This is a genomic window from Bradyrhizobium sp. SBR1B (assembly GCF_014198205.1).
Lineage (GTDB): Bacteria > Pseudomonadota > Alphaproteobacteria > Rhizobiales > Xanthobacteraceae > Bradyrhizobium.
The window spans coordinates 1-111,161 of sequence record NZ_JACIHC010000014.1 but is presented as its reverse complement, the minus strand read 5'-3'; the positions used below and the strand labels follow the sequence as shown (position 1 = coordinate 111,161).

At 64.8% G+C, this 111,161-nt stretch carries 111 protein-coding genes and 1 pseudogene (1 of these 112 running past the window's edge); 53 read left to right on the top strand and 59 right to left on the bottom strand.

The features are described from left to right. On the top strand, positions 1-1,823 hold the 3' portion of the coding sequence (gene ftsH / locus GGD61_RS28710; RefSeq protein WP_018317780.1) for an ATP-dependent zinc metalloprotease FtsH. Its footprint begins 103 nt before the window's first position; only the last 1,823 of its 1,926 coding nucleotides appear in the window; its start codon lies off the left edge, out of view; its stop codon occupies positions 1,821-1,823. Positions 1,824-1,993: 170 nt separating this feature from the next. Then, positions 1,994-3,439 (top strand): hypothetical protein, encoded by a 1,446-nt coding sequence (locus tag GGD61_RS28705; protein WP_183231683.1) that lies wholly within the window; start codon positions 1,994-1,996, stop codon positions 3,437-3,439. 1 nt (position 3,440) lies between these two features. Here GGD61_RS28705 and GGD61_RS28700 read toward each other — a convergent pair whose 3' ends face one another. From GGD61_RS28700 to GGD61_RS28685, 4 genes are all read right to left on the bottom strand, one after another. Then, positions 3,441-4,124, bottom strand: coding sequence for a class I SAM-dependent methyltransferase (locus GGD61_RS28700; RefSeq protein ID WP_210311224.1), 684 nt, complete (start codon positions 4,122-4,124; stop codon positions 3,441-3,443). Between the two features lie 8 nt (positions 4,125-4,132). Further along, on the bottom strand, positions 4,133-5,128 hold the full coding sequence (locus GGD61_RS28695) for a glycosyltransferase family 2 protein (RefSeq protein WP_091956434.1): 996 nt from the start codon (positions 5,126-5,128) through the stop codon (positions 4,133-4,135). A 165-nt stretch (positions 5,129-5,293) separates the two neighbouring features. Beyond that, positions 5,294-6,856 carry a hypothetical protein gene (locus GGD61_RS28690; RefSeq protein ID WP_183231681.1) on the bottom strand — a complete coding sequence of 521 codons (1,563 nt, stop codon included), beginning with the start codon at positions 6,854-6,856 and terminating at the stop codon, positions 5,294-5,296. A gap of 96 nt (positions 6,857-6,952) precedes the next feature. Beyond that, positions 6,953-8,443 (bottom strand): hypothetical protein, encoded by a 1,491-nt coding sequence (locus GGD61_RS28685; protein WP_183231680.1) that lies wholly within the window; start codon positions 8,441-8,443, stop codon positions 6,953-6,955. A 415-nt stretch (positions 8,444-8,858) separates the two neighbouring features. Here GGD61_RS28685 and GGD61_RS28680 point away from each other — a divergent pair, with 415 nt between their 5' ends. Further along, complete coding sequence (locus GGD61_RS28680; protein ID WP_018317786.1) at positions 8,859-9,023, top strand: Flp family type IVb pilin; 165 nt, start codon at positions 8,859-8,861, stop codon at positions 9,021-9,023. Here the strand turns inward: GGD61_RS28680 and GGD61_RS40765 are convergent. Then, on the bottom strand, positions 9,016-9,306 hold the full coding sequence (locus tag GGD61_RS40765) for a phosphatase PAP2 family protein (protein ID WP_246786075.1): 291 nt from the start codon (positions 9,304-9,306) through the stop codon (positions 9,016-9,018). The two genes, GGD61_RS28680 and GGD61_RS40765, sit on opposite strands and share 8 nt — an antisense overlap. Positions 9,307-9,841: 535 nt before the next feature. Between GGD61_RS40765 and GGD61_RS28670 the strand changes: the two genes are divergently transcribed. Beyond that, on the top strand, positions 9,842-10,522 hold the full coding sequence (locus GGD61_RS28670) for a TetR/AcrR family transcriptional regulator (RefSeq protein ID WP_026201906.1): 681 nt from the start codon (positions 9,842-9,844) through the stop codon (positions 10,520-10,522). Positions 10,523-10,673: 151 nt separating this feature from the next. Here GGD61_RS28670 and pyk read toward each other — a convergent pair whose 3' ends face one another. Both pyk and GGD61_RS28660 read right to left on the bottom strand, forming a co-directional pair. Next, positions 10,674-12,110 carry a pyruvate kinase gene (gene pyk, locus GGD61_RS28665; protein WP_018317789.1) on the bottom strand — a complete coding sequence of 479 codons (1,437 nt, stop codon included), beginning with the start codon at positions 12,108-12,110 and terminating at the stop codon, positions 10,674-10,676. Further along, positions 12,107-12,700, bottom strand: coding sequence for a DUF1036 domain-containing protein (locus tag GGD61_RS28660; RefSeq protein WP_018317790.1), 594 nt, complete (start codon positions 12,698-12,700; stop codon positions 12,107-12,109). Before GGD61_RS28660 ends, pyk begins: the two co-directional genes overlap by 4 nt. 178 nt (positions 12,701-12,878) lie before the next feature. Here GGD61_RS28660 and GGD61_RS28655 point away from each other — a divergent pair, with 178 nt between their 5' ends. From GGD61_RS28655 to GGD61_RS28645, 3 genes are all read left to right on the top strand, one after another. Then, positions 12,879-13,190 carry a DUF1244 domain-containing protein gene (locus GGD61_RS28655; RefSeq protein WP_092254716.1) on the top strand — a complete coding sequence of 104 codons (312 nt, stop codon included), beginning with the start codon at positions 12,879-12,881 and terminating at the stop codon, positions 13,188-13,190. A 198-nt stretch (positions 13,191-13,388) separates the two neighbouring features. After that, positions 13,389-13,661: a DUF2312 domain-containing protein gene (locus tag GGD61_RS28650; protein ID WP_014492426.1), complete on the top strand. Its 273-nt coding sequence runs from the start codon at positions 13,389-13,391 to the stop codon at positions 13,659-13,661. A 147-nt stretch (positions 13,662-13,808) separates the two neighbouring features. Beyond that, on the top strand, positions 13,809-14,234 hold the full coding sequence (locus GGD61_RS28645) for a hypothetical protein (protein WP_092254719.1): 426 nt from the start codon (positions 13,809-13,811) through the stop codon (positions 14,232-14,234). 125 nt (positions 14,235-14,359) lie between these two features. On the opposite strand, the gene GGD61_RS28640 is transcribed toward GGD61_RS28645, so the two are convergent. The 3 genes from GGD61_RS28640 to GGD61_RS28630 form a co-directional block, all read right to left on the bottom strand. Beyond that, on the bottom strand, positions 14,360-15,964 hold the full coding sequence (locus tag GGD61_RS28640; RefSeq protein WP_409362477.1) for a DUF882 domain-containing protein: 1,605 nt from the start codon (positions 15,962-15,964) through the stop codon (positions 14,360-14,362). 280 nt (positions 15,965-16,244) lie between these two features. Then, positions 16,245-18,416: a murein L,D-transpeptidase gene (locus GGD61_RS28635; protein WP_092254725.1), complete on the bottom strand. Its 2,172-nt coding sequence runs from the start codon at positions 18,414-18,416 to the stop codon at positions 16,245-16,247. 346 nt (positions 18,417-18,762) lie between these two features. Continuing rightward, positions 18,763-20,259, bottom strand: a complete 1,497-nt coding sequence (locus tag GGD61_RS28630) for a sigma-54 dependent transcriptional regulator (protein WP_092254728.1) — start codon at positions 20,257-20,259, stop codon at positions 18,763-18,765. Positions 20,260-20,386: 127 nt separating this feature from the next. Here GGD61_RS28630 and GGD61_RS28625 point away from each other — a divergent pair, with 127 nt between their 5' ends. From GGD61_RS28625 to GGD61_RS28570, 12 genes are all read left to right on the top strand, one after another. Beyond that, positions 20,387-22,294 carry a M3 family oligoendopeptidase gene (locus GGD61_RS28625; protein ID WP_092254731.1) on the top strand — a complete coding sequence of 636 codons (1,908 nt, stop codon included), beginning with the start codon at positions 20,387-20,389 and terminating at the stop codon, positions 22,292-22,294. A gap of 77 nt (positions 22,295-22,371) precedes the next feature. Further along, positions 22,372-22,638, top strand: coding sequence for an AbrB/MazE/SpoVT family DNA-binding domain-containing protein (locus GGD61_RS28620; protein WP_092254734.1), 267 nt, complete (start codon positions 22,372-22,374; stop codon positions 22,636-22,638). Beyond that, a complete protein-coding gene (locus tag GGD61_RS28615) occupies positions 22,635-23,021 on the top strand; it encodes a type II toxin-antitoxin system death-on-curing family toxin (RefSeq protein WP_092254737.1) in 387 nt (128 codons plus the stop codon). The genes GGD61_RS28620 and GGD61_RS28615 overlap by 4 nt, the downstream gene beginning before the upstream one ends. Positions 23,022-23,118: 97 nt before the next feature. Next, a complete protein-coding gene (locus tag GGD61_RS28610; RefSeq protein ID WP_018317799.1) occupies positions 23,119-23,271 on the top strand; it encodes an aa3-type cytochrome c oxidase subunit IV in 153 nt (50 codons plus the stop codon). A 137-nt stretch (positions 23,272-23,408) separates the two neighbouring features. Next, positions 23,409-24,536, top strand: coding sequence for a Re/Si-specific NAD(P)(+) transhydrogenase subunit alpha (locus GGD61_RS28605; protein WP_092254740.1), 1,128 nt, complete (start codon positions 23,409-23,411; stop codon positions 24,534-24,536). An 11-nt stretch (positions 24,537-24,547) separates the two neighbouring features. Next, a complete protein-coding gene (locus GGD61_RS28600; protein WP_018317801.1) occupies positions 24,548-24,865 on the top strand; it encodes a proton-translocating transhydrogenase family protein in 318 nt (105 codons plus the stop codon). Positions 24,866-24,903: 38 nt separating this feature from the next. Then, positions 24,904-26,301 (top strand): NAD(P)(+) transhydrogenase (Re/Si-specific) subunit beta, encoded by a 1,398-nt coding sequence (locus GGD61_RS28595; protein WP_018317802.1) that lies wholly within the window; start codon positions 24,904-24,906, stop codon positions 26,299-26,301. Positions 26,302-26,519: 218 nt separating this feature from the next. Next, positions 26,520-27,317: an alpha/beta hydrolase gene (locus GGD61_RS28590; protein ID WP_092254922.1), complete on the top strand. Its 798-nt coding sequence runs from the start codon at positions 26,520-26,522 to the stop codon at positions 27,315-27,317. Further along, on the top strand, positions 27,271-28,749 hold the full coding sequence (locus GGD61_RS28585) for a sodium:proton antiporter (RefSeq protein WP_092254743.1): 1,479 nt from the start codon (positions 27,271-27,273) through the stop codon (positions 28,747-28,749). Before GGD61_RS28590 ends, GGD61_RS28585 begins: the two co-directional genes overlap by 47 nt. 50 nt (positions 28,750-28,799) lie before the next feature. After that, the gene (locus tag GGD61_RS28580) at positions 28,800-29,897 is read left to right on the top strand and encodes a calcium:proton antiporter (RefSeq protein ID WP_092254745.1); all 1,098 of its coding nucleotides are present in this window, start codon (positions 28,800-28,802) and stop codon (positions 29,895-29,897) included. 26 nt (positions 29,898-29,923) lie between these two features. After that, complete coding sequence (locus GGD61_RS28575; RefSeq protein ID WP_092254748.1) at positions 29,924-30,208, top strand: cupin domain-containing protein; 285 nt, start codon at positions 29,924-29,926, stop codon at positions 30,206-30,208. A gap of 92 nt (positions 30,209-30,300) precedes the next feature. Beyond that, positions 30,301-31,257: a hypothetical protein gene (locus tag GGD61_RS28570; RefSeq protein ID WP_092254751.1), complete on the top strand. Its 957-nt coding sequence runs from the start codon at positions 30,301-30,303 to the stop codon at positions 31,255-31,257. 25 nt (positions 31,258-31,282) lie between these two features. Here GGD61_RS28570 and GGD61_RS28565 read toward each other — a convergent pair whose 3' ends face one another. Both GGD61_RS28565 and rpsU read right to left on the bottom strand, forming a co-directional pair. Continuing rightward, positions 31,283-31,933 (bottom strand): tetratricopeptide repeat protein, encoded by a 651-nt coding sequence (locus GGD61_RS28565; protein WP_092254754.1) that lies wholly within the window; start codon positions 31,931-31,933, stop codon positions 31,283-31,285. 271 nt (positions 31,934-32,204) lie between these two features. Next, on the bottom strand, positions 32,205-32,501 hold the full coding sequence (rpsU, locus tag GGD61_RS28560; protein ID WP_008546194.1) for a 30S ribosomal protein S21: 297 nt from the start codon (positions 32,499-32,501) through the stop codon (positions 32,205-32,207). A 262-nt stretch (positions 32,502-32,763) separates the two neighbouring features. Between rpsU and aqpZ the strand changes: the two genes are divergently transcribed. Next, complete coding sequence (gene aqpZ, locus GGD61_RS28555; RefSeq protein ID WP_018317810.1) at positions 32,764-33,486, top strand: aquaporin Z; 723 nt, start codon at positions 32,764-32,766, stop codon at positions 33,484-33,486. A gap of 37 nt (positions 33,487-33,523) precedes the next feature. Here aqpZ and GGD61_RS28550 read toward each other — a convergent pair whose 3' ends face one another. Both GGD61_RS28550 and purE read right to left on the bottom strand, forming a co-directional pair. Beyond that, the gene (locus GGD61_RS28550; protein ID WP_018317811.1) at positions 33,524-34,630 is read right to left on the bottom strand and encodes a 5-(carboxyamino)imidazole ribonucleotide synthase; all 1,107 of its coding nucleotides are present in this window, start codon (positions 34,628-34,630) and stop codon (positions 33,524-33,526) included. Then, positions 34,627-35,115 (bottom strand): 5-(carboxyamino)imidazole ribonucleotide mutase, encoded by a 489-nt coding sequence (gene purE, locus GGD61_RS28545; protein ID WP_018317812.1) that lies wholly within the window; start codon positions 35,113-35,115, stop codon positions 34,627-34,629. Before purE ends, GGD61_RS28550 begins: the two co-directional genes overlap by 4 nt. Positions 35,116-35,256: 141 nt before the next feature. Between purE and GGD61_RS28540 the strand changes: the two genes are divergently transcribed. Continuing rightward, positions 35,257-35,982, top strand: a complete 726-nt coding sequence (locus GGD61_RS28540; protein ID WP_177237045.1) for a GGDEF domain-containing protein — start codon at positions 35,257-35,259, stop codon at positions 35,980-35,982. Here GGD61_RS28540 and GGD61_RS28535 read toward each other — a convergent pair. The 3 genes from GGD61_RS28535 to GGD61_RS28525 all read right to left on the bottom strand — a co-directional run bounded on the left by GGD61_RS28535 (position 35,979) and on the right by GGD61_RS28525 (position 36,800). Then, positions 35,979-36,230 (bottom strand): hypothetical protein, encoded by a 252-nt coding sequence (locus tag GGD61_RS28535; protein WP_018317814.1) that lies wholly within the window; start codon positions 36,228-36,230, stop codon positions 35,979-35,981. The genes GGD61_RS28540 and GGD61_RS28535 overlap by 4 nt on opposite strands. A 23-nt stretch (positions 36,231-36,253) precedes the next feature. Further along, positions 36,254-36,472, bottom strand: a complete 219-nt coding sequence (locus GGD61_RS28530) for a hypothetical protein (protein WP_026201909.1) — start codon at positions 36,470-36,472, stop codon at positions 36,254-36,256. A gap of 121 nt (positions 36,473-36,593) precedes the next feature. Beyond that, entirely contained in the window at positions 36,594-36,800 is a 207-nt protein-coding gene (locus GGD61_RS28525) for a YdcH family protein (RefSeq protein WP_008546179.1), read from the bottom strand. 329 nt (positions 36,801-37,129) lie between these two features. Between GGD61_RS28525 and GGD61_RS28520 the strand changes: the two genes are divergently transcribed. Further along, the gene (locus GGD61_RS28520; protein WP_026201910.1) at positions 37,130-37,309 is read left to right on the top strand and encodes a YdcH family protein; all 180 of its coding nucleotides are present in this window, start codon (positions 37,130-37,132) and stop codon (positions 37,307-37,309) included. A 174-nt stretch (positions 37,310-37,483) separates the two neighbouring features. On the opposite strand, the gene GGD61_RS28515 is transcribed toward GGD61_RS28520, so the two are convergent. Further along, positions 37,484-38,587, bottom strand: coding sequence for an NAD(P)/FAD-dependent oxidoreductase (locus GGD61_RS28515; protein WP_092254760.1), 1,104 nt, complete (start codon positions 38,585-38,587; stop codon positions 37,484-37,486). Positions 38,588-38,789: 202 nt separating this feature from the next. Between GGD61_RS28515 and GGD61_RS28510 the strand changes: the two genes are divergently transcribed. The 5 genes from GGD61_RS28510 (at position 38,790) to GGD61_RS28490 (ending at position 46,045) form a co-directional block, all read left to right on the top strand. After that, positions 38,790-41,477, top strand: coding sequence for an EAL domain-containing protein (locus GGD61_RS28510; protein WP_092254763.1), 2,688 nt, complete (start codon positions 38,790-38,792; stop codon positions 41,475-41,477). Between the two features lie 139 nt (positions 41,478-41,616). Then, positions 41,617-43,095: a glycerol-3-phosphate dehydrogenase gene (locus GGD61_RS28505; RefSeq protein WP_092254924.1), complete on the top strand. Its 1,479-nt coding sequence runs from the start codon at positions 41,617-41,619 to the stop codon at positions 43,093-43,095. 52 nt (positions 43,096-43,147) lie between these two features. Then, the gene (locus GGD61_RS28500) at positions 43,148-44,317 is read left to right on the top strand and encodes an ABC transporter ATP-binding protein (RefSeq protein ID WP_092254765.1); all 1,170 of its coding nucleotides are present in this window, start codon (positions 43,148-43,150) and stop codon (positions 44,315-44,317) included. Next, on the top strand, positions 44,314-45,228 hold the full coding sequence (locus GGD61_RS28495; RefSeq protein ID WP_092254768.1) for an ABC transporter permease: 915 nt from the start codon (positions 44,314-44,316) through the stop codon (positions 45,226-45,228). Before GGD61_RS28500 ends, GGD61_RS28495 begins: the two co-directional genes overlap by 4 nt. Positions 45,229-45,232: 4 nt before the next feature. Continuing rightward, a complete protein-coding gene (locus GGD61_RS28490; protein WP_091956459.1) occupies positions 45,233-46,045 on the top strand; it encodes an ABC transporter permease in 813 nt (270 codons plus the stop codon). Between the two features lie 14 nt (positions 46,046-46,059). Here the strand turns inward: GGD61_RS28490 and GGD61_RS28485 are convergent, their stop codons facing one another. Both GGD61_RS28485 and GGD61_RS28480 read right to left on the bottom strand, forming a co-directional pair. Continuing rightward, positions 46,060-46,608: a hypothetical protein gene (locus tag GGD61_RS28485; RefSeq protein ID WP_143109037.1), complete on the bottom strand. Its 549-nt coding sequence runs from the start codon at positions 46,606-46,608 to the stop codon at positions 46,060-46,062. A 22-nt stretch (positions 46,609-46,630) separates the two neighbouring features. Then, positions 46,631-47,209, bottom strand: coding sequence for a hypothetical protein (locus tag GGD61_RS28480; RefSeq protein WP_018317824.1), 579 nt, complete (start codon positions 47,207-47,209; stop codon positions 46,631-46,633). Positions 47,210-47,342: 133 nt separating this feature from the next. On the opposite strand from GGD61_RS28480, the gene GGD61_RS28475 reads away from it, so the two are divergent. After that, a complete protein-coding gene (locus GGD61_RS28475; protein ID WP_092254773.1) occupies positions 47,343-47,840 on the top strand; it encodes a DUF6622 family protein in 498 nt (165 codons plus the stop codon). Here the strand turns inward: GGD61_RS28475 and GGD61_RS28470 are convergent, their stop codons facing one another. The 5 genes from GGD61_RS28470 to GGD61_RS28450 all read right to left on the bottom strand — a co-directional run bounded on the left by GGD61_RS28470 (position 47,841) and on the right by GGD61_RS28450 (position 53,526). Further along, a complete protein-coding gene (locus GGD61_RS28470; protein ID WP_092254776.1) occupies positions 47,841-48,833 on the bottom strand; it encodes a hypothetical protein in 993 nt (330 codons plus the stop codon). Between the two features lie 113 nt (positions 48,834-48,946). Then, positions 48,947-49,798 (bottom strand): carbohydrate ABC transporter permease, encoded by an 852-nt coding sequence (locus tag GGD61_RS28465; RefSeq protein ID WP_018317827.1) that lies wholly within the window; start codon positions 49,796-49,798, stop codon positions 48,947-48,949. After that, complete coding sequence (locus tag GGD61_RS28460; protein ID WP_018317828.1) at positions 49,795-50,667, bottom strand: carbohydrate ABC transporter permease; 873 nt, start codon at positions 50,665-50,667, stop codon at positions 49,795-49,797. Before GGD61_RS28460 ends, GGD61_RS28465 begins: the two co-directional genes overlap by 4 nt. Positions 50,668-50,762: 95 nt before the next feature. Beyond that, entirely contained in the window at positions 50,763-52,148 is a 1,386-nt protein-coding gene (locus GGD61_RS28455; RefSeq protein ID WP_092254779.1) for an ABC transporter substrate-binding protein, read from the bottom strand. A 397-nt stretch (positions 52,149-52,545) separates the two neighbouring features. Next, complete coding sequence (locus GGD61_RS28450; RefSeq protein ID WP_092254782.1) at positions 52,546-53,526, bottom strand: LysR family transcriptional regulator; 981 nt, start codon at positions 53,524-53,526, stop codon at positions 52,546-52,548. A gap of 118 nt (positions 53,527-53,644) precedes the next feature. Here GGD61_RS28450 and GGD61_RS28445 point away from each other — a divergent pair, with 118 nt between their 5' ends. Together GGD61_RS28445 and dctA are read left to right on the top strand one after the other, a co-directional pair. Then, a complete protein-coding gene (locus tag GGD61_RS28445) occupies positions 53,645-54,718 on the top strand; it encodes a 4-oxalomesaconate tautomerase (RefSeq protein WP_092254785.1) in 1,074 nt (357 codons plus the stop codon). A gap of 68 nt (positions 54,719-54,786) precedes the next feature. Next, the gene (dctA, locus tag GGD61_RS28440; RefSeq protein WP_092254789.1) at positions 54,787-56,172 is read left to right on the top strand and encodes a C4-dicarboxylate transporter DctA; all 1,386 of its coding nucleotides are present in this window, start codon (positions 54,787-54,789) and stop codon (positions 56,170-56,172) included. A 115-nt stretch (positions 56,173-56,287) separates the two neighbouring features. On the opposite strand, the gene GGD61_RS28435 is transcribed toward dctA, so the two are convergent. Further along, the gene (locus GGD61_RS28435) at positions 56,288-58,228 is read right to left on the bottom strand and encodes an AsmA family protein (RefSeq protein ID WP_177237052.1); all 1,941 of its coding nucleotides are present in this window, start codon (positions 58,226-58,228) and stop codon (positions 56,288-56,290) included. Positions 58,229-58,500: 272 nt separating this feature from the next. Between GGD61_RS28435 and GGD61_RS28430 the strand changes: the two genes are divergently transcribed. Genes GGD61_RS28430 through GGD61_RS28420 form a run of 3 tightly spaced genes read left to right on the top strand, consistent with a single transcriptional unit; the run spans position 58,501 to position 60,535 of the window. Beyond that, positions 58,501-59,208, top strand: a complete 708-nt coding sequence (locus tag GGD61_RS28430) for a CoA transferase subunit A (protein WP_018317833.1) — start codon at positions 58,501-58,503, stop codon at positions 59,206-59,208. Between the two features lie 18 nt (positions 59,209-59,226). Continuing rightward, complete coding sequence (locus tag GGD61_RS28425) at positions 59,227-59,877, top strand: 3-oxoacid CoA-transferase subunit B (RefSeq protein ID WP_011089829.1); 651 nt, start codon at positions 59,227-59,229, stop codon at positions 59,875-59,877. Positions 59,878-59,899: 22 nt separating this feature from the next. Then, positions 59,900-60,535, top strand: coding sequence for a GNAT family N-acetyltransferase (locus GGD61_RS28420; RefSeq protein WP_092254797.1), 636 nt, complete (start codon positions 59,900-59,902; stop codon positions 60,533-60,535). An 88-nt stretch (positions 60,536-60,623) separates the two neighbouring features. Here the strand turns inward: GGD61_RS28420 and GGD61_RS28415 are convergent, their stop codons facing one another. The 4 genes from GGD61_RS28415 to GGD61_RS28400 form a co-directional block, all read right to left on the bottom strand. Next, entirely contained in the window at positions 60,624-61,502 is an 879-nt protein-coding gene (locus tag GGD61_RS28415; RefSeq protein ID WP_092254928.1) for an SUMF1/EgtB/PvdO family nonheme iron enzyme, read from the bottom strand. Positions 61,503-61,554: 52 nt separating this feature from the next. Then, a complete protein-coding gene (gene nirK, locus GGD61_RS28410) occupies positions 61,555-62,652 on the bottom strand; it encodes a copper-containing nitrite reductase (protein ID WP_026201913.1) in 1,098 nt (365 codons plus the stop codon). Positions 62,653-62,774: 122 nt separating this feature from the next. Further along, the gene (locus GGD61_RS41485; protein ID WP_092254800.1) at positions 62,775-63,647 is read right to left on the bottom strand and encodes a copper chaperone PCu(A)C; all 873 of its coding nucleotides are present in this window, start codon (positions 63,645-63,647) and stop codon (positions 62,775-62,777) included. A 25-nt stretch (positions 63,648-63,672) separates the two neighbouring features. Beyond that, entirely contained in the window at positions 63,673-63,873 is a 201-nt protein-coding gene (locus GGD61_RS28400) for a hypothetical protein (RefSeq protein ID WP_092254803.1), read from the bottom strand. 202 nt (positions 63,874-64,075) lie between these two features. Between GGD61_RS28400 and hemN the strand changes: the two genes are divergently transcribed. Further along, positions 64,076-65,428 (top strand): oxygen-independent coproporphyrinogen III oxidase, encoded by a 1,353-nt coding sequence (hemN, locus tag GGD61_RS28395; RefSeq protein ID WP_092254807.1) that lies wholly within the window; start codon positions 64,076-64,078, stop codon positions 65,426-65,428. 190 nt (positions 65,429-65,618) lie between these two features. Further along, entirely contained in the window at positions 65,619-65,816 is a 198-nt protein-coding gene (locus tag GGD61_RS28390) for a DUF1858 domain-containing protein (protein WP_018317839.1), read from the top strand. 139 nt (positions 65,817-65,955) lie between these two features. Here the strand turns inward: GGD61_RS28390 and GGD61_RS28385 are convergent, their stop codons facing one another. Next, positions 65,956-66,666, bottom strand: a complete 711-nt coding sequence (locus tag GGD61_RS28385) for a Crp/Fnr family transcriptional regulator (RefSeq protein ID WP_018317840.1) — start codon at positions 66,664-66,666, stop codon at positions 65,956-65,958. Positions 66,667-66,796: 130 nt separating this feature from the next. Here GGD61_RS28385 and GGD61_RS28380 point away from each other — a divergent pair, with 130 nt between their 5' ends. Further along, entirely contained in the window at positions 66,797-68,008 is a 1,212-nt protein-coding gene (locus GGD61_RS28380; protein WP_183231679.1) for an NnrS family protein, read from the top strand. 2 nt (positions 68,009-68,010) lie between these two features. Here the strand turns inward: GGD61_RS28380 and GGD61_RS28375 are convergent, their stop codons facing one another. Then, positions 68,011-69,048, bottom strand: coding sequence for an AraC family transcriptional regulator (locus tag GGD61_RS28375; RefSeq protein WP_183231678.1), 1,038 nt, complete (start codon positions 69,046-69,048; stop codon positions 68,011-68,013). A gap of 206 nt (positions 69,049-69,254) precedes the next feature. Here GGD61_RS28375 and GGD61_RS28370 point away from each other — a divergent pair, with 206 nt between their 5' ends. Together GGD61_RS28370 and GGD61_RS28365 are read left to right on the top strand one after the other, a co-directional pair. Then, positions 69,255-69,860, top strand: coding sequence for a response regulator transcription factor (locus tag GGD61_RS28370; RefSeq protein ID WP_092254816.1), 606 nt, complete (start codon positions 69,255-69,257; stop codon positions 69,858-69,860). 180 nt (positions 69,861-70,040) lie between these two features. Then, positions 70,041-71,715, top strand: a pseudogene (locus GGD61_RS28365) (mucoidy inhibitor MuiA family protein). 56 nt (positions 71,716-71,771) lie between these two features. On the opposite strand, the gene GGD61_RS28360 reads toward GGD61_RS28365, so the two are convergent. The 4 genes from GGD61_RS28360 to GGD61_RS40755 are packed head-to-tail and all read right to left on the bottom strand — an operon-like array spanning position 71,772 to position 74,826. After that, the gene (locus GGD61_RS28360) at positions 71,772-72,575 is read right to left on the bottom strand and encodes a heme ABC transporter ATP-binding protein (RefSeq protein ID WP_092254819.1); all 804 of its coding nucleotides are present in this window, start codon (positions 72,573-72,575) and stop codon (positions 71,772-71,774) included. Beyond that, on the bottom strand, positions 72,572-73,663 hold the full coding sequence (locus tag GGD61_RS28355; RefSeq protein ID WP_092254822.1) for an iron ABC transporter permease: 1,092 nt from the start codon (positions 73,661-73,663) through the stop codon (positions 72,572-72,574). Before GGD61_RS28355 ends, GGD61_RS28360 begins: the two co-directional genes overlap by 4 nt. Then, entirely contained in the window at positions 73,660-74,613 is a 954-nt protein-coding gene (locus tag GGD61_RS28350; protein ID WP_183231677.1) for a hemin ABC transporter substrate-binding protein, read from the bottom strand. The genes GGD61_RS28355 and GGD61_RS28350 overlap by 4 nt, the downstream gene beginning before the upstream one ends. 6 nt (positions 74,614-74,619) lie before the next feature. After that, positions 74,620-74,826: a hemin uptake protein HemP gene (locus GGD61_RS40755; RefSeq protein WP_026201916.1), complete on the bottom strand. Its 207-nt coding sequence runs from the start codon at positions 74,824-74,826 to the stop codon at positions 74,620-74,622. A gap of 264 nt (positions 74,827-75,090) precedes the next feature. Between GGD61_RS40755 and GGD61_RS28340 the strand changes: the two genes are divergently transcribed. The 6 genes from GGD61_RS28340 to GGD61_RS28315 all read left to right on the top strand — a co-directional run bounded on the left by GGD61_RS28340 (position 75,091) and on the right by GGD61_RS28315 (position 80,484). Next, positions 75,091-77,442: a TonB-dependent hemoglobin/transferrin/lactoferrin family receptor gene (locus tag GGD61_RS28340; RefSeq protein ID WP_183231676.1), complete on the top strand. Its 2,352-nt coding sequence runs from the start codon at positions 75,091-75,093 to the stop codon at positions 77,440-77,442. A 94-nt stretch (positions 77,443-77,536) separates the two neighbouring features. Beyond that, entirely contained in the window at positions 77,537-77,869 is a 333-nt protein-coding gene (locus tag GGD61_RS28335; protein WP_092254831.1) for an antibiotic biosynthesis monooxygenase, read from the top strand. A 24-nt stretch (positions 77,870-77,893) separates the two neighbouring features. Continuing rightward, positions 77,894-78,409 carry a heme utilization cystosolic carrier protein HutX gene (gene hutX, locus GGD61_RS28330; protein ID WP_092254933.1) on the top strand — a complete coding sequence of 172 codons (516 nt, stop codon included), beginning with the start codon at positions 77,894-77,896 and terminating at the stop codon, positions 78,407-78,409. A 26-nt stretch (positions 78,410-78,435) separates the two neighbouring features. Beyond that, positions 78,436-79,206, top strand: a complete 771-nt coding sequence (exbB, locus tag GGD61_RS28325; RefSeq protein ID WP_092254834.1) for a tonB-system energizer ExbB — start codon at positions 78,436-78,438, stop codon at positions 79,204-79,206. 4 nt (positions 79,207-79,210) lie between these two features. After that, positions 79,211-79,657, top strand: coding sequence for a TonB system transport protein ExbD (gene exbD, locus GGD61_RS28320; protein ID WP_018317853.1), 447 nt, complete (start codon positions 79,211-79,213; stop codon positions 79,655-79,657). Further along, positions 79,657-80,484, top strand: a complete 828-nt coding sequence (locus tag GGD61_RS28315; protein ID WP_092254837.1) for an energy transducer TonB — start codon at positions 79,657-79,659, stop codon at positions 80,482-80,484. The genes exbD and GGD61_RS28315 overlap by 1 nt, the downstream gene beginning before the upstream one ends. Before the next feature lie 52 nt (positions 80,485-80,536). On the opposite strand, the gene GGD61_RS28310 is transcribed toward GGD61_RS28315, so the two are convergent. The 5 genes from GGD61_RS28310 to GGD61_RS28290 form a co-directional block, all read right to left on the bottom strand. Next, entirely contained in the window at positions 80,537-81,892 is a 1,356-nt protein-coding gene (locus tag GGD61_RS28310; RefSeq protein WP_092254840.1) for an esterase-like activity of phytase family protein, read from the bottom strand. An 85-nt stretch (positions 81,893-81,977) separates the two neighbouring features. Further along, on the bottom strand, positions 81,978-82,880 hold the full coding sequence (locus GGD61_RS28305) for a carbohydrate ABC transporter permease (RefSeq protein WP_092254843.1): 903 nt from the start codon (positions 82,878-82,880) through the stop codon (positions 81,978-81,980). Then, positions 82,873-83,829, bottom strand: a complete 957-nt coding sequence (locus tag GGD61_RS28300) for a carbohydrate ABC transporter permease (protein WP_092254846.1) — start codon at positions 83,827-83,829, stop codon at positions 82,873-82,875. The genes GGD61_RS28305 and GGD61_RS28300 overlap by 8 nt, the downstream gene beginning before the upstream one ends. A 140-nt stretch (positions 83,830-83,969) precedes the next feature. Further along, positions 83,970-85,316, bottom strand: coding sequence for an ABC transporter substrate-binding protein (locus tag GGD61_RS28295; protein ID WP_092254849.1), 1,347 nt, complete (start codon positions 85,314-85,316; stop codon positions 83,970-83,972). Positions 85,317-85,400: 84 nt separating this feature from the next. Next, positions 85,401-86,444, bottom strand: a complete 1,044-nt coding sequence (locus GGD61_RS28290) for a C-terminal binding protein (protein WP_092254852.1) — start codon at positions 86,442-86,444, stop codon at positions 85,401-85,403. 258 nt (positions 86,445-86,702) lie between these two features. Between GGD61_RS28290 and GGD61_RS28285 the strand changes: the two genes are divergently transcribed. Continuing rightward, complete coding sequence (locus GGD61_RS28285; protein WP_092254936.1) at positions 86,703-88,388, top strand: methyl-accepting chemotaxis protein; 1,686 nt, start codon at positions 86,703-86,705, stop codon at positions 88,386-88,388. Positions 88,389-88,542: 154 nt separating this feature from the next. On the opposite strand, the gene GGD61_RS28280 is transcribed toward GGD61_RS28285, so the two are convergent. The 3 genes from GGD61_RS28280 to GGD61_RS28270 form a co-directional block, all read right to left on the bottom strand. Next, positions 88,543-89,520: a tripartite tricarboxylate transporter substrate binding protein gene (locus tag GGD61_RS28280; RefSeq protein ID WP_183231675.1), complete on the bottom strand. Its 978-nt coding sequence runs from the start codon at positions 89,518-89,520 to the stop codon at positions 88,543-88,545. A gap of 97 nt (positions 89,521-89,617) precedes the next feature. Continuing rightward, positions 89,618-90,553 (bottom strand): DMT family transporter, encoded by a 936-nt coding sequence (locus GGD61_RS28275; protein ID WP_183231674.1) that lies wholly within the window; start codon positions 90,551-90,553, stop codon positions 89,618-89,620. A gap of 286 nt (positions 90,554-90,839) precedes the next feature. Then, complete coding sequence (locus GGD61_RS28270) at positions 90,840-91,772, bottom strand: DMT family transporter (RefSeq protein ID WP_092260417.1); 933 nt, start codon at positions 91,770-91,772, stop codon at positions 90,840-90,842. A 421-nt stretch (positions 91,773-92,193) separates the two neighbouring features. Here GGD61_RS28270 and GGD61_RS28265 point away from each other — a divergent pair, with 421 nt between their 5' ends. Beyond that, the gene (locus GGD61_RS28265) at positions 92,194-93,486 is read left to right on the top strand and encodes an adenylosuccinate synthase (RefSeq protein WP_018318369.1); all 1,293 of its coding nucleotides are present in this window, start codon (positions 92,194-92,196) and stop codon (positions 93,484-93,486) included. A gap of 37 nt (positions 93,487-93,523) precedes the next feature. After that, entirely contained in the window at positions 93,524-95,125 is a 1,602-nt protein-coding gene (locus GGD61_RS28260; RefSeq protein WP_092260418.1) for a hypothetical protein, read from the top strand. Positions 95,126-95,444: 319 nt separating this feature from the next. Here GGD61_RS28260 and GGD61_RS28255 read toward each other — a convergent pair whose 3' ends face one another. The 3 genes from GGD61_RS28255 to GGD61_RS28245 form a co-directional block, all read right to left on the bottom strand. After that, positions 95,445-95,738, bottom strand: coding sequence for a hypothetical protein (locus GGD61_RS28255; protein ID WP_026202007.1), 294 nt, complete (start codon positions 95,736-95,738; stop codon positions 95,445-95,447). Between the two features lie 259 nt (positions 95,739-95,997). Continuing rightward, complete coding sequence (locus GGD61_RS28250; RefSeq protein ID WP_026202008.1) at positions 95,998-96,228, bottom strand: hypothetical protein; 231 nt, start codon at positions 96,226-96,228, stop codon at positions 95,998-96,000. Between the two features lie 35 nt (positions 96,229-96,263). Next, positions 96,264-96,506 (bottom strand): hypothetical protein, encoded by a 243-nt coding sequence (locus GGD61_RS28245; protein WP_177237301.1) that lies wholly within the window; start codon positions 96,504-96,506, stop codon positions 96,264-96,266. A gap of 144 nt (positions 96,507-96,650) precedes the next feature. Between GGD61_RS28245 and GGD61_RS28240 the strand changes: the two genes are divergently transcribed. Continuing rightward, the gene (locus tag GGD61_RS28240; protein WP_092260424.1) at positions 96,651-97,076 is read left to right on the top strand and encodes a DUF5413 family protein; all 426 of its coding nucleotides are present in this window, start codon (positions 96,651-96,653) and stop codon (positions 97,074-97,076) included. Positions 97,077-97,137: 61 nt separating this feature from the next. Continuing rightward, positions 97,138-97,692, top strand: a complete 555-nt coding sequence (locus GGD61_RS28235; RefSeq protein WP_092260426.1) for a DUF4112 domain-containing protein — start codon at positions 97,138-97,140, stop codon at positions 97,690-97,692. A gap of 118 nt (positions 97,693-97,810) precedes the next feature. Here the strand turns inward: GGD61_RS28235 and GGD61_RS28230 are convergent, their stop codons facing one another. The 4 genes from GGD61_RS28230 to msrA form a co-directional block, all read right to left on the bottom strand. Beyond that, entirely contained in the window at positions 97,811-98,104 is a 294-nt protein-coding gene (locus GGD61_RS28230; protein ID WP_018318374.1) for a hypothetical protein, read from the bottom strand. Positions 98,105-98,317: 213 nt separating this feature from the next. Further along, positions 98,318-98,482 (bottom strand): DUF3309 family protein, encoded by a 165-nt coding sequence (locus GGD61_RS28225; RefSeq protein ID WP_084674830.1) that lies wholly within the window; start codon positions 98,480-98,482, stop codon positions 98,318-98,320. A 108-nt stretch (positions 98,483-98,590) separates the two neighbouring features. Further along, the gene (gene msrB / locus GGD61_RS28220) at positions 98,591-99,010 is read right to left on the bottom strand and encodes a peptide-methionine (R)-S-oxide reductase MsrB (RefSeq protein WP_092260430.1); all 420 of its coding nucleotides are present in this window, start codon (positions 99,008-99,010) and stop codon (positions 98,591-98,593) included. 30 nt (positions 99,011-99,040) lie between these two features. Further along, positions 99,041-99,757, bottom strand: coding sequence for a peptide-methionine (S)-S-oxide reductase MsrA (gene msrA, locus GGD61_RS28215; protein WP_018318377.1), 717 nt, complete (start codon positions 99,755-99,757; stop codon positions 99,041-99,043). A 257-nt stretch (positions 99,758-100,014) separates the two neighbouring features. Between msrA and GGD61_RS28210 the strand changes: the two genes are divergently transcribed. After that, positions 100,015-101,697, top strand: a complete 1,683-nt coding sequence (locus tag GGD61_RS28210) for a tetratricopeptide repeat protein (protein WP_183231673.1) — start codon at positions 100,015-100,017, stop codon at positions 101,695-101,697. 164 nt (positions 101,698-101,861) lie between these two features. Here the strand turns inward: GGD61_RS28210 and GGD61_RS28205 are convergent, their stop codons facing one another. The 7 genes from GGD61_RS28205 to GGD61_RS28175 form a co-directional block, all read right to left on the bottom strand. Beyond that, positions 101,862-102,977, bottom strand: coding sequence for an ATP-dependent RecD-like DNA helicase (locus GGD61_RS28205; RefSeq protein WP_026202009.1), 1,116 nt, complete (start codon positions 102,975-102,977; stop codon positions 101,862-101,864). Positions 102,978-103,078: 101 nt separating this feature from the next. Beyond that, a complete protein-coding gene (locus tag GGD61_RS28200) occupies positions 103,079-103,732 on the bottom strand; it encodes a NapC/NirT family cytochrome c (RefSeq protein ID WP_018318380.1) in 654 nt (217 codons plus the stop codon). Then, entirely contained in the window at positions 103,729-104,199 is a 471-nt protein-coding gene (locus tag GGD61_RS28195; RefSeq protein WP_026202010.1) for a nitrate reductase cytochrome c-type subunit, read from the bottom strand. Before GGD61_RS28195 ends, GGD61_RS28200 begins: the two co-directional genes overlap by 4 nt. Next, positions 104,196-106,709: a nitrate reductase catalytic subunit NapA gene (gene napA / locus GGD61_RS28190; RefSeq protein ID WP_183231672.1), complete on the bottom strand. Its 2,514-nt coding sequence runs from the start codon at positions 106,707-106,709 to the stop codon at positions 104,196-104,198. The genes GGD61_RS28195 and napA overlap by 4 nt, the downstream gene beginning before the upstream one ends. 17 nt (positions 106,710-106,726) lie before the next feature. Beyond that, positions 106,727-107,041: a chaperone NapD gene (locus GGD61_RS28185; protein WP_026202011.1), complete on the bottom strand. Its 315-nt coding sequence runs from the start codon at positions 107,039-107,041 to the stop codon at positions 106,727-106,729. A gap of 26 nt (positions 107,042-107,067) precedes the next feature. Beyond that, positions 107,068-107,253, bottom strand: coding sequence for a periplasmic nitrate reductase, NapE protein (gene napE / locus GGD61_RS28180; protein ID WP_018318384.1), 186 nt, complete (start codon positions 107,251-107,253; stop codon positions 107,068-107,070). Next, positions 107,240-107,413 (bottom strand): hypothetical protein, encoded by a 174-nt coding sequence (locus GGD61_RS28175; RefSeq protein ID WP_177237302.1) that lies wholly within the window; start codon positions 107,411-107,413, stop codon positions 107,240-107,242. Before GGD61_RS28175 ends, napE begins: the two co-directional genes overlap by 14 nt. 107 nt (positions 107,414-107,520) lie before the next feature. On the opposite strand from GGD61_RS28175, the gene GGD61_RS28170 reads away from it, so the two are divergent. The 3 genes from GGD61_RS28170 (at position 107,521) to GGD61_RS28160 (ending at position 110,848) form a co-directional block, all read left to right on the top strand. Then, positions 107,521-108,723 carry an LLM class flavin-dependent oxidoreductase gene (locus GGD61_RS28170; RefSeq protein ID WP_092260439.1) on the top strand — a complete coding sequence of 401 codons (1,203 nt, stop codon included), beginning with the start codon at positions 107,521-107,523 and terminating at the stop codon, positions 108,721-108,723. 238 nt (positions 108,724-108,961) lie between these two features. Further along, positions 108,962-109,750, top strand: a complete 789-nt coding sequence (locus tag GGD61_RS28165; RefSeq protein WP_183231671.1) for a helix-turn-helix transcriptional regulator — start codon at positions 108,962-108,964, stop codon at positions 109,748-109,750. A 150-nt stretch (positions 109,751-109,900) separates the two neighbouring features. Further along, complete coding sequence (locus tag GGD61_RS28160; protein ID WP_183231670.1) at positions 109,901-110,848, top strand: ABC transporter substrate-binding protein; 948 nt, start codon at positions 109,901-109,903, stop codon at positions 110,846-110,848. 108 nt (positions 110,849-110,956) lie between these two features. Here the strand turns inward: GGD61_RS28160 and GGD61_RS40260 are convergent. Continuing rightward, the coding region (locus tag GGD61_RS40260; RefSeq protein WP_210311221.1) for a hypothetical protein at positions 110,957-111,161 on the bottom strand (205 nt) is incomplete at its 5' end.

Sequence of the window (111,161 nt, the reverse complement as noted above, 5' to 3'; positions counted from 1 at the left end):
AGGACATCGCCTTCTCGCAGCTCCTGAGCGAGGTTGACCGCGGCAATGTGCGCGACGTCGTGATCCAGGGGCCGGACATTCACGGCACCTTCACCAACGGCTCCAGCTTCCAGACCTATGCGCCCAGCGACCCGACGCTGGTGAAGCGCCTCTATGACAGCAAGGTCCAGATCACCGCGAAGCCGCCGGGCGACAACGTGCCGTGGTTCGTCTCGCTGCTGGTCTCCTGGCTGCCGTTCATCGCCCTGATCGGCGTGTGGATCTTCCTGTCGCGGCAGATGCAGGGCGGCGCCGGCAAGGCGATGGGCTTTGGCAAGTCGCGCGCCAAGATGCTGACCGAAGCGCATGGCCGCGTCACCTTCGAGGACGTCGCCGGCGTCGACGAGGCCAAGCAGGACCTTCAGGAAATCGTCGAATTCCTCCGCGACCCCGGCAAATTCCAGCGCCTCGGCGGCCGCATTCCGCGCGGCGTGCTGCTGGTCGGCCCTCCCGGCACCGGTAAGACGCTGATCGCGCGTGCGGTCGCGGGCGAAGCCAACGTGCCGTTCTTCACCATCTCCGGTTCTGACTTCGTCGAGATGTTCGTCGGCGTCGGCGCGAGCCGCGTCCGCGACATGTTCGAGCAGGCCAAGAAGAACGCGCCCTGCATCATCTTCATCGACGAAATCGACGCGGTCGGTCGTCACCGTGGCGCCGGTCTCGGCGGCGGCAATGACGAGCGCGAGCAGACGCTGAACCAGCTGCTGGTCGAGATGGACGGCTTCGAGGCCAACGAGGGCGTGATCCTGATCGCCGCGACCAACCGCCCCGACGTGCTCGATCCCGCGCTGCTGCGTCCCGGCCGCTTCGACCGCCAGGTCGTGGTGCCCAATCCGGATGTCGTCGGCCGCGAGCAGATCCTCAAGGTTCACGTTCGCAAGGTGCCGCTGGCCCCCGATATCAACCTCAAGACCATCGCGCGCGGCACCCCGGGCTTCTCCGGCGCCGACCTGATGAACCTCGTCAACGAAGCCGCGCTGACCGCCGCCCGCCGCAACAAGCGGATGGTGACGCAGGCCGAGTTCGAAGAGGCCAAGGACAAGGTGATGATGGGCGCCGAGCGCAAGTCGCTCGTCATGACCGAGGAAGAGAAGTTGCTGACGGCCTATCACGAGGGTGGCCACGCCATCGTCGGCCTCAACGTCGTCGCGACCGACCCGATCCACAAGGCGACCATCATTCCGCGCGGTCGTGCGCTCGGCATGGTCATGCAGCTCCCCGAGCGCGACAAGCTGTCGATGTCTCTGGAGCAGATGACCTCGCGGCTCGCGATCATGATGGGCGGCCGTGTCGCCGAAGAGCTGATCTTCGGCCGCGAGAAGGTGACCTCGGGTGCGTCTTCCGACATCGAGCAGGCGACACGCCTGGCACGTATGATGGTGACGCGCTGGGGCCTGTCCGAGGCGCTCGGCACCGTGTCCTATGGCGAAAACCAGGACGAGGTTTTCCTGGGCATGTCGGTGTCGCGCACCCAGAACGCATCGGAGGCGACGGTCCAGAAGATCGACACCGAGATCCGGCGTTTCGTGGAAGAGGGCTACAACGAAGCGACGCGTATTCTCACCGAGAAGCGCGCCGATCTCGAAGCTCTCGCCAAGGGCCTGCTCGAGTTCGAGACGCTGAGCGGCGACGAGATCGTCGATCTGCTCAAGGGCAAGAAGCCGAACCGCGAGTCCGTGCTCGAGCCGAGCACGCCGCGCGCCTCCGCGGTGCCCCCGGCCGGCAAGTCGCCGCGCCCGCGGCCCGATGCGGATCCCGGCCTGGAGCCGCAGCCGCAGGCGTAATCGCGAGCGACAGATGAGATTGCAAAACGCGGCGGAAACGCCGCGTTTTTTGTTGGCCGGCGGTTCGTGGATGCAGGGCGTCCCCGGCGCGAGCGAGGCGCGCGGCTTCCGGGGCAAACGCGGGAATCACTAAAGAAGAACTTAACGCTTGCGGCCTATTTTGGCCCGCCATGACTGACCAGGTCGTCCACAGCGCGGTTCAACCGTTTTCGGCACGTGCAGCGCTCCCTTGGGCAGTGGGCCTCGGTGTCTATGCCCTGCTGCTGATCGTTGGGCCGTGGCTGCTCGGTGATCCCGACAGCTATTCTCATATCGAGGTCGGGCGTTGGATCTTCGCGCATGGCACCCTGCCGGAGAGCGATCCCTTTTCGTTTTCGAAGCATGGCGCGCCCTGGATCACGTTCGAATGGCTCTCCGAAATCGTCTACGCCGGAGCCTACGCATTGTCCGGCTGGCCCGGCGTCGTCGTCGTCGCAGCAGCGGCCATAGCGCTCGCCTTTGGCCTGTTCACCTTCTTCCTGCTGCGCGAGCTCTCGCCGGCCCTGACCCTGCTCATGGTGATCGCGGCCGTCATCCTGCTCGCGCCGCATATGCTGGCGCGGCCACATGTCCTCGTGCTGCCGGTGATGGTGATCTGGGCGGCTGCCCTAGTGCGCTGCATGGATCGCGGCGGGCCTCCGCCATACTGGGCGCTGCCGCTGCTGGTGCTGTGGACCAATCTGCATGGCAGCGTCGTGCTCGCGCTCGGGCTGATCGGTCCGGCGGTGCTCGAGGCGCTGCTGCGTGAGGAGCGAAGCGAATGGCCGCGCGTGCTGCTGCGATGGCTGCCCTTCTCGGCCCTTGCCCTCGCAGCGTCCTGCCTGACGCCGCACGGGCCGGAGCCGCTGCTGATGCCGCTGACGACGCTCGGGCTCGGCTCTGCGCTCGCCTGGATCGGGGAATGGCGGCCGCAGGATTTCAGCCATGTCGGTGGCTTCGAGTTGCTGCTGCTGGCCGGCATCTTTGCGCTCGCGCGCGGCGTGACGCTGCCGGTCGTGCGGGCCCTGGTGGTGATCGGCCTGCTCCATTTCGCACTGGCGCAGGTCCGCAACGCGGATCTGCTGGCCATGCTGGCGCCGCTCTATCTGGCGGCTCCCTTGGGCAGGAAGTTCGGCGGGCGGATCACGGACGATGCGGAGGGTGCGTCGCGTGGCCTGAATCTGGCCGCGTTCGGTGTTCTGATCGCGATGAGCGGGGTGGCGCTGGCGCGCGACATACGGCCGGCTCCCGTCATCACCCCTCAGGCTGCCATCGCTCAAGCCGACCTCGCCAAGGCGGGGCGCGTGCTCAACGACTATTCCTTCGGCGGCTATTTGATCTTTGCCGGCATTCCCACCTTTATCGATGGTCGCGGCGAACTGTATGGCGGGCCGTTCATCGACCGCTACAATCGTGCCCTGGCGCTGGTCGACCTCGCAGATTTCCTCAAGCTGCTCGACGAATACGACATCGGCGCGACGCTGCTCGCACCGCGGACACCGGCGGTCGCGATGCTCGACCGGCTGCCGCAGTGGCAACGCGTCTACAGCGACGACGTGGCGGTCGTGCACAAGCGGCGGGATACGCCGCAAAGATAAGTCAGACGGTCCCGAAGGCCGCGTATTGGCCGCCGAGCGACACGCCGCTCAGGGCATCTTCGAGGCGACGCGCGGGTTTGGTGTCCCAGGGGAGCAGCAGGAAATGGCGGGCGCCGATCTCGCGCAAGCCGCCCGCAGCCATCAGCTTTCGGACTTTGCCGGCACTGAGCAGGACGGCGTCCCGGTCGAACTCACAGCGGGCAACGGCAAGACGTGTCAGCGGGTTGTAGGGATTGTGCTCGATCACGCAGACGAGCCCCCCGGGGCGTACCACCCGCCGCATCTCGGTGATGAAATGCGTCCATTCGGCCGGCACGATATGGTGCATCACACAGATGGCCGTCACGAGATCGAAGCTGGCGTCCTCGAAGGGAAAACTGCGGCCGTCAAACTCGCGGTAGTCGACCCCGCTATTGGCCGCGCGGGCCTGCGCCAGGCTGGCCGACGAAACGTCGATACCGCTCAAGCGGCCGACCATGCCGTGCAGCAGGGGATGAAGGCTGCCCACGCCGCAGCCGACGTCCAGCATGTCGGGCCTCTCGGTGTTCAGCCGCTGCGCGATCAGATTGCGCAGCAGATCGGCCTTCGCGCGCATGAAGAAATCATGCGGCAAGCCGGAGAAGTCGATCGAGGATTGGACAACGTCACGGTAGTTGGCGTGATAGCCGTCGAAGAGCTCGCTCATGCGCCGGGTCACTCGTTGACGGCGTGGATGGCAGGTGCTGCCGCCGCCTCGTTGCGATCGAAGCCGGCGCGCGTCTGCACCACATAGAGCGGGCGGCGTTTCACCTCGGCATGGATGCGGCCGACATACAGCCCCACGATACCGGTCATCAGCATGTTGATTCCGCACAGCAGGGACACGACGACGATCGTCGACGACCAGCCGGTCACGAGATGGCTGTCCTTGCTGAGCCACAGCAGGATCACCCAGCCGCCGTAGAGCAGGGCCAGTCCCGAGACCGTCAAGCCGCACCAGATCGCAAGCCGCAAGGGCAGATCGGAAAAGCCGAGCGCGGCGTTCACCGCGAGCCGCACCATCTTGAACAGCGGGTATTTGGTTTCGCCCGCAGCGCGCTCGAGACGGTGGAAGGCGACCTCGGCCTGCCGGAAACCGAGCCAGGCGATCATGCCGCGTACGAAGCGATCCTGCTCCGGCATCTGCCTGAGTGCGTCGAGCACCTTGCGATCGATCAGGCGGAAGTCGCCGACGTCGGCGGGGATGCCGACCGAGGACATCCTGCCGAGGAGCCGGTAGAACAGATGCGCCGTCGCACGCTTGAACCGGCTTTCGCCTTCGCGTGACAGGCGGCGGGCGTGGACGACGTCGTTGCCTTCCTGCCATTTTGCGATCAATTGCTCGATCACTTCGGGCGGATCCTGCAAATCGGCATCCATCACGATGATCGCGTCACCTTCCGCGGCGTCCATTCCGGCGGTGATGGCGACCTGATGGCCGAAATTTCGCGACAGGCCGATATAGCGAAAGCGCGGATCGCGCTTGGCGAGCGCCTGGAGCACGATCGAGCTGGAATCGCTGCTGCCGTCATCGACGAAGATCGCTTCTGCCGGACCGTCGAGCCGGGACAAGACCAGGTCGAGCCGGCGCAGCAGGACCGGCAGCACGGCTTCCTCGTTGAACACGGGGATGACGAGGCTGTAGCGGATCGATCTGGAATTGGCCGCCATGCGAGAGATTCCGTCTGGGTTGCAGGGGCGGGAGTCTAGTTCGGCGGTGGTTAAGGTCGCCTTGCCGCAACTATTAAGGATCTAGGGCCCTCGGGCGATTGAGGGCGGAGGCGGAACGGAATGGCGATGCCCGATTAACCATGCTTGTGCAGCTGCGGCGTCGGTCTAGGACCTGCGGCGGATCTTGTAGAGAACAAATCGCTGCGAGCTATCCAGCACGTCCAGCAGATCCGGCAGCGGGTTCGCGGCCGGCGGTCCGAGCACATAGAGATAGTCGTAGTCCCGGTACCAGGTGCGGATGAACGGCGGAACGTCCGTCGGCGGCTGGCTCGTCGCAATCGCGGTGAGCAGCTCCGACGGCACCGGTCCTCCGTAGGGAATGGCAAGCCGTCGCACGGCCTCGCGGGCCCGCACCGGCTGCTTGCCCGCTTCCGTGAAGAGGTTGGGCACGAATGCGTTGGCATAATGCACGGCCAGCGTCGGCGCATAGTACATCGGATACGAGGTGAGGTCGGCGAAGGGCGGATCACCATTGTCGCCCGTGCTGCCAACGAGAACGCGTGAGCCGCGCTCGATCTTCTGGAACGAGGCGATGATCGCCGCATAGTCGGCGCGGTAAGGCAGCCACACCGCGAAAACGACCGCGAGATTGATCAGTATGATGCCGCTGATCGCGGCGAGCGCAGCCGTTCTCCAGGCCCGGCTGGGCAGCGGCAGCGAGCAGAAGGCCGGCAGGATCAGAGCTGCAGCGGGAATCACGCGAAGGTCGACGAACGAGGTTCCGAACAGCTTCGAGGGAATGACGAGGTAAAGCAGTGCAAAGCCGATCGCGAGCCAGAGGCCGGCCGGCTCGAGCTTGAGGACGCCGCGCCTTGCGGCGAACAGCAACGAGATCATCAGCGCCAGCCCGGTCACTGCCGATGCCGTCAGGCTGTAGCCGTTCAGGATGCGCAGCGGCCAGATCGGCTTGAATCCGAAGAACCAGCTCGTCCCTTCGCTTCCGATCGAGCCCGCGGTCAATTGCATGATCCCGAACAACACAAGCGCCGGCAGGGCCAGCGCGCCGAGCCGCGCGGCCGCTACCCGGTACGATATTCGCTGCTGACGAATGCGCGAGAGCTCGTAGAGGCCAAGCGTCGCACCGTAGATGCCGAGCGAGAAGAAATGCGCCGCGTAGAGCGCAGCGACGAACAGCACGTTGGCGACGAAGCGCAGCGGCCATGGGCCTTCGGCCAGCATCAGATAGATTGCGATGCCCCAGAGAGCGAGGCCGAGGCCAAACTCGAAATTCACGAAGCCCCAGCTGAACGGCAGACAGTAGAGGAAAGCGAGCGCAGCGAAGCCGGCAAGATAGACCCGTCCCTTCCGGGTCCATTCCAGCAGCAGCGCGCCCCCGACGATCAGCAATTGGCTCAGCAGCAGAAACAGCCGCGTGGCGTTCTCGACGCTCATCAGCCGCGCCAGCTGCGGCACCAGCAGATCCATTCCAAGGTTGGGATAGAAGGCCCAGGCCACCTCGTAATACGGATTGGCGTCGGGGGTGCCGTTCCGGCTCAGAATGTACATGCGGGCGAGGTGATTGGGATAATCCACCATCGCAGGAATGGGGGTCAGCAGCACCGGAAGAAAGGAGACCGCCGCCAGCACCGCAAGAACGGCGATCGCAAGGGACCGCTCCGAGCCGAGCCGAGCCGGGATTGTCAAAATCGGCCTGTCAAAAGAAGACATGTCGCGGGATCGCCGGGGGTTGAGCGCAGTGGTCGCGTCCACGCCGCCTTTGGAAGGACGTCTCACGATTACGCGTACGCGCCCTCAAGTAGGTTCTCACTTCGAAGGCGCCGCGGTCGCGCCGTCCGCATGGTCTCGCACATGGATCACCGCGATGTCGTCCGTATAGATCCGCTTCCAGCCCTTGATCTGGTCGAGGATCTGCGGGCCCGGCGCATCGGCAACCAGGAGCGTCGCATCGATCTTGTACTCGTCGAGCAGGCGCGGCAGCAGCTCGGGCTTCTTGCCCTCCGTCGCCTTGAAGAAGTCCATGACGAATTTCTCGCCATAGAGCTCGGCACGGCCGTCCACGAAGACCGGAATATCGCGCGAGATCAGATAACCGCCGAACTGGTAGGCATTGAAGATGCGCTGCATCTTGCGTTGCTCGAGCAGGTCGACGGCCGCAACCGGCGTGTGCGTCGTCGTGAAGGTGAAGCGGTGGTGCGCCATGTAGAGCGACGTCGAGGTCCAGCTCGCCGCCACGATCATCAGCGCGCCAAGCGCGGTGACATAGCGGGCGGGCCAGCGCCCGGCCCCGGCGGCGTCAGGCGCCGCGCGCGGGAACATCTCGCCGAGCGGCTTTGCCAGCACCAGCGGCACCAGGAAGGCAAATGCCTCGATGCTCCTGACATGAGTCAGCGCGCTCCAGGTCAGGAACAGGATCAGGAGGATCCGGGGCGCCGACAGCACCAGGCCGCGATAATAGCCGAATGCGATCAAGCCGAGCAGGGCGCCTTCGAATGGGGTGAATGTGGAGAAGTTCGCGGGCATCCATTCGAAGATCAGCGACAGCAGTTCGCCGAGGCCGAGAATATTGGTCGCGCCCAGCAGCGTCCGCCAGCCATACGGCGTACAGCAGCTCGCGATCAGAGCGCCGATTCCGAACAACACCCAGCGCATGAACAGCTGGAGCCGTCGTCCCTTCTCGGCGTGCTCGACAGCCTCGAGCGCGATCGGGCCGATCAGCACGAGGCCCAGCACGAAGCCGCCATGCAAATTCGCCCAGTGCGCCATCAGCGGCAGCCAATACCAGGACGGCGCGCTCTTGCGGTCGGCAGCTGCCATCAGCAGGCCGACCCACGCCACCATGACGGGCAGCGCCAGGATATGCGGCCGCGCCAGCACGTGATGGGCCGACAGCAGCAGCGCCAGCATCGCGAACAGCACTGCGCGTGGCGCCTCGATCTGAGCATCGAGCAGATAGACGAAGACCGCGACCGTGACCGCGACCGCGACCGCGGTGAGGATGACGGGACCTGCCCAGTCCCATTGCGCATGGGAATAGGCGAACAGCACCTGCGACAGCCACGACGTCGAGATCCATGGCGCGCCCGTTCGTGTGAACGAATAGAAGTCGGTGGTGGGCATGGCGCGGTGATCGAGGATCCACTGCCCGATCTTGACCTGCCAGAACGAGTCGGAGTCCTGCAGCCGGGTGTCGCCGAGATAGAGGAACAACAGATAGACGCCGGCGCCGACGCAGAGCGGCACCAGGGCCCTTGCGCGGCTCTGCGCCGCGATGCTGTTGGCAAAGGAAAGTGACATGCCGCCTCGTCGTCCTGTTGTTCTTGTCGGTCGGGCATGATCCGGACCCGGCGGGCCGCGTTGGCGCAAAGTGAGGTGCGGCTTCCGAGAAGATCATGCTCGAGCAATCGCCTGAATCGCGATGAACGATTTGTCTCATCGCGCGCCAGTCCGAGCGGGCGGCATTGGACCACGGGCGGTCATAACTTCGGGTAAATCAGCACGCCACGCCGGTTTCAGGTCCCGACAAATTTAACAGATTGTTTTAGATTTCAATTTACCATCGGCGAATACACGCGAACCGCTCGGTGTTTACGCAGTCGAATTAACTGCGGCGCAATTCTTTGCCTCTACGTTTGGTTCCATGGTCGGGCGGCGCTGGGAAGCCGAAGAGACCAGATCAGTTGTAGCCTCGTGTACTCATTTGGAGCACTCTATGAAGAACCTCGTTGCGCGTTTCCTCAAGGATGAATCCGGCGCCACCGCCATTGAATACGGCCTGATCGCTGCCGGCATCGCGCTGGCGATCATCACCGTCGTCAACAATCTCGGCACCACGCTGAACACCAAGTTCACCGCGATCTCGACCGGCCTCAAGTAAGACCGGACGAACTGCGAATTTCTGAGAGCCTCGTCGCTGACGGGGCTCTTTTCTTTTGGGCGAGGCTGGCAAGGGCCCTAACGAAGCCGGCGCTGCGGACCCACACGCCGTAACTCCGGTCGAGATAGAATTTCGCGGCCCAGATCGAGGCTGCGGCGAGCGCGGCGCCGGCAGCGACGTCGATGATAAAATGCGCGCCGATCACCGGCGTCGCCGCGATCATCAACAGACTGAGCACGGCCACGATGCCGCCGATGCCACGCACCGGCCACAGCGCCCACATATAGAGCACGGCCGACGCCGCGTGAAAGCTCGGAAACGAGACGATGACGGACAGAGAGAACAGCCGGCAAGCTCGCCTTTGACGAGCCGGTGGCCGTAGGCGGCCGCGAGTAGCGCCGCGGGATCGCCAGGGTCACACCGTAGGCGACCGGCTCGAGACTCAGTCCGGTCGAGGGGAGGCCGAGCGCCAGCAGGGTGGCCATCCCGAGAATCGGAATCCAGTTGAGGTGGAAGAGCTGCCAGGCGGTCCGGGAGTCCGTGTCGAGCATGGTGCGCCGAGGTGCAATTGCATTACCACCGTACAGTTACGGACCGCCTTTAAGATCGTGGTAAGAACCGTGGTTATCGGTCTTACAACCAGCGCGGAGTACTTTTAGCGCTTGCGGCGCGGCCCCTCCGGTGGCGCTCCCACGCATTTGCATCTTGTCATCCCGCCTGAATAGTTGTTCAGTCCTTGCGGGGCGATTTGCATCTTTTGCGTGACGAAGCGTTTGGCCGCAGGGCGTGCGGCAGGCGTGTGGGACAGGAAGCGCGCCATGGTTTATCGGCGGACGCATCAAGTGGTGAAGCGCCTTGCGGCGCGGCGCAGTGCGATTTTGACGGCGGCGCGGGAGACTGCGGCGGAAGGCGGGATGGCGGCGGTGCAGATCGCGCCCGTCGCGGTCCGGGCCAATGTCGCGGCCGGCACGGTCTACCGCTACTTCCCCTCCAAGGCCGAGCTGATCTCCGAGCTGATTGCCGAGGTCTCCCGCGATGAGCTCGCGGCGATCCGCCGGGCGGCCGATGCCGCGCCGGGGCCGTCTTCGGCGCTGGCGGCCGCCGTTACCACCGTGGCGGTCCATACCCTGTCGCAGCGGCGGCTGGCCTGGGGCATTCTGGCCGAACCCGTCGATGTCGATGTCAGCGCCTCCCGCCTTGCCAGCCGGCGGGAGATTGCCGGCGAGATTGCCGCCCGGATCGATGCCGCCGTGCGTGCCGGTCACCTGCCGGCGCAGGACACCGCGCTCGCCGCGACCGCCTTGCTCGGCGCGCTGCATGAGGCCCTGGTCGGGCCGCTTGCGCCTGACAATCTCGATGATCCCGTCAAGATGCGCGATGCGGTGCAGACCGTGACGCTGCTGGCGCTCCGTGCCGTCGGCGTCATGGACGCCCGCGCCCGGGGTCTGGTGGTGCAGCAGACGCTGCTGCCGACCGCGAAGGCGCTCGTTGGGGCGTGAAATCGCGGTGCGCACGAAGCGGCCGGCCTGACAGCGCTCAGCTGGTTGACTGAACGAGCCTTTTCGCAAAACCGCAGCAGGCTCACCGGGCCCTCCGGCTACTGTGCATGGGGTTGTTTTTCGACTTTTTGTTTGGCGTGCCCTGGCGGGCCTACATGATCGCGTCGCCCTCGGGGCCGACCGAGGCGATGCGCACCATGTTGGTGGTGCCGGGGATGCCGAGCGGCACGCCGGCGACGATGATCACGCGCTGGCCGGCGCGGACGAAACCGTCCCGGAACGCGATCTGGCCGGCGCGGCCGACCATGTCGTCCTGGTCGCGCGCGTCTTCCGCCACGACGCAATGCACGCCCCAGACCACCGCGAGCCGTCGGCCGGCGGTGATGTTCGGCGTGATCGCCACGATCGGCGGCTTCGGCCGCTCGCGCGCCACCCGCACCGCGGTCGAGCCCGATGAGGTCCAGCAGATCAGGGCGGGCAGGTCGAGCGTCTCGGCGATCTGCCGCGCGGCGTCGGCGATGGCATCGCCCGCGGTGGATTCCGGCGCGGGACGCTGCGCGGTGAGCACGGAACGATAAATCGGATCGCGCTCGACCTCCTCGCCGATGCGGTTCATGGTCGAGACCGCCTCGACCGGGAATTTGCCGGCCGCCGATTCCGCCGACAGCATGATGGCGTCGGCGCCCTCATAGACGGCAGTGGCGACGTCGGAGACTTCGGCGCGGGTCGGCACCGGCGACTGGATCATCGATTCCAGCATCTGGGTTGCGATCACCACCGGCTTGCCGGCGCGGCGCGCCATCCGCGTCATCTGCTTCTGCAGGCTCGGCACGCGCTCGAGCGGCAATTCGACGCCGAGGTCGCCGCGCGCCACCATCAGCGCGTCGGAGGCCTCGATGATGTCGGCGAGACGGTCGATCGCCTGCGGCTTCTCGATCTTGGCCATGACTGCGGCGCGGCCGCGGATCATCTTCTTGGCCTCGATCACGTCGTCGGCGCGCTGCACGAAGGACAGCGCGATCCAGTCGATGCCGGTGACGAGCGCCGCCTCGAGGTCGGCGCGGTCCTTCGAGGTCATGGCGGAGACCGGCAGGTCGGTGTCGGGCAGGCTGACGCCCTTGCGGTCGCTCATCTTGCCGCCGACCACGACCCGCGTCACCGCGTGCTCTTTCGAGGTTTCCTCCGCGATCAGGCGCACCTTGCCGTCGTCGAGCAGCAGCGCGTGGCCGGGGCGCAGCGCCGCCAGGATCTCCGGATGCGGCAGGTGGACGCGCGTGGTGTCGCCGGGGGCCTTGTCGGAATCCAGCGTGAAGGTCTGGCCGTTCTGCAGCTGCACCGAGCCTTCGGCGAAGGAGCCGAGCCTGAGCTTCGGGCCCTGCAGGTCGACCAGGATGCCGATCGGCCGGCCATAGCTGCTCTCGACGTTTCGGATCGTCGCCACCAGCTCCCGCATCTTGTCATGCGGGGTGTGGCTCATGTTGATGCGAAACAGGTCGGCGCCGGCCTCGAACAGGCGGCGGATCATCGCGAGGTCTGAAGAGGCTGGGCCCAGGGTCGCGAGAATCTTGATACGGCGAAGACGCCTCATGGCTTATTTCCAGACGGGGGCGAGGGAGCTGGCGGGAGGCCAGGCGGGGCGGGGGGCGTACCACCGGGCGGGCTATTGGGCAAACCCGGAACCCCGCCCGGGCCAACCGGACCGGGGAGGCCGGGTACGCGTTGCTGCGCCGGCTGTTCGTTGGCATCGGTAAGCTGCACCGTCCACGCCCGCTGCTCACCGGTATCGACCTCGAAATAGCCGGTCCGGTCATAGCCGCGCGCGAGGCAATCCTCGGTGCCGCGGATGGTGAACTCCTTGTCGCGCGAGCACATGAAGGCCTGCCCCGACCACTCGCCGCCGCGGTCATAGTCGATGGCGTAGATGTAATAGTAACGGGCGACCAACGTTCCCCGCAGCAGGGTCTCGCAGGAGCGGGACGAGATGTTCCACCAGCCTTCGGTGGTCCAGCCCTCGGCGTCCTTGTAGCCGAGCGCAATGCCGACCCGGCTCGACGTGTTGTTGCAGAGACGGAAATCGGCGGAGGCCGGGCTGCTCCACAAGCACAGCAGGCCAATCGCCAGCACCGGGACCAACCGGACGAGCATGCGAAGGGGGGAGCGGGGAGATTCGGCGATCATTGTCGCGGAAGCTATATCAGATCATTGACGATTTGGCGTAGGGGGCCGGGGAACTGCCTCAAGGCCGGGCTCGGGTCGGTTTGCGCCGGGATATGGCAAAATCTGTGACAGGACCCACCTGATCCCGTAAGGGTGACCTCCATCGGGTCAGGCCCAAGGGGATACCAAGGATACAGCCATGGCAATCGACGACAAAACCAGAACGGAGCTCGAGGCGGCCGCTTTCCGCCGTCTGGTCGATCATCTGAAGTCGCGGACGGATGTCCAGAACATCGACATGATGAATCTGGCTGGCTTCTGCCGCAACTGCCTGTCCAATTGGCTCAAGGAAGCCGCCGACGCCCAGGGCGTCGCCTTAAGCAAGGACGAGAGCCGGGAGGCCGTCTACGGCATGCCCTACGAGACCTGGAAGTCGAAATACCAGGGCACGGCCACGGCAGAACAGCTCGAGATGATGAAGAAGGTCCATCCCCACGGGCACGGGCACTGAACGGCCCGGGCGCGCGCCTCGCCTGAGTCGCACCACACAACAGCTTTCTTGGCCTCGCCGCAGGAAGGTGTGGGCGCGCTGTGGACGAGCGCGATGCTGCCTTGAACGCCGTCGGTACCAACCCTAAGGGTCTACCAGCACGCGCGGTGAGGGATGCCGGCGTCACCTCGTTTTGCCAGTTCCATTGGGAGTACCTAGATGGCCACCTCCGCCGCCGTCCGCGACGACGAGCCCGCGACGAAATTTGCCAAGGACCAGCTCAAATCCATCATCGAGCGCATCGAGCGGCTGGAGGAAGAGAAGAAGGCGATCTCCGACGACATCCGCGACGTCTATGCCGAAAGCAAAGGCAACGGCTACGACGTCAAGGCGCTGCGCACCATCGTGCGCATGCGCAAGCAGGACCCCAACGAGCGCGCCGAGGCCGAGACCATCCTCGAGACCTACATGCAGGCGCTGGGCATGCTTTGAGGCGTTAGCGCCTCAAGCACGACTGCCGTAGCTCGGATAAGCGACAGCGAAATCCGGGCTCTCGCAGTGTGAAAGCAATCCCCGGATTGCGCCGCGCTCCATCCGGGCTACAAATTGCGCGTGTTTCGTTTGCGAACGGAGTCGCGAATGACTGCGCCACCGCTGCCGCGCGAGGTGAGCCGTGCCTTCGGCGCTCTTCCAACGCCGATCGGCAAGCGGCTGCTTCAGGTGCGTGCGCTGATCTTCGCGACCGCCGCGGCGCATGAAGAGGTCGGCCGGCTCACCGAAACGCTGAAATGGGGCGAGCCGGCTTATCTAACCGATCAGACCGGCAGCGGCTCGACGATCCGGCTTGGCCGCGTCAAGGACTCCGCACTTGCCGCCATCCTGTTCAATTGCAAGACGACGCTGATCGATAGCTTCCGCGAACGCTTTCCCGATCAATTCGAGTACCGGCAGACACGGGCGTTGCTGTTGCCGGTGGCGGGCAGGCTGCCGAAGCGGGAATTATCCGTCTGCCTGTCGCTGGCGCTGACCTATCATCTGGACCGGCGAGCGAGGAAAGCGCGGTAGGGCGCCCTCGTAGCCTGGATGGAGCGAAGCGTAATCCGGGGCCGTCGTTGCTCGTGGCGCGATTCCCGGATTGCGCTTCGCTCATCCGGGCTACGAGACTGAATTCGTGGAGGTAGCTCGGCGCCTCAGCGCAGCGCCGCGGTGCGCATGACGAACGACGTCGTCTGGAGCTTCGCGGTCGCGCTGCCCGAAAAACTGTCGCAGGACAGGCCGTGCATCGGGTCGTCGACAAAGCCCATCGCGATCACCGCCTGCGGCTTGACGAAATAGCCGCGCAGCGCGGCCGTATCGAGCTCACCCATCAGCGTGACCGACATCGCGCGGCTGGCGCTCGGCGACAGCATCACGATCTTGAGCCAGATGCTCTCGCTCTTGGCGGCGGAGAGGCGGGTCGCGGTCGCGACCGCGCCGTCGACGCTCTTGCCGACCACCGTGTTGATTTCGGTCGCCTGAGCGATGTTGCGCGACGCGGGACGGGCCGAGCGCGGGATCGGCGCGGAGGCGGCGACGACATTGGCGCGATCGACCGGGGAGGCGGCCGGCGCGAAAGCCAGCGCCTGAAGAGCGGCGTTGGACACGCTCGCGGTCGGTTGCGGATCGGTGGCGGCGGCAAGGGCCTGGCGGGCCTTCAGCGCAGCGATTTGCGCCGGCGTCGCCTGCTGCGGCGCGGCCGGGACATCATCCCAGAAGCCGCGGGCATTAATGATGTCGGCCGGGGTCTCCGGCTTGCCGGCAGCGGGCTTGTCGGCCACCGGCGCGGGCTTCGGCTTGGGCGGTGCAACGAGCTGCGCATCGGCCGAGGCGAGCTGGATCGCGGTGGGGATCTGCGGCTTGGCACGCGGCGTCGGCACCGGTTCGGCGGGCTTGGCGGCGGCTGCGACCACGGTCGGTGTCGCCGGCTTGGCGGCCGGGGCGGGCGCGCCCTCGTCGTCCTCGTCGCTGCTGGCGGCCGGAGCGGCGGACTTGCCCTTGAACAAAGCGGCGAAGAAGTTCGGCTTGCTGCTGCTGGAGTCGTCGCCATTGCCGCGGCGCTCGATCTCGGCCTTGGCGAGCTCATAGTTCTTCAGCGGCACGCCGTCGGTCGGCAGATGCACCGTCTTTCCGTCCGGGAAGACTCGGGCGAGCTGGTCATGCGTCATCCGCGGCCAGTGCCGGACGCTGCCGGTATCCAGATGCACGAAGGGGGAGCCGGAGGTCGGATAGAAGCCGACGCCGCCGCGCTGGAGGCGCAGGCCGGCGAAGCGGATCTGCTCCAGCGCCACGCCCGGAATGTAGAAGTCCATCGCATGGCCCAGCATGTGCTGGCTGGCGCGCGCCACACCCGAGGAGCGGCGGCGGAGCATGGCGTTGGTGGCGGGGGAGCGGTAGGAGGAGATGATCTGGATCGGCTGCTTGCCGTCGACGTCGCGGTAGACTTCCCAGAGGATATCGAAGAGGCGGCGGTCCATGACCGTCTCGTCCTGGGTGCGCCAGTCGCGCAGGAAGTGGTTGAGCTGCTTCAGCGCCGCTTCGTCATAGCGGCCATCGCGCTTGAAGGTGACGGTCAGGTCTTCGCCGGAATGGGTGTGGTGGAAGGAGAGCGTCTTGGTCTCGTTCAGCGCGGCGGCGTTATGAACCGAGCCTGCGCCCGCAAGCAGCAATACGGCAGCGAGGCCGATCCGCGAACCGGTCTTCACTCCCGCATGGGACAACGACAGCACAGCAAGTTGGCGTGCGAGACCAGTCAGCACGTATGAGCCCACCCAGTCGACGAGCGTTCAAATGGACTCTCCCGCCAACCCCGTAGCAGCGCGAAAGAGGATGAACGCTTTCTTAAAGCAAGAAGGTTAATTCGAGGTTGACCTTCCCGCCCCCAAACCAAGTCAGACTACAATCCTAACCCGTTGAGTGTGGCAAAAAAACGCCCGGTGCCGGGAGCCAGGTGGACAATGGTTAACGTTAAACGGCCCCATCCATGGGACGGGGCCGTTGATATCGTTGTGAAATTCGAAAAGCCGGGTCCGCGCAGGCTTACCGGGTGAACACCCGCTGCTGCTGTGGCCGGCGGCCGACCGGAGCCGGCGGGGGCGTCGGCGCCCCGCCTCCGAAGAGCCGCTCGAAGAAGTTCGGGCCGGAGGACCCGAAGCCGCCGCCATTGTTGGCCACCGCCACGCCCGAGGGCAGGGTCGTCGCCGGGCGCGAATAGCTCGGCTGCGAGTGCGCAACGACGGCCTCGAGATCCTTGCCGCGGTTGTTCTTCAGGATGTTGATCATGGTCGCGTCGCGGCCATAGACGTCCTTGCGGAACTGCAGCTTGCCGGCATCGTCCACAAAGGCGGTCTGATAGGTGATGTTGACCGGGACCGGGGTCGGGAATTTCAGGTCGATCTCGCTCTTGCCGTACATGCTGCGCACGCGCTCGGGCGTGTACTTCTCGTTCGGCATGGTGATGTTGAGCAGCACGGACGCGTACTGATCCGGGTTCTGCACGCGCATGCAGCCATGGCTGAAGGCGCGATCTTCCCTGGCGAACAGGTTCTTGTCCGGCGTGTCGTGCTGATAGACCAGGAACTTGTTCGGGAAGTTGAAGCGGATGCGGCCGAGCGCGTTGGCCTCACCGGGCGGCTGCGAGATGTGCACCGAGCCGTCGCGGTTCTGTTCGAGCTTGAGGCCCATGCGCTGGAGCACGGTCGGGTCCTGCTGCAACGCCGGCAGGTACTCGTTGTAGACGATCGACGGCGGCACGTTCCAGGTCGGATTGACCGTGATGTACTTCATCGTCTCGGTGAGCAGCGGGGTCGCGTGCGTGCCTGGCTTGCCGGTGACGACACGGGTGGTCCAGACCTGCTGGCCGCGCTGCATCACCTTCAGCGTGTAGTCGGGAATGTTGAGGATCACATAGGCATCGCCCAGCGCGGGCGCGCCGAGATCGCGCGGCAGCCAGCGCCAGCGCTCCATGTTCACCAGCACCACGTCGATCTGCTTGTCGCGCTTCGGGGTGTTGAGCGCCTTGACCGTCTTGTCGTCGAGGATGCCGGTCGCCTTCATCTCGGCGCCGCTCTGGAATTTTCGCACGGCGTCGGCGACCGCTGCGTCATAGCGGGTGTCGCTGGCGTTCTCGGCAAGGCCGAGCTTGGTGCGGAGTTGCGGCACGCGCGGATCTTCCACGACGATCTCAGCCTGCTTCTTGCTGGCCGGGGTGTATTTCAGCGCCGGACCATCGGCGATCTCGATCGCCGGGCTGCTGCCCTGACCGCGAAGCTCCGCGAGCTTGGCCTTCAGCTCCTTGTAGAGCTTGTGGGGCGGATTGTAGCTGTCGAGCGCAGCGGAGGCGTCCGTCGCGGTCGTGACCTTGGCGAGCACCTCGTTCGGGTCGACCGGATGCTCGGGATAGAGGATGTCGCCGCTGACCTGCGACCAATGCATGCGGCCGCTCTGGGCCTGGCGCGCATAGTCGAACATGCTGGCGGTGAGCTTGAGCTCGGCATCGGCCAGCGCATCGGGCGTGCTGGCGCTGGCGAAGTCCGGCACCGGATAGTCGGCGGGATTGAGGCCGTCGGACGCGGCGTCCTTCAGCCGCGCGATGACGCCTTTGGCCGCGGGGGTCAGGCTGCCGCCTTGCGTCCAGACCGGCGCGAAGTCCCGTGCGCCATAAAACTTCTCGATCGCCGCGCGCTCGTTCTTGCGGTCGAAATGGCGCGAAGCCTTGGCGCCGATGATGTCCTTGAGCTTGTCGGCGACCGGCTGGTCGGCGGCGGGAACGTTGCTCGCAGCCTTCACGGGCTCGGCGGCAGGGGCCGCAGCCGTGGCGGGTGCCGCAGGCGCAGCGGTTGCGGGCTCGGACTTCGCGGTGTCGCTCTTCGGCGCCTCGGGCGCGGGCGTGGTGGCGACGTCGGACGGCTTGGTTTCCACCTTCTCGGGGGCCGGGGCCGGCACGACGTCAGCCCTTGTAGGCTCCTTCGCCGGCTCCTTGGCGGAATCCTGCACCGTGGCGGTGGTGTCGAGCTTGATGTCGGATGCGGTCGGGGGCGGGACGTTGGCCGGCTCGGGGCGCGGGATCGCGGCTTCGATCGCGAGCTCGGCGGCGCTGCTGCGCGCCTGATCCTGCGCCAGGGCCGAGCTGGCCGACACCGTGAGGAAGGTTGCCGCGACCGTCATCAAGACACGGTCGAAGCCCGCACGGTGGTTCAAACAGTCACGCATTGTGTCGCACCCCTCGGGTGAACTGTCCCTCGTGGAACAGCTTTGTTATCGCCTATTGAGCTTCGGCTAAATCGCGCCGGCCTCTCGAAAGTTGCACGCCTGCACGCAACGATTCATACGTAGACGATATACAGGCCCCGGTTTTGCAGCCAGCGCTAACCGGGACAACTCACGCCAAACTGACTTCAAGGGAGCCTCTTGGCAACGGATTGTGCGCCTGCCCAGCGCGCTTTTCCCTGTGTCTGTCACTTCCAAGTCACGGTTCAAGAAGCAGTCGAATTCTGTCGTCATGCGAACGGCTTACAGCCGGTCTCGCATCGCCGCACGAACCCTCGTTCGCATGGGCTCAGTGCGTCTCCTCGCCGCTTTTCCCGCCATGTCCGGGAACCCCGGCCTCGTCGAGTTTGCGGTAGAGGGTGGACCGGCCGATTTTGAGGCGGCGGGCCACCTCGGACATCTGGCCGCGGTAGTGCGAGATCGCGAAGCGGATGATCTCGTTCTCCATGTCCTCGAGCGCGCGGACGTCGCCGGTGGGGGTCAGCATGGCCAGATTTCCCACAGCCGGGAGCGGCGCGATTGGTATTTCATTGCCCGATACCACCGAAGGGGTCGCCGCCGGCTCGAGCATCAGCGGAGCGGTCGGAATCTCGGTTACGGGATGCGGCGGCGAAGCGAGCAGAGGGAAGTCGCCGAGGCCGAGCTGGTCGCCGTCGCTCATCACCACAGCACGGTAGACCGCGTTCTCGAGCTGGCGGATGTTGCCGGGCCAGTCGAGCTGGGCAAGATGGGCCATGGCCTCGCCGCTGATGCCGGTGATCGCGCGGTTCTCCTCGGCGGCAAACCGCGCCAGGAAATGCCGGAGCAGATGCGGGATGTCCTCGCGCCGCGCCCGGAGCGAGGGGATCGTCAGCGGCAGCACGTGCAGACGATAGAACAGGTCTTCCCGGAAGTGTCCCTGTTTCACCCGCTCCAGCAGCCGACGATTGGTGGCCGAGACGATGCGGACGTCGACCTTGACGGGCTTGCGGCCGCCGACCGCCTCGACCGCGCCTTCCTGGAGCGCGCGCAGCAGCTTGACCTGCGCGGTCAGCGGCAGCTCGCTGACCTCGTCCAGAAACAGCGTGCCGCCATGGGCCTCGACGAACTTGCCCATGTGCCGCTCGGTGGCGCCGGTGAAAGCGCCCTTCTCGTGGCCGAACAGAATGGACTCGACGAGGTTGTCGGGGATCGCGCCGCAATTGACGGCGACGAAGGGCTTGGCCTTGCGCTCGCCACTGCCATGGATGGCTCGCGCGAACATCTCCTTGCCGACGCCGGACTCGCCTTCGATCAGAACGGGAATCGCGGAGTTCGCCGCCTTCTGCGCGGCGCGCATCACGCCTGCCATCGCCTCGGCGCGGGTGATGATGTCGGAGAAGGTCAGCCGGCCCTCGCGGCTGTGTCGGATGCGCTGCAATTCGCCCTTGAGCGCGGAGGCGTTGAGCGCGTTGCGCAGCGAGACCTGGAGCCGCTCCACACCAACCGGCTTGACCACGAAATCGGCCGCGCCGGCGCGCATCGCCGAGATCACGTTGTCGATGCCGCCATGGGCGGTCTGCACGATGACGGGGACGCTGAGACCTGCTTCGCGGATTTTCGCCAGCACGCCCATGCCGTCGAGGCCGGGCATCACGAGATCGAGGATGACGGCGTCGATGGCCGGAGCATCGGGCGCGGTGAGGGCTGCGATCGCGGCGTCACCGGAGTCCACGACGACCGTCTCATAGCCGCATTTCTGCACCATGTTCTCGACCAGCCGGCGGGCTACGGCGTCGTCGTCGGCGATCAAAATACTGGCAGCCATGGTGTTCCCCGCACGCTACTACTATCTGTCTCGAATCGGGGCACTCTGGCCGAAGCCGATTAACGCACTCTTAAACCTTGATGCCCCCGCCCGCCGTCGCGCTTGTTGAACACAGGTTTCCCACACAATGAATTCGCGCTCCAAGCCTGCTCTTAAAAAGTCCGCCCTCCACAAGCCAGCTGCCAAGACATCCGCCGCCAAGAAATCTACCGTCAAGACGAAGTCCTCCGGGTCTTCACGCGCAAAGCCTGCGAGCAAGACCGGCAAGCTTCCGGAGTGGAACCTTGCCGATCTCTATTCCGGGATCGATGCGCCGGAAGTGGCGCGCGATCTCGAAAAGATGGATGCCGACTGCGTCGCGTTCGAGACGGACTACAAGGGCAAGCTGGCGACAGGGACAGCAAACGAAGATGGCGGAAAATGGCTCGCGGAAGCCGTGCGACGCTATGAGGCAATCGACGATCTTGCCGGCCGGCTCGGTTCCTATGCCGGGCTCATCCACGCCGGCGACAGCGTCGACCCTGCGATTTCAAAGTTTTACGGCGATGTGTCGGAGCGGCTGACGGCGGCGTCCACGCATTTGCTGTTCTTCGCGCTCGAGCTCAACCGTGTCGATGACGATATTTTGAACCGGGCCATGCAAGCGCCCGAGCTCGCGCACTACCGTCCCTGGATCGAGGATCTGCGCAAGGAGAAGCCATATCAGCTCGACGACAAGCTCGAGCAGCTTTTCCTGGAGAAGGCGCAGACCGGCTATTCCGCCTTCAACCGGCTGTTCGACCAGACCATCTCCGGACTGCGCTTCAAGGTCGGGGCCAAGGAGCTGGCGATCGAGCCGACGCTCAATCTGCTGCAGGACCGCGACGGCGCCAAGCGCAAGAGCGCGGCCGAGGCACTGGCAAAAACCTTCAAGGCCAACGAGCGCACCTTTGCGCTGATCACCAACACGCTCGCCAAGGACAAGGACATCTCCGACCGCTGGCGCGGCTTCCAGGACGTCGCGGATTCCCGCCATCTCAACAACCGCGTCGAGCGCGAGGTGGTGGATGCGCTGGTCGCCTCGGTGCAGGCTGCCTATCCAAAGTTGTCGCATCGCTATTACGCGTTGAAGGCGAAGTGGTTCGGCAAGAAGCGGCTGGCTTATTGGGATCGCAACGCGCCGCTGCCGTTTGCCGCGACGGACGTCATCGGCTGGCCCGATGCGCGCAACATGGTGCTGACGGCCTATCGCGGCTTCTCGCCCAAAATGGCTGATATCGCCGAGCGCTTCTTCACCGATCGCTGGATCGACGCGCCGGTGCGGCCGGGCAAGGCGCCCGGCGCATTCTCGCATCCGACCACGCCCTCGGCGCACCCTTATGTGCTGATGAACTACCAGGGCAAGCCGCGCGACGTGATGACGCTCGCCCACGAGCTCGGCCATGGCGTGCATCAGGTGCTGGCGGCGAAGAACGGCGCGCTGATGGCGCCGACGCCGCTGACGCTGGCGGAGACCGCAAGCGTGTTCGGCGAGATGCTCACGTTCAGGCGGCTCCTTGCCCAGACCAAAAATGCAAAACAGCGCCAGGCGCTGCTGGCCGGCAAGGTCGAGGACATGATCAACACCGTGGTGCGGCAGATCGCGTTCTACTCGTTCGAGCGCGCGGTCCACACCGAGCGCAAGAACGGCGAGCTCACCGCGACCCGGCTCGGCGAGATCTGGCTGTCGGTGCAGGGCGACAGCCTCGGGCCGGCAATCGAGATCAAGGCGGGTTACGAGAACTACTGGATGTATATCCCGCACTTCATCCATTCACCGTTCTACGTCTACGCCTACGCGTTCGGCGATTGCCTCGTGAACTCGCTCTATGCTGTCTACGAGAACGCGAACGAGGGCTTTGCCGAGCGCTATCTCGACATGCTCGCCGCCGGCGGCACCAAGCATTATTCCGAGCTGCTGCGGCCGTTCGGACTGGATGCCAAGGACCCGAAATTCTGGGACGGCGGTCTCTCGGTCATCGCCGGGATGATCGACGAACTTGAGGCGATGGGCTGAGGCGGTGGGCGGCCCGTAAAACATTTGTTGAACTTCTGTTCGCCGGACGTTATACAGATGTATAACGAGGTGCGGCCATGAACGAGAAGGCGGACCCCAAGGACCTGAAGAGCGGCTCTACCGTGCTTCAGGTCCGCAAGATCGGCAATTCCATCGGCGTTATCCTACCGAAGGAACTTGCCGGTCGTCTGAATCTCAAAGAGGGCGACAAGCTGTTTCCGGTCGAGCAGTCGGACGGTGGCGTCTTGTTGACGCCGCATGATCCCGACTTCGAAAAAGCGATGGAGATCGCACGGCGAAGCATGAAGCGTTATCACAACGCCCTCGCCGAACTCGCCAAATGAGCGAGCCGTTCTGGCTGACGCGTCGGATCATCATTGCGATCCACGACGAACAACTGGCGATCCATGGCGGCGCAAGCGGCCTTCGAGATGAAGGCATGCTCGAATCCGCGCTCGATCGGCCCAGAAACAAATGGTCTTACGAGAGCGCCGATCTTCCCGAATTGGCGGCGGCGTACGCCTTCGGCATCGCGCGCAACCGTCCGTTCGTCGACGGCGATAAGCGCACGTCGCTGCTGGCGTTGTACACGTTTCTCGGCGTGAACGGCATCGACTTCGTTGTACCCGAGGCTGAAGCGGCAGCCATCATCCTGTCGCTCGCTGCCGGCGAGGTCAGCGAGGAGAACCTGACGCGCTGGATCCGCGACAATTGGGATTCCAAATGACCTGATTTGCAGGAAAACCGCGTCCCGGTGCCGTTGCCCTGCCCGAAACTTTGCGGTATCCCAGCCCAAGAATTCGACTTTCGACTGGGGACAATCCATGGCTGATCATAGCGAAGTGGCGTACAGCACCGCCGACGGCAACGACTACGTTGCTCACGAGCAGACCTACGAGGGCTTCATCAAGCTGGTGAAGTACGGCACGGCCTCGGTCGCGCTCATCGTGATCCTGATGGCGATCTTCCTGACCTGATCTGTCGGCAGCTGCCCACGCCAGCGGCAGCAGCTGCCCAGAATATTTGCATCCAAGCCGGTGCCAAAACCGGTATCGAACGCCGCGGGAGTAACGCTTAGTTTGCGCGCGCGCTGTCCCGCGCCGCCGGAGGACCTATGAAGATCGCCGTTGCCAAGGAAATCGATCCGCTCGAGCCGCGAGTCGCCGCTTCGCCCGATACGGTGAAGAAGTTCAAGGCGCTGGGCGCCGAGATCGCCGTCGAGCCGGGCGCCGGCATCAAATCGGGCCTGCCTGATTCCGAATTCACCGCCGTGGGTGCCACCGTCAGCGCAGATGCGCTGAAGGATGCCGACATCATCATCAAGGTGAAGCGCCCTGAAGCCTCCGAGCTCGCGCAGTACAAGCGCGGTGCGCTCGTCATCGCCATCATGGACCCCTACGGGAACGAGGCTGCGCTGAAGACGATCGCCGATGCCGGCGTCTCCGCCTTCGCGATGGAATTGATGCCGCGCATCACGCGCGCGCAGGTGATGGACGTGCTGTCCTCGCAGGCGAACCTTGCCGGCTACCGCGCCGTGATCGAGGGCGCCGAGGCGTTCGGCCGCGCCTTCCCGATGATGATGACCGCCGCCGGCACCGTGCCCGCGGCCAAGGTGTTCGTGATGGGGGTCGGCGTTGCCGGCCTCCAGGCGATCGCGACCGCGCGCCGTCTCGGCGCCGTCGTCACCGCGACCGACGTGCGGCCCGCGACCAAAGAGCAGGTCGAATCGCTCGGCGCGAAATTCCTCGCCGTCGAGGACGAGGAGTTCAAGAACGCGCAGACCGCCGGCGGCTACGCCAAGGAAATGTCTAGGGAATACCAGGCCAAGCAGGCCGCGCTCACCGCCGAGCACATCAAGAAGCAGGACATCGTGATCACCACGGCGCTGATTCCGGGTCGGCCCGCGCCGAAGCTCGTCTCCGGCGAGATGGTCAAGTCGATGAAGCCGGGCTCGGTGCTGGTCGATCTCGCCGTCGAGCGCGGCGGCAATGTCGAGGGCGCGAAGGCCGGCGAGGTCGTCGACCGCGATGGCATCAAGATCGTCGGCTACACCAACGTCGCCGGCCGCGTTGCCGCCTCGGCTTCCAGCCTCTACGCGCGCAATCTGTTCTCCTTCATCGAGACCATGGTCGACAAGAAGGAGAAGAAGCTCGCCGTGAACTGGGACGACGAGCTGGTCAAGGCGACCGCGCTCACGAAAGACGGCGCCGTCATCCACCCGAACTTCCAGCCGAAGGTTTAAGGAGACCCGCCATGGAGCATGCTGCACAGGTCGTCGACCCCTTCATCTTCCGGCTGTCGATCTTCGTCCTCGCCGTCTTCGTCGGCTATTTCGTGGTGTGGTCGGTGACACCGGCCCTGCACACGCCGCTGATGAGCGTGACCAACGCGATCTCCTCGGTGATCGTGGTCGGCGCGTTGCTTGCCGGCGGCGTCGCGAACGTCTCGAGTGGCTCGGGCTGGGCCCGCGCCTTCGGCTTTGTCGCGCTCATTTTCGCCTGCGTGAACATTTTTGGCGGCTTCCTTGTCACCCAGCGCATGCTGGCGATGTACAAGAAGAAGTCGAAGTAAGCGGCCACCTCGGGCTGAAGGATTAATGGGGACCTGAGATGAGCGCCAACCTCTCTGCATTTTTGTATCTCGTGGCGGGAGTGCTGTTCATCCTGTCGCTGCGCGGGCTGTCCAGCCCGGCTTCGTCGCGCCAGGGCAATCTGTTCGGCATGATCGGCATGGCGATTGCGGTCGCCACCACGCTGGCCAACCATCCGCCGGCAGACGGCCTCGCCTGGGTGCTCGTCATCGTCGGCATCGCCATCGGCGGCGCGATCGGCGCGGTGATCGCCCGCCGCGTGCCGATGACCTCGATGCCGGAACTGGTCGCCGCCTTCCACTCGCTGGTCGGCATGGCCGCGGTGCTGGTCGCCGCCGGCGCGTTCTACGCGCCCGAAGCCTTCGACATCGGCACCCCCGGCAACATCCATCCGCAGAGCCTGGTCGAGATGTCGCTCGGCGTCGCCATCGGCGCGCTGACCTTCACCGGCTCGGTGATCGCGTTCCTGAAGCTGTCCGCACGCATGAGCGGCGCGCCGATCATCCTGCCCGCCCGTCACATCATCAACATCGCGATTGCGGTGGCGCTGGTGTTCTTCATCGTCCGCCTGGTCCTCACCGGCGGCGCGCTCGACTTCTGGCTGATCGTCATCCTGGCGCTGGCGCTCGGCGTGCTCATGATCATCCCGATCGGCGGCGCCGACATGCCGGTCGTGATCTCGATGCTGAACTCGTACTCGGGTTGGGCTGCGGCCGGCATCGGCTTCACGCTCGGCAATTCCGCGCTGATCATCACCGGCGCGCTGGTCGGCTCCTCGGGCGCGATCCTGTCCTACATCATGTGCCACGCGATGAACCGGTCCTTCATCTCGGTCATCCTCGGCGGCTTCGGCGGCGAGACCGCGGCGGCCGGCGGTGGCGGCGGCGAGCAGAAGCCCGCCAAGCTCGGCTCGGCCGACGACGCGGCCTTCATCATGAAGAACGCCCAGAAGGTCATCATCGTGCCCGGCTACGGCATGGCGGTGGCGCAGGCGCAGCACGCGCTGCGCGAGATGGGCGACATCCTGAAGAAGGAAGGCGTCGAGGTGAAATACGCCATTCACCCGGTCGCCGGCCGAATGCCCGGCCACATGAACGTGCTGCTCGCCGAAGCCAACGTCCCCTATGACGAGGTGTTCGAGCTCGAGGACATCAACTCCGAGTTCGCGCAGGCCGACATCGCCTTCGTGATCGGCGCCAACGACGTCACCAATCCGGCGGCCGAGGAGGACAAGACCTCGCCGATCTACGGCATGCCCGTGCTGCAGGTCTGGAAGGCCGGCACCGTGATGTTCATCAAGCGCTCGCTGGCGTCCGGCTATGCCGGCATCGACAATCCGCTGTTCTACCGCGACAACACCATGATGCTGCTCGGCGACGCCAAGAAGGTCACCGAGAACATCGTCAAGGCGATGTAGCACGCGAAGGAAACGGACCGTGGCCATCAACAGGGATTGGCACCGGTCTCATCGCATGCCTCTCAAGGCGACGCGCGAGCAGCGCGTCGCATGGCATGCCGCCCACAAGGCGGCGTGCGGCTGCCGGGACGTACCGGCGAGCCTCCGGCCCGACGTCATGAAATTGCTGCGGAGCCGTCGCAAGCCCTGAGCCTGAACCGGGGGCCGGCCGCGCAATGATCACCATCGCCAAATGGACCGTCATTCTGCTTGCGACCGTCTATCTCGCCGGGCTCCTCGTGCTCTATGCCCGGCAGCGCGAGATGCTGTTTCCGATACCGACCGCCAAGCGGACCCCGCCTGAGGCGGCAGATTGTCCCGAGGCGGAGGAGCATGTCCTGACCACCTCGGATGGCGAGAAGATCATCGTCTGGCACGTGCCGGCGAGGCCCGGTCGTCCCGTGATCCTGTATTTTCCGGGCAATGGCGACTTTCTTGCCGGCCGTGTCAGCCGCTTCAAGGTCATGACGGCAGATGGCACCGGCCTCGTTGCGCTGTCCTACCGCGGCTATGCCGGCTCGAGCGGCGCGCCGAGCGAGGAGGGGCTGCTGCGCGATGCCGCCGCCGCCTACGCCTTCACCACGGCGCGCTACACGGCGGAACGAATCGTCGCCTGGGGCTTCTCGCTCGGGACCGGCGTGGCGGTCGCGCTCGCCGCAGAACAGCGTGTTGGAAAGCTGGTCCTGGAGGCGCCCTATACGTCGACGGCCGACATTGCATCTTCGTCATTCTGGTTCGTGCCGGTGCGCCTCTTGATGCGCGATCCGTTCCCTTCCGACCAGCGGATCGCGCGCGTCACGGTGCCGCTCCTGGTGATGCATGGCACCAATGACCTTGTCATTTCAATCGTGTTCGGAGAACGTCTGTTCGCGCTCGCGCATGAACCGAAGCAGTTCGTTCGCTTTGCGGGCGGCGGACATGACAATCTCGATGCATTCGGTGCGATCGAAACGGCAAGGCGCTTCATTGGAGAATAAACGACTCGTCACGCGAATCCCGGCCGTATCGCTCGTTGCCATCCTCACCTTGTTGCCGCAGCCGGCCTGGGCCGCAGCCGGGCTCGATGGTGCGGCGATGCGCTGGCCCTATGCGCTGCCCTTTGCCGGCCTGTTGCTGTCGATCGCGCTCGGACCGCTGTTGTTTCCGAAAGTCTGGCACCATCATTACGGCAAGATCGCCGCTGCTTGGTCGCTGGCGGCGCTCGTCTCACTCGTGATTTTTGCCGGAAGCGCGGTCACGCTGGCTGTGCTCGTGCACGCTCTGCTCGCCGAATATCTTGGCTTCATCGTGCTGCTGTTCGCGCTCTATGTCGTGGCCGGCGGCATTCTCATTACCGGCGACATCAAGGCCACGCCAGCGATCAATGCTGGCATCCTCGCGCTCGGCACGCTGGGTGCAAGCATTGTCGGCACCACGGGTGCCGCGATGATCCTGATCCGTCCGCTGATCCGCGCCAACCGGCCGCGGCGCCACAATGCCCATGTCATCATCTTCTTCATCATCCTGGTCGCCAATGTCGGCGGCGCGCTGAGCCCGCTCGGCGATCCCCCGCTCTTCGTCGGTTTCCTGCACGGCGTCGACTTCTTCTGGACCACGCGGAGCATCTGGCTGCAGACCGCGATCGTCGCCGGATTGCTGCTCGCGATCTTCACCGCCATCGATTTCTGGCGCTTCCGCAGCGAACCTCAGCTCAGCGACGCCGGTCCCGCGGATCCGGTCCGCATTCGCGGTCTCGTCAACCTCGTGCTGATCGCAGCCATCGTCGCGAGCCTGCTGGCCTCGGCGATGTGGAAGCCCGCTGTTGCTTTCGACATTCTCGGAACGAAGCTGGGGCTGGAAGACATCGCGCGCAATGTGGCGCTGCTTTCCATTGCGGCGCTGTCGGTGTGGTTGACACCGGACGAGCACAGGGAGGCCAACGGCTTCACCTGGGAGCCGATCCGCGAGGTCGCAAAACTGTTCGCGGGCATCTTCGTCGCCATCATCCCGGTCATTGCCATGCTCAATGCCGGCCACCACGGCGCCTTCGCCTGGCTGTTGTCGGCCGTGACGGCACCGGACGGTGCGCCGCGCGAGGTCGCCTATTTCTGGTTTACCGGCCTGATGTCAGCGTTTCTCGACAATGCGCCGACCTATCTGTTGTTCTTCCAGCTTGCCGGCGGTGATCCGCAAACGCTGATGCACGAGCTGTCGGGCACGCTCGCGTCGATTTCGATGGGCGCCGTCTACATGGGAGCGCTCACCTATATCGGCAATGCGCCGAACTTCATGGTCAGCAGCATCGCGAGCGAGAACGGCATCGAGATGCCGAGCTTCTTCGGCTATCTCTTGCGTGCCGGCGCCGTGCTGATCCCGCTGTTCATGCTGCTGACGCTGCTGCCGGTCGCTCCGATCCTGCGCTGGCATTGAATCTGCCGGCCGATTTGCTACTGCTCGTCTTCAGTGATTGGAGCCGGTAGATGAGCGCGCATAATCCGATGCCCCGGTCGGCCTGGATCTTTCCGGCGCTGGCCGTGCTGTTGTTCGCAGCCGTCAGCGCGACGGGCTACGTCTTCACGCTGTCGTTGGGCGGGCTCGTCTTCGCCATCGTCCTTCTGGTTATCCTGTTCGGCACCGTGTTCGCCGCGGTTCATCATGCCGAAGTGATCGCCGAGCGGGTCGGCGAGCCCTATGGCACGCTGGTGCTGACGCTCTCGGTGACCGTCATCGAGGTGGCGCTGATCACCACGATCATGCTGGGCGACAAGCCCGCCCCGGAACTGGCGCGCGACACCGTGTTCGCCGTGGTCATGATCGTCTGCAACGGCCTCGTCGGGCTCTGCATCTTCATCGGCGGCCTGCGCTATCGCGAGCAGGGCTTTCAGCTCTCGGGGGCCAACGTCTATCTCAGCGTCCTGTTCGCGCTCGCGACCATCACGCTGATCATGCCGAACTACACGACCACCGCGCCGGGGCCGGTCTATTCGGCGGTTCAGCTCGGTTTCGTCGACGTGGTCACGCTCGCGCTGTACGGAGTGTTCCTCTACACCCAGACCGTCCTGCACAAGGATTACTTCGTCCATGAACGGGCTGACGGCGGCAGCGGCGTGGCGCATCTGCCGGGCCGGATGTTGGTGGTCAGCGTCGTGCTGCTGCTGATTGCGCTGCTGGCCGTGGTGCTGCTCGCCAAGAAGTTTTCGCTGGTGGTGGACGCCGTCGCGGCCAAGATCGGCGCGCCGCCGGCCTTTGCCGGCCTTCTGGTCGCGCTCCTGATCCTGATGCCGGAAGGCGTCGCGGCGGTATCGGCGGCCCGCAAGAACGACCTCCAGAAGAGCATCAACCTCGCGCTCGGCTCGTCCCTCGCCACCATCGGGCTGACCATCCCGGCGGTGGGGGTCGCCACCTACGCGCTCGACAAGGAGCTCACGCTCGGCCTCAGCGCCCAGGGCAGTGTGCTTTTGCTCCTGACCTTCTTCCTGAGCATGCTGACCTTCGGCACCGGCAGGACCAATGTCCTGTTCGGGCTGGTCCATATGGTGGTATTTGCCGTCTACGCCTTCATGGTTTTCGTGCCCTGAAGCGCTGCGTCCCAAGAGAGGTTCCAATGCTTGCCGCCAAGTCCGAGGTCCAGGTCGACAACGAGGAGGTCCGGGTGACCGAATGGCGGCTTCCGCCCGGTAGCGCCACCGGCCATCACACCCACGGCATGGACTATGTGATTGTTCCCGTCGTTGCGGGAGAAATGACCATCGTGGCGCCGGGCGGCGAGCGGTCCAAGGCGCAACTGGCAGCCGGGAAATCCTACTTCCGCAAGGCGGGCGTCCAACATGACGTACTTAACGAAACCTCAACCGAGATCGTGTTCCTTGAGATCGAGCTAAAGCCGTAGATCCGGCCTTAACACTTGCCATCGATCCGTCGCAGTTGATCCCTTACAATGCCCTAAAGTTCCCGCATCAGATCGCGCGGGGAGTGGCCGGAATGCTGAAATACCTCGCTAAAATCTCGATGGATATTTTCCCCTCGGTGCTCGCGACGATCATCGGGGCGTACATCGTTAACCACTACATCAACGCCAAGCCGGCGGCTGATGCCCCTGCGGCCGTCGTGGCCCCTGCCGAGGCCGGCAAGAACGGCAAACCCGCCGATGTCGCCAATCTCCCTGCGCCCGGCGTCAAGGCCAAAGGCATCCCCGAGAAGAGCGTGACGGACAAGCCGGCGGTCGAAAAGGCTGCCGATCAGCCGTCCGCCGAGCACAAGGCTGCCGATGTGGCCCCGGCCGAGGCCAGCCCGCGTGGCAAGCCGTCGGCGCGCGAGAAGGCGGTCGCCAAGTCGACCCCGGCCACCAGCACGCCCGCTCCCGCCGCTCCGGTGGTCGAGGCCAATTCGGCGCCGGCTGCTGCGGCTCCGGCCCCCGACGCCAACGACCTCGTGCGTGCCGCGATCGAGCGCCTGCGCAAGACTCCTGAGGGCAAATCTTCCGAGGGCAAGTCTTCCGAAGGAAAGTCGTCTGCCGAAACCAAACCTGCCGAGGTCAGGCCGTCCGAGACCAGGTCAGCCGAGAGGCCGACTGAGCCTGCCGTGCGGGAAGCAGCCCGCACGCCCGAGGCCCCGCGGGTCGTCAGCATGGAGCCGGCTACGGTCCGTCCGCTGCCGCCGCCGATCACGGTATCGACGCCCTCATCGGAGGCCTATGGCAAGGATGGCTCCTCGCCGGCCAATCCGCCCTACACGGCCTCGGTCGGCAACGATGATCCGAATCGGATGACGCCGCCGGCTGACATTCCCGTGCCGATGATCGCGCCACCGCTCGATCTGCGCGCCGACGCCGGTGGCTCCATGCCGCGGCCGAAGAAGACCAATGTCGCCGACGAGATGCTGTCGGGCATGAAGTCGATGTTCCACTCGGTTCTGCCGAAGAGCGCCACCCCCGATTAAGACGGCGCCTGCGCCGTCAAAACCGTCAGCCGCCGACACGGGCAAGACCGTTGCGCGCGGCGTCGTCGCGTGGGCGAAGCGAGACAGCCCTGGTGTAGGACGCCGCCGCCTTGGCTCTGTCGCCCAGCCGCTCATAGGCCTGTCCGCGCGTGGTCCAGACCTGGGCGTTGTGCGGATCGGCCTCGGAGGCCTCATCCAGATCGGCCGTGGCCTCCTTGACCTTGCCGAGCGCGAGATAGCTGGTGGCGCGGCCGAGCAGCGGCTCGACCTTCTGGGGATTGAGTCCGCTCGCAGCGCTGAAATCTGCGATGGCGAAGGCGTGCTGATTGTTGCCCTGGTAGATCAGGGCACGGCCATACAGCGCCTGCGCATTGTAGGGATCGAGTCCGACCGCGCGATTGAACTCATCGAGCGCTGCCGCGACCTCGCCTGACTTGGCCAGGGATTGGGCTTTTGCAGTGTGGGCCTGAGCTTCGGTGACGTTGCCGGCGCTCACCGCGCTCTCGGCGGGCGCAGCCGCCTGGGGGGCTTCCTGCGGCTTGTCCTTCTCCGGCATCAACGATCCCAGATCGAAGGAGCAGCCGCACAGCGCAATCCCCATCAATGCCAGCACGAACGGCGGCTGCCAGATCCGGCGTCGCCGCGCCAAGCCGCGCTGGGGGAAGGGGGAGGCCATCTGCGGTTCGCTCGCGCTAGAGCATGATCCGGACCCGAAGGGCCGCGTTGACGAAAAGTATGAAGCGGTTTTCCCTCGCGACAAAGGCGGAACGCGCTTGCGTAGAGATCAAGGTCAAACAACAAACTAAAGCGCGACGACGTTCAATCCAAATCTCATCGCGTTTGCGTGCCGCATCCGTGGTGCCTGGCCCAAAGAGCAGCGCGCACAAACAATGACGCGGGCCAGAGGCCCGCGTCATCGAAACTGAAATCTTGCAAAATTCGGTGAATCAGCGCGGTCCGCGCGGACCTGCACCCGGGCCGCCACGACCGCCGCGATCACCGCCGGGACCTGCGCCGAACACCGGCTTCGGCTTCATCGGCAGCAGGCCTTCGCGCTGCAGCTTCTTGCGGGCCAGCTTGCGCGCGCGGCGCACGGCTTCGGCCTTTTCGCGGGCCTTCTTCTCGGAGGGCTTCTCGTAATGACCGCGGAGCTTCATCTCGCGGAAAATTCCCTCGCGCTGCATCTTCTTCTTCAGAGCCTTGAGGGCTTGGTCGACATTGTTATCGCGAACGAGAACCTGCACGCGGCATCCTCTTCAGTGGATCGGATTTGAATTCTGGTAAGACGAAGGGGATGGCGAAAACGCGCAAGCCCTTAACCTTGAGGGCGCGGATGTATCAGACAAATCCCGGGATGTCCACCGGACAAGCGGGTTTTCGGGCCAAGTTCAGCCATTAAATGAGGCAAAAATACCTCTGTGCGGCCCTGATTTGGGCGATTCGACGCCAGGGATGGGGCCGTTTCCGGAGCTTTGTTCCGGAATCTTTGAAAGCAGGGGACTACACATGGATATCAAGAAATACGCTGCTGAAGCCATCGGCACCTTCTGGCTCACATTCGCAGGCTGCGGAAGCGCGGTGATCGCTGCCGGCTTCCCGCAGGTCGGAATCGGTCTGGTCGGTGTCTCCCTCGCATTCGGACTGAGCGTGGTCACCATGGCCTATGCGATCGGCCATATCTCCGGCTGCCATCTCAACCCGGCCGTCACGGTCGGTCTTGCCGCCGGCGGGCGTTTTCCGGCCGGGCAGATCCTGCCCTATGTGATCGCGCAGGTGGCCGGCGCGATCGTGGCCGCCTGGCTCCTCTACGTCATCGCGAGCGGAGCTCCCGGATTCGATGTCAGCAAGGGCTTCGCATCCAACGGCTATGATGCGCATTCGCCCGGCCAGTACAGCATGATCGTGTGCTTCCTCACCGAGGTGGTGATGACCATGATGTTCCTGTTCATCATCATGGGCGCGACCCATGGCCGCGCGCCCGCAGGCTTCGCGCCGCTCGCGATCGGGCTCGCGCTGGTGATGATCCATCTCGTCAGCATCCCCGTCACCAACACCTCGGTGAACCCGGCGCGCAGCACGGGCCCCGCGCTGTTCGTCGGCGGCTGGGCGACGGCGCAGCTCTGGCTGTTCTGGGTCGCACCGCTGATCGGCGGCGCGCTGGGCGGGGTGATCTATCGCTGGCTCAGCGAGGAGCCCACGGGCGTCGTCGCAGGCGCGAAGACGGCCTAATCGCGGAGCGGGATCGCAGCTCGAAGCTGCGGTCCCGCTACTTGCCTTTCGTCGGCCTGACTTCGGTGACGTGGCCCATCTTTCGGCCGGGACGCGGCGCACCCTTGCCGTAGATGTGCACGGTCGCGCCCGGCACGCTCAGCCACTTTTCGTAATCATTGATCTCGTCGCCGATCAGATTGGTCATGGTGACGATTTCGCCGTGGCGCACGGGCTTGCCGAGCGGCCAGCCGGCGATGGCGCGGATGTGCTGCTCGAACTGCGAGACCGAGGCGCCGTCGAGCGTCCAGTGCCCTGAATTGTGCACGCGCGGGGCGATCTCATTGACCAGCACCTTCGGGCCGGTGCCGTTGGCGAGCACGAACATCTCGACAGCGAGCACGCCGACATAGTCGAGCGCGCTTGCGATCTTGCCGGCGATGCTGCGTGCTTCCTCGGCAAGCGCAGGCGGGATCGGCGCGGGCGCGCGCGATATCTTCAGGATGTGGTCGCGGTGCTCGTTCTCGGTGACGTCGAAACACTCGACCTGGCCTGTGACCGAGCGTGCGGCGATCACGGAGATCTCGCGCTCGTAGGGCACGAAGGCTTCCAGGATCGCCGATTTGGTGGCGAGGCTGGTCCACACCTTGGCGATGTCGTCGCCCTCGCGGATGATGGCCTGGCCCTTGCCGTCATAACCGAAGCGGCGGGTCTTGAGCACGGCCGGAAGGCCGATCCTGGCGATCGCCTCGCGCAGCGAGGATACGGAGGTGACGTCGGCATAGGCTGCGGTGCCGATGCCGAGCCGCGTCACGAAATCCTTCTCGGCGAGCCGGTCCTGGGTGGTCTCGAGAATCTTGCGGTTGGGCAGGACGGGTCGGCGCGCGTCCAGCACCATCGCGGCGGCCGATGGCACGTTCTCGAATTCGTAGGTGATGACGTCGACGTCGTTGGCGAACAGTTCGAGCGCCTCGACATCGGCATATTCGGCGCAGGTCGCGTTCAATACGACGTCGAAGGCCGGCGAGTCCGGATCGGGCGAGAAAACCTGGCAGCGCAGGCCGAGCCGCGCCGCAGCCATGGCCAGCATCCGGCCCAATTGTCCGCCGCCGAGAATTCCGATGGTGTCACCGGGCTTCAGTTTCACCTGCCTGGTGTCGGTCACGCCTTGTCCTCCGGGCGCTCGGCGACCGCCTCGGTCTGCGCCTTGCGCCAGGCCGCGAGGCGATCGGACAAGGCCGGGTCGGACAACGCCAGGACGGCCGCCGCCAGCAGCGCGGCGTTGGTCGCGCCGGCCTTGCCGATGGCGAGGGTGCCGACCGGGATGCCGGCGGGCATCTGGACGATCGAATAGAGCGAATCGAGGCCCTTGAGCGTCTTGGATTCGACGGGAACGCCGAACACCGGGAGTTCGGTCAGCGCCGCCGCCATGCCGGGCAGGTGTGCAGCGCCACCTGCGCCGGCGATGATGACCTTGTAACCGGCGGCCTTGGCGCCCTTGGCGAAAGCAAAGAGACGGTCGGGGGTGCGGTGGGCCGAGACGATGCGGGTGTCGGCGGCGACGCCGAGCGCGGCAAGCGTGTCGGCGGCATGCCGCATCGTGTCCCAGTCCGACTGGCTTCCCATGATGATGGCGATCGGCGCGGTCATGACGTTAATTGTGCCCGAAAAACAGAAAGATAGGCCAGATTAACGGTTCCGGCCGGCGGCTCGCAAGGCGGTGGCAAGGAGAAGGGAATCCACTATCCTGTCTTGGTGAATCCCCGCAAGCCTTCATTGAGCAGGATGCCCATGAAGAAACCAAAAAGGGCAGGCGCTGCGAAGGCCAAAAAGGGCCGGAAGACCAGTGCCGGCCGATCCAAAACCGCCCCAAAACGGCTGACCAGGCGGCCGGCGAAGCCGCCGGGGCGTGACGCGTCGGGCGATGATGGGGCCAAGGATACCGTCAGGGCGACGATCCGGGGCTTGCGGACCAAGCTCAAGGAGGCGCAGCGCCGGGTCGCGGAACTGGAAGCTGCGGCCGACACCGATTTCCTGCTCGAGATTCCCAACCGGCGCGGCTTCGAGCGCGAGCTGGCGCGTGCCATCGCCTACATGAAGCGCTACCGCGCCAGCGGGGCACTGATCGTGCTCGACGTCGATCGGTTGAAGCCGATCAACGATTCGTTCGGTCATGGCGCCGGTGACGAGGTGCTCAAGGCGATTGCCGCCACGCTGACGCGGCAGGTCCGCGCCTCCGACGTGGTCGGGCGGCTGGGGGGCGACGAGTTCGCGCTGCTGCTGTGGAATCTCAGCGAGACCGACGCCAAGGCAAAGGCGGCCATCTTCGAGCAGGCGGTCGACGAATTGTCCTTTGTCTTTCGCGGCGAGCACGTGACCGCGGGCGCCTCCGCCGGTGTCGCGCTGCTGGGGGCGCAGTCCGACGCGGGCCGCGCCCTGGAGGAGGCCGATGCCGCCATGTATGTGCGCAAGGCGCACCGGCGGCACGAGCCGCGGGTCCGGCTGGTCGGCAGCTAAAGCGCGCTGAGATCTGGCGGTACGTTACCGAATGTCCGCAGCAATTTGGCGTCGCCAAACTCGCCGGTCAGGGGATCGCCGCTGCGGCTGAAGGCGACGGCGCCGATATGGCCGGCGCCGTGCGCCAGCATTTCCGCACGACGCAGGGCGGCAGCCGATGTCTGACATTCCTCGGCCGCACCTGCCACCGGCGATCCGTCCTCGTCGATCAGGAAGGGCAATGCAACGTAGTAGGTGACGTCGGGCATGGTCGGCTCCGATAGCTGACGGTTCAGGCGGCGCTGCTCTTGCTCCGCATCTTGCTGCGCGAGGTCTCCGGAATGCAGCCGGCGGAAATCGCCGCCTGCAATTCCTCCAGCTCGGCCTCCAGATATTCGTTGGCCATGATCAGCGCCTTGATGGTGCTGCGCAGATTGCCGTCGCACATCGCGATCGCCTGATCGCAGGCCTGTTCATAATGGCTGTTGTCGAGAAGGGCGGCGGTCGACATCTGCATTGTCCTTGTCAGTTGTGCTGGACGTTTCCTGGGGGCGCTGGGGCGCTCGAATGTTCCTATTTTGTTCTATTCGAGTCAAGCGGATTCATCTGCACGAGGGAAGCCGGCTCGCAGGTCAGGCGATGATGTCGGGGGTGATCTGGTCTTCGATGAACGCGATGCGGTCTCGTAACAACAGCTTGCGCTTCTTCAAGCGCTGTAACCGCAATAGGTCGGGGGCGGGCGATTGATGCAGTGCATCGATCGCCGCATCGAGATCTCGGTGTTCCTGCTGCAACCGGGTGAGCTCGGCTTCGAGCTCACGCTCGTCTTCATTGGTCATGTCTGCGGTGGCCGAAAACCGATAGGCGTGGGATTAAGGCTGTGGATGCCCTGTGGAAATTATCGTCCTTGCGCGGCGTGATCGCAAGCGATCTGCGACCACCGTTCGCCGATCTCCAGCGACATATTTCCGCTGATCGCCGCGGCGCTGCGCAAGCGCATTGATATCATGGATTTTTCCCGTGCGGTTCCTTTACTCACGCTTCGTTACATATGAATTTTCAAAAATGAAGCTGTCACGACGGTTATCCATCGACAGAACGAATCGCTGATGTACACTTCCTTGTCCGGATCGAATCCTGAGGTTCAACCCTACCGAGGAGGTTTCGAATGACAATTCAGGCACATCTCGTTGAATTGGAGCGGAAGCACAAACTTCTCGAAAACGAATTGCACGAAGCTCTCGTGCACCTTTCAACAGACGACCTGCAAATTGTTGAGTTGAAGCGCCGGAAGTTGATGGTCAAGGACCAGATCGAGCGTCTGAGGCACGGCGACACGCTCCACTAGTGACCCCCGTAACAGCGTAGAGTTGATCGTACCCTTATCCCGCAGGGGTGAGAGCTTTTGCGCTCATCCCTGCAGCAAAGTGCGCACCGTGCAAAGAAGTTTGCGCGGTGTTTCGTTTTTGTCTGAACGCGTTGTCTTGCCGCGAACCGGTACCCGCTTCGCTCGAAAACGCCTTCAGATGTCTGCGAGCTCGGCGACGTGATCTGCGATCGCGAGCGACGACGTCAGTCCCGGCGATTCGATGCCGAACAGATTGATCAGGCCAGCGACGCCGTGATCGCGCGGGCCCTGCATCAGGAAGTCCTGCGTGGCCACCGCGGGCGGTACGATCTTCGGCCGGATACCCGAATAGCTCGGCATCAACGCGCCGTCAGGCAGCGTCGGCCAGTATTTGCGGATCGCCGGGTAGAACCGCTCGGCGCGTGACGGGTCGACCTCGTAGTCGATCGTCTCGATCCACTCGACGTCAGGGCCGAAGCGCGCCTGGCCTGCCATGTCCAGCGTCAGATGCACTCCCAACCCGCCGGGCTCGGGCACCGGGTAGATCAGGCGCGAGAACGGCGCCTTGGCATTGCAGCTGAAGTAATTTCCCTTGGCGAGATAGGCCCGTGGAATTCGGTCCAGCGGCATGCCGTCGATGTTGCGCGCCACATTCGTCGCCGAGAGCCCCGCGGCGTTGACGAGGAGGCTGCATTGCAGCGTCATTGGCGCCTCGCCGCCGGCGTCGATCTCGATCAGGCCGTTCGCCGCCTTGGCGCGGATCAGCGGGGTGTGAAACGCGAAGGCCGCGCCGGCTTCCTCGGCTTCGCCGCGCAGCGAGAGCATGTAGGCGTGGCTGTCGATGATGCCCGTAGAGGGCGACAGCAGTGCGGCGTCGCAGGCCAGCGCCGGCTCCAGCGCGCGTGCCGCCTCGCCTGTGAGCAACTGCATGTCGAGCACGCCATTGGCCTCGGCATGCGCCTTGATCGATTGCAGCTTCGCGGTCTCCTGCGGGCTGGTCGCAACGATCAGCTTGCCGCAATTCTTGTGCGGGATGCCGCGCTCGCCACAGTAGCGGTAGAGCGCGTGCTTGCCGTCGACGCACATGCGCGCCATCCAGCTCCCGGCGCGGTAGTAGATGCCGGCATGGATCACCTCGCTGTTGCGCGAGGAGGTGATGGTGCCGATCGCCTCGGCCTCCTCGAGCACGATGACCTCGCGCCCGGCCTGCGCAAGCTTTCGAGCCACCGCGAGCCCGATCACGCCGGCTCCGATGACGACGCAATCGACCCTATCCATGGTTGTGCAGGATGTCCGCTGGAAGCGCCGGTGGCGTCAGGCCTGGAGAGAATGCCGCGGGGCCATTTTCCGTTAAGGAAGAATTTATCATGTCAGGGCAATTGCCGTATTTCACGTCACATTTTTCTGTTGCGCGTACAGGCGTTTACCCGATCCAAACGCGTGAAGCCAGACAATCCGACGTTGAAATCGCGGGTGGCTGATGGCTGAGAAGAACTGGCACGAGGGCAGCACGCTTCCGATTGCTGTGCAGGCCGTTGTGTGCCTGGCCGGCACGGTTGCGCCTGCGCGCGCCTTTGCGCTGTCGGACAGCTTCGCCGCGCCGAGCTATCTCGGCCAGCTCGATCCCAACGTGGTCTGGGAGGTCCTGATCGCGGGCATCGTCGTCTGCGCGTTCCTCGCCGCGATCGTGCTGTGGATCCATTCCTCGCTGCGCCGGACCAGGCGCTTGCAGTTGCGGCGCAACGCCTTCGTCTCCTCCGCCATGAACAATCTCAATCAGGGCGTGGTGATGACGGATGCGCACCGCCGCATCATCTTCTGCAACGACCGCTATCTCGAGATCTACGGCCTGACGCGGTCGGAACTCTGGGCCAATATGGACGGCCATGAGCTTCTCGATCTCAGGCGCAAGCGCGGGGTGCTTGGCGGCATCTCCGACGATGAGTTCTACGAGAAGGCGGCAAGCCACAACGGCCTGATCACCGAGCTGCCCGACGGCCGGGCCATCCTGGTGAAGTTTTTCGTGCTGCCGAACGGCGGCTCGGTGGCGACGCATCTGGACGTCAGCGAGCAGCGAAAGCTGTCGCGACAGCTCGCTTCCACCAAGCAATTCCTGGAATCGGTGCTGGACCATGTGCCGGCCTGCGTGGCCGCGAAGAACATCGAGGATGGTTGCTACATCTTCGCCAACAGCGCCTATGAGCGATTCTGGGGGTTCTCGCGGGATCACGCCGTCGGCAAGAACGCAGGCGAGCTGTTTGCGCCGGTCTCGGCAGCCATTATCGAGGCGACCGACCGGGCGGCGCTCAACTCCCCGGACGGCCAGTTCCGCAACGAATTCGAGGTCGACCGCGGCGGCGAGCGGCGCATGGTCGCCTCGATCCGGATCGTGGTCCGCAACGAGAGCAACAAGCCCGAGTTTCTGCTGCTGGTGTTCGAGGACATCACCGACCGCCGGTCGCTGTCGCAGGAATTGGAGAGCACCAAGAAGTTCCTTGAGCTCGTGGTCGACAACATCCCGGTGGCGCTGATCGTCGAGCAGGTGAAGGACGGCCGCTATCTGCTCGCCAATCGCAGCGCGGAGACGATCCTCAACCGCCGGCGCGAGGAGGCCACGGGCCTGACCGCGTCCGACATCTTCAACCCCAAGGAAGCCAAGCTGATCATCGCGCGCGACGAGGCCGCGATCAAGAAACGCGGGATGATCACCGAGGAGCATCCGATCTCCACCAAGGACGGCCTGCGGCTGTTCCTGACCCGGCGTGCCACGGTGCTCGGCGATACCGGCGAGCCGCAATATCTGATCAAGACCCACGAGGACGTCACCGACCGCCGGCAGACCGAGTCGCGCATGGCGCACATGGCCTATCACGACGGCCTCACCGATCTGCCGAACCGCGCCGCCTTCCTCCAGGCGCTGACCCAGATGATCGAGGCCTGCGAAGGCACCGGCGAGGAGTTCGCGGTCCTCTGCGTCGACCTCGACGGCCTCAAGGAGGTCAACGACGTCTTCGGTCATGCGCTCGGCGACAAGCTCCTGATCGAGGTGGCCCAGCGGCTCCAGGACTCCGCCCGTGGCGGCGTGGTGGCGCGCCTGTCCGGCGACGAATTCGGCCTGATCATCGACGGCAAGCAGCCGGACGCAGGTCTTGCACTGGCGCAGCAGATTGGCGACGCCGTCGCGAAGGACTTCCAGATCGACGGCCGTGCGGTCCGCGCCGGCGTCACCACCGGCATGTCGATCTTCCCGCACAACGGCGCCGATGGCGCCTCGCTGCTCGCCAATGCCGGTGCGGCGCTGTTCCGCGCCAAGCAGAAGTCGCGCGGCACGATCAGCCTCTACCAGCCCGAGATGGACCACCAGATCCGCGACCGCCGCGTGCTGCACCAGGACCTGTCGGTGGCGATCAAGAACGGCGAGCTTTCGCTTGCCTTCCAGCCGCAGGGCGTCGCCGGCCACAGCGTTGCCGAGAGCGAGATCATCGGTTTCGAGGCGCTGGCGCGCTGGCAGCATCCGGTGCGCGGCCAGGTCTCGCCGGCCGAATTCATCCCGATCGCCGAGGAGAGCGGTCTGATCGTCGAGATGGGCGAGTGGATCCTGCGCCAGGCCTGCCGCGAGGCGGCGTCCTGGCCGAAGCCGCTTCAGGTCGCGGTCAATCTGTCGCCGGCGCAGTTCATGCACGGCGACGTGGTCGGCCTCGTCCATTCGATCCTGATCGAGACCGGCCTTGCACCCGGCCGGCTCGAGCTGGAGATCACCGAGGGTGTGCTGATCGAGGATTTCGACCGGGGCCTTGCGCTGCTGCGCCGCCTGAAGGCGCTCGGCGTGCGCATCTCCATGGACGATTTCGGCAGCGGTTACTCCTCGCTGAGCTACCTCCAGGCGTTCCCGTTCGACAAGATCAAGATCGACCGGGCCTTCATCATCAATCTCGGCCGCAACCCGCAATCGGCTGCGATCGTTCGCGCGGTGATCGATCTCGGCCACGGCCTCGAAATGTCGATCATTGCCGAGGGCGTCGAGACGGTCGAGCAGCTCGCCTTCCTCGCCAAGGAGGGCTGTGACGGCGTGCAGGGCTATCTGCTCGGCAAGCCCCTGCCGATCGGGAAATATGCCGGGCTGGTCGGCCGCGCTGAACTCATGGAGCTTGCGCTCAAGACCGGTTAGAGCGTTTTCGAGCGACGTGGATACCGGTTCGCGTCAAGAAAGAGCGTCAGAATAAAAATCTAGAGCCCCCGTTCCGATTTCATCGGAACGGAAATGGCTCTAGTGATGATGGGGCGCTTTGCTCCCATTCGACGGCTTCATGGCGGATTACGATCTCGCGATCATCGGCGGCGGGCTGAACGGTGTCAGCCTCGCGCGCGATGCGGCCGGCCGCGGCTTGCGGGTCATCCTGTTCGAGCAGGGCGATCTCGGCGGCGCGGCCTCCTCGGCAACACCGCGGCTGATCCACGGCGATCTGTCGGTGCTGGAGCGGCGCCGGTTCCGGCGGGTGCGCCGGGCCCTGGCCGAGCGCCGGACCTGGCTCCGGATCGCGCCGCATCTGGTCCGGCCGATGCGTTTCGTGATCCCCGCGCATGCCGACGAGCGTCCACCATGGCTGCTGCGGGTCGGCCTTTATGTCTATGACGGTCTAACGAACCGGGGCGGTCTGCCACCCTCGGCGACCATCGACATCACGCATCATCCGGTCGGCAACGCGCTGAAACGCCCGTTCGGTACGGCGTTCGAATATTCGGACTGCGTTGTCGACGACTCCCGCCTGGTGGCGCTGACGGCACTGGATGCCGCTGAACATGGCGCGGCGATCCGGACCGGTGCGCGTTGCGTCCGTGCCGACAGAACCGACATTTGGCGGCTCGCGGTGGTCGATCGTGGCCACCGCCGCACGGTGACGGCGCGGGCGCTGGCCAACGCCACCGGCGGCTGGACGCCAATGGTCGCTGAGACCGTGCTGCGGCAGCCGCAGCCCGCGATGGCGGCCACGCAGATGAGCCAGATTATCGTGCCCAAGCTGTTCGACTCCGAGAACGTCTACGTCTTTCAGAACAATGATGGGCGGCTGATCTTTGCCCGGCCCTTCGAGCGCGACTTCACGCTGATCGGCACGGTCACGCACGCCTTCACCGGCGATCCCGCAATTGTGGCGATGCCTGGGGCCGACGTCGGCTATCTCTGCGAAGCGGCGAGCCGCTATTTTCGTGAGCGCGTCGCCCCGACCGACGTGGTCCGGACGGTCTCCGGCGTCAACCTGACGCTGGCGTCCGTGCGCGGACGCGACGGCACGATGCTGTTCCATGCACGCCGGCGCAAGGCGCCGCTGCTCACGATGTTCGGCGGCGACGTCACCACCTCGCGCCTGCGCGCGGAGTGGGCGGTGACGAAGCTGACGCCGTTCTATCCGATGTCGCCGCCCTGGACTGCTGGAGCTGCGCTGCCCGGCGGAGATTTCGCCTGGGACCGTTTCGACATCGAAGTCGACCTCGCGCGCGACCGCTGGCGCTTTCTGTCGGAGCCAGAAGCCCAGCGTCTGGTCGGAGCCTATGGCTCGCGGTTGTCCGCGGTGCTAGGCGAGGCAAAGACCCGCGACGAACTTGGCCCGGCGTTCGGCCCCGAGCTGACCGGTGCCGAGGTGCGTTATCTGATTGCCAGCGAATGGGCGCGCTTTCCGGACGATATCCTCTGGCGCCGCTCCAAGCTCGGCTTGACCATGCCCGCGGCGGATCGTGACGCTCTGGCGGCGTTCATGGCGGGTGTGAAAGATGCACCGCTAATTGGTTGAGCAAAAGCCGATCGGCCGCTAGCGTGCGGCGGAATCGGGGTTGGCAGGGAACATGACGGACGAATTGCCCAAAACGCACGCCGCGACAGGTGCGGCCGATGGAGACGCATCCGCGGCGGGCCGGCCGCTGCTGCGCATCGAGGGCGTCGTCAAAACCTTTGGCACTTTCCGCGCGGTGGATGGCGTCTCGCTCGACATCAAGGCCGGCGAATTCTTCGCGCTGCTCGGGCCCAGCGGCTGCGGCAAGACCACGCTGCTGCGCATGCTCGCCGGCTTCGAGGCGCCGGACGAGGGGCGCATCCTGCTTGGTGATAAGGACATCGCGCAGGCGCTGCCGCATGAGCGCCCGATCAATATGATGTTCCAGAATTATGCGTTGTTTCCGCATCTGTCGGTGCGTGACAACATCGCCTTCGGCTTGAAGCGCGCCGGCCTGTCGCGCGCCGACACCGCCACCCGAGTGGCCGAGATGGTCGCCCTGGTGAAGCTCGAAGGGCTCGAGAAGCGCAAGCCGGATCAGCTCTCCGGTGGCCAGCGCCAGCGCGTGGCGCTTGCCCGCGCACTGGCGCGCCGGCCGCAACTGCTGCTGCTCGACGAGCCGCTCGCAGCGCTCGACAAGAAGCTGCGCGAGAATACGCAAGGCGAGCTGATGGAGCTGCAGCGCCGTCTCGGCATGACCTTCATCGTCGTCACGCACGACCAGGAGGAAGCCATGACGATGGCGAGCCGGATCGGCGTGATGAAATCAGGCAAGCTCGCTCAGGTCGCGAGTCCCCGCGATCTCTACGAAGCGCCGCGCTCGCGCTGGATCGCGGAGTTTGTCGGCGACGTCAACCTGTTCGACGGCGAGACGAAATTGCGCGACGGTCATCGCCTGGTCATTGGCACGCGTGATGCGGGTACGTTGGTGGTGGCGGAGCCGCGCGAACCGGTCGGTGCGGGAAGATTCTCGATCGCGATTCGTCCCGAGAAGATCAAGTTGTCGCGGCGCGCCCCGGTGAGCGAAGCCGGTCGTGAAACCATGATCAACAGCCTGGACGGCGTGGTCGCGGACATCTGCTATCTCGGCGGCACCACGACCTATAAAGTGAAGCTCGATACCGGCGGAATCGTACGGGCCTCGGTCGCCAACAGCGCCCGCCTGGATGTCGACGCCTATAGCGTGGGCCAGCAAATCGTCGCCTGGTTCACGCCGGATGATTGCGTGGTGCTGCCGTCATGAGCTCCCGCCGCATCTTTGCGCGCCCGGCGCGCTTTGCCGCGATCGCGCCCTATGTCTGGATGGTGCTGTTCTTCCTGGTGCCGTTCGCCTTCGTGCTGAAGATCAGCCTGTCGCAGACGGCGATCGCGCAGCCGCCTTACGAGCCGGTATTCGCGCTGACGGCGGGGTGGGATGCGCTCAAGGCGGCCTTTGCCGCACTGTCGATCGAGAATTTCAAGCTGCTCGTCTCCGACGACATCTATGTGTTCGCCTATGTGCGCAGCCTCACCGTCGCTCTGACCGCGACTACGCTGCTGCTGCTGATCGGCTATCCCATCGCTTATGGCATGGCGCGGCTGCCGAAGAGTTGGCAGGCTGTGGCGATGGTGCTGGTGATCGTGCCGTTCTGGACCTCGTTCCTGATCCGCATCTATGCCTGGATCAACATCCTCCAGCACGACGGCCTGCTGAACCAGATCCTGCTGGCGCTACATCTGGTCAGCCAGCCCGTGGTCTGGCTCTCAACCGACAGCGCGATGTATATCGGCATCGTCTATTCTTATTTGCCATTCATGATCCTGCCGCTCTACGCCACGCTCGCCAAGATGGAGCCGGTGCTGGAGGAGGCGGCCTCCGATCTCGGCGCGCCGCCGTGGCAGGTGTTCTGGCTCGTCACCTTCCCGCTGTCGCTGCCCGGCGTCGGTGCCGGCGTGCTGCTGTGCTTCATTCCCATCGTCGGCGAATTCGTCATCCCGGACCTTCTGGCCGGCTCCAATTCGCTGATGATCGGCCAGACCCTGTGGCTCGAATTCTTCACCAACAAGGATTGGCCGGTCGCCTCTGCAGCGGCCATCGTGCTGCTGGTGGTGCTGCTTGTGCCGCTGCTGCTGTATGAGCGGCTCCAGAAGCGGCAGCTGGAACAGGGCCGCTGACGCCATGCGCAAGGTCTCGCGCCTGTCCCGTTTCAACGTCGCCTCGCTCGCGCTGGGGCTGGCGTTCCTTTACTTGCCGATCCTCATCCTCGTCATCTATTCCTTCAATGCCTCGCGGCTGGTGACGGTGTGGGGCGGCTGGTCGCTGCGCTGGTATCACGAGTTCTTCAACGACCGCGCCATGATCGAGGCGGCCTGGATGAGTTTTCGCGTGGCGGTCTCCTCCGCGACCATCGCCACGCTGCTCGGCACGCTCGCCGCGGTCGCCTTGTCGCGCGGCGAGCGCTTCCGAGGCCGTACGCTGTTCTCTGGCATGCTCTACGCGCCGCTGGTGATGCCCGAGGTGATCACGGGGCTGTCGCTGCTATTGCTGTTCGTGGCGCTGAACGCCGAGCGCGGCTTCTGGACCGTGACGATCGCCCATACCACGCTGACGATGTGTTTCGTCGCCGTGGTCGTGCAGTCCCGCCTCGGCTCGCTCGATCGTTCGCTGGAGGAGGCGGCGATGGACCTTGGCTGCGACCCGGTGCGCGCCTTTCTTTCGGTGACGCTGCCGCTGATCGCCCCCGCGATCGTCGCAGGCTGGATGCTGGCCTTCACGCTGTCGCTGGACGATCTCGTGATCGCGAGCTTCACCACCGGCCCCGGCTCGGCGACATTGCCGATCCGGATCTATTCCGAGGTGAGGCTGGGCGTGAAACCCGAGATCAACGCGATCTGCACGCTGGTGATCGCCCTGATCGCGGTGGTGATCGTGATCGCTTCGCTCGCCTCAAAACTGTCGAGCTCGCAGGGCGAGAGCGCCGCGCCGCTGTAAGCGGGGCCCGCTTCTCAGAAAGCAGCCAACACCCACTTGGCTCCGTCCGCGCGTAAGATGTATAGCTTGCCGCGCGCCAACACGGTCTGGAAGTCGGCATTTCCCGTTCCGATGATGGCCTTGAGCTCGCTGCCGGCTGCATCGGCTTGTACGGTCAGGATCTGCCGTGGCGCCAGCTCGATCTTTTGTGAAACTCCCCCGACAACGAACTGGAAGCCGAGTGGCTGACCGGCGTCGTTGTAAAAGCCGACGCTGTTTGCTGCGACCACCGGCTCGGCGAGCGAGCGGACGGGAACGGTGAGACCTTGATTGCCATTCGGAGCCAGCCCTGTGGCTGTTGGAACGTGGCCCGGCGCAAGTCCGGGGACTTGGAGCGGCATCCGGGTCACATAGGGAGTCATCGGAGCCAGATCAGGCCTGATCGCGTTTCTCTCGATCGCCGTCTGCGGATTTGGGGCTCGCAAACCAAGATTTCCAGGCGAGGCTGATTGAGCCGATGCCAACTGGGGCGCCGAAATCAGAATAAGGCCGGCGGTCGCTGCTGCGGTGCTTAAGCAGTCCATGACGATGCCCTCTTGTCTAACGTTAACCTCTAGGTGCGGTCGCGGTGCCCGGCGGTGCCGCTTGATTGGGAGGAGCCGCGTTGGCAGCATTGAGGGCTGGCGGTTGGCCCTGAGGTTCTTCGGCCGCCCCGGCCGCCGACTTGCCAAAAATATACCCGACGATCGTGCCGAGGAGACTGAATACGGGTGCGGTCTGCGTGTCGGTGTAGCCGGCTACGATCAAGAACAACGCGGCAAAAACCACGACGAGAAGTAGGAAGGCCTTATAGAACTCCTGTGTGAGTTTGCCGATCGCCGCCATTACACACAGCAGGATTGCCATTGTGACCACCAATGCGATGGCGAGGCCGGTCAACCAGAATTCATAAGGCGTCTTGTAGGTGATGTAACCCTGTTGCTGCGCCGGCTTGCCGGTCCCCACGCTTGCGGGCGATTGTCCCGTCGGCGGCGGATTGGTAATCCGTTGATCTTGACTGACGTCTGAGGGCGTCGCGGTGGCGCTGGGGCTCGGATTGTCGGGAAGCTGTTGCGCACAAGCCAGGCCGCCGCAGAGAAGCATCAGCACGATGAGGGCAAATCTTGTCAGTCGGTGTAGCAGCATTTTGCTATCCGTCGGGCAATTGAATTGAAAAATACGCGGCACAGGCAATAAGTAGAGAATATCCTGCGCGCACACTTAGGTTGTCAATCCGATTCTTGCCTTTCTCGGCCCGGTCGGCAGGACTGGAGGTCTCATGAAGAGCTGGCTCGCTATCGCCGCCCATACCCCGCTATGGGTCTGGATCTTGTTCGCCTATCTGGTCTGGCAAGGTATCCAGTCGATGCAGCCACGCACGACGCCGATCTGGCGCGCGCTGATCCTGCCGGTCGTGTTCATCGTCTGGGGGATGTCTCGGATCGGTTTCGGGCCTCAGGGCAACGCGTGGCCGCTGATCGCGTGGATCGCGGCCGCGCTGGCACTGCTGCCGCTGGGCGTGCTGACGCCGCGTCCTTTCGAGGTCGATCACACGACAGGTGAGATCATCCGCCAGGGCAGCGCGTTTGCCCTGATCCGCAACCTTGTCGTGTTCTCACTGCAATATGCGGTCGGCGTGATCTCGGTGATCGATGCGAGCGACCGCGCACTGGCAATCATCATCGGCCGCGCCATCTCGGGCGCGACCGCCGGCTACTTCATCGGCTCGACGATCGCGCTGGTGATGGCCTATCGACGAAAACGCACCCTCGGATGATCAGCGCGACCGGGGCGGACGTTTCGAGCCTCTGGTGCCTGTGGGACGCGGCCGCGTTGCGGTGGCTGCGACGGGGGCGGCATACCGCGCGCGCAATGCGCCCTGCGCCGCCGCCCCGAGCTGCCGCAGCGCCAGGGCGTCGAGCGGAAATTCCAGCAGGATATGGATCAGGCTCAGCGCCAGCAGGAAGGTGAAACCGAACGCGTAGTCGTAGAAATAGAGCGCGGTGGAAGCTGCGCTGGCGGCGGCCATCGCCGCCAGCCGCGCCTTCGGGACCGCGGTCCAGCGGATCACGTCGGCTTTGATGAACCAGTTGAGGTAATGATAGGTATAGACGAAGGCGAGCAGGCTCGTCAGCCTGGTGTCGAGGACGAGGCCGGGCACGCCGAACAGCCGGCTGAGCGCCGGACCGACATTGCCGAAATAATCCTGTCCGACCCGGGCAAAGCTCGCGATCCGGATTTCAGCGGTTGGCGGCAGCAGCAGAATCGTAGCGATCGCGACGAGGTAGACAGCCACCAGCGCAGCCTGGACGCGGCTGCCGGATCGGTGCGCGCCGAGCACCATGAAGATCAGCGTGAACAGCGAGACGTGGATCAGGGTCGGAATCAGGATGCCGATCACGGCGAGCGAGGATCCGCTCGAATACATGAGCGCGGACAGTGCGATCGCCGTCATGAACAGCAACATGCTCTCGATCGCCGAGGTGGTGGCCGCAAGCATGGCGCAGGCGATCAGCGCGCCCCACATCGCAAAGCCGAACCAGGAGGCGTTGTCGATCAGGGCCGCGACCACGGCGATGATTGCGAGGGCTGCCGCAATCCCGCGATGTGGCAGGTAATAGCTGCGGTCGTGCAGCCATGAAATCTCGGTGAAGTAGTGCGCCGGGCCGAGCACGACATAAGCCAGCAGCAACAGCTCGAACGGCATCAGATAGGCCGCCGCGAGCGCCAGCAGCATCAGGCCGAGATGGATCGCGTCGTTGCTGCGCATGATGCCGTGCCCTGCATTGGGGCACGGAGGTTAGAGCAGGCGTGGACAACCCGCAATTGTCCACCTTGTCGCTCGAACGTCCTGCTTGCGGCGACCCGATGCGTCCTGTCGCGTCAGGACTTCACCGCACCTGCCGTGAGCCCGCCCACCATGTAGCGGCGGAAGGCATAGTAGATCGCGGCCGGCGGCAGTGCGTAGATGAAGCCGGTCGTCATCAACAGCTCCCACGGCGAGTCGTCGGCGGCGAGGAAGTTGCCGAGCGCGACGGGCAGGGTGATCTCGCGGTCGTTCGAGAGCAGCAGGAACGCGTAGAGATATTCGTTCCAGGCCAGCAGCACCGCATAGGTGCCGATCGCGACCAGCGAGGGCATCATCAGCGGCAGGTAGACCAGGCGGAAGATCTGAAGCGTCGTCGCACCGTCCATCACGGCGGCTTCGTCCAATTCGACCGGCAGCTTGTCGGAGGCCTGCTTGAGCACCCAGATCGCGTAGGGGCTGGCGATGGTCACCATCGCCAGGATCAGCGACCAGTGATTGTTGAGCAGGCCGTAATTACCCATGGTGCGGTACATTGGCACGGCAAGGAATGCCGCCGGGATGAAATAGGTGAACAGCGCGAGATTCATCACGACCCGCCCGCCGGGCACCTTCAGCCGCGAGATCGAGAACGCCGCGGCGGTGGCGATGAACAGCGTCAGCACGCCGACGGATGCCGCGATCACCAGCGAGTTCCAGAACTGTATGTAGAAGTCGCGCAGGAAGTAGTGCTGCTGCTTGAACACGATTTCGAAGTTGTGCAGCGTGGGATGGTCCGGCCACAGCTTGCCGGAGAATGCGTCCTCCTTCGGCGAGATCGCGAACAGGAACATGTGGTAGATCGGAATCATCGTCCAGAGGAAGACGGGAATGCCGATCAGCAGCAACCGCGCTTCGGTTGCGACTTCGCGCAGGGTAGGGAGCTTCATCGCGACAACCGTTTCATCATGAAGTACACGAGCGGCAGGACGAACGGCATTGCGCAGACGATCGATGCCATGGCCAGCGAGAGCTGGTCGAGCCGGAGATAGCGGATGCCGAGGGTCGACAGCACATGCGTGAGGTCGGCCGGGCCACCGCCGGTGAGCAGATAGACGCTGTTGAAGTCGCCGAGCGTCCAGATCATCGAGAGCAGCGTGCAGGTGACGTAGAGCGTCTGCATCGACGGCCAGGTGATGTAGCGGAATTTCTGCCACCAACTCGCACCGTCGACCTCGGCGGCCTCGAACAGATCGTGCGATATCGCAAGGCGGCCGGTGATCAGGATCAGCGTCCAGAACGGCAGCGACTTCCAGATATGCACCGCGATCGCCATGGTCAGTGCCACGGTCGGATCGTTCAGCCAGTTCGGGCCGTCATCGCCGGTCAGGGAGAAGATGAAATGGTTGACCATGCCCCATTCGGGATTGAGCATGAACCGGACCGACAGGATGGTCGGGATCGACGGCACCGCCCAGGGCAGGATGAAGATCACCGAGAGCCATTTGATCCAGGGGCGCTGCACGGCGAAGAAGCCGGAGAGGAATAGCGCGATCAGCATCTTGATGTTGATGCCGATGACCAGGAAGATCAGCGTATTGACCGCGGCACGCGCGAAGATCGGATCGTTGTAAAGCGCGACATAATTCGACGGGGCTCGCGCCAGCCACAGCCCGTAGCCGACGGGATAGACGACGAAGGCAAGGAAAACGAGCAGATAGGGCGCAAGCAGCACGATGCCCCAGACCTGCGCCGGGGTCAGCCGCGACGACAGGGGCGGGGCGGGGATTGCCTGGTCGCCAGAGAGCGTGATCGCCATTCTTTTCGGACTCTTCAAAGAGATGCCGGCCGCGAAACGCGGCCGGTGTTGTTCTTATACCTCTCCCCGCACAGCGGGGAGAGGGAAAGGATGATTCAGCCCGCGACCTGCTTGATGCGGGCGATCAGTTCGTCGACGGCCTTGTCGACCGGAACCTTCTCACTGACGACGCGATTCATCGCCTTCGCCCACACGTTCTCGTTGTTGAGGATCGTGAACTTCCAGTTCTTGGTGAAGTCGAACGCCGCGGTGCCGCCCTTGAACTGGGTGTAGACGGCCTTGCGGTGCTTGTCAGCCTGCCAGAACGGGCTTTCCTGGCTTTCCTTGGTCACCGGGAACCAGCGGCCGAGGGCACCCTCGATGTAGGGACGGACGTTCTCTTCCTGGAGCAGGAAGCTGATGAACTGCTTGGCCTCGGCCTTGTTCTTGGCCGCGGTGAAGATCAGTCCGGTCTTGACGTCGGAGCGGTAGCGGATGGTCGAACCATCCGGCGCCTTCGGGAAGGACGCCGTCACGATGTCCTGCTCATAGGCCTTCTTGCCGGCTTCGCGCTGTTCCGGCGTGAGCGCCTGGTTCTGGGAATCCTCGAACCACTTCGCGGCGATCGAGATCGTGAAATTGTGGGTCATCACGATGGTTTTGTTGTGGAAGGCGACGTTGTTGTCGGGATCCTTCCAGGTCGTGGAGGACGGCGGTGTGCAACCCTTGATGTAGGTGTCGGTGTAATCCTTCATCGCCTTGATCAGGTTCTCGCGAACCTTGGGATCGTCGACCGTGAGCTTGCCGTCGTCGTCGACCAGCTTGACGTGGTAGGCGTCCATGAAGGTGTAGAACGACTGGAAGGCGTCGGTGGATTCCACGCCCATCGGCTGGCCGACGGCATAGATGCGCTGGCCGGTGGCCTTGCGGATCGCCGGCTGCACCTTGTCGCACCAGAACGTCCAGTAGCCGGTCCAGTCGTTCGGGATATCGGTGAGCTTGAAACCGGACTTCTCCAGCATGTCGTTCCAGATCTGGACGTGCATGCTCTGCTGCTTCAGCGGGAAGCCGTAATAGGCCTTCTTCTTGGTGACGTCGTTATAGAGGATCGACGCATCCAGCGTGTTCTGCACGAACCGGCCCTTGATCGGCTCCATCACGTCGGAGAGATCCTCGAGCTTGCCTTCATAGGCCCACTTGCCCTGCGCCTGCACGTCATAAGAGTCGGAATAGGCGACATCGGGCACGGTGCCGGCATCGAGCGCGGCGACCGTCTTCGGAATCATGTCCTGGATCGCGTATTGCGACAATTCGACCTTGATGCCGGTCTTGGCTTCGAACTTCTTGATCGTCTCGATCAGCGCGTCGTCTTCGGAGCGATAGAAGCCCTTGCCCCACCACACCGTGATCGTCTTCTGCTGCGCAAATGCGGGTGCAGCGGCTGCAAACAGCCCGGCCGCAGCGACCGCCAGTGATACTGCGCCAATAACCTTGGATTTCACGTTTTTCTCCCTCAAACGGCCGGTGTTTTTAACCGGTCGTATAAAACACTAGCGCATGGCGTTAACCCGATCTAGCGGCATGTTGTCAGACATAGGTCGTGGGGATGGGCCTTGCGGAGATGCTTAACGCGTGCATCGATCCAATCGCCGCATCAATTCGCGGCCATCAATTCGCCTTGTGCGTTCTGGCTTCGCCGGGCCATCCGCGACGTCAAACGCCGGATTGCCGAAAGACCGGCTGTTGTAAGCGGTGCGAGCACCGGGTGCAACGTGGCAGGCACCCGCGCCACCGCCGCGGCGGTGGATCCAACATGTGTCTTTGAAGACATTACAGGGGCGATCCGAGGGGTTCCGGTTTGGCTCGGGAACAGTCTGGCGCCGTTCTGCGGGTGAATTGTCAGCGTCTGCGCTTTGGCCCCGTCGAAGTGGCATTCGAACTTGCCTCGGTTGATCGGGGCCGCGACCTGCCTTGCCCACTCGTCCGCGATGGAGAGCGCCATGCTTCGAGCAGCATCTTGAGAAACTGGCTGGCATGCGGCGATAGCGTCGCCCCGCGCCTGCGCACAATTCCGATCGTCCGCGACACTTCCGGCTCGACCAGCCGAACGGTGTGAATGATCGGATGACCGGCGGCGGGCGTCGCGAGCCTCGGCAGCACGGCGATGCCCAATCCCTCCTCGACCAGACCAAGCGAGCCGGAGAGGTGGGCGACTTCATAGGACCAGTTCAGCTGCAGGCCCTGCCGCGCCAGCGCATTGTCGATCAGCGCGCGGTTGCCGCTGTTGCGACCGACAGTGATGACCCGGTGCGACACGATCTCCGACCAGCTCACCTGCTTGCGCGATGCTAGCGGATGGTCATGGCGGCAGGCCAGCACGAACGGGTCCTCAACCAATTTCTCGAATTCGATTTCGGCATGCGAAGCGCCGATGAAATTGATGCCGAAGTCGACTTCTCCGCGCGCCACCGCTTCCAACCCCTCATTGGCGCCGATGTCCAGAATGCGGATGCGAATTCGCGGATAGGCTTCGGCGAACCGACCGATCGCTCGCGGAAGAAAATAGAACACCGCCGTCGGCACCGCAGCCACGGAGACCAAACCCGAACTTCGCGCGCCGATATCATGGATGGCGAGCACCGAGGTCTCGAACTCGTCGATGAGGCGGCGGACCTTCGGCAGGAAGTCGCGTCCCGTCATGGTGAGATTGACGTGACGCGTGGACCGTTCGAGCAACGGCGCACCAAGGCTTTCCTCCAGCTTCTGAATGCGTCGGCTGAGCGCCGGCTGGGACAAGTTCAGCGCCTTCGCGGTCCGGACGAAGCTGCCCATCTCCGCGACGGTGATGAACGCCTTGAGGTCGAGCAGTTCTGCGTTCATGCCAGGGCTCCATTATGTCGAACAACGAAATAATACCTCAGATATTTGCATTTCACAAAATAGTTCGGACGGAGGATGCTCTGGCTCAGACGAGCACGTCGCCGAACGGAAGAACATCATGAACGATCAGATTGCCATTCCCTGTGTGGTCATGCGCGGTGGGACCTCGCGCGGACCGTTTTTCCTGGCCCGCGACCTTCCGGCCGACCCCAGCTCGCGCGACGCGGTGCTGTTGTCGGTAATGGGAGCTGGGCACGATCTCGGAATCGATGGAATCGGCGGCGACAATGCCGTGATCAACAAGGTCGCGATCATCGGATCGGCAACGGTGCCCGGTGCCGATGTCGACTACCTGTTTGCCCAGGTGAGGGTCCGTGAAGGGATCGTCGATACCTCGCCGAACTGCGGAAACATGCTTGCGGCGGTCGGGCCATTCGCAATCGAAGCCGGCCTGGTCGCCGCTACTGCGGATCGCACCCATGTACGCATTCACAATGTCAACACCGGCAAGCTGATCGACGCGACGGTCGCCACTCCGGGAGGACGGGTGACCTATGAGGGAGAAGCGCGGATCGACGGCGTGCCGGGAACGGCCGCGCCCATCGAACTGTCGTTCCCCAACGCCGCCGGCGCACGCACCGGCCGTCTGTTGCCGACAGGACGTCCGGTCGATCGCATCGGAGGGGTCGACGTGACCTGCATCGACGCAGCCATGCCCGTCATGCTGGTCCGCGCGGCAGATCTCGGATGGACCGGCCGCGAGGCCCCTCCGGCCTTCGCCGACGGCGCCTTCCGCGGGCGGCTCGAACATTTGCGCATCGAGGCTGGACGCCGGATGGGTTTTCCGGATTCCGCGTCAATGGTGATTCCGAAGCCGGTTCTGATCGCGCCCGCAAGCGGGGCGACGTTGAACGTCAGGTACTTCATGCCGCACGACTGCCATAGCGCGCTGGCGGTGACCGGTGCCGTCGCGATCGCGACCGCCTGTGTGACGCCCGGGACGATCGCCGCAGAGATGGTTGGATCGCTGGCACCGCCGGTGCCGATCACGCTCGCCCATCCCTCCGGCCGGCTCGTGGTTCGGCTCGAGCCCGGCCCGGTTGCCCGGGTGCAGCGGACAGCCCGGCGAATTCTCGAGGGCCATGTCTTCGCCCGTCGATCGCACGTCCCTCATTCGGTCCTGGCGGCCTGAAGCCGGACCGCTTTCAAAGCCTTCAAAAATCAGAGCCATGAAAAATCAGAGCCATGGGAGAAACGAGAATGCAGAAGCAAGCGCTGGTCGGGCCCGCGAACGGTGAGACGCGAAAACCATTCTACCGGATCCTCTACGTCCAGGTGCTGATCGGTCTCATGTTGGGCGTCCTCACCGGCCATCTCTGGCCTGACTTCGGTGCCGCGCTGAAGCCCTTCGGCGACGGCTTCGTCAAGCTGGTCAAGATGATGATCGCGCCGATCGTGTTCTGCACCATCGTCAGCGGTATCAACAGCATCAGCGATTCGCGCGAGGTCGGCCGCACGCTGGTGAAATCCATGGCGCTGTTCTACCTGCTGACCGTGCTCGCATTGCTGGCCGGACTGGTCGCCGTGTCGCTGATCCAGCCGGGCGTCGGCATGCATGTGTCCGTCAGCACGCTGGATCCGTCGGTGGCCGCGAAGTTCACCAAGCAGGCGAGTGCGACCGGATTTGCGGACTTCATGCTGCACATCATCCCGCATTCCTTCTTTGGCGCGTTTGCCGACGGCGAAGTGCTGCCGGTCCTGCTGGTCTCCATCCTGGTCGCCTTTGGCCTGAGCCGTGCCGGCGATGGGGGTGCGGTGGTGACGAAGGCCGTCGATTCCTTCTCTCAGGTCCTGTTTGTGTCCTTTGGCTTCGTCATGAAGCTCGCGCCGCTCGGCGCCTTTGGCGCCATGGCGTTCACGGTGGGCCGCTACGGCATTCGATCGATTGGCTCGCTCGGACTGCTGATCCTAACATTCTATATCGCCTGCTCATTCTTCGTGGTCGTCGTGCTCGGCACGCTGGCGCGGCTGAATGGCTTCAGCCTGTGGAGGACCATCCGCTACTTCAAGGAAGAGCTGCTGATCGTGCTCGGCACGTCATCGTCGGAACCGGCGCTGCCTGGGGCGCTGCGCAAGCTGGAGCAGCTCGGATGCCGGAAAGGCGTGTCCGGCCTCGTGTTGCCGATGGGCTATTCCTTCAATCTGGACGGCAGCGCCATCTATCTCACCCTGGCCTCCATCTTCATCGCGCAGGCCTGCGACATCCACCTGTCGTGGGGGCAGATCGCGGCGATGCTCGGACTGATGCTGCTGACGTCCAAAGGCGCGGCCGGCGTCACCGGCAGCGGCTTCGTCGCGCTTGTCGCGACCCTCTCCGTCATGCCGGATCTGCCCGTGACGGGCGTTGCGCTGCTCGTCGGCATCGACCGTTTCATGTCGGAAGCGCGGGCGCTGACCAGTATGATCAGCAACTGCGTCGCAGCCATCACCGTTTCGCTGTGGGAGGACGCTTGTGACCGAGAGGTGTTGGCTCGCGAGCTGGGAGGGAGTGGCTCTCTCAAGGTCGCGGCCGGATCGAAGATCGGCGGAGGAGCAGTGCTGCAGGGGGACAAGGCCTGGATTTCGACGACGCAATCGGCCGCTTGACGCCACCTCCGGGATGAAATCGGCCGCACTGCTCGATTCGGGTTTGCCAAGTCGCCGGCATGTCGAGCTTGTTGAGCTCGGGCTACCGAAATCCGCGAAGGCTGCGTTGATCAGCCTAGTTGGATTTGGCGTTCTCCTTCACGTTCTCTTTGGCGTTCTCCGCCGTCGGCGCTTCCGCCGGTGGAGGACGCTTTCCGCTGCCGGTGATGCGCTCGATCGCGGAGCGCACGGCGTCGCCCCCCTTGCGATCCTTCAGCATGTCGAGCAGCGGCGCGGAGGCCGGCGAGCGGCGGATCAGGCTTTCCGGATCGGGGAAGATCAGGGGATCGTCCCAGGGACCCTGCACCACGAACGGCAACTCGAATCCCGACGTGCTGTTGAGGCTCGCCACGCCCTTCATGTCGTATTCGCGCGTCGGCACCGAGGCGGTGCCGGTGAGCGTAATCTTGGCCGCCGGCCCTTCGACACGGATGTCCTCGGCGGTGGCGACCCCATCGGAGAATTTCACGGCGATGGTGAGATTGTTGTACGGCGTCGAACCGTTGCGGAAATTGCCGCCGCCCGACAGCGGACGCCGCTCCAGGCGTTTCAGCAGCTGCTCGGCATTGAAGCCCGAGATCGCGCCGTCATGACCGGTGACGGTGGCGCTGCCGTCGAGCGACTGCACGAGGCCGAACGGGCTCGAGCCCGAGGCGAAGAGCGACACGTTGATGTTGCCGCGACCGGATAGCTTGCTGAGGCCGAACAGTTCGGTGGCGCAGGCCTGGAGGTCGACGTCGGTGAACTGGAATTGCGCCTTGATGTCGGCGACGGTGTCGGAGCGCGCGATGCCGAACGAGCCCTTGGCGATGCCGCCATAGACCTGGGCTTCGCCGACCGAGAGTGCGAGCGTGCCGTTGCGCAGATTGGCGCCGATGGCGGTGCGGCCGAGCCTGGTCGGCCCGACCGTCAGCTTTGCTGCCGATAGGCGCATGTCGAGATCGGTCGTCGACAATCCGTTGAGATCGAACAGCTGCCTGTTCCAGTCCCGCGCGCCGCTCGCGAGCAGTCGGAAGGTGGAGATATAAGGCGTGAAGTCGAGCGCGTCGGCGGCGAGCGTCGCCTGCAGCGTCTGCCGGCCGTTATTGGCGTAGGTCATGACGCCCTCGGCGGCATTGCCGTCGAGCTCGACATTGACGTTGGTGAGCGCGATCGAGGCGCCGACGACGTTGGCGCGCGCCTTCAGCACGAAGCGGCCGAAGCCGCCGCTGGCGGGTTGCGGCTGCCCGGTCCAGCGCAGCGCGTTGCGCAAGGAGGGGCTGTCGATCGTCAGCGTGCCTTCCATCATCGGGCTGGTGCGGTTGGCGACGCTGCCGTCGAAAGCGAGCTTGAGCGGTGCGCTGGCGATCCGCGCCTTCAAGCCCGAGCGCTCGCCGGAGAGGGCGGCGACGAAGTCGGAAAAGCTGATCGAGCCGTCAACACGCTCGCCGCGCCAGTCGAACTGTCCGGTCGCGGCGAAGGAGCGCGAGATCGAAGGCCAGGCCAGCGACAGGTCGATGTCCTCGAACTTCTCGGTGCCGTGCGTGGCGGCGTCCTGGTAGTCGAGCACGCCGTCCTGGATCCGGATTTCGGAGAACGAGAGCTGGTTTTCAGCCCCCGGCTTCATGGTGCGCGCGATGGTCTGGATGAAGGGCGTCCAGTTACTCTGGCCGTCCGGCTTCAGGCTGACATGGATGCGCGGCCGCAGCAGCGTCAGGTCGGCGATCTCGAACCGTTGCAGCAATAGCGGCAGCAGCCGCAGATTGGCGGTGAGCACGTCGACCTGGAGCGCGGGATCGCTGGTGCCGCCGCCCTTGAGGCCGACGTCACGGAAGGAGATGTAGCTCGCCGGCAGCACCGAGATGTCGATTGCGCCCGCGACACTGAGTTCGAGCCCGGTGACGTCGCGGATCTGCGCTTCGACCGCCTTGCGCAGCGCGTCGCGGTTGATGAGCCATGAGGTCGCGATCAGGGCGATCAGCGCGACGCCGAGCAGCGCCGCGATCGGCGTCCCGAGGCGCTTCATTCCTTGGGCCATGGTCAATGGCATGTCCTGATCGGGTTGGTCGTTGGAGCCAGGAGGGCGGGTCGGGAAACCTGCGTGCCCACGCCCAACCCCCGCAACTTGATGGGTTTTCTTGTCGCTTTCAAGGCCGCGGACGGTTCTGCCCACGGTGTGGGCAGCTTCTATCACCCGGCCGCCGTGCGGAGAACCCCGTATCATTGACGGCTTTGGAGGATTTCGCCTAATAATCGCCGCCAATAGGGCGCGCCGCCTCCAAGCCGAAGGTTCAGTCGAAGGTTATTTGCATGAACAAGGTCTATCCCGACGCCAAGTCGGCTCTGTCAGGCATTTTGAAAGACAACATGATGATCATGTCGGGAGGCTTCGGCCTCTGCGGCATCGCCGAGGAGCTCTCGGACGCGATCCGCGAGTCCGGCGTCAAGGGCCTGACGGTGGTCTCCAACAATGCCGGCGTCGACGGCATCGGGCTCAGCCGCCTTTTGGAAACCCGGCAGATCAAGAAGATGATCTCGTCCTATGTCGGCGAGAACAAGCTGTTCGCCCAGCAATTCCTCGCCGGCGAGCTGGAACTCGAATTCAATCCGCAGGGCACGCTTGCCGAGCGCATCCGCGCCGGCGGCGCCGGCATTCCGGCCTTCTACACCAAGACCGGCGTCGGCACGCTGATCGCCGAAGGCAAGGAAGTGAAGGAGTTCGACGGCGAGAAGTACCTGATGGAACGTGGCCTGTTCGCCGACCTCGCCATTGTCCACGCCTGGAAGGGCGACACCGCCGGCAACCTCATCTACCGCAAGACCGCGCGCAATTTTAACCCGATGATGGCGACCGCCGCCAAGATCACCGTCGCCGAGGTCGAGCATCTGGTTCCGGCGGGTGAACTCAATCCCGACCACATCCACACGCCCGGCATTTTCGTGAAGCGCATCGTCGAGGTCGGCACGGCCAAGAAGCGCATCGAATTCCGCAACACCCGCCCGCGTACCGCCGCTTAAGCGTATCAGGAGACACACATGGCCTGGACCCGTGAACAGATGGCCGCGCGCGCCGCGAAGGAACTGCGTGACGGCTACTACGTCAATCTCGGCATCGGCATCCCGACGCTGGTTTCGAACTTCATCCCCGACGGGGTCGATGTCAGCCTGCAGAGCGAGAACGGCATGCTCGGCATGGGCCCGTTCCCCTATGAAGACGAGGTGGACGCGGACCTGATCAACGCCGGCAAGCAGACGGTGAGCGAGCTGCCCTCGACCTCGTATTTCTCGAGCGCGGATTCCTTCGGGATGATCCGCGGCGGCCATATGGACCTGTCGATCCTCGGCGCCATGCAGGTGGCCCAGAACGGCGATCTCGCCAATTGGATGATCCCCGGCAAGATGGTCAAGGGCATGGGCGGCGCGATGGACCTCGTCGCCGGCGTCAAGCGCGTCGTCGTGGTGATGGAGCATTCGGCCAAGGACGGCTCCAAGCTCCTGAAGAAGTGCAATCTGCCGCTGACCGGCGAGCGCGTGGTCGACATGGTCGTCACGGATCTGGCGGTCTTCACCATCGACAAGCACGGTGATGGCGGCATGGCCCTGATCGAGCTCGCCGACGGCGTCTCGCTCGACGAGGTCAAGGCCAAGACCGAAGCCGAGTTTCGCGTGGCGCTGAAGAACACGTAAGGTCTTCGAGAATGGGGCGCGTATGACGATAAGGTCAGCGCGTCCCGAGGACGCTGCTTTCATCGCACGAACCATCCTGCACTCGATGCGCGGCTGCCGGCCGCGGGGCTGGTTCGACGTCGCGCTTGGCTGGCCGGAAGCGGAGTGCCTCGATTTCATCGCACGCGTCGCCGTCGCACGCGCGGTGTCGATGTGGCATGTGTCGCAGTTCCTGGTCACCGAAATCGATGGCAAGCCTGCTGCTGCACTTTGCGCCGTGCCTGCGGCCGGCACCGGACCTGCGGCCTGGCGCGCGCTCGAAGAGGTCGGTTTCTCAATTGGGCTCACGGCGTCAGAGCTGGACGCCATCCGCCGGCGCGGCGCCTATTCGCGGACTTGCTGGGTCCAGGGCGGCGAGGGCGACTGGATGATCGAGCATGTCGCGACCGACCCTGCCTATCGTGGCCGCGGCCTGATGCAGGCGCTGATCGCGCACGCGCTGGACAAGGGGCGGGCGGCCGGGTTTGCCCGGACGACGATATCGTTCCTGATCGGCAACGAGCCCGCCGAGCGCGCCTACGCCAAGGCCGGATTTGTCTTTGCGGAGGAGAAACGCGATCCCGCGTTCGAGACGATCATCGGAGCTCCAGGCTTTCGCATGTTCGCGCGCGCGATTTGACGTGTCCGTAGCCCGCATGAGCGAAGCGATATGCGGGACCTTCCCGGGTGTCGCTTCGCTCACCCGGGCTACGCGGCGATAATCTTGGCTATGACCTCACCGCCCACACCTTGCTCCACCGCGCCGACACGCTCGCGACCCAGGAGGTCTCCTCGCGCACCAGGCGGAAGCCGAGATTGGCGGGCGGCACGCCCTGGGCGCAACCGCCGGCGCGGGCGTCGCGGATGAAATCGGTGACATAGGCGCGGTGGGCGCCCTCGGCGACACGCACGCCGCAGTTCACCGTGGGTCGGCCGGCATTGCCGGCGGCGTCGACGCGCGAGCGCACGAAGCAGGTCGAGGTCCACTCCCAGACATTGCCGGCGAGATCCTCGACGCCGTGCTCGTTCGGGCCGAACTTGCCGAAGGGATAGGCAGTGGTGTCGGAAAGATCGCGTTCGGACTCGCGCTCATAGCGGCTGATCCAGCGCTTTGAAGGATCGTCGGCATCGACAGCGACGCCGTCGTCCTTGAATCTGGAGCCCGCTGCAAAGGCCCATTCCGCATCGCTCGGCAGGCGGTAATGGTGGCCTGTCTTGCGCGACAGCCAGCCTGCATAAGCCTCGGCATCGTGCCAGTTCACCTGCACCGCGGGACGATCGGCAGCGACCGTGACGTCGCGATCGAGCGCGCGGCAGGCGCCCTCCTGCACACAGAGCTGATAATCGGATGAGGAGACCTGATTTCGCATGATGTGCAGCGGTCGGTCGACGCGCATCGCGCGCAGCGGCGCCTCCGCCTGCTGCCCGCCGCGCGTGAAATCGCCGGCCTCGCGATAGGACAGACTGCCCGGCGCGACCCTGACGATCGCTGGCTCCGTCGCGGTGCCGCGGACCGTCATGTTCGAAACCAGCGGCGCCATCGCGATCGGTCCGGCGAGCCCGGCGGCGCAGGCGAGGGCCAGTTTGAGCTTGAATGCGATCAGCATGGTCATTCCCCGAAGAAAGAAGGGGCCGGTGATGACCGGCCCCTTGTCGCGTTTAGTTGGTGTTGGCAGCCGGTATTTCGGCGGGGGCCTTCACCTGCATCATCAGATCATCGTTCCACTTGCCTTCGACCTTGAAGTGCGCGGTGGCGCCGAGGTCGGCGGCTTCGATCAGGTTATGCGTGACGTAGGCGTAGATGCCGGGCTGCTGGAATTTGTACAGCGCGGCTCCCGCCGATCCGCCGCGGATGAACCAGGTCTCGAGCCCGACTTCCGGCGCATTGCCGAACTTGCCGGTCTCCCAGACGTAGTCGCCATGGCCGCCGATCAGGTGCGGACGGCTGTCGCGGTTGGCTTGCGAATGCACGATCAGCACGTTCTCGCCGACATTGGCCGTCAGCGCGTTCTTGCCGGTCAGCGCACCGGCCTTGCCGTTGAACACGACATGGGTCGGGATCAGCTTCTTCATCACCTCTTCGGTCTCGGTGAAGGCCTCGCCAGGCGATTCGTAGGACTTGAAGTTGCCTTTCTCGTCGCGGGGCACGTACATGTCCTGCTCGCCGATGTAGTAGACCTTGTCGTATTTCAGCGCGCGGCCCTTGCCGTCGTTGAGGCCGTCACGCGGCAGCACCATCACGGCGCCGTTCATGCCGGAGACGACGTGCCAGGGGATCATCGGGCCGCCCGGGGCGCAATGGTAGACGAAGACGCCGGTCTTGGTTGCCTTCCAGCGCAGCACGACTTGCTCGCCGGGATTGACCAGAGTGAGCGCGCCGCCACCGAGCGCGCCGGTCGCGGAATGGAAGTCGATGTTGTGCGGCATGGAGTTGGTCGCAGGATTGACCAGCGTCGTTTCGACGTAGTCGCCCTCGTGCACGACCATCAGCGGACCCGGCATAGAACCGTTGAAGGTCATGGCCTGGAAGGTGGTGCCCTTCTCGTCGATGACGACCTTCTTCTCCTCGATCGTGAGTTTGAACTCGATGATCTTGGGGCCTTGCTTGGTCGCCTGCTCGTGCGCATGCACGAACGGCGGAGCGACCAGCTCTACCTTTTGACGCGGCAGTTTGAGATCGTCGCCAGCCAAAGCGGGGGTCGCCAGCATCAGAGCTGTCGCGGCGGCGCCGATCAATGCGACTCTGCGGGTGAACATCGGAAGCATCCTTCATCTGGAAAGGTTTTGATGACGGATGCAGTGTGCGCCTATCTCGGCAAGAGTGTTTGCGCTGCGACAAGGTTTTGCCGGATTCGGCTCCGCTACAGTACTTAGGTGCCTTAGCGGAGCAGAATCGGCGACACGACGTTGACGGCATCCTTTGGCGTGATGCGGATGTCGAGGCCGAGCGACCAGCGGCCTGACAGCGGTGCCGACATTCTGACGCGCCACTGATCGTTACCGACGCGTTCGGCGTTTGCGGTGATCGGCGCCACGCCATGCTCGGGATTGCCGAGTGTGACCGCGACCGCATCGGCACTCAGCGGCAACTCGTTCGCATCTTCGAGCTGGATCGCGATCTCGACCGGACCGGCGCGCCCGGGCGAGACCGTGACGTTGGCCATGGCTTTTTCTGCATGGAGATGCGTGAAGAAGCTCTCGTCCGCGTCGGATGTCGCGGCGGCAGGGACCGCCGCCTGCTCCGCGCGATGCGCAGGCTCTGCGGCCGCCGTGGTCGCCATGCTTTCGGGAGCCTGTGCGCCGATGGCCTGCACGTCCAGCGTCACTTTCACCGCGCCGGCGTGCTCGAACGACAGCGTCACGGGCATCTGGTCGCCGGCATGAAGCGGCACATCGAGACCGATGAACATCAGGTGTCCGCCGCCGGGCGCAAGCGTTACGATCTGTCCGGGAGCGATGACAAGTCCCCTGTCGAGCGCGCGCATGGTCATGACACCGTCGTTGACGGTCATCTCGTGGATCTCTGTTCGAAGCGCATGCGCGGCCGATGCGGCCTGCAGTCGCTCCGGCGCGCGGCCCCGGTTCTCTATCGTCAGATAGCCGCCGGCGACCCTGGCTCCGCCGGGCGTCGCCCGGCTCCAGGCCCTGGTGATGACGAGGTCGCCGCTGGTCGTGTCGGCCGCGAAGGCCGGCACCCCGGCAAGGCATGTCAGGACGACCGCGCCGGCGAATGCACGCTTGGATGAGATCATGGTCGAGGCCTTCGCGAAGACGCCACTAGACGAGAGATGTGGCAAGCCAGACCGTTGCCCAGATCACCAGTGACAGCACGACGAAGATGGCGATGGCTGCGGCCAGAGCGCGCACGGTGCCGGCCGGGGCCGCTGCGAGCGGGGCCGGCCGGAAGTCGTCGAAACGCGGGATATGGCCGCGGACGTCGAGCAAGGAAAGAAGCAGTTCGAGTGCGAGAAGCCTCATGGGCAAACGCTCCGGATGGCGTGCGAATTGGCATGATCATGGCCCCGAAATGGCCGCTGCGCTTTGCGCGAGCGCAATGTCTGCGGCACCCCCGGCCGACTTTGCGCAAGCGCAAGGTCACCCCCTCGGATCCGAGGTAGTGGGGTGTATTCCGTGATTTGCCGTGGTCTGCACACGGCGGAAATTTACGAATGGGTAAGACATGAGAGCTGATCTTGCGGCGAGCTACGGCGAAGAACGATTGCCACGCTACACGAGCTATCCGACCGCGCCGCATTTTTCCACGGCGGTCGGATCGGACGCCTACGCCAGTTGGCTGGCGGAGCTGCCGGCGGGCGCCAGCGCGTCACTCTATCTCCACGTGCCGTTCTGCCGCGAGATGTGCTGGTATTGCGGCTGCCATACCCAGATCGTGCGCCGCGACGAACTGATCGCCGGCTATCAGCGCACGCTGCGCAACGAGATCGAGCAGGTCGCCGAAACCATCGGTCGCCGCATCAAGGTGGAGCACATCCATTTCGGCGGCGGCACGCCGACGATCATGCAGCCGGAAGCCTTCGCCGAATTGATGGCGACGATGCGCCAGAAGTTCTTCGTGCTGCCCTCGGCCGAGATCGCGGTCGAGATCGATCCCCGCACATTGACCGCCGACATGGTCGATGCCATGCGGCTCTCCGGCGTCAACCGCGCGAGCCTTGGCGTGCAGAGCTTCGATCCCGTGGTGCAGCGGGCGATCAACCGCGTGCAAAGCTTCGAGCAGACGGCTTCCGTGGTCGACATGCTCCGGCGCGCCGGCATCGAGGGACTCAATTTCGACCTGATCTACGGGTTGCCGCACCAGACCGTCGCGTCGTGTCTGGATACCGTCCGGCGCAGCCTCACGCTCGCGCCCGACCGCTTCTCCGTGTTCGGCTATGCTCATGTGCCAAGCTTCAAGAAGCACCAGCAGATGATCAACGAGGCTGTGTTGCCGGACGGCCTCGCGCGCCACGACCAGGCCTGCGCGATCGCGAATGCACTGAAGGAGGCCGGTTACGTGCAGATCGGGCTCGATCATTTCGCGCGGCCCGGCGACTCCATGGCCGTGGCCTTTGAGGAACGGACGCTGCGGCGCAATTTTCAGGGCTACACCACTGACAAGAGCGAAGTCCTGCTCGGTTTCGGCGCCAGCGCGATTGGGCATTTGCCGCAGGGTTACGTCCAGAACGAGGTGCAGATCGGCGCCTATGCGCAGAGCATTGCCGCCGGCCGTCTCGCCACCGCCAAGGGCTATGGGCTCACCGACGACGACCGGCTGCGCGCCGACATCATCGAACGCATCATGTGCGAGTTCAGCGCCGATCTCGACGACATCTGCGCGCGCCATGGCGCGGAGGCGGCGGCGATGCTGAACTCGGCGGCACGTCTGAAGCCACTGGTCTCCGACGGCATCGTGAGGTTGGACGGCAACCGCCTCGCAGTCGCAAAAGATTCCCGCTTCCTGGTCCGCAGCGTCGCGGCCGCGTTCGACGCGCATCTCAATCCGGCGAAGCAGCTGCACAGCCGGGCTGTGTAGCTGGTCATTCCGGGCCGCGCGAAGCGCGAGCCCGGAATCCATTCCTCCATGTCATCCGCTGCACGATGGATTCCGGGCTCGCGCCAAAAGGCGCGCCCCGGAATGACGGCGGAGGAACGGGCAACAGCTTGCGCTCCAACAAAGAAACTCAGGTCACCTCCGTTATCGTCGTGTCGGAACGGAGTTGCCCATGTCTTTCGGATCCGACGATCTGGTCGATGACATCATGCGTACCGCGCCGCACACGATCCGCGTGTTTCTGGCCTTCAGGATGGCTTGTGTCGGTTGCCCTATCGCAACCTTCCACACGGTGGATGATGCCTGCCGCGAGCATGGCATCGACCGCGACAAATTCCTCGCCGCGTTGTGCGATTGCGTGCCGGCGTGAAGCAGTCTCGAATTCGCGCGGGCGCGCGCGGATTCCCGGGTGAGGGACGGCTTTCGCCGTAAGCGGAAGCGCCCCTCACCCCTATCTCGATCCCTATCCTGGTCCCTATCTTGGGCGGAGACGCCCCGGTGCGGCTGTGTCACGCCGCGCCGCTGTCGGCGCTCCGCTCTGCCAACACGACGATCCTGTGCGGATCGCGCAGGATGATGCGCTGACGGCCGCTCTCGACGAGGCCTTGGCTCTCCCAGCCGCTCAGGATGCGGCTGACGGTGTGCAGCGTGGTGCCGGTCATCTGCGCGATGTCCTGGCGGCTGATCGGGAAGTCGATCTCGATGCCGTGGTCGAGCTTCTTGCCGGACTGTTTGGCGAGACGCAGCAGCGCATGGGCGACGCGCTGCTCGACCTGCTGGGTCGACATTTCCAGGATGCGGGTGTGGCTCTCCTGGAGGCGCGCGCCGACGGTCTGGAGCGTGTTGGCGGCCAGCGAGGGAAATCGCTCGACCAGCCGCGGCCAGGCCGAGGTTGGCCATATCAGCACCACGCTGTCATCGACAGCGATCGCGGTCGCCGGATACTGCACGGCTCCGATCGCCATGGCGAGCCCGAACGTTTCGCCGGGCGCGACGTAGCGGACCACGATCTGCTCGCCGGTCGGCGTGGTCTTGGCCGCGCGGACATGGCCGTGCAGCAGCAGGAAGAAGGACTGCGCATCCGCCCCCTGCTCGAAAATGGCGCTGTTCTTGGGATAGCGCGCCGAACGGGCCTCACGCAGGATCTCATCCAGAGCTTCCGGCGTGACCCCGGCAAACAGCGGCAAATGCGCAACCAGCGATGTGTCGACCTTGGCCATTCTGCCTCCTTGGCATCAGGGAGTGTGATGGCACCTGCAATCGTCCGATAGTTTGCGATAGCGCAAAACGGGATGGCTGAGTGGCAGTATTTTTCCAGACAACGGACTGAATTTTATTGGAGTTGACCCCATGGCTGGCGCCCGATCCCGCAACTTTGAGGGCTGGCCGCTGTTTGCGAACAGTTTTCGGCCCTTTTTCCTGCTCGGCGCGATCCAGGCGGGGCTATCGATCCTGGCCTGGCTGCCGATGTTCTACGGTGAATTGTCGGTGAGTTCCGCATTCGCGCCGCGCGACTGGCACGTCCACGAGATGCTCTATGGCTTCCTGCCGGCTGTCATCACCGGGTTCCTGTTCACGGCCATCCCGAATTGGACCGGGCGGCTGCCGATCCAGGGCACCTCGCTTGGGGCTTTAGTGATGGTCTGGCTTGCCGGGCGTATCGCGGTGACGTTGTCGGCCGATACCGGCTGGGCGTTTGCGCTTCTCGTCGATGCCGCCTTCCTGGCGCTGGTCGTCGCCGCCGCGGCGCGCGAGATCATCGCAGGCGGCAACTGGCGCAACCTGCCCGTGGTGGCGCTGGTGTCCGTTCTGCTCGCCGGCAACGTCGCTTTTCATCTCGAGGCGCACTACCAGGGCGCGGCCGATGTCAGCATCCGCGTCGGCATCGGTGTGGTCATGCTGCTGATCTCGCTGATCGGAGGCCGCATCATTCCGAGCTTCACCCGCAACTGGCTGGTCAAGTTCAATCCCGGCCGCCTGCCGGTGCCGTTCGGACGCTTCGACGGCGCAGTGATCGGATGCAGCGCGCTCGCGCTCGTCTTCTGGATCGTGGCGCCGCTGAATGTCGTCACCGGTGTCCTGATGGCGCTGGTCGGCGGGCTGCATCTGGTGCGGCTTGCGCGCTGGGCCGGTGATCGCACGTTTGGCGAGCGACTGCTGGTGATCCTGCATATTGGCTACGTCTTCGTGCCGCTCGGCTTCATCCTGCACGCCGTCGCTGTTTTCGGAGCGCTGCCGCCAAGCGCCGGCATCCACGCCTGGATGGCGGGCGCGGCGGGAACCATGACGCTGGCGGTGATGACCCGCGCGAGCCTCGGCCATACCGGACAGGCGTTGACCGCTTCGCCGGCGACGCAGGCAATCTATGCTGCGATCATCATCGCGGCCCTGGCCCGGGTCGCCGCCGTGGTGTTGCCCGCGCATAGTGATGTGTTGTTGCACATCGCCGCCTGCGGTTGGCTCGTCGCGTTCCTCGGATTTGCCGTCGCGTTCGGCCCGCTGCTCGCCGGCAGCCGGCGGCGTGCCCTCGCCACGATGGGCGTGCCTGCTCCGGCGCGCTGAACTCAAGCTGCGGTCGCCGAGGGCGCATCGGGCGGCGGCGTCGGAGGCCGCACGCCGTTGCGCCAGTCGGTTATGGTGCAGCCGAACCGGCCGCGGAACCAGCGCGCCATGGCGCTTTGCGCGGAGAAGCCGAGTTGCACCGCGATGTCAGCCAACGGCCGGCCAGGGTCCTCGATCAGCTGGATCACGAGATCGGCACGTTGCACATCCAGGATGGCCGAAAAGCTGGTGCCTGAGGCAGCGAGGTGGCGGTGGATGGTGCGGCGGGTGCAGGCAAGATGCTCGGCCACGCGCTCGACCGTACAGTCGCCGCCGGCGAGCAAGGTCCGTACGACCTCGTCGACCTTCCCCTCCCAGCTTGCGGGCCGGGTTTCGATCGCCTCGATCCGCTTGCGCAGATAGCTTGCGATCAGCGGATGCGCGCTCGGGATCCGGCGCTCCATGTCGCGCGCCGAGAGCAGGATCGCATCGTGCTCGGCGTTGAAGGTCACGCGGCAGCCGTAAAATTCGCGGTAGCGCTTGCGATCGCGCGGCGGCGGGTAATGCAGCTGGACCTCCTGCGGCCGCCAGTCTTGGCCATGCAGCGATTGGATGATGCGGTGGATGCTGCCGAGCGCCATGTCGATCGCCTGGCGCGGCGCGCTCGGCCGCCTGCCGCGCAGGTGCAGCGTGACCGTCACGATCTGCCGGTCGCGCGCAACATCCAGCCGCATGCCGTCATGATGGATGTGGATGAAGCGCGAAAATGCGTCGATCGCCTCGCCGACAGTCGCCTGTTCGCGCACGATCAGGCCGACCGCACCGAAATTGGTCAGGCCGCCGCGCTCGGCGAGACGCAAGCCGAAATCTTCGGCGCCGGAGGTCTCCGCCGACAATTCGAGCAGACGGCGCAGGCCTGCGACGGCAATGGGCGTATCGGGCTTGTCGAGGCAGGCCAGCGGCAGCCTGGCCTTGCGCATCATCTGTTTGGGATCGAGCCCGACCGACCGGGCGATTTCCGGATAATAGCTCAAGCCTGCGCTGCGAACGAGGTCGGTCATGCGAACCGTTCCTGCCAGCCATTCCCGCAGATGTCCCGAAATGTAAAATTTCTGTCTCGATCCGTCAAATCCAGGAACCGGCCGGAACATACATAGGGGAAACCGAAGCACTGGCGTGAATGCTGTGCTCACGACGACGCGGCAGGGCGATGCGGCCCGCTTTCCGTCTCGGACCCATTTGACCAAGACATTGCTGGATCGGGATTATGCCGGGGAACATGCTTTCCAAGGGCGAGGTATTCGTCATCGACACCGACGCTGCCTCCCGCGAACAACTTTCGACCGCGCTCCAACAGAGCGCCTATGACGTGATCTGCTTCGCTGACGGTGCCTCACTCCTGTCCGAAGCAAAGGCACGCATGCCGGCCTGCGTGCTGATGGAGCTGCCACCCGATCGCTCCGGCCTCGACATGCTCAGGCGCCTGCGCGAGGAAAATTGCATGGCGCCTGTGCTGGTGACCTCGGCGAATGGCAGCATCGCCATGGCGGTCGACGCCATCAAGAGCGGCGCGACCGACTTCATCGAAAAGCCTTTCCGCACCCACGACATCATCGGCCGGATCGATGCCGCCATCGACGAATTCGCGCAGCCCGGCACGAGCCGGCAGCGCTGGCTGCCCGGCTGCGAGCCCTTGACCGAGCGTGAGGGCGACGTGCTCGAGCACCTCGCGGCCGGCCTGACCAACAAGGAGATCGCCCGGCGCATGCATCTGAGCGCACGGACCGTCGAGGGCTATCGCGCCGGCGTCCTGAAGAAGGCCGGGGCCAAGAACGTGACCGATCTGCTCCGCCGCATCTTCGGCCAGGGGTAGCCCACCCAGGCCTGAGGCCTGCCGCGGGCGATACGTTCCGCAGCCTTGGTGCCGCCGCCGCGGCGCCCCACGGAAACCCCAATCGAACCAGTTCCTTCCCTGCCGCGTCCAACCATGTTGGCGAGGCATTTGATCGCGCGCGTCCGGCTGGCGGCGCGGCGATACGGCAGGAGGGACTTCATGCGCATCACCGCAAGATATTTGGCAACGACAAGCCTGGTTCTGGTCACCATGGCTGCGGCCTCGCCATCATGGGCCGCCGATTTGGACGCTACATCGGCGATCGATACGGTCACGGTACCCCGATGGCGCCACCGTCACCCGCGTCATCACGGTCGACCTGCCGTCCGGGGATTCGACCCTGGTCGCCAAGGATTTCCCGCTTGGTCTCGATGCCTCCTCCATCCGGGTCGAGGGTGAGGGCGGCGCAAAGCTCACCATCGGCACGATCGATGCGCGGGCGCCTCGCGCCGCGCCGGTCAATCTGCCCGAGCTGGAAAAGCGCATCGAGGCCTTGAACGATCAGCGCGCCGATTTGCAGGGCGCGATCGACTCGGCGAATGCGCGGCGCAAGTTTGCGGAGCACTTTGCGGAAACCTCTCCCGCGGGGATCGGCGACAAGGGTGAGGCGCGGCCGATCGCCGAATGGCGCGCGGCCTTTGCTGCGGTCGGCGAAGAAATTGCGAGCGCCGACACCGTCATCCGCGATGCCACGCGCAAGACGCGGGAAATCGACCGGCAGATCGCCCAACTCGAGGTCGAGCGCAAGGCCAAGCCGCCGAGCAAGCTCGAGGTTCGCATGGACGTTGCCGCGACTGCTGCGACGAAGGCGACGCTGCGCGTGACTTACGCCGTGCGCAATGCGCGCTGGATGCCGCTCTATGACGCTCGGCTCGACACCGGCGCCAAGGATCGCAAGCCGCAGCTCGAGCTGATCCGCCGCGCCGAGATCACGCAATCGACCGGCGAGGATTGGTCCAACGTGACGCTCGGCGTCTCCACGACCCGCATCAGCCGCGGCGGCATTGCGCCGGAGCTGCATTCGCTGGTCGCGCAATATCCACAGGTGCCGAAGCCGCTGGCAGCAGGTTCGGTCTCCGATCTGGCGCGGCCCGCGCCGGTTCTGCGACAGATGCAATCGCCAGCGATGGCCAAGATTGCGGAAGCGGCCGAGCCGCGCGAACGTGCCGACGAGCAGCAGGCAATTGCCGAGATCGGGGACTTCCAGGCGACGTTCAAAATTCCCGGCCGCGTCAGCCTCGGCGCCGCCGAGGGCGCCAAGAGCCTGCGGATTGCAGCGATGACGGTGCCCGCCGACCTCGCGGTCCGCGCCGCACCGGTGCTGGACCCGACCGCCTTCCTCGAAGCCAGCTTCAAGCAGACCGATGACACGACGCTGCTGCCGGGCAAGGTCGCGATCTACCGCGACGGCGTCTTTGTCGGTCGCGGCAAGCTTTCCGCTTCCGCCAAGGACGACATCGTCCGCCTCGGCTTCGGCGCCGACGACAAGGTGAGAATCGAGCGCGCGGTGCTCAAGCGCAATGAGGGCTCGGCCGGTCTCCTGGTCACGACGTCGAAGACCGACGAGCGCACGTTCAAGACCACCATCCGCAACGGTCATGATTTCCCGATCAAGGTTGCGATCGAGGATCAGTTGCCGGTCAGCGAGAGCGAGGACATCGTCGTCGAAATGCTGCCCGCGACCACGCCGCCGACCGCCAGCAACATCCGTGACCGCCGCGGCGTGCTGGAATGGTCGTTCGACGCCAAGCCGGGCGAAGTCAAGGATATCAACTTCGCCTGGCGCATCCGCTGGCCGAAGGACAAGAGCATGGTGATCGTCCCGGCGGGGTAGGCTGTTCGCCCCAAACGAGATGCGCTTCCTCTCCTTGCGGGGGAGGGAGCGCACCTTCATCGTGGCGGCGGCGCCGCCTGCATCGACTGCGGAAGCACGTAAGGCACGCCGTCGTCGCCTTGATGGACAACGGCATCGATCTCGAAGATCTCGCGGATGGTTTCGCGGGTGACGACATCCGCGCGCGAGCCATCTGCGGCGAGCCTGCCGCCAGCCAGCACGGCCAGCCGGTCGGCGAAGCGGATCGCGAGATTGAGGTCGTGCAGGATCGCGATCACGGCCGTGCCGCCGGCCGCACGGCGGCGGGCGGCTTCGACGAGGTCGATCTGGTGGCGCAGATCCAGGCTCGAGGTCGGCTCGTCCAGCAGCAGGAGGCCCGGGCCGTGCTCGGCTTCGCCGCAGGCGAGCTGCACCAGCACGCGGGCGAAATGGGCGCGCTGCTGTTCGCCGCCTGATAGAGTCGGCAGTTGCCGTTCGCGGAAATGGGCGAGCCCAACCTCGTCGAGGGCCGCGTCGGCGAGCGCGCCTGCTTCACGCGCGCTGCGCTCGCCCGCGCCCATCAGCACGATCTCCTCGACGGTGAAGGGGAAGGTGACGTTGATGTGCTGCGACAGCATCGCGCGGCGCGCGGCAAGCTCGCGCGGCCTAAAGCTGCCGATGTCACGCTGTTTCAGGCGCACCGCACCCTCGTTCGGGCGGAGATCGCCGGAGAGCAACCGCAGCAGCGTCGACTTGCCGGCACCGTTCGGGCCGATGATCGCGACCATCTCTCCGGCCGCAACCGTCAGGTCGACGCCATCGAGCAGCGTCGCGCGGCCGGCGCGCTTGCTCAAGCCGCGCGCCTCGATCACGGCGCTCATAGCGAGGCGAGCCCGCGCTGCCGCAGCAGGATGAAGAGGAAGACCGGCGCGCCGACCGCTGCGGTCAGGATGCCGATCGGCATCTCCGCCGGCGCCACGATGGTGCGCGCCAGCGTGTCGGCGCCGACCATCAGGATCGCGCCGAGCAGGACCGAGGCCGGCAGCAGCAGTCGATGCGCAGGTCCAATGACGAGACGGAGCAGATGCGGCACGACGATGCCGACGAAGCCGATGACGCCGCTGATCGACACCGCGACGCCGGTCATGGCGGAGACCATGACGATCGAGATTCGCTTGAGACGCTCGACGTCGACGCCGCCGTGAAAGGCGTCGGCCTCGCCGAGCACCAGAAGATCGAGGCCGCGCGCGATGAAGGCACAGGCGCCAAGCCCGATGATGAGGATGGGCGCCAGCATGGCGGCCTTGGTCCAGGTCGCCCCGCTCATCGAGCCCAGCAGCCAGAACGTGATGTCGCGGAGCTGGCGGTCGTCGGCGACGAACACCAGCAGCCCGATGCCGGCATTGGCGATGGCGGTGATGGCGACGCCGGCCAGCAGGAAGACCGCGATCGAGGTGCGTCCCGAGCGGCTCGAGATGCCGTAGAGGATCGCGGTCGTGGCCAGCGATCCCGCGAATGCCGCGAGCGGCAGGAGCTCGGTCTGGAGGAAGCGCAGCGTCTCGCCGAAGCGCGAATCGGTGAAGACGATCGCACTTGCGGCTGCGAGCGCGCCGCCGCTAGAGACACCGACCAGCGCGGGATCGGCGAGCGGATTGCGAAACAGCCCTTGCATGATCGCGCCGGCGGCCGCGAGCAGGCCGCCGACCATCGCCGCCGCCGCGATCCGGGGGACGCGGATCGACCACAGCACGAGCTGGTCGCGGGCCGTCATGGCCGTGCTTTCGCCTGATAGCCCCAGTGCAGCAGGCAGGCGGGAGAGGGGAATGCCGGCGGCGCCGAAGCTCAGCGCCACGATCGCGGCGACCGCGAGCAATGCGATCAAGAGAGGAATTGCGAGCGATGCGGACCGCCGCCGCGCGTTGGCGCGTCGTTCCGTGCCGCGCGCTTCCATGCCGATCGCCACGCTCATTGCCGGCAATTCGCCGCCGACAGCGCCGAGGTGAAGGCAGCGCCCGGTTCGGCCAATCCCGGATAGAGTTTCACCGAAAGGTCGCGCGCCGCCGCCGCCGTCCGTGGCCCGAAGCCGAGCAAATAGAGCCCGTCCATGGTGATGAGGCTCTTGTTGGCCACGACCGGCGTCAGGGCGAAGCCGGGATGGGCATAGATCGCGTCGGCCTGCAGCGAGTCCTTGCCGCGCTCGATCGACAGCACCACGTCGGGACTTGCCGCCGCGATCGCCTCGTCACCGATGATCTTGTAGCCGTCGAAATCGTCGACGGCATTCGCGGCGCCGGCGAGCTGGATGATCTCGTTGGCCGCGGTCTTGTGGCCGGCGACCATGGCGCGCCCGTTCTGGAGCGACATCACGAATATCACGCGCACCGGCTTGGTCACCTTGGCGCGCAGGGCGCGCAGCTGGGCAAAATCGGCGCCGACCGCGGCGCTCAGGCACGCGGCGCGTGCGTCGACACCCATGGCGTGGCCGACCAGTCTTATCTTCTCGATCAGTCCGTCCTCGGAGAAGGTGTCGGGCACCAGCACCAACGGCACTTTCGCCGTTTCCAGGATCTCCATGGTCGCGTGCGGGCCCGAGCCCTGAATCGCCAGGATCAGGGTGGGATTGAGACCCAACACGCCTTCGGCGGAGATCTGGCGCATGTAGCCGACATTGGGTTTGTCTTGCAGCGCCGCCGCTGGATAAAGGCTGGTGGTGTCGACGCCGACCAGCCGGTTCTCGAGCCCGAGCGCATAGATGATCTCTGTGATGGCGCCGCCGATCGAGACCGTGCGCGCGAAGTCGGTCACGGCGACGTCGCGATTGCGCGCGTCATGCACGGTGATGCCGGCGGCGTGCGCGGCAGAGGCGAGCGCGATCGTGCTGGAGAGCAGGAGGCTTGCGAGGGTGCGACAAAATGTCATTACAGGTTACTTCGTCAGGATCAGCTTGTTCTGCGAGGTCAGGCGAAGCCGATAGCTGTCCTCGCCGTGCGCGATGATGATCTCGCGCTCGACCGCAAACAGCTCGCGACTGTCGATCCGGCTCCCACGCATGGTGAGGGTTCGCGTTGTCGCAGAAGGGCTTCCTGCCGACCCCGCCGCGTCGCCGCTGCTGTCTCCTGATGTTGCCGACATGTTGGGTGTGATGCGCTTTCGAAACTCTGGAGTGCTGCTTGTTTGTATAAGCGGCACGAAGCGCATTCCAACGGCCGCAATTTACAATCGATATAAACTGCAAGCTGATGTCATTGACCGTCAGAGTGTTGCCACGTAACCAATTATGGCGGCGGGGTGACTTGCCCGCGTCTCGAGAAAATCAGCCAGCCAGTCGTTCGCGTTGCGAACGCACGCCAGCCAAACGACCTGAAAAAATAGAGTGAAGTGCAGGCTGGGGCTGATATGGCTGACGGGGCTAGGTATTCGCGCGCCTTGATTTTGGGCGCGTCGGTGGTTTCATTTGCGGCAATGACGACGGAGAGCGGTCTTGCGCAGACCGCCGCGCCGCAGGCCGAAAGTGCGTCGACGGAACGGCCGAGGCAAGCCAGGCGCAAGCCGACCAAGCCGCTGGTCGCGCAACAGGCAGCGCCGGAGGTCCTCAACGCCCGAGCCCAGGCCGGCGGCACCGCGCCGGTTCAGACGCTCGACACCATCACGGTCGCTGCAACGAAAACCAAGGAGCGCGCGATCGATGCGCTCGCGCCGGTCAGCTCCATTTCGCTCGACCAGATCCAGGGTCTTCAGCCGAACCGGCTGTCGGGCATCTTCTATGCCGTACCCGGCGTGTCGTTCCAGGAACGCGGCGACGATCCCGCGACCGTCATCAACATCCGCGGCCTGCAGGATTTCGGCCGCGTCGCCGTGGTCGTCGACGGCGCGCGGCAGAATTACCAGCGCACCGGCCACAACGCCAACGGCTCCTTCTTCCTCGATCCCGAATTGATCGGCGGTGTCGACGTCGTGCGCGGTCCGACCGCCAACATCTACGGCTCCGGCGCAATCGGCGGCCTGGTCTCGTTCCGCACCAAGGACATCGACGACGTGCTACGTCCTGGCGAGCGCTGGGGCGTCGATCTCTCCGGCTCCTACGGCTTTAACAACAATCGCGGCCTCGGCTCGGTCTTCGGCGGCGTGCGCGCCACGCCCGACGTCGATATCTTCGGCGGCGCGGTCTATCGCACCCAAGGCAATTACAAGGACGGCAACGGCACCGAGATCGGCAACACCGGCAACCAGGTCGAGGCCGGGCTGATGAAGCTCACGGTGCGGCCCGCGATCGGCCACGAGGTCAAGTTCGGCGCCGTCTTTCAGGACTACCAGTACGATGTCGGCCAGTTCAACCGCGGCCCGGTCGCGACGGCGGCGCAGCGCGCGCTGTATCAGGGCTCGTCGGTCTATGCGTCCGACACCAAGAACTACACCGGAACGGTGACCTGGAACTATTCGCTGCCGAGCGACAATCTGTTCGACTCGCACATATCGGTCTACGGCAATCGCACCGACAACGACCAGACCAAGACCTATCACTACTCGACATCCGGCGCGGCCTATTGCGGCGCCGGCAATGTCGGCAACAACATCTCCGGCTGTGTCGGCGACAAGCGCGGCTATGTCCTCGATACGTTTGGCTTCGACGCCAACAACACCACGCGCTTCAACGTCGGCGACTGGCGCAATGCCGTGACCTACGGCGTCGACGCATTCCAGGACGACGTCATCACGACCGACAGCCGCGGCAATTCCAACATCACCACGCCGGGCGGTATCCGCACCGTGTCGGGCGGCTTCATTCAACTGAAACAGAACTACAACACCTGGTTCGAGGCGGTGAGCGCGATCCGCTATGACCGTTACAATCTGCAGTCCGGCGGTACCAATGCGAGTGGCGATCGCTTCTCGCCCAAGATCACCCTCGGTGTGACGCCGGTCCCGGGCTTCCAGCCTTATGTCAGCTACGCCGAAGGCTATCGCGCCCCATCGATCACCGAGACGGTGATCTCCGGCGCGCACGCAACCGGTGGCGGACCGGCCTTCTTCCCCTGTCCTGACGGCACTGTTGGCCTGTTCTGCTTCCTGCCCAACCCGAACCTCCGTCCTGAGGTCGGCAAGAACAAGGAGGTCGGCTTCAATCTGAAGTACGATAACATCTTCAGCGCCAATGACTCGTTCCGCGGCAAGATCAATCTGTTCCGCAACGATGTCAGCGATTACATCGACCTCGTCGCCTCGGCGCGGGTCGCGGTGCCACCGTTCGGCTCTTTCAGCCAGTTCTACCAGTACCAGAACATCGCCAATGCCCGCATCCAGGGTTTCGAGGCGGAGACGATGTACGATGCCGGCAGCTGGTTCATCGGTGTCGCCGGTCATTACATCCAGGGCAAGAACGCTGTCACCAATGTCGGGCTCGCGACCATCACCCCGCGCAAGGTCGTCACGACCGGTGGCGTCCGCCTGCTCGATCGCACCCTGATCCTGTCGGCGCAATGGGCCTCGTTTGGTGCCAACAACGATGTACCCGTCGGCTATCTGCCTGCGACCGGCTACGAGCTGGTCAATTTGTACATGACCTACAATGCGACCAGGGACATCGTGTTCACGGCTTCGATCGACAATCTCTTGAACCAGTACTACCGGCCTTACGCCATTCCCGGCAGCTCGACCGACGGCACGTCGCAGAACGACGTGCTGTGGTCAGCCCCGGGACCGGGCAGGGTCTACAAGGCCGGCATGAAGATTCATTTTGGAGGTGCGTAGCCGCCAGCTTCGCAGCACCACATCTCCGCCGGGCCGCGCTGATGCTCCAGCGCGGCTTCGGCGTGTTTCGTTTTGATCAGAAGGAGAGACTTTGATGTTCATCGCCATGAATCGTTTCCAGGTGAAGAAGGGCGCGGAGACCGCGTTCGAAACCGTCTGGGCCACCCGTGAATCCTATCTTGGCAGCGTGCCGGGCTTCGTCGAGTTTCACCTGCTGAAGGGCCCTGAGGCCGACGACCACACGCTCTATTCGTCGCACACCACCTGGGTCGACAAGGCGGCGTTCGAGGCCTGGACGCGCTCGGACCAGTTTCGTCGTGCCCATGCCCGCGCCGACAACTCGACCGGCGAGAGCCTGTATCTCGGCCATCCCAAGTTCGAAGGCTTTGAGGTGATCCAGAGCGAGCGCAAGGCCGCGGCCGCCTAGATTGCAATGGCAGAGGAGCCGGACATGTTGAGCACCGATCTTGCCGATCTCAGGGCCCATATGGCCGACAATCCGAGCGCGGTGATCGAGGACGTTGCGCGCCAGCGCAAGGTCACCCCGCGCAGCGTGATCGAGGCGCTGCCATCCTCCATGGTGCATATTGGCGGCGGCGCGCATTTTGCCGCCGCCATGCAGGACATCGCGGAGTGGGGCGAGGTCACGCTGATCGTGCACACCGATGACGCGATATTCGAGTTCACGGGCGCCATTCCCGCGGGCGAGATCGGCCGCGGCTACTTCAACCTGATGCAGCCGAAGGGTCTGCACGGCCATCTTCGCCACGAGCGCTGCGCGGGCGTCGCCTTCGTCGAGCGCCCGTTCATGGGCAAGTCGTCGGCCTTCGTCGCGTTCGTGAACGCCGACGGCGGCATCATGTTCAAGGTCTTCGTCGGTCGCGACGAGACAAGGGCGCTGCGGGCTGATCAGCTGGCGCGGTTCCGGCAGCTCGCGGCCCGGATCGCGGCGCAGCCGGCTGCGTAGCTTTCTTTTGTTGTCGGGAGATCAGGATGCAAGGCAAGTCCAGGCTTCGGCAAATGGTCGTTGCAATCGCGCTGGCGCCGACACCGGCCTTCGCGATCGACGAAGCCCTGTTACCGCGCAATCTGTCGCCCTGGGGCATGTTCGTCAGCGCCGACATCATCGTGAAGACGGTGATGATCGGGCTCGCCGTCGCCTCGCTGGTGACATGGACGGTGTGGCTCGCCAAGACCATCGAGCTGCGTCGCAAGGGTGCACTCGCCTTGCGGCGGACGCGCGCGCTCGAAGGCAACATGACGCTGGCCGAGATATCGTCACGGGCCGGTGACGCGCGCGACGCCGTCGCCCAGCTGATCCAGTCCTGCGCCAGGGAAGCCGAGCTCTCCGGCGGCATCCTCGACGACGGCCTCCAGGAGCGGGTGGCGCTGCGGCTCGAGCGGGTGGAGGCGGCAATGTCCAGACAGATCGCGCGCGGCACCGGCGTGCTCGCGACCATCGGCGCCACTGCGCCTTTCGTCGGCCTGTTCGGTACCGTCTGGGGCATCATGAACGCCTTCATCGGCATCTCCGAGAGCCACACCACCAGCCTCGCGGTGGTCGCGCCGGGCATCGCGGAGGCGCTGCTCGCCACCGCGCTCGGCCTCGTCGCGGCGATCCCGGCGGTGGTGATCTACAATCATCTGGTCCGCGGTATCGCCAATTACCGCGCGCTGCTCGGCGATGCCTCGGCGCAGCTGATGCTGCTGGTCAGCCGTCAGCGCGACCACAGGGAGTTCCGCCTGGCGCGGGCGGCGGAGTAGGCTCATGGCTGCGAAGCTCGGCGCGCGCGGGGGATCTCCGCTCAAGCGCGGTGACCCGGATGATCTCGACGTCGTCAACGAGATCAACGTCACGCCGTTCATCGACGTGATGCTGGTGCTGCTGATCATCTTCATGGTGGCAGCCCCACTCGCCACCGTCGATATCGGTGTCGAGCTGCCCGCGACCGCAGCCGAGCCGGCGCCGCGGCCGGACAAGCCGACCTTCGTGACGGTGAAGCCGGATCTCACAATTGCCGTTGGCGAGGACACGATGGCCCGCGACGGTCTCGCCGCCGCCCTCGATGCCGTCATCAAAGGCCGTAAGGACGAGCGCATTTACCTGCGCGCCGACAAGGCCGTCTCCTACGGCGACCTGATGGAGGTGATGAACACCCTGCGTAACGCCGGCTACCTCAAGGTCGCCCTCGTCGGCCTCGACGGACGCAACTGATGGCCGCAAACGCCTTTGCCCTGCATGAGCCGCTTCGAGAGCGCGAGACCGCGCGCTGGGGCGCATCGGCGGCGGTGATCGTGGCGTTGCACATCGCCGCCGCACTGCTGGCGATGAATTGGATCAGGTCGCAGCCCGAGCAAGGTGTCAACATGCCGGCGATCCTCATCGACATGACGCCGGAGACATCGGCGCCGCCGTCGACACCGCTCGATATCGCGCCGGGCCCCGTGATGGAGCAGGCGGATGCGTCGCCGCCGGAGCCGATGCAGCAGCAGGCCGTTGAAGAGACGATCGCGCCGACGCCGCCGCAGGAAAAGCCGGACGTGGTTGCGCCGCCGGAGCAGAAGCTGGAGCCGGCTCCGCCGAAGCCCGAGCCGGTGCAAGTCGCGCCCGTGGAGAAGCCGGCACCGGCAAAGCCTCGGGTGGTACGTCCCGATGCTCGGAAGCCGTCGGATGCGCCGCCCGCGCCGCGCACCAGCGCGCCGCCACGTGCCGAGCGCCAGGCTCCGCTGGCATCCGCCGTGAGTGCCGGCTCAGTTGCTTCGGCGATGGCAACCTATTATCAGCGCGTGCGCGCGCACCTCATGCGCTTCCACCAGTATCCGACGAGTGCGAATGGTCAGAGGGGCGTGGTCAAGCTGAGCTTCACGCTCGGCCGTGGCGGTCAGGTGCTGTCCAGCCGCCTCGGGGGCTCTTCGGGTGTGGCGGTGCTCGATGCCCAGGCCATGGCCATGGTGCGTCAGGCCCAGCCATTCCCGCCGGTGCCGTCCGAAATCAATTATGCGACGATTCCCATCAACGTGGGCGTCGCGTTTGGTAATTGATTTGCGACGAACTCCTCCCCCGCGCGAAGCGGGAGAGGAGCATAGCGTCAGCCTATTTCGCCTTCAGGAAGTCCGCGACTTCGAGCAGCATGAACTCGTCGTCGTCGGCCTTGTTGGGATCGCGGCTGGAGGAGAACGGCAGATTGTTGTCGTTGCCGACGATGATGTGGGTGTCGTCGACGCGATCGACGTTCTCGATGGTGAAGAACGGGAAGGTGTAGACGCCGTCGTTGAGCGGCTTCCTCGCCTTCTTGTCGGGATCCCTGATCTTCATCAGGTCGATATAGCCGATCTTGCGCACGGGCTTGCCGACATTGGCTTCGGTGAGCTCGATCTTGTAGATGCGCTTGAACTTGGCGAGATCCGGAAAACAGGTCTCGCCGCGGGTGCCTTGCGGGCAGGCCTTGTCGGCGGTGCCTTCGCCGTTGTCGCGCTCGATGATGAGGCCGGAGGCCTGATCGATCATGTTGAAATCGCCGATGGCGTTGCCGTTCTGCTCGAACACATACTGCCAGTAGCGGCCGGTGAATTTTTCCGCGGCGACGTCGAATTCGAGGATGCGGGAGGCTTCCTTGCCGTCGACCTTCTCCCAGTCCTTTTTCTCAGCATCCCACAGCGGTCCCTCGAGCAGGCCGTAGAGGAATTTGCCGTCCTTGGAGGACGCAAAGCCCTCATAGCCCTTGGAGCGGCGGAGGTTGACGTTGGTGTAGGTTGCGCCCGGCGCGCCCGGCGTTGCCACGGCCCAATTGTCCGGCGACCGCACCGGCTTGCCGTCGGCAACCGTATCGAACACGGCCAGGATCTTGCCTGACTTGTCGGCCTTCAGGATGTAGGGGCCGAACTCGTCGCCGATCCAGAAGGTATCGCCGATGATCTGGAAGCCTTCGGTGTCGAAGTCGGAGCCGGTGAGATAGCGCCTCTCGGTGTCCTCGTGCACGATGCGGAACGGGACCTTTTTGTCGGGGTCGTGCAGGAAGATCGTCTCCTGACGATCGATCTTGCCGCTCGCCCAATCCATCTTGTAGCGGTTCAAATACAGCATCGAATCCGGCGAGTTGGCGCGCGCGCCCATGCCGTTGTCGGTGATGACCCAGAAGCTGCCATCGGGCATGGTCTTGATGCCGGAATGGCCCTGCAGCGGCTGGCCCTTGAACGGCAGCGACACGCCGGTCGCGCGCTCATAGGACTTGCCCATCACGGTGCCGAGCGCGTCGACCCGCTTGCCGGTGGTGTATTTCCCCGAAGTCTTGAGATCGGCGGGGGCGTCGGCGGGGGCGTCGATGAACGTTGCGGCCGGCATCACCACGTGGCCGGCGAGCTTGGCGGGGAATTCACCTTCGCTCTGCGCGAGCGCTGGGCTCGCGGCGAGAATGATCGTTGCGACGGTGCTGAAAAAAGTCGCGCGCATGTGCGTCTCCTGTTGGCGGACGCACGCCTTATGCTGTCAGCGTGTTGCAGTTTTGTGAAACCGGGCCAAACGCCGCAGCCGCGATCTACTCCTTTACCGCGCCGGTCAGCGAGGACACGTAGTAGTCCACGAACAGCGAGTAGAAGATCGCGACCGGTAGCGATCCCAGCAGCGAGCCAGCCATCAGCGCACCCCACTGATAGACGTCGCCGGTGACGAGCTCGGTCAGGATCGCAACCGGCACGGTCTTGTTGGCGCCGCTCTGGATAAAGGCGAGCGCGTAGATGAACTCGTTCCAGGACAGCGTGAAGGAGAAGATGCCGGCCGAGATCAGCCCAGGCACCGCCAGCGGCAGCGTGATCCGCCGCAGGATCTGGAGGCGTGTTGCGCCGTCCACCAGCGCGCATTCCTCGAGCTCATAGGGGATCGACTTGAAGTAGCCGATCAGCAGCCAGGTGCAGAACGGCACCAGGAAGGTCGGATAGACCAGGACCAGCGCCAGCGGCGAGTCGAACAGGCCGAACTGCACCACGACGGTGGCGAGCGGAATGAACAGGATCGACGGCGGCACGAGATAGGCGAGATAAATGCCAAGGCCCACATAAGGACTGCCGCGGAAGCGCAAGCGCTCGATTGCATAGGCGGCAAGCGTGCTCGCGATCAGGGACAGCGTGGTCGAGCCGATCGCCACCAGCATCGTCGTCTTGAGCCAGCGCGGATAGGCAGTGTCGAACAGCAGATGCTTGATGTGGGCAAGCGTCGGCGAGGAGATCCAGAACGGATTGTGATCCTTGTAGTTCATCAGCTCCGCGTTCGGCTTGAACGAGGTGATCGCCATCCAGTAAAATGGGAACAGCAGGATCAGCACGAAGCAGCCGAGCGGCAGATAGATCATCATCAGCCGCCGCAGCCCGGAATCCCAGGCCATGGTGTCGGGTGCCGCTTTCGCGTCGGCGACGGCGGAGCTTTGCGCGACGGTGTCAGTCATTGGCCTCTCCCTGCTGCCATTTGCGGCGCGCCAGGCCGAAATAGGAGAACAGCGTCGCGAATATCAGGAACGGGATCATCGACACCGCGATCGCCGCACCTTCGCCGAGCTCGCCGCCGGCGATGCCGCGCTGAAACGCCAGCGTCGCCAGCAGATGGGTCGAGTTGACGGGTCCGCCGCGGGTGATGGCGTAGACCAGCTGGAAGTCGGTGAAGGTGAAGATGATCGAGAATGTCATGACGATGGCGAGGATCGGCATCATCATCGGGAAGGTGATGTAGCGGAAACGCTGCCAGGCGCTGGCGCCGTCGAGCATCGCGGCCTCGTAGAGCGAGGGTGAGATGGTCTGCAGACCCGCCAGCAGCGAGATCGCGACGAAGGGAATGCCGCGCCAGATGTTGGCGGCGATCAGCGAGAAGCGCGCCGGCCAGGGCGAGCCGAGGAAGTCGACATTGCCCGACCGCCAGTGCAGCACGTCGACCAGCAAATAGGAGATGATCGAGAATTGCGGATCGTAGATCCACCAGAACGCCAGCGCCGAGAGCACGGTCGGGACGATCCAGGGCAAGAGGATGATCGCACGCAGGATGCTCTTGAACGGAAAATGGTTGTTGAGCAGCAGCGCGAGCCAGAAGCCGAGCGCGAACTTCCCGAAGGTGGCGATGCCCGTATAGACCACGCTGTAGAACACTGCGTTCCACCACAGGGGATCGGTGAGCAGATACTGGAAATTCTCCAGGCCCACGAAGACGCCGCGACGGCCGATCGTGGTGTCAGTGAAGGCGAGCCAGATGCCGAGGCCGAGCGGGTAGGTCAGGAACACCGAGAGCAGCCCGATCGCGGGCGCCAGGCACATCACGATCAGGAACGGCTTGTAGTCGAACAGCCGCACCAGCCAGTTCGGTTGCCGCTGGGCAAGTGCGGGAGAGGAGACTGTCGTCACGGACATTAATGTGTTGTCCTATCGTTGAACGTCACTACATCGTCATTGCGAGCGAAGCGAAGCAATCCAGTCTGTCGCCACGGCTGCAGTCTGGATTGCTTCGTCGCAAGTGCTCCTCGCAATGACGACGGTTCTATCGTCGCGCGTTACCGCTGCCGCCGGAAATACCGCTTGCAGCGCTGCTCGGCTTCCGCGGCGGCGGCCTCTGGCGTGGCCGCACCGGTCGCAACGGACGCGCACATCTGAATGAGCACGTAGTCGGCGCTGACGGCTCCGGTCGCCGTCGAGATCGGGCCCTTGTAGCCGTCATAGTAAGTGCTGTTCATCGTGTCCTTGAACAGCTTCACCTTGGGATCCTGCGACCACACCGCGGCCTCGGCATAGGCGGCGAGCGGCTGCGACCAGTAGCCGGAGTTGGCGTTGAGCCAGGGCTCGTACTGGTCCTTTTCCAGCATGTATTGCAGGAAGGCCTTTGCGGCGTTGGGGTACGGGCTGTGCTTGAACACCATGGCATTGAGGGTCAGGCCCGCCATCGGAGAGACCTTGGCCAGGCCCTTGGGCAGCAGCTGATGCTCGCTGTCCTCGGCGATCGCCTTGGTCGCCGGGTCGTTCTTGAGCGAGAAGTACAGCGAGACGCCGTTGGCGGTCAGGGAGATCTCCTGCGAGGAATAGGCGCGGTTGTTGCTGACGTCGTTCCACGACGGCGTGCCGGCGATGAAGGTCGGGTAGACCTGCTTGACCCAGTTCAGCGCCGCGATGGTCTCCTTGCTGTTGATGACGACATTGCCTTCCTCGTCGAGCAGGGAAGCATTGTGCGACCACAGCGACCAATTGGCGAAGCCGTTGCCATCGCCCTTGGCGTTGCCGAGCGCGAAGCCGGCCGGCTTGCCGGCCTTGTGCAGCTTCTGGCACAGGTCGATGATTCCGGCATGGTCTTCCGGCACCTTGTCGAAGCCGACCGATTGCAGGATCGACTTGCGGTAGATCAGGGGCCCCGCAGTTGCACCGAACGGCAGGCCGATCCAGGCGTCGCTCTTGTTCTTCTTGCCGTAGCGCTGCGCAAGCGGCAGCCAGCCGCCATAGCGCTTGCCGACATAATCGGCGACGTCGGTCAGCTCGATCAGCTTGTCGACGTAGATGTGGGGGGCGTCGGAGAAGCCGATGATGATGTCGGGGCCGGCGCCGGAGTTCGAGGTCACCGCGGTCTGCTGGTTGATGTCCTCCCAGCCGACGAAATCGACCTTGACCTCGACGCCGGTCTCCTTGGTGAACTTTGCTGCATTGGCACGGAACACGTCCTCGTCGGCCTGGACGAAGCGCACCGGGCGCAGCATGCGCAGCGATGCGCCCTTCTCGATCTCGAGCTTGGGTGCCGCCACGTCGGCGGCCTTGATTGTCGATGATGTTGTTTGCGCTGCAGCACCGGTGGCCGCGAGCGTTGCAGCGGATAGGCCCAGCGCCAAGGCATCACGACGTGTGATGTCGTTCCTCATCAGTACCTCCCTATGATGTTCCCTTCCCGGCGTTGATCGCCGGTGAAGGGCCGTTCGGTCGTTGGCGCCTCGGGCGCCGGCCGCCTAGCTGTTCGGCCCGCGATCCATGCTGACGGGTTGCCAGCGGCGGAGCGTGGTGTCTTGCAGCACCGACGGATTGACGCAGCTTACCGGCCACATGCCCTGAAGCACCAGTGACAATTCGTAGCCCACGCGGCGCTTGCGTGCCTCGTCAAACCGTGCCGAGGCCGAGGCGACGTGGGCGGTCAGCGTCACGTTCTCCATGCCGAGCAGGGGATTGTTGTGCGAGGGCGGTTCCTTCTCCAGCACGTCGAGCGCGGCGTGCGCGATCCAGCCCTCCTGCAGCGCCTTGATCAGGCTCTCCTCGTCCACGGTTGCGCCGCGCCCGGTATTGATGAAGATCGAACCCTTCTTCATCTGCCGAAAGTGCTTCTCGGTCAGCATGTGATGCACCTCGGGCCTTGCCGGGGCATGCATCGAGACGAAGTCGGATTGCGACAGCACCTCGTTCAGCGTCGCCGGGATCACGCCGTGGTCGTACATCAGCGTTTCCTGGATGAAGGGATCGTAGGCCATCATGCGCAGGCCGAACGGCGCCGCGCGTTTCGCAACTGCACGCGCGACGCGGCCGAACGAGACGAAGCCGAGCGTCTGGCCCATCAGCCTCGGGACCTTGAGCAGCGCTGGCCGGCCCTCCGCCCAGCGGCCGTCACGCACCATGCGGTCCTGCTCGATCAGGCGGCGGAAGCCGGCGAGCAGCAGCATCATGGCGTGATCGGCGACCTCTTCGATGAAGGTGTCCGGAATGTTGGTGACGGGAATGCCGCGCGCGGTGGCAGCCTTGACGTCGACGCTGTCGACGCCGACTGAGCCGAGCGTGATGACCTTGCAGGTCTGCAAGCTGTCGATGATGGTCTTGGTGATCGGGATGCCCTTGGCATAGATGGCGTCCGCGGTCTTTGCTGCGGCGATGAAGCCGGCCTCGTCGGCGGGAGCCTCGATGATCTCGGCGTCGATCGGATCGAGCGCCTCGCGCTCAAAGGAATAGTCGCTGCCCGCGACCGTGAAGCTCGCGCCCTTCGGCGTCACCACCCTGTATTTCGGCATTTTCTCGCTCCCGATTTGGTTTGTCGGTTCTTGTTGTGACCCGCCTCCGCGGGCGGGCCTTTGCGTCTTTTACGCGAAATCGGAGCGGTCGCGTACAATCGTCGGTTGCCGGTGCGGGGATAAATTGCCGCTTTTTGCGGCTGCGTCCGGGCTTCTACGGAGGCACGTAAGTAACTTGCTAAGGCTCTCTCCCTAAAAGTTGTTTCGATTTCGATCGATCTGTCGCGCGCCCATATCCCATTATTGCCGGAGCTAATCGTGAAGTTGAGCAATCTGAAGATCGCCCCGAAGCTCGGCATCCTTGTCGGCGTCACCTTGTTCGGCCTGTGCATCTCCGGCGTCCTCGCCGGCTATCTGATGAAGCGCGAGATGGTGAATGCGCGCATCGATCAGGCCAAGGCGATCGTCGAGCTGGCACGCAACTATGCGGGCGCTCTGAAGAAGCGCGTCGACGCCGGCGAGCTGACGAAGGACGCGGCCATGGCCGAGCTTCGCCGCTACGGCAATTCGATGACCTACGACAACGGCGCGGGCTATCTGTTCGGTACATCGTACGAAGGCATCACGCAGCTCGCGCCGGATCCCAAGCAGATCGGCACCAATCGCATGGATGTCGTGACCAACGGCCGCAAGCTGTCCGTCGAGCTGATGGACGGCGTCAAGGCCAACGGTTCGATCCTGCTGCATTATGAATATATGAAGCCCGGTCAGCCGACGCCGATCCGCAAGATCGGCTACGCGGTGGCGGTGCCCGGCTTCGACATGTATCTCGGCACCGGCGCTTATCTCGACGACATCGACGCCAAGATGGGCCCGGTCTATTGGCTGCTCGGCTTTGCCATGCTCGGCATTTTCGTTGTCGCCGGCAGCGTTGCCTGGCTGATCGGCCGCGGCATCAGCCGCCCGCTGGCGCTGCTCGGCGCCCGCATGAAGGATCTCGCCGACGGCAAGCTCGAGGGCGACATACCCGGCGTTGGCCGCGGCGACGAGGTCGGCGCGATGGCCTCCACCGTCCAGATCTTCAAGGACAACGCGGTCCGCATCCGCGACCTCGAAAGGACCGAAGCCGATGCCAAGGAGCGCGTCGCGGCCGAACGTCGCAGCGCGATGGAGGGCATCGCCAGCGACTTCGAACGCAGCGTCAACGGCATCGTCCGCTCGGTCTCCTCGGCCGCGGCCGGCATGCAGACGACGGCGCAGTCGATGACCGCGACCGCCAGCGACGCCTCCTCGCGCGCGGCGACGGTCGGCGCTGCCTCGCAAAAAGCCTCCGGCAATGTCGGCACCGTCGCGGCGGCCGCCGAAGAGCTGTCGAGCTCGGTTGCGGAAATCTCCCGCCAGGTCACGCGCTCGACCGAAGTCGCCAGCCGCGCCGTCAGCGACGCCGAGCGTACCAACGCCACCGTGCAGGTGCTTTCGACCGGCGCCGAGAAGATCGGCGAAGTCGTCAAGCTGATCCATTCGATCGCCGCGCAGACCAATCTGCTCGCGCTCAACGCCACCATCGAGGCGGCACGCGCCGGTGAATCCGGCCGCGGATTCGCGGTCGTCGCCTCCGAGGTCAAGGCGCTCGCCAACCAGACCGCCAAGGCGACCGAGGAGATCTCCGCGCAGGTCGCGGCGATGCAGACCTCGACCAGCGACGCGGTCACGGCCATCTCCGGCATCACCCAGACTATCGCCGAGATGAGCGAGATCACCGCCGGCATTTCCGCCTCGATCGAGCAGCAGGGCGAGGCGACCCGCGAGATCGCCCGCAACATCCAGTCGGTCGCGGCCGGCTCCAGCGAGATCAACGCCCATATCGGCAGCGTCACCTCCGCAGCGGAAGCGACCGGCACCGCGGCCGCCGACGTGCTCTCCAACGCCCGCGAGCTGGACAATCAGTCCGGCGCGCTGCGCAGCGCCGTCGACGGCTTCCTCGCCAAGGTGCGCGCGGCGTAGATTCTTGCACTGAATTCGTAGGGTGGGCAAAGGCGCGCAAGCGCCGTGCCCACCTTTCTTTTTAGTTCGCTGACACTCGTGGGCACGCTTCGCTTTGCCCACCCTACGAGAGCCGTGTCCCGGCTCAGCGCCGCGTCCGGGACACGAGACCGTCCTACTGCTTCTCGATCTTCGCGTTCGTGATCAGCTTCTCCCACAGCACGAGTTGTTCGTTCACGAACGTGCCGAGCTGCTCCGGCGTGCCCGAGAACGCGTCCATGCCGAGCGTGGCGAGCTGGGCCTTGATCTCCGGCTTCTCGACGATCTTCCGGATCTCGGCGTTGAGCCGGGTCACGATCTCCTTCGGCATGCCGGCGGGGCCGAAATAGCCCTGCCAGGACGAGATGTCGAAATCAGGCACGCCGGCCTCCTGCATCGAGGGCAGATTCGGCACCAGCGGCGAGCGGTCCTTGGTGGTGACGGCAAGCGCGCGCAGCGCGTTGCCGTTGACGTGGGGAAGGCCGGTCAGGATGTCGACGAACATCATCGAGACGCGGCCGCCCATGACGTCGTTGAGCGCCGGCGGCGAGCTCTTGTAGGGCACATGCAGCAGATCGAGCCCGGCATTGTGCGCAAAGGTCGCACCCGAGACGATCGCGGAGGACGATCCCGAGGCGTAGCTCAGCTTGCCCGGATTGGCCTTGCCGTAGGCGACCAGCTCGCCGACGGTCTTGGCCGGCACTTCCGGATTGACGACCAGCATGAAGGGCAGGTCGCCGGTGCGCGCGATCGGCGTGAAGTCCTTGACCGGATCGTAGGTGAGGTTCTTGAGCAGATAGGGATTGGCGGAATGCGTGGTGTTGGTCGTCGCCAGCAGCGTGTAGCCGTCGGGGGCGGCCTTCGCGACATAGCTTGCGGCGAGCATGCCGTTGGCGCCCGCCTTGTTCTCGATCACGATGCCGACGCCGAGCGCCTGCGACAGATGCTGCGAGATCAGCCGTGTCGTCGTGTCAGTGCCGCTGCCGGCCGCGAACGGCAAAACCAGCGTGATGTTGCGGCTCGGATAATTGTCGGCCTGGGCCGTGGATGCGGCGGCGAGGCACAATGCGGCCGCTCCGGCGGCACGCAGGTTTCGAATCAGCCCTGAAAGCATGTTTGAACGTTCCCTCTTTTTGGTTGGCGGGGAACCTAGCGCCTCCTCGTCGAAATCGGAAGGCGCGAGTTTGTCGCCTTGTCTCCGCGTCGCGGAATTACTTCACCGCGGAGCCCTGGCGTGAGGCGATCACGACGCCGGCGAGCACCAGCGCGTAGCCGATCAGGTGGAACGGCTGCAGCTTTTCGCCGAGCAGCAGGATCGCCATCGCCGAGCCGAACACCGGCACCAGATGGAAGAACGGCGCGGCCCGATTCGGGCCGATCAGCGCGACGCCGCGGTTGAAGAAGAGATAGGCCAGCGTCGAGGGAAAGATCAGGATGTAGCCCAGCGTCGCCAGCGTCGTTCCGTCGAATTGCAGCACGCGGCCGCTTGCCGCCTCCCAGATCGCGGTCGGCAGCAGCATCGTCGCGCCGCAGCAGGTGGTGAAGGACAGGAAGGACAGCTGGTGGATCTTGGGCCGGCGCGGGATGAAGGCCGAGTAGATCCCGAACGCCACCAGCGAGGAGGCGAACATGATGTCGCCCCTGTTGAAGCTGATGCTCGCGAGCGCGGCGAGATCGCCGCGCAGAATGATGATCAGCACGCCGAGAAGCGAGATCGCGATGCCGGCGAATTGCCCACCCGTCAGCCGCACGCCGAACAGCACCAGCGACCACAGCGCCACGAACAGGGGACCTGCCGACTGGATCAGCAGCGCGTTCAGCGCCTCCGTGTATTGCATCGCCCAGTACGAGATCGCGTTGTTGAAGGCGAAGCCCACCAGCGACAGGAACAGCATCAGCGGCAGGCTGTTGCGCAAGTCGGGCCAGTCGCGCTTCAGATGCGGCCAGGCGAACGGCAACAGGATCAGGAAAACGCCGAACCAGCGGATCGTGGTCACCGTCAGCGGCGGCACATGCGCGCCGACATGACGCGCCAGCACGATGTTGCCGGCCCAGAACAGCGAGCTCAGGCTGAGCAACAGATAAGGCTGGTTGTTGAGCCAACTGGCCGGATTGGCGGTCTTTGGCGCGGGCGGAGCAATCGTCATTGGCGTTGGACGAAAGCTTGCGCCGGATTGCCGTCGCCGCACAAGCCACGCGGCCGCAATGCTACAATGCAGGCAAACCCTGAGGAGCGCCTTTGGCGGTTAATATGTTGAACATCGCTGGCGCGCGTCTCCCCCTCTCCCCCTGTGGGGGAGGGTGGCTCGCCGCGAAGCGGCGAGACGGGTGAGGGGTCTCTTTCCGCGAGTCCAATTCTCATTTGAGTGCGCGGATGCAACCCCTCATCCGGCGCTTCGCGCCACCTTCTCCCGCAAGGGGAGAAGGAAGAAATTACGTCGCTTGCTTCCGTGACGCCACGAACACGCCCGACAGCACCAGCGCGAAGCCGATGAAGTGGAATGCCTGCGGGTGTTCGCCCAGGAACGCCATCGCCATGATCGAACCGAACACCGGCACGACGTGGAAGAACGGCGCGGCACGGTTGGCGCCGATCAGGCGGACGCCGCGATTGAAGCAGAGATAGGCCAGCGTCGAGGGAAACACCGCGACGTAGAACAGCGTCAAGAGGTTCGGCCCGTCGAGCTTCATCACGGGCCGCGCGGACAATTCCCAGATCTCCAGCGGAATGAGGCAGGCCGCGCCGGCCCCGAAGGTGAAGGCGAGGAACGACAGGCCGTGCATCGGCGGCCGTTTCAAGGTCAGCACCGAATACAGCGCGAAGATGACGAGCGCGACGATGAAGATGAGGTCGCCCTTGTTGAACTCGATGTTCGACAGGGTGGTGAAATCGCCGTGCAGCAGAATGGTCAGCACGCCGCACATCGACAGCAGCACGCCGAACGCCTGCGCGGCGGTGAGGCGGATGCCGAGGATGGCCAGCGACCACAGCGCCACGATCAGCGGCGCGGCCGACTGCAGCAGCAGCGTATTGAGTGCCTGGGTATGCTCCAGCGCCCAGTATTGCAGCGTGTTGAAGGCGCCGATGCCGGTGACCGAGAGCGTGATCATCAGGCCAAGCCTGCCGCGGATCGCCGGCCAGTCCTGGGCAAGATGTTTCCAGGCGAACGGCAGCACCAGCAGGAAGGCGAAGAACCAGCGCAGGAACGATAGCGTGACCGGCGGGATGTGGCCGGCGGCGAGCCGCCCGACGATGGCGTTGCCGGCCCAGCACAGCGCGGTGATGCTGAGCAGCAGGTAGGGCTGGTTGGCGATCCAGCTGTGGCCGGATGTCTCCGCGCTGGTGGTCTGGCCGGTGGCGGACATTGGGATTGGCGTGCCCCGCATGCGCCGAGGCTTCCAGCCCGGCGGGGTCCGGGCCGGCTGATCGCCCGGCGCTGTCCAAAGACACGGAAATCGGGGCTGCATCAACGGGGGGCGGACGCATCGCGACCATGCAGCGGCGGATTGCGCCTCTCACGCTTTGGTCGAAGCCCCGCGCGCCGCCGCGAAGGTTTCTGGATTTTCCGGGGATATCAAAGGCTTGGAGTAGCCTCGAAGCCCTGAAAATGCCCCGTTCTTGCTTGCCTAGAGAGGCTGCTTCCTTTATCCGGTTGGGCTGCCTCGCGTGCGAACGGCCTCTGGCCGGGAATTGGGCTGGGCGCAGGCATGATTCCGGAAAAGTGGGTACCAATTTTCCGTTCGGATCATGCCACCTACAGAGAAATCTTCGAAGGATTACCCGCGAATGGCCAATGTTGTCGTCGTCGGCGCCCAGTGGGGCGACGAAGGAAAGGGCAAGATCGTCGACTGGTTGTCGGAGCAGGCGGACATCGTTGTCCGCTTCCAGGGCGGTCATAACGCCGGCCACACGCTGGTGATCAACGGCAAGACCTACAAGCTCGCGCTGCTGCCCTCGGGCGTGCTGCGCGAGCAGAAGCTGTCGGTGATCGGCAACGGCGTGGTGTTCGATCCCGCCGCCTTCCTCGACGAGGTCTCCAAGCTGCGGGCGCAGGGCGTTGCGGTCTCGCCGGAGAACCTGCGTATCGCCGAGAACGTCACGCTGATCCTGCCGCTGCACCGCGAGCTCGATGCGCACCGCGAATCGGCCAGCGCCGCGACCGCGATCGGCACCACCCGCCGCGGCATCGGCCCGGCCTATGAGGACAAGGTCGGCCGCCGCGCCATCCGCCTGATGGACCTCGCCGACCTCGACACGCTCCCGCACAAGATCGACCGGCTGCTTGCCCACCACAACGCGCTGCGCCGCGGCCTCGGCCTGCCCGAATTCGACGGCAAGGTGATCCTGAAGGAGTTGAGCGCGCTGGCGCCGGAGCTGCTGCCCTACGCCGAGACGGTGTGGCGGCTGCTGGACATCAAGCGGCGCGAAGGCAAGCGCATGCTCTTCGAAGGCGCGCAGGGCGCGCTGCTCGACGTCGACCACGGCACCTATCCCTACGTCACCTCGTCCAACACGGTGGCGGCGCAGGCCGCGACCGGCGCCGGCCTCGGACCGGGTGCGGTCGGCTATGTGCTCGGCCTGTGCAAGGCCTACACCACCCGCGTCGGCCAGGGCCCGTTCCCGACCGAGCAGGACAACGAGACCGGCCGCCGGATCGGCGAGCGCGGCCGCGAGTTCGGCACCAACACCGGCCGTCCGCGCCGCTGCGGCTGGTTCGACGCCGTGCTGGTCCGCCAGGCGGTCCGGACCTGCGGCATCAACGGCCTGGCGCTGACCAAGCTCGACATCCTCGACGGCTTCGACACGATCGAGGTCTGCACCGGCTACAAGCTCGACGGCAAGGAGATCGACCACTTCCCGGCCGGCGAGGGTGCCCAGGCCCGGGTCGAGCCGATCTACGAGACCATCGAGGGCTGGAAGGAGCCGACCGCCAATGCGCGGTCCTGGGCCGACCTGCCGGCCCAGGCCATCAAATATGTCCGGCGGATCGAGGAATTGGTGGGGTGCCCGGTTGCGCTGCTTTCCACCAGCCCCGAACGCGAAGATACTATCCTGGTGCAAAATCCGTTTGAGGCTTAACGATATCTTACCGGGACGCGCGTATAGTTGAGTTGAAATGGCTGATTACTATCCGCTGATCGCCCGCGCTATTGCCGCCCTGGACCCGAACGCTCCCGGCGAAAGCCGTCGCGCGCTCTATGAGCGGGCGCGCACGGCGTTGATCGCACAGCTGCGCAGCGTGCAGCCGCCGCTCTCCGAATCCGAGATCACCCGCGAAAGGTTGTCGCTGGAGGAGGCGGTCCGCAAGGTCGAATCGGAGGCTGCCCAGCGCGCCCGCGAGGCCTCGCGCCCCGGTGGCGGCGCCCGCGGTGGCAGCAGCGGCGACGCCTTTCGCCGCGCCAGCACCCGAGCCGCCGAAGGCAGCCCGGCTGCGCCGGCCCCGCCGCGGACGCGTCCGGCCCCGCCGCCGCCGCGCGCCGACCGTCCATCCATCAACGTCGATGACCAAGGCGAGGCCCCGCGTCCGCCGCGCGCGCCCCGTTTCGACGCCCCGCGCCAACCGGGGCCGTCCGCCCCGCCACCGATGCCGGAGCCGGCGGCCGGACGCGATCGCGCCGGTGCGCGCCGTCCTCCCGATGTCGGACCTCCGCCGCCGCTGCCGCCGGCACCGGGCGTGCGCGGCTTCCGCGACATCACCGCCGACGCCAACGATCTCGGCGGCGCTGCCGCGCAGGCCAGCCGCGCCGCGCGCCGCACCTATGCCAATGTGCCCTCGCCCTCGCCGGAATTCGACCGGCTCGAGCCGAGCCTGGAAAACCGCGCCGGCGAGCAGGACGCGCCTTATTCCTACGACGAGTCGGTCGAGGAGGCCGAGCGCTACGCGCCGCAGCCGCCGTCGCCGCGTCCGCGCATCGCGCCCGAGCGCGACGCCAAGAAACGCGCCCGCGCGCGCTCCACCTTCCCGTTCAAGAGTGCGATCGCCGTCGGCATCGTGCTGATCCTGGTCGGTGCCGGCATCCTCTGGGGCAAGCAGCTGGTCCAGATCGCGACCAATTTGCTGAAGTCCTCGCCGACCCAGGTGGTGGAGGCGCCGAAGGATCCGTCCCAGCCGCAGAGCAAGCCGAAGATTCCGGATCGCGTCGGGCAGCCCTCGGCCAGCGATCAGCCGGTCGCGCCGGTGGCGCAGAAGGTCGTGCTCTATGACGAGGATCCGTCCGATCCGAAGGGCAAGCAATATGTCGGCTCGGTGGTGTGGCGGCTCGAGCCGATCAAGGCGTCCGGCAACCAGAAGGCCGACGTCGCCGTGCGCGCCGACATCGAGATCCCCGACCGCAAGTTCAAGATGACGATGTCGTTCCGCCGCAACACCGATTCCTCGCTGCCGGCGAGCCACACGGCGGAGCTGACCTTCATCCTGCCGCCGGATTTTCCGGGCGGCAGCGTCTCCAACGTGCCGGGCATCCTGATGAAGTCGAATGAGCAGGCGCGCGGCACGCCGCTCGCCGGCCTCGCGGTCAAGGTCACCGACGGCTTCTTCCTGGTCGGCCTGTCCAATGTCGACGCCGACCGCTCCCGCAACGTCCAGCTCCTGAAGGAGCGCTCGTGGTTCGACGTGCCGCTGGTCTATGCCAACCAGCGCCGCGCCATCATCGCCATCGAGAAGGGCGCCCCCGGCGAACGCGCCTTCAACGACGCCTTCGCCCAGTGGGGCGATTAGGGGCTCAAGCTGCGACTGAGTCGATGCGAGCCGAGGGGATACCTCCCCCGCTTGCGGAAGGGCTATCGCGTTTGAGAGCTTTTCCCTGCAGCCATCCTTCGAGACGCCCGCTTAGGCGGGCTCCTCAGGATGAGGGCGGAGTGTGAGGCAGCAGTTTCAAGGGCACTGACGCCAATTAGCCTCATCCTGAGGGGGTGCGTAAGCGCCGTCTCGAAGGACGAGGCGCGCGCGCCGGCCGCCGCCAAGAGTCACATGCGAGAACCTTGTCCGGCGGGAAGAGGCGGACCGAGCCTCAACGATCCAGCCGAACTCGACCCGACTACTGCGCCGCCGCTTCCCGCTTGCGCGATGCTGATGCCGCGGCTTCGCGGTCCATCACGGCGCGGCAGCCGGGGCTGACCTGGGCCTTGTTCCGCACCATGCAGGCCCTGACCCTGGGAATGTCGGGGATCTCACTGGAGCACAGACGCATCGCGTCACCCGTGCACATCTGCTGCGCTTCGGATGAGAAGGCGAGGCCGGGTGAAGTCTGGAGTGCGATGGCCGTGGTTGCGACGGCGAAGAGCGAAGCGGTGGTCTTAAGCAGCGAAGCGATGGTTTGATAGCGTGTCATGCAGAATGCGTCCCCGAGTTCCGTGGGCTTGAGCCACTTGGTTTTTGGGGCGCCGCACGTGGCTTGATCTGCCGCATGTCACAGCCTTCACGTCGGGAACTTTGGTCCCGCATGTGGTCGCTCGATTTCTTGAAGTTCGAATCGAAAGGTGCTGCGCCGCCCGAGCGAAGTATGCGCCATTGTCACGCGGCTGCAATGGCAGGCGCAAAGGAATTTGCAATTGTTGCGTGGACGTCACGCACAAAGCTTGCGCGCGCGATCAGATCATCCGATCGAAGGATGCGCTCGCTTGTTCCACGTCGCTCGCGCCGAGCGCGGCGGCGTGTTCCTCGACGGCGGTGACGCCTTTGGCGGTCAGCTCGAACAGATCGCCGTCCTTCATCACGTAGCCGTCGGCGATGAGCTCGCCGATCTTGCCGTGGCGGTCGTCGGCGAAGGCAACGGACTGGCTGATGTCCCGCAGGATCGAGAGCTGTTCGTCGCGCAACATGGCTTCACTCTCCGTTCGCTGGGGATGGTCGGTCCTCACATGCCGTGGCTCTGAAACACCTTGCTGCAAGAGCGCGACAGCTTGGCCCGGTTGGCCTGCAGGCAACCCTGCACGGCGCCGTCATTGCCGAGGTCCTTGCGACAGAAGCGCGAGGCGTCGCGTGAGCACGCCTGCTGTTCCTGCGGCGAGCCCATGTGGCCTTGCGCAAGAGCGGGTGCGTTCGACAGGCCACTCAGGGCTGCCAGCGTGATCGTCGCCATGAGAAATTTGCGGGCCATCGGCGGCTCCAATCTGACAGGGATAATTCAGGTCCTGTCTGAACTCGTCGCCTTGCCACTTGTTCCCCCAATGGCAGAGCCCGCCCCGCTATTCAAGGTTCCCGCGGCGCTGCTATAAACGTCGGCGAAGTGAAAGGGTGTTTGATGAAACGCTATCTGGTGTTTGCCCTGGTTGGCCCGTTCGTCGGCGGGTTCCTGCTGCTGCTGACGACGACCTATCAGTCCGGCTATTGGGCCCAGACCAGTCTCGGCGAGGTCGGCAAGCTGTTCGCGGTGTTCTTCAAGACCCTGCAATACAGCTACCTGTTCGGCTTCCTGCCCTCGCTGATGATCGGCGCGGTCGATGACATCCTGACCCATGTCAGGCGGATCGGCCCGGGCTTGCGGATGCTCCTGGTCGGCCTGTTCGCCTTCGTGCTGGCCTCGCTCACCTACAGCTCGCGCGGGCCGGATTCGGGCGCGGTGCAGTTCATCCTGTATGGCCTCGTCGGGTTCGTGCCGGCGGTGATTTCGTCCTGGCTCGTGCATAAATACATCAAGGAGCCGCAAGCAGTGGCGGCGCCGACCTGAGCGCGCGACGTTCGGGCGCGGCGCAGCAACCTCTGCCGCCCCAGCGCGTTCCCTGAAGGCCATGACCATGTCCGACGACGATATCCTTGCTCCACGCAGATCCCGTACGGGGAGCTCGCGCGCGACCGCTTCCGGCCCGGAGGCACGCGGGCCGATCATCGACCAGGATGGTCGGGAAATCCGCCCTGAAACGCTGGAGCAGGGCTTTCGCGAGTTCGGTTTCGAGCTGGGCAAGGATCATCCGTTCGCCGGGAGCCCGTTCGGCAATCTGACGCGTGAGCAGCGGATCGCGCGGATCGAGGCGATCGCAAAGCTGCTCGACGTCGCCTTCATCCTGCCCGGCACCAACATACGCTACGGCATCGACGGGTTGATCGGCCTGATTCCCGTCGTCGGCGACATCATCACCACGGCGATCTCGCTGTGGCTGGTGCGCGAGGCCCGGGCGCTGGGGGCGCCCTGGTACATCACCACCCGCATGCTCGGCAATGTCGCGCTCGACGGCGTAGTCGGCCTGGTCCCGTTCGCGGGCGACGCTTTCGACGTCATGTTCCGCGCCAACATGCGCAACGTGCGCCTCTTGCGCCGCTGGCTCGACAAGCAGCCACGGATCTGAAGCTTCCCCTCTTCGCCTCTCCCCGTAAGAACGGGGAGAGGGAGTAGAAACGCAAAAAGCGCGACAGCCTTTTGGCCATCGCGCTTTCTGCGCACATCGTAAGGCTCAGCGAAAAAACTTATGCCGCGTCGGCGGCGTCGGTCTCGGCCGGCGCCGGCTTGGGACGGCGGGGCAACGGGAAGGCTTCGCTCTCATAGAGCGAGCGGATGCCGTTCTGGTCGAAACGCGCTTCCTCGACCTGGAGATAGGCGCCGTTCAGCGAATCCGTCGGCAATTGCTCCATCGCGAACTGCACGGCTTCGGCCGCGGTGCCGAACCGGCGATAGGTGAAGCCTGCGCGCTTCTTCTTGCGGATCGCGGCGGGGAAGAGTTCGGCAGACGTGTTGAAGTTGAACGGACGCAGTGGACGCATGGTCAAAGACCTCGTGATCTCTCTGGGGCTTTAAGCGCGTGGGGTTTGGGAGGGCAGGGGCCGCAATCGAGCGGGCCCGCCGCACATGCCATTTTCGCCCACTAATATAGGCCGTTTTGACAAAAATGCGACCCCTGCGATGGGAGATGATGAATCCGCGCATGGCAGCTCCGCGGATGAAATTAACTGAATTATTTCAATGGCTTATATGGATTACAATTTGCCAAGAAGCAGCAGGACGACCAGCACGACCAAGACGACGCCTCCGATGCCCATGCCGGAATGGCCCATGCCATAGCCGTAGCCGCCGACGCGGCCGGACAGGCCGCCGAGCAGATAGATGATCACCAGGATGATCAGGACGGTCCCGACTGACATGGCATCCTCCCCTGGCGGCCGCCAAATGCGATGATCGGCCGCACCGCCAGACAAGAAAAGCACATCGCGCGGTCGGGTTCCATGAAGGAACCCGACCGCGGGCAACGTTTATTTGGGCTCCAGCTTCAGCGCGGCCGAGTTGATGCAGTAGCGCAGGCCGGTCGGCCCGGGGCCGTCGGGGAAGACGTGGCCGAGATGGCCGCTGCATTTGGAGCAGAGCACCTCGGTGCGGATCATGCCGTGGCTGACGTCCCGCTCCTCGTCGACATGGCTCTCGACGGCCGGCTGGGTGAAGCTCGGCCAGCCGCAGCCCGAATCGAACTTGGCGTCGGATTCGAACAGCACATTGCCGCAGCCGGCGCAGACATAGGTGCCGGCGCGGTGGTCGTGCTCATACTCGCCCGAGAAGGGACGCTCGGTCGCCTTCTCGCGCAGCACCGCGTACTGCATCGGCGACAATTCGCGCCGCCACTGCTCTTCGCTCTTGATGACCTTGTCGTCCGTGGTTTTCATTTTGGTGTCGGGCATGGGTCTCCCGTTCTTGAGATGATCTCGCGATCAGTTGGTGGCCTTGCTGGCGCTCACCAGCGTCGGCTTTTCAATGTAGTTATCCGCGAACAGCTTTTTCAGGTTCTCGACCTTGGGCAGGTCGTTATAGGCGATGTAGGGCTGGTTCGGGTGCAGCGTCAGATAGTCCTGGTGGTAGGCCTCCGCCGGGTAGAACGCCTCCAGCGCGCCGACCTTGGTCACGATCGGCTTGCTGAAGACCTTGGCGCCGTTGAGCTGGGCGATATAGGCCTCCACCACCTTCTTCTGCTCGTCGGAGGTGGTGAAGACGGCCGAGCGATATTGCGTGCCGACGTCGGGGCCCTGGCGGTTGAGCTGGGTCGGGTCGTGCGCCACCGAGAAATAGATCTGGAGGATCTTTCCGTAAGAGATCTTCTTCGGGTCGTATTTGATCTCGACCGCCTCGGCATGGCCAGTCCGGCCGCTCGAGACCGTCTGGTAGTCGGCGGTCGCCTTGGTGCCGCCGGCATAGCCGGAGACCGCGTTGACGACGCCCGCGGTGTGCTGGAAGACGCCTTGGACGCCCCAGAAGCAGCCGCCGGCGATCACGGCGGTCTGGATCCCGCTCGCAGGTGCCGCATCCATGGCCGGGGCGGGGATCACGACCGCGTCCTCCGCGGCCTGAGACGGCGCGGCAAAGGCCAGCGCGAAGGTTAGCGAAAGGGCGGTGGTTGCGGCGAGCAGGGAGGCGAGGGCAGGTCGGCGCATGGCGGATCCTCTTTCGAAAGGTCTGACAGTCTAGGGCGGTCGGGGCCGGACGAACAGTTGCCCGGCTGCGTTTTCGCACCATCCGAGGTACGGACGCGGCCGCCGGTTGTTACGACGGGACGGACACGAGTCTATGAAATGAGCCGCGCGGGATAGAAGGGCGCCGGCGGCTTGGCGAGACCGGGAACTCCGCGCTAGATGAACCGGTGCGATCGATGATCGACTTAAGAAGAATCCGGCTGGAGCAGGCCTGACCCATGCTGCGCGTCGTTTCCCTGAGCCTTGTCATCCTGACCGCCGGCCTGTTCAGCGCGGCGGCCGACCCGCAGGCCGACGATCTCACCCTCTGCCGTGACCGCCAGGCGGAGGCCCAGGCCCGCGCGAGCGCCTGCGACAATCTGCTGAAGGCCGACAAGCTCACCGGCAAGGACAAGGCCATCGCGCTCTCCGTGCGCGGCAACACGCTGATCAGCAAGCGCGACTACGACCGCGCGATCGAGACCCTGTCCACCGCGATCGATCTCGATCCTGATTACGTCATTGCTCTCAACCTGCGCGGCCTCGCCTATGAGCGCAAGGGCCAGGATGACCTCGCCATGGCGGACTACAACCTCGCCCTCCAGAAGCGCCCCACCTACGGTGTCCCCTACAACAATCGGGGCGTCATCCACGCGCGCCGCGGCGCGTTGCAGAGCGCGCTCGACGATTTCAGCCTGTCGATCAAATACACGCCGAAATTCCTGCTCGGCTGGACCAATCGCGCCCGCGCGCGGACGCTGATGAAGGATTTCGACGGCGCGATCGCCGATTTCGCGGAGGCCGAGAAGATCGACCCGGCCGCGCCGCAGATCGCCAGCAACCGCTGCATCACTTACGGCATGATGGGCAGGTACGCGCAGGCCCTTGCCGACTGCAACGGCCTGATCGAGCGGCAGCCGAAAAACGTGTTCGCGATCAACAACCGCGCCGACGTCAGCATGATGAAGGGCGACCTCGACGCCGCGCTGAAGGATTACAACACGGCCATCCAGATCAATCCGAACAACATCCGCGCGCATTCCGGTCGCGGCCAGATCTACGAGCGGAAGAAAGATCTCGCGCAGGCGCGCGCCGATTACCGCGCGGCCGCCTATTCGCTGACGAAGTTCGACGAGCCCGACGTCGCCCGCGCCCGTGCCGTCGCGCAGGAGCGGCTCGCCGCGCTGACGCTGCAGGCGCCGGCCGGAGCAACCGGGCGCCGCGTGGCGCTGGTGATCGGCAACGGCGCCTACAAGAACGTCCATGCGTTGCCCAATCCGCCGCGCGATTCCAAACTGATCGCGAGCGTGCTGCGCGACGTCGGCTTCCAGAGCGTGATTTCCGTCAACGACCTCACCCGCGACAAGTTCTTTGACGCGCTGAAGGCCTTTGCGGAGGAAGCGGAGAAGGCCGACTGGGCCGTGGTCTATTACGCCGGCCACGGCTTCGAGATCGGCGGGGTGAACTATCTCGTTCCCGTCGACGCAAAGCTCGCCGCCGACAAGGACGCCGAGACCCAGGCGGTCGCCCTCGAGCAGGTGATCGCCGCGGTCGGTGCCGCGCGGAAAATGCGCCTCGTGGTTCTGGATGCCTGCCGCGACAATCCGTTCGCGCCGAGCATGCAGCGCACGCTGTCGCTGAAGCTGGTCGACAAGGGCTTTTCCAACATCGAGCCCGGCGCCGGCTTCATGGTGGTCTACGCCGCCAAGCACGGCGAGACCGCGATGGACGGCGACGGCAGCGCCAACAGCCCGTTTGCCACCGCGCTGGCCCGCGAGATCAAGCAGCCGCGCATCGAGATCCGAAAACTGTTCGACATCATCCGCGACGACGTCTGGGCTGCGACGAAGCACGAGCAGCAGCCATTCACGTATGGGTCACCGCCGGGACGGGAGGATTTTTACTTTGTGGCGGGGAAGTAAGGGGCGCGATATCCGTGCCTCGTTCACGGTGCCGTAGGGTGGGCAAAGCGACTTGTCCGCCGTAGCTCGAAGAGCGAAGGCGGAAGCGTGCCCACGCGTTTATTTGCTTATGGAGAGAGATCGTGGGCACGGCGCTATGCGCCTTTGCCCACCCTACGGCAGGGTCACACCACGATGCTCAGCCGTTTCGCTGCGCGCGTAATCCCCGTATACAGCCACCGCGCCCGCGAGTCCTGAAACGCAAAGCTCTCGTCGAACAGCACGACGTCGTCCCATTGCGAGCCCTGCGACTTGTGCACGGTGAGCACGTAGCCGTAATCGAACTCGTCATAGGGCTTGCGCTGCTCCCAGGCGATCTGCTCGACGCCGCCTTCGAAGCAATCGGCGCGCACCGAGACCTTGGTCACCTTGTGGCCGAAATCCTCGTCCGGCGACAGCCGCATCGAGAGAATGCGCGATTTCGAGCGCGAGGTGTTGCGCGACTTCACGCGCCACAGTCCGCCGTTGAACAGGCCCTTCTTGCGGTTGTTGCGCAGGCATACCAGCTTGTCGCCCGCGACCGGGAAGACGTCCTCGATGTTCTGGCGCTGCCGCACCCGCATGTTGTAGGCGCGCCGCGTGTTGTTGCGGCCGACCAGCACCTGGTCGGCGCCCATGACGCGGTCGGGATCGAGCTCCTTGCGCGACACCACCTCGCTCTCGCCGTAGCGGCCGATGTCGAGCTCGCGTCCCTCGCGCACGTCCATCGACATCCGCACGATCGGATCGTCCTGCGCCTGGCGGTGCACCTCGGTCAGCATCGCGTCGGGCTCGGTGTTGGTGAAGAAGCCGCCGCCCTGGATCGGCGGCAGCTGCGCGGGATCCCCGAGCACGAGCAGCGGGCAGTCGAACGACATCAGGTCGCGGCCCAATTCGGCGTCGACCATCGAGCATTCGTCGATCACGATCAACTTCGCCTTCGAGGCCGGCGCGTCGTCCCACAATTCGAAGCTCGGCTGCTCCTCGCCGGATTCGCGGGCGCGGTAGATCAGGGAGTGGATGGTGGAGGCGTCGTCGCAACCCTTGTTGCGCATGACGAGGGCGGCCTTGCCGGTGAAGGCCGCGAATTTCACCTCGCCGTCGACGCCTTCGGCGATGTGCCGGGCCAGGGTCGTCTTGCCGGTGCCGGCAAAGCCGAACAGGCGGAAGATCGGCGGCGTGCCATTGCGGCCCGGCCTGGCCTTCAGCCAGTCGCCGACGGCCTTGAGAGCGGCATCCTGATGCGGTGTGAAACTGGCCATATCTGTCTTGAGGAAGGGCGAAACGAGGCGATTCGCCATCCCCCAAAACTAACCATTCGCCCCGCCGGTTCAAGCGGGGCGAACCCGGTTGCCTTTTGGTCCTACTGCCAGCCGGGAACGCCGCGCATGTCGGGCAGCTGGTGGGCGATGCCCTTGTGGCAGTCGATGCAGGTCTTTTCCTTCGTGAACAGGAAGCGCTGGTGCGCCACCGAGGCCCGCGGCGACTGCTTGGTGATGTCCATGGAATCGGCACTGTGGCAGTTGCGGCATTCCAGGGAATCGTTGGCCTTGAAGCGCGCCCATTCGTGCGCGGCGAGCTCGAGGCGATGATCCTGGAATTTCTCGCGGGTGTCGATCGTGCCGAAAATCTTGCCCCAGACCTCCTTGGAGGCCTGCATCTTGCGCGCGATCTTGTCGGTCCAGTTGTGCGGGACGTGGCAATCCGGGCAGGTCGCGCGCACGCCGGAGCGATTGCTGAAGTGGATGGTGGATTTCAGCTCGGCGTAGACGTTGTCCTTCATCTCGTGGCAGCCGGTGCAGAATTTTTCGGTGTTGGTCAATTCCAGCGCGGTGTTGAAGCCGCCCCAGAAGATAACGCCGGCGACGAAGCCCGCGAGCACCAGCGTGCCGAGCGCGAACACCGAGCTCGGCCGGGTCAGCACACGCCAGAGCTCCAGCGCAAAGTCCCAGCTTCGCGCGATGAAGCCGCGCTTGGTTTTCAGCTCTGCATTGGGCTCGTCAGCAGTCGTCGTCATCGGCGGCCACCCGGGCTTGCACGCGAGAGCAGCGTGTCGATGTCGACGAAGTCGTTGCTCACGGGCGGATTGGCGGTGTTCTGCGGCACGTGGCATTCCGTGCAGAAGAAGCGCCGCGGCGAGATCGAGGCGAGGAACTGGCCGTCGCGGTCCATGAAATGCGTGATCGAGACCATCGGCGCCTGCGATTCCGCCGTGCGTGCCCGCGCATGGCAGGACAGGCATTTGTTGCCGTTGAGGTCGATCTGATAGCCGTCGATCGTGTGCGGGATGACCGGCGGCTGCTCCGGATAATTGCGCACCTCCTTCTCGGACGTGTTGCGGTTCGGCAGCATCGGCGGCGCCGGGCCCTCGTCATTGAGTGGAGCCGGACCGCGCAGGCCCGAGGTGACGGTCTGTGCGGTCAGCGAGCTCGAGGCCGCGGCGATCGCGAAGGCGAGCAAGGCGATTGCAGATCGTTTCATCATGACAGGCTCACCCGCTCGATGCGCACGGCACATTTCTTGAAGTCGGTCTGCAGCGAAATCGGATCGGTCGCGTCCAGAGTCACCTTGTTGATCAGCTTGGACTCGTCGAACCACGGCACGAAGACGAGGCCCTTCGGCGGCCGGTCGCGACCGCGCGTTTCGACCCGGGCGCGGATGAAGCCGCGGCGGGAGACCACCTTCACCTCGTCCCCGCGACGGAGCTTGGCATCCGCCGCGTCGTCCGGATGCATGAAGCACACGGCTTCGGGGAAGGCCTTGTACAGCTCGGGCACGCGGCGCGTCATGGTGCCGGAATGCCAGTGCTCCAGCACGCGGCCGGTCGAGAGCCAGTAGGGATATTCGTTGTCGGGCGATTCCGCCGGCGGCTCGTAGGGCAGCGCGAAGATGCGCGCCTTGCCGTCGGGATAGCCGTAGAACTGCACGTCGGTGCCCTGCTTGACGTAGGGATCACTGCCCTCGCGGAAACGCCACTTCGTCTCCTGGCCGTTGACGACGGGCCAGCGCAGGCCGCGCTCGCGGTGATAGATGTCGAACGGCGCGAGGTCATGGCCATGTCCGCGGCCGAACTGGGCGTATTCCTCGAACAGGCCCTTGTGCACATAGAAGCCGAAGGCCTTGGACTCGTCGTTGAGATAGCCCGGCTCGATGTCGGTCACGGGGAATTTGTCGACCTGGCCGTTCTTGTAGAGCACGTCGAACAGCGTCTTGCCGCGAACCTCGGGCTTCTTGGCGATCAGCTCCTCGGGCCAGACCTCCTCGATCTTGAAGCGCTTGGAGAACTCCATGAGCTGCCAGAGATCGGATTTCGACTCGCCGGGCGCGGGGACGAGCTGGTGCCAGAACTGGGTGCGCCGCTCGGCATTGCCGTAGGCGCCTTCCTTCTCCACCCACATCGCGGTCGGCAGGATCAGATCGGCGGCCAGTGCCGTCACCGACGGATAGGCATCCGAGACCACGATGAAATTGTCGGGGTTGCGGAAGCCGGGATAGGTCTCCTCGTTGGCATTGGGGCCGGCCTGGAGGTTGTTGTTGACCTGCACCCAATAGGCGTTGATCAGGCCGTCCTTCAGCATCCGGCTTTGCAGCACGGCGTGCGCGCCGTTCTTGTCGGGAATGGTGCCTTCGGGCAGCTGCCAGATGTGCTCGGCGTGGTCGCGATGCGCCTTGTTGGTCACGACCATGTCGGCCGGCAGCCGGTGCGAGAAGGTGCCGACCTCGCGCGCGGTGCCGCAGGCCGAGGGCTGGCCGGTCAGCGAGAACGGGCTGTTGCCGGGCGAGGAGATCTTTCCGGTCAGGAGATGGATGTTGTAGACGAGGTTGTTGCACCAGACGCCGCGGGTGTGCTGGTTGAAGCCCATGGTCCAGAACGAGACCACTTTGGTCTTGGGATCGGCGTAGAGCTCGGCGAGCGCCTCCAGCCGGTTCAGCGGCACGCCGGACATCTCGGCTGCCTTTTCCAGCGTGTATTCCGACACGAACTTGACGTACTCGTCATAGCTCATGTCGGTGGAGTCGTTGGCCTTCGCTGCACCCGTTGCCTTTTTCTGAAGCGGATGCTCCGGCCTCAAACCGTAGCCGATATCGGTCTGCCCCCGCCTGAAAATCGTATGCGCGGCGACGAAGTCCTTGTTGACCCGGCCGGTCTTGATGATGTGGTTGGCGATGGCGTTGAGGATGTAGAGGTCGGTCTGCGGCTTGAACACCATGCCGATGTCGGCGAGGTCGAACGAGCGGTGCTCGAAGGTCGAGAGCACGGCGACGCGGACATGCGGCGCGGACAGCCGGCGGTCGGCGAGGCGCGTCCACAGGATGGGGTGCATCTCCGCCATGTTGGAGCCCCACAGCACGAAGGCGTCGGTCGCCTCGATGTCGTCGTAGCAGCCGGGCGGCTCGTCGATGCCGAAAGTGCGCATCATGCCGGCGACGGCGGAAGCCATGCAGTGCCGCGCATTGGGATCGATGTTGTTGGTGCGGAAGCCGGCCTTGAACAGCTTCGAGGCTGCATAGCCTTCCCAGATCGTCCACTGGCCGGAGCCGAACATGGCGACGCCGTTGGGGCCGCGCTTCTTGATCGCCTCCTTCCACTTCACCTCCATGGTGTCGAAGGCTTCGGTCCAGGATACGGGCGTGAACTCGCCGTTCTTGTCGTATTTGCCGCCCGTCTTGCGCAGCATCGGCTGCGTGAGCCGGTCATGGCCGTACATGATCTTGGAGAGGAAGTAGCCCTTGACGCAGTTGAGGCCGCGGTTGACCTCGGCCTTGATGTCGCCATGGGTGGCGACGACGCGATTGTCCTTGGTCGCGACCATCACCGAGCAGCCGGTGCCGCAGAAGCGGCAGGCGGCCTTGTCCCATTTCATTTCGCTGTTGTCGCGCTCGGTGATGAGATTGGCGGCGAGCGCCGGAGCCGGCATGCCTGCTGCGGCGGCCGCAATCGCGGCGGCCTCGAGCTTCAGCATCTGGCGGCGGTCGAGCTTTGGCGATGTCATGATGGCTCTTCCTGAACTCAGGCGGTTTCGATGGCGTGGAAGACCAGCGCCGCGGAATAGACGTGTTGCAGCGACTGGATGGTGTTGAGCAGGGTGCCGAGGCTGCCGGCATCGGGCGCTTCGGTCACGACGACGAGTTTGCCGCGTGGGTCGCGGCCATGGATCTCGCAGCCGGGCAGGGCGGTGATCTCAGCTTCGAGTTCGGCGAGGCGCTCGGGGCGCGCCTGCACGATGATGCTGGCGATTTCGGCGCCCGGTGGCGGCACGATGCGGTCGGTGCTGAGCACGCGGCCGGTGATCAATGCGCGGCGGTTGAGTGAAGCTTGGGCCATGATGCCGGTCTTTCGCTTGGAGGAGATCAATGCGGGGAGGGCGGCGGGCCGGGAGGGCCAGCAAACATCTGGTAGATCCAGACGCCGAGCCCATAGGAGCCGACTGTTCCGACCGCGAGGACGGGCATCACGATCGCGGTCAGGAATAGGAAAGCGAAAATCTCCATGCGCTTGCGGCGCACGCGCGAAGTCGTGTCGTCAGGGGCCGACATATTCGGTCTCTTCGGGATGGTATGGGAAGCGGGACGGCATCCGGGCCGTTGCCTTGCAGCCCTTTTGCTGCAATCGGGCCGTGGTGGCGTTGATCTGGATCAACCTGTCGACTTGCGCGGATGTCGCAGCGGCGGCGCCGAGGCGGGTATAGGTCGCCATGCCAGGCTCGGGATCAGTCTCCCGCGCGGCGGAATTGCTGCTCCGTAGACAGCTCCGCCTCACACCTTAAGATGAGCTTAACAACAATAAAGCGGGAGAGCGACGCCATGAAGTTCGGCATCTTCTACGAGCTGCAACTGCCGCGGCCCTGGGTGGCCGGCGACGAGCTCCGGCTCTACCAGAATGCCCTCTCGCAGATGGAGCTCGCCGACAAGCTCGGTTACGACCATGCCTGGGTGGTCGAGCATCACTTCCTCGAGGAATATTCGCACTCGCCCTCGCCGGAATCCTTTCTCGCCGCGGCCAGCCAGCGCACGAAAAACATCCGGCTTGGCCACGGCATCCTGCAGCTCACCACCAATCACCCGGCGCGCGTTGCCGAGCGTGTCGCGGTGCTCGATCTGCTCTCGAACGGGCGCTGCGAGTTCGGCATGGGCGAGAGCGCGTCCATCACCGAGCTCACGCCGTTCGGCCGCGACATGGAGACCAAGAAGGAGATCTTTGAAGAAGCCGTGCAGGCGATCTTCCCGATGTTCAAGGACGCGGGCAGCGAACATCACGGCAAGTATTTCGACATTCCCCTGCGCAATGTCGTGCCAAAACCGGTGCAGAAGCCGCATCCGCCGCTGTGGATGGCGTGCTCGCAGCTGCCGACCATCGAGCGTGCCGGCCGTCACGGTTTTGGCGCGCTCGGTTTTCAGTTCGTCAGTGCGGATGCCGCGCATGCCTGGGTGCACGCCTATTACAACGCGATGACCAAGCGGCTGCATAAACTGGCGGACTACCAGATCAACCCGAACATGGCGCTGGTCTCGTTCTTCATGTGCGCCAAAACGGATGAGGAGGCGCGCGCCCGCGCCGACGGCGCCACCTTCTTCCAGTTCGCGCTGCGCTTCTACGGTGCCTCGCAGAACCGCCAGCGGCCCGCGCCCTACACCGTCAACATGTGGGACGAGTACAACAAGTGGAAGCGCGACAATCCGGAGGCGCAGGAGGCGGCCTTGCGCGGCGGCCTGATCGGCTCGCCCGAGACGATCCGCAGGAAGCTGAAGCGCTTTCAGTCCTCGCATATCGACCAGGTCATCCTGCTCAACCAGGCCGGCAAGAACAGCCACGAGCACATCTGCGAATCGCTGGAGCTGTTCGGCCGCGAGGTGATGCCGGAGTTCCAGAACGACCCGGCGCAGGTCGAATGGAAGCAGGGCGTCATGAGCGGCGAGATCAAGCTGGAGGAGATCGACACCGAGGCGTTCACGGACCGCTACGGCAAGCTCGCGGTCAACGTGGCGCCAGCGAAGGCGGCCGGGTAGGGGATCTGCATCCGGCATGGGCCCCGGCTCTGCAGCGCATCACTAAAGTGCTGCGCTGCGTCCGGGGCACGAGACTGTCAATCGACGCAGCCGCTCTCGTGTCCCGGACAAGCCGCAACGCGCCAGCGTCGCGGCGCAGAGCCGAGACCCAGAAGCGGCATACGGAGGCGTTGCCGGCTTTCGGCGCCCGATCGTTGCTGCTATCCTTCCGCAAAACAGCGTCAGACGGAGGAAACCAATGCGGCCCGACGGAACGGCCACAACTCCAGCGGCTAGTGACATCACGCCCGCGGTGCTCGCCATCGGCCGCTCCGATTTCCCCAAAGTCCTCATCGACACGCTGCGCCGCCACGCCGATGTCGGCCATTGCATGGTGTTCGCGCTGAGCCGTGCCGGTGCCGCGACCTGCCTGCTCGATGCCGGCAATATCCCGATCGGCGGCGATCTCGGCGCCGCCTATGCCGGCCAGTTCCACGAATCCGATCCCAACCGCGATGCGCTGTTCGAAGGCGAGGGCACTGGGCCGATCATGCTGCCGAGCTTCGCACCCCGCATGTACGGCGCGCGATACCGCAAGATCTTCTTCCACGATTCCGGCATCGTCGACAAATGCGCGACCGCGATCTGGACCGGCGACACCTGCTTCTACGTCAACTTCTACCGCATCACGTCCCAGGGCCGCTTCAGCGCCGCGCAACGCGAACGGCTGCAGACGATCGCGCCCGCGATCGGCGCCAGCGTCGCGCGTCATTTTCAGCAGGCCGCGACCGCGACGCCCGATCAGAACCTCGCCACACTGTTCGCGACGCGCGCGCCACTCTCGGACCTGACACCGCGCGAGCAGGAGGTCTGCCGCCGCATCCTGCTCGGTTTCAGCTCCGAAGCAATCTCGCAAGGACTCGGCATCAGCCTGCATTCGACCCTGACCTACCGCAAGCGCGCCTATCAGCGGCTCGGCATCTCCTCGCAGAACGAATTGTTCGGAATCGTGCTTGGCCTGCTGGCAGGGCCACACGGACTGAACTGAGGGGACCGGGAGTCCGCGATACCTGCTTCGGAAAGCAAAGCGGACACGCAGTCCACCTACGGGGATCGTCGCCTTTTGACCCGAAGCCGACGCCACTCCTCGCCTCCAATGTGCTAGACTGAGACCCGGTCAAATGCTCCCGGGATCCTCATGAAGCGGCGCGAGTTCGTCACGCTGATTGCTGGCGCTGCGGCATTGCCGCTCAAAGCCCGCGCACAGCGGGCTGGCCAGCGGTACCGCGTTGCGGCATTGGGGCCGGTACCGCTCAGCTTCTTCGATGAACTGGGCAGAGCCGGCTTTGTCAGAGGCAAAAACCTCGAGATCGACAGCCGTGGCGAAAGGGCGGCTGCCGCGTCTTATGCCAGTGTGGCCATTGAACTGGTCGAGGCAAGTCCACATGTGCTGATGGCAGTCGGGGCCGAAGCAGGGCGCGCAGCACAGAAAGCAACGCAGCGTATTCCAATCGTGGTGATCGCGGACGACTTGCTTGGCAGCAAGCTGGTCGCCTCGATGCCGCATCCCGAAGGTAACACCACTGGTGTTGCCATCTTTGCGTTTCAGCTCGACGCCAAGCGATTGGAGCTGCTGCATGAAGCACTGCCAGCTGTCCGGCGAATAGCCGCTCTCGCAGACCGCCTGCCGATACCAAACATGAGTACTCTCGAAAGCGCCGCCAAGAGGCTCGGCGTCGAGATCGTTCCGTTTGCCGCACGATCCGAGGAAGATCTCATCCGTGTGATTGACGCTTTGAAGGTCGAAGAGATCGGGGCCGTCAACCTGCTGGCCTCGCCGATCTTGGCATCGAAATTCCAGTACCTGATCCGCGATCGGCTGGCCCTCCGCCGCCTGCCCGCCATTCTGCAGTGGCCCGAGCAGGCGGAAGAAGGCGGACTGATGGGATACGGTCCCCGCCTCAGCGCGGTTTTCCACCAATGCGCGCGTCAGGTCGCAAGACTATTGCGAGGCGCAAAGGTAGCCGAGGTGCCTGTTGAGCAGCCGACAAAGTTCGAACTGGTCATCAATCTCAAGACAGCCAAAATGCTAGGTGTCGAAATGCCGCCGATGCTACTCTCTCGTGCCGACAGGACGGTCGAGTGAGTTCTCGGCTTCCGTTTCTGGCGCCTTAGCTGCCTTCTGTTTCTGGCCTCAGAATGTCGGCTGTCGGGCTGGGAGCAGTCAAGGTCGCAGCGTGTCCGCTCCGTCGGCCTATTCAGAGAAGCGCGTTGTCCGCAGTGCTAGCTCACTATCAAGCGGTGCTCCCAATTTTGATGCCGCCGAACAAGAGCCCGTCGTTAACCATCGCTGACGGTTCCCGCCTAGGGTCTGTTTGGATTCAGGATTCTCATTCCCGCTTGATTGTGATTCAAGCTTGGAATGAACCGATTCGTTTTGACTGATGCCCAATGGGCGA

Coding starts and splice junctions, on each gene's coding strand:
- GGD61_RS28620 (WP_092254734.1), top strand. CDS start 22,372: ATGAACGAGAAGGCGGACCCCAAGGACCTGAAGAGCGGCTCTACCGTG.
- GGD61_RS28420 (WP_092254797.1), top strand. CDS start 59,900: ATGACGATAAGGTCAGCGCGTCCCGAGGACGCTGCTTTCATCGCACGA.
- GGD61_RS28390 (WP_018317839.1), top strand. CDS start 65,619: ATGTCTTTCGGATCCGACGATCTGGTCGATGACATCATGCGTACCGCG.
- GGD61_RS28375 (WP_183231678.1), bottom strand. CDS start 69,048: ATGACCGACCTCGTTCGCAGCGCAGGCTTGAGCTATTATCCGGAAATC.
- GGD61_RS28630 (WP_092254728.1), bottom strand. CDS start 20,259: ATGGCTGCCAGTATTTTGATCGCCGACGACGACGCCGTAGCCCGCCGG.
- GGD61_RS28495 (WP_092254768.1), top strand. CDS start 44,314: ATGAGCTCCCGCCGCATCTTTGCGCGCCCGGCGCGCTTTGCCGCGATC.
- GGD61_RS28185 (WP_026202011.1), bottom strand. CDS start 107,041: ATGGCCCAAGCTTCACTCAACCGCCGCGCATTGATCACCGGCCGCGTG.
- GGD61_RS28635 (WP_092254725.1), bottom strand. CDS start 18,416: ATGCGTGACTGTTTGAACCACCGTGCGGGCTTCGACCGTGTCTTGATG.
- msrB (WP_092260430.1), bottom strand. CDS start 99,010: ATGCCCGACACCAAAATGAAAACCACGGACGACAAGGTCATCAAGAGC.
- GGD61_RS28645 (WP_092254719.1), top strand. CDS start 13,809: ATGACTGCGCCACCGCTGCCGCGCGAGGTGAGCCGTGCCTTCGGCGCT.
- GGD61_RS28265 (WP_018318369.1), top strand. CDS start 92,194: ATGGCCAATGTTGTCGTCGTCGGCGCCCAGTGGGGCGACGAAGGAAAG.
- GGD61_RS28465 (WP_018317827.1), bottom strand. CDS start 49,798: ATGAAGCTCCCTACCCTGCGCGAAGTCGCAACCGAAGCGCGGTTGCTG.
- GGD61_RS28430 (WP_018317833.1), top strand. CDS start 58,501: ATGAACAAGGTCTATCCCGACGCCAAGTCGGCTCTGTCAGGCATTTTG.
- GGD61_RS41485 (WP_092254800.1), bottom strand. CDS start 63,647: ATGATCTCATCCAAGCGTGCATTCGCCGGCGCGGTCGTCCTGACATGC.
- GGD61_RS28385 (WP_018317840.1), bottom strand. CDS start 66,666: ATGGCCAAGGTCGACACATCGCTGGTTGCGCATTTGCCGCTGTTTGCC.
- GGD61_RS28160 (WP_183231670.1), top strand. CDS start 109,901: ATGAAGCGGCGCGAGTTCGTCACGCTGATTGCTGGCGCTGCGGCATTG.
- GGD61_RS28400 (WP_092254803.1), bottom strand. CDS start 63,873: ATGAGGCTTCTCGCACTCGAACTGCTTCTTTCCTTGCTCGACGTCCGC.
- GGD61_RS28425 (WP_011089829.1), top strand. CDS start 59,227: ATGGCCTGGACCCGTGAACAGATGGCCGCGCGCGCCGCGAAGGAACTG.
- GGD61_RS28175 (WP_177237302.1), bottom strand. CDS start 107,413: ATGGCGACCTATACCCGCCTCGGCGCCGCCGCTGCGACATCCGCGCAA.
- GGD61_RS28340 (WP_183231676.1), top strand. CDS start 75,091: ATGGCTGACGGGGCTAGGTATTCGCGCGCCTTGATTTTGGGCGCGTCG.
- GGD61_RS28255 (WP_026202007.1), bottom strand. CDS start 95,738: ATGACACGCTATCAAACCATCGCTTCGCTGCTTAAGACCACCGCTTCG.
- GGD61_RS28380 (WP_183231679.1), top strand. CDS start 66,797: ATGGCTGGCGCCCGATCCCGCAACTTTGAGGGCTGGCCGCTGTTTGCG.
- napE (WP_018318384.1), bottom strand. CDS start 107,253: ATGTCGGCCCCTGACGACACGACTTCGCGCGTGCGCCGCAAGCGCATG.
- pyk (WP_018317789.1), bottom strand. CDS start 12,110: ATGAGGCGTCTTCGCCGTATCAAGATTCTCGCGACCCTGGGCCCAGCC.
- GGD61_RS28520 (WP_026201910.1), top strand. CDS start 37,130: ATGACAATTCAGGCACATCTCGTTGAATTGGAGCGGAAGCACAAACTT.
- GGD61_RS28300 (WP_092254846.1), bottom strand. CDS start 83,829: ATGTCCGTGACGACAGTCTCCTCTCCCGCACTTGCCCAGCGGCAACCG.
- nirK (WP_026201913.1), bottom strand. CDS start 62,652: ATGTTCACCCGCAGAGTCGCATTGATCGGCGCCGCCGCGACAGCTCTG.
- GGD61_RS28685 (WP_183231680.1), bottom strand. CDS start 8,443: ATGTCACTTTCCTTTGCCAACAGCATCGCGGCGCAGAGCCGCGCAAGG.
- GGD61_RS28695 (WP_091956434.1), bottom strand. CDS start 5,128: ATGGCGGCCAATTCCAGATCGATCCGCTACAGCCTCGTCATCCCCGTG.
- GGD61_RS28335 (WP_092254831.1), top strand. CDS start 77,537: ATGTTCATCGCCATGAATCGTTTCCAGGTGAAGAAGGGCGCGGAGACC.
- GGD61_RS28275 (WP_183231674.1), bottom strand. CDS start 90,553: ATGACGATTGCTCCGCCCGCGCCAAAGACCGCCAATCCGGCCAGTTGG.
- GGD61_RS28575 (WP_092254748.1), top strand. CDS start 29,924: ATGCTTGCCGCCAAGTCCGAGGTCCAGGTCGACAACGAGGAGGTCCGG.
- GGD61_RS28490 (WP_091956459.1), top strand. CDS start 45,233: ATGCGCAAGGTCTCGCGCCTGTCCCGTTTCAACGTCGCCTCGCTCGCG.
- dctA (WP_092254789.1), top strand. CDS start 54,787: ATGCAGAAGCAAGCGCTGGTCGGGCCCGCGAACGGTGAGACGCGAAAA.
- GGD61_RS28655 (WP_092254716.1), top strand. CDS start 12,879: ATGGCAATCGACGACAAAACCAGAACGGAGCTCGAGGCGGCCGCTTTC.
- GGD61_RS28445 (WP_092254785.1), top strand. CDS start 53,645: ATGAACGATCAGATTGCCATTCCCTGTGTGGTCATGCGCGGTGGGACC.
- GGD61_RS28510 (WP_092254763.1), top strand. CDS start 38,790: ATGGCTGAGAAGAACTGGCACGAGGGCAGCACGCTTCCGATTGCTGTG.
- GGD61_RS28670 (WP_026201906.1), top strand. CDS start 9,842: ATGGTTTATCGGCGGACGCATCAAGTGGTGAAGCGCCTTGCGGCGCGG.
- GGD61_RS40765 (WP_246786075.1), bottom strand. CDS start 9,306: ATGTGGGCGCTGTGGCCGGTGCGTGGCATCGGCGGCATCGTGGCCGTG.
- GGD61_RS28435 (WP_177237052.1), bottom strand. CDS start 58,228: ATGGCCCAAGGAATGAAGCGCCTCGGGACGCCGATCGCGGCGCTGCTC.
- GGD61_RS28690 (WP_183231681.1), bottom strand. CDS start 6,856: ATGTCTTCTTTTGACAGGCCGATTTTGACAATCCCGGCTCGGCTCGGC.
- GGD61_RS28225 (WP_084674830.1), bottom strand. CDS start 98,482: ATGTCAGTCGGGACCGTCCTGATCATCCTGGTGATCATCTATCTGCTC.
- GGD61_RS28480 (WP_018317824.1), bottom strand. CDS start 47,209: ATGCTGCTACACCGACTGACAAGATTTGCCCTCATCGTGCTGATGCTT.
- exbD (WP_018317853.1), top strand. CDS start 79,211: ATGGCTGCGAAGCTCGGCGCGCGCGGGGGATCTCCGCTCAAGCGCGGT.
- GGD61_RS28235 (WP_092260426.1), top strand. CDS start 97,138: ATGACCATGTCCGACGACGATATCCTTGCTCCACGCAGATCCCGTACG.
- GGD61_RS28250 (WP_026202008.1), bottom strand. CDS start 96,228: ATGTTGCGCGACGAACAGCTCTCGATCCTGCGGGACATCAGCCAGTCC.
- GGD61_RS28485 (WP_143109037.1), bottom strand. CDS start 46,608: ATGGACTGCTTAAGCACCGCAGCAGCGACCGCCGGCCTTATTCTGATT.
- GGD61_RS28170 (WP_092260439.1), top strand. CDS start 107,521: ATGAAGTTCGGCATCTTCTACGAGCTGCAACTGCCGCGGCCCTGGGTG.
- GGD61_RS28615 (WP_092254737.1), top strand. CDS start 22,635: ATGAGCGAGCCGTTCTGGCTGACGCGTCGGATCATCATTGCGATCCAC.
- GGD61_RS28705 (WP_183231683.1), top strand. CDS start 1,994: ATGACTGACCAGGTCGTCCACAGCGCGGTTCAACCGTTTTCGGCACGT.
- napA (WP_183231672.1), bottom strand. CDS start 106,709: ATGACATCGCCAAAGCTCGACCGCCGCCAGATGCTGAAGCTCGAGGCC.
- aqpZ (WP_018317810.1), top strand. CDS start 32,764: ATGGATATCAAGAAATACGCTGCTGAAGCCATCGGCACCTTCTGGCTC.
- GGD61_RS28165 (WP_183231671.1), top strand. CDS start 108,962: ATGCGGCCCGACGGAACGGCCACAACTCCAGCGGCTAGTGACATCACG.
- GGD61_RS28525 (WP_008546179.1), bottom strand. CDS start 36,800: ATGACCAATGAAGACGAGCGTGAGCTCGAAGCCGAGCTCACCCGGTTG.
- GGD61_RS28610 (WP_018317799.1), top strand. CDS start 23,119: ATGGCTGATCATAGCGAAGTGGCGTACAGCACCGCCGACGGCAACGAC.
- GGD61_RS28680 (WP_018317786.1), top strand. CDS start 8,859: ATGAAGAACCTCGTTGCGCGTTTCCTCAAGGATGAATCCGGCGCCACC.
- GGD61_RS28415 (WP_092254928.1), bottom strand. CDS start 61,502: ATGCTGATCGCATTCAAGCTCAAACTGGCCCTCGCCTGCGCCGCCGGG.
- GGD61_RS28600 (WP_018317801.1), top strand. CDS start 24,548: ATGGAGCATGCTGCACAGGTCGTCGACCCCTTCATCTTCCGGCTGTCG.
- GGD61_RS28605 (WP_092254740.1), top strand. CDS start 23,409: ATGAAGATCGCCGTTGCCAAGGAAATCGATCCGCTCGAGCCGCGAGTC.
- GGD61_RS28595 (WP_018317802.1), top strand. CDS start 24,904: ATGAGCGCCAACCTCTCTGCATTTTTGTATCTCGTGGCGGGAGTGCTG.
- GGD61_RS28205 (WP_026202009.1), bottom strand. CDS start 102,977: ATGGCCAGTTTCACACCGCATCAGGATGCCGCTCTCAAGGCCGTCGGC.
- GGD61_RS28355 (WP_092254822.1), bottom strand. CDS start 73,663: ATGAGCGTGGCGATCGGCATGGAAGCGCGCGGCACGGAACGACGCGCC.
- GGD61_RS28660 (WP_018317790.1), bottom strand. CDS start 12,700: ATGATCGCCGAATCTCCCCGCTCCCCCCTTCGCATGCTCGTCCGGTTG.
- GGD61_RS28200 (WP_018318380.1), bottom strand. CDS start 103,732: ATGACGACGACTGCTGACGAGCCCAATGCAGAGCTGAAAACCAAGCGC.
- GGD61_RS28565 (WP_092254754.1), bottom strand. CDS start 31,933: ATGGCCTCCCCCTTCCCCCAGCGCGGCTTGGCGCGGCGACGCCGGATC.
- GGD61_RS28540 (WP_177237045.1), top strand. CDS start 35,257: ATGAAGAAACCAAAAAGGGCAGGCGCTGCGAAGGCCAAAAAGGGCCGG.
- GGD61_RS28360 (WP_092254819.1), bottom strand. CDS start 72,575: ATGAGCGCCGTGATCGAGGCGCGCGGCTTGAGCAAGCGCGCCGGCCGC.
- GGD61_RS28580 (WP_092254745.1), top strand. CDS start 28,800: ATGAGCGCGCATAATCCGATGCCCCGGTCGGCCTGGATCTTTCCGGCG.
- GGD61_RS28305 (WP_092254843.1), bottom strand. CDS start 82,880: ATGACTGACACCGTCGCGCAAAGCTCCGCCGTCGCCGACGCGAAAGCG.
- GGD61_RS28530 (WP_026201909.1), bottom strand. CDS start 36,472: ATGTCGACCGCCGCCCTTCTCGACAACAGCCATTATGAACAGGCCTGC.
- GGD61_RS28350 (WP_183231677.1), bottom strand. CDS start 74,613: ATGACATTTTGTCGCACCCTCGCAAGCCTCCTGCTCTCCAGCACGATC.
- GGD61_RS28475 (WP_092254773.1), top strand. CDS start 47,343: ATGAAGAGCTGGCTCGCTATCGCCGCCCATACCCCGCTATGGGTCTGG.
- msrA (WP_018318377.1), bottom strand. CDS start 99,757: ATGCGCCGACCTGCCCTCGCCTCCCTGCTCGCCGCAACCACCGCCCTT.
- GGD61_RS28245 (WP_177237301.1), bottom strand. CDS start 96,506: ATGGCCCGCAAATTTCTCATGGCGACGATCACGCTGGCAGCCCTGAGT.
- GGD61_RS28650 (WP_014492426.1), top strand. CDS start 13,389: ATGGCCACCTCCGCCGCCGTCCGCGACGACGAGCCCGCGACGAAATTT.
- GGD61_RS28450 (WP_092254782.1), bottom strand. CDS start 53,526: ATGAACGCAGAACTGCTCGACCTCAAGGCGTTCATCACCGTCGCGGAG.
- hemN (WP_092254807.1), top strand. CDS start 64,076: ATGAGAGCTGATCTTGCGGCGAGCTACGGCGAAGAACGATTGCCACGC.
- GGD61_RS28625 (WP_092254731.1), top strand. CDS start 20,387: ATGAATTCGCGCTCCAAGCCTGCTCTTAAAAAGTCCGCCCTCCACAAG.
- GGD61_RS28310 (WP_092254840.1), bottom strand. CDS start 81,892: ATGCGCGCGACTTTTTTCAGCACCGTCGCAACGATCATTCTCGCCGCG.
- GGD61_RS28535 (WP_018317814.1), bottom strand. CDS start 36,230: ATGCCCGACGTCACCTACTACGTTGCATTGCCCTTCCTGATCGACGAG.
- GGD61_RS28515 (WP_092254760.1), bottom strand. CDS start 38,587: ATGGATAGGGTCGATTGCGTCGTCATCGGAGCCGGCGTGATCGGGCTC.
- hutX (WP_092254933.1), top strand. CDS start 77,894: ATGTTGAGCACCGATCTTGCCGATCTCAGGGCCCATATGGCCGACAAT.
- GGD61_RS28700 (WP_210311224.1), bottom strand. CDS start 4,124: ATGAGCGAGCTCTTCGACGGCTATCACGCCAACTACCGTGACGTTGTC.
- GGD61_RS28270 (WP_092260417.1), bottom strand. CDS start 91,772: ATGTCCGCCACCGGCCAGACCACCAGCGCGGAGACATCCGGCCACAGC.
- GGD61_RS28290 (WP_092254852.1), bottom strand. CDS start 86,444: ATGCCGAAATACAGGGTGGTGACGCCGAAGGGCGCGAGCTTCACGGTC.
- GGD61_RS28505 (WP_092254924.1), top strand. CDS start 41,617: ATGGCGGATTACGATCTCGCGATCATCGGCGGCGGGCTGAACGGTGTC.
- exbB (WP_092254834.1), top strand. CDS start 78,436: ATGCAAGGCAAGTCCAGGCTTCGGCAAATGGTCGTTGCAATCGCGCTG.
- GGD61_RS28585 (WP_092254743.1), top strand. CDS start 27,271: ATGCATTCGGTGCGATCGAAACGGCAAGGCGCTTCATTGGAGAATAAA.
- purE (WP_018317812.1), bottom strand. CDS start 35,115: ATGACCGCGCCGATCGCCATCATCATGGGAAGCCAGTCGGACTGGGAC.
- GGD61_RS28210 (WP_183231673.1), top strand. CDS start 100,015: ATGCTGCGCGTCGTTTCCCTGAGCCTTGTCATCCTGACCGCCGGCCTG.
- GGD61_RS28315 (WP_092254837.1), top strand. CDS start 79,657: ATGGCCGCAAACGCCTTTGCCCTGCATGAGCCGCTTCGAGAGCGCGAG.
- GGD61_RS28295 (WP_092254849.1), bottom strand. CDS start 85,316: ATGAGGAACGACATCACACGTCGTGATGCCTTGGCGCTGGGCCTATCC.
- GGD61_RS28370 (WP_092254816.1), top strand. CDS start 69,255: ATGCCGGGGAACATGCTTTCCAAGGGCGAGGTATTCGTCATCGACACC.
- GGD61_RS40755 (WP_026201916.1), bottom strand. CDS start 74,826: ATGTCGGCAACATCAGGAGACAGCAGCGGCGACGCGGCGGGGTCGGCA.
- GGD61_RS28460 (WP_018317828.1), bottom strand. CDS start 50,667: ATGGCGATCACGCTCTCTGGCGACCAGGCAATCCCCGCCCCGCCCCTG.
- GGD61_RS28240 (WP_092260424.1), top strand. CDS start 96,651: ATGAAACGCTATCTGGTGTTTGCCCTGGTTGGCCCGTTCGTCGGCGGG.
- GGD61_RS28260 (WP_092260418.1), top strand. CDS start 93,524: ATGGCTGATTACTATCCGCTGATCGCCCGCGCTATTGCCGCCCTGGAC.
- GGD61_RS28195 (WP_026202010.1), bottom strand. CDS start 104,199: ATGATGAAACGATCTGCAATCGCCTTGCTCGCCTTCGCGATCGCCGCG.
- GGD61_RS28470 (WP_092254776.1), bottom strand. CDS start 48,833: ATGCGCAGCAACGACGCGATCCATCTCGGCCTGATGCTGCTGGCGCTC.
- GGD61_RS28230 (WP_018318374.1), bottom strand. CDS start 98,104: ATGCGTCCACTGCGTCCGTTCAACTTCAACACGTCTGCCGAACTCTTC.
- GGD61_RS28280 (WP_183231675.1), bottom strand. CDS start 89,520: ATGCTTTCAGGGCTGATTCGAAACCTGCGTGCCGCCGGAGCGGCCGCA.
- GGD61_RS28500 (WP_092254765.1), top strand. CDS start 43,148: ATGACGGACGAATTGCCCAAAACGCACGCCGCGACAGGTGCGGCCGAT.
- GGD61_RS28570 (WP_092254751.1), top strand. CDS start 30,301: ATGCTGAAATACCTCGCTAAAATCTCGATGGATATTTTCCCCTCGGTG.